Genomic DNA, 111,765 nt, shown 5'->3' on the forward strand with positions numbered 1-111,765 from the left:
GGCCGATGTTATCCAGCATGGCCTGCATGATGGACGGCACACCCGCCATCACGAACACGTTGCCGAGCCGGAAGCCCGGCGCCTTGGAGATCGGGTTCTCGATCAGGTCGGCCCCGTGCGGAATGCGCGCCATGCGCAGCCGCGCTTCGTTCAGGTCGGCCGGGTTCTCGTAGCGCGAGCGCAGCATCGCGACCGCGCGCTCGTCATGCGAGATGTCGACGCCGAACGCCTTGGCGACGCAGTCGGCCGTGATGTCGTCATGCGTTGGGCCGATGCCGCCGGTGGTGAACAGGTAGGTGTAGCGAGACCGCAGCGCGTTGATGGCCGCCACGATCTCGACCTCCTCGTCCGGCACGACGCGGACTTCCTTGAGGTCGATCCCCATCGCGGTGAGATAGTCCGCGATATAGCCGATGTTCTTGTCCTTGGTGCGCCCGGACAGGATTTCGTCGCCGATCACCAGAACGGCGGCGGTGATGGCGGTCTCGTGGTCGGACATTGGGGGCGCTCCGGATCGCGATAGCGGGTCGGGCGGCGCAGAGGCGCCGCGAACTGAAAGTACGCGCCGCCACGCCCTCGAGATCAACCCCGATCGAAGATCAGGTTCACGCGCGTGCGCTGCACCAGCCGGTAGCCCTTCTCCGCCAATAGCGCCGGCAAATCGATCTGCCAGCGGCCGACCCCGTTCTCGATGATGAAGGTCTGTGGCCAAAGGCTGTGCGGCGCAGTGCGCAGGAAAGGCTCGAGAATAAGGTCTTCGGCGCCTTCCACGTCGAGCTTGATGGCGTCGACATGGTCGAGCCGCTCGTCCAGCAGCAGCTGTTGCAGCGTCGTAGCCGGAACCCGAACGGCCGCGCCGTCGCCAAGCCCCACCATCTTGACGCTCGACTCGCCGTGGTTGCGCGGATCAACGAACAGCGTCACCTCGCCGGCCTTGTCCGCCACCGCGCAATCAACTGCCTTGACGCCCCCGAAAGCGTTCTGCCGGATGTTGAACACCAGCCGCTCGAACACGCCGGGCTGCGGCTCCACGGCCAGCACGCGGCCGGTCGGCCCCGCCAGCGCGGCGACGAACAGCGCATAGCCGCCCACGTTGGAGCCCACGTCCACGAACGTGAAGCCCTCCCGGATCCGCGCGGCGAGGTATTCGCGCTCATCCGGGTCGAAATATTGCGGCGTGAACAGAAGGCGCTTCTCGCAAACATTGTTGTACGGATAGAGCCGCATGCGCGCGCCGAGCGACTGCACGTCAACAGGGCGTCCGCGCAACAACCAGATGGCGATCTGCCGCAGCGCATAGGCGATGCGGCGACCGGCCCAGGACCGCGGCATGCGCCGCGTGATGTCGATCAGCCGCTTGGGCAGGCCTTCCGGACCAAAGGCCCCAAAGGCGCCGGCCTCGGCCGGAGGCAGGGTTCGTGCGTCTTTCATTGAGGCCGACGAGTAGCCGCTTACGCCGCGGAAAGGAAGTCCGGCCTCGCCCTGAGGCGGTTGGCGATCTTGCGCGAGCGCCCGCCATGGCCCATGTGATGGTGAAACCAATCTCGACCTGCCGGCCCCTGCGCCCGCCCACCCTGAGTCCGACATGACATTCGTCGACGCAACCGTCGCGGCCGGCCGCAAGACTGGCGAAATCAAGCTCCACGGCCCCGAAGCCTTCGAGGGCATGCGCCGCGCCGGCCGGCTCACCGCCCAGGCGCTGGACCTGCTCGTTCCGGCCGTGCAGCCGGGCGTCACCACGGATGCGCTCGACAAGCTCATTTTCGAGTTCGCGATGGACAACAACGCCTACCCGGCGCCGCTGCATTATCGCGGTTTCCGCAAAGGCATCTGCACCTCCATCAATCACGTGGTCTGCCACGGCATCCCCAACGACAAGCCGCTGCGCGAAGGCGACATCGTCAACATCGACGTCACGCTCGTGCTCGACGGCTGGCATGGCGATTCGAGCCGCATGTATCTCGTCGGCGAGACGCCCCGCCGGGCGTCGCGGCTCGTCGAGGTGACCTACGAGGCGCTCATGATCGGCATCGCGCAGGTGAAGCCCGGGAACACGACCGGCGACATCGGCGCCGCCATCCAGGCCTTCGCCGAAAGCGAGCGCTGCTCGGTTGTTCGCGATTTCTGTGGGCACGGGCTCGGGCGGCTCTTCCACGACGAGCCGAACATCCTCCACTATGGCCGCCGCGGCGAAGGCGTGCCGCTGAAGGCAGGCATGTTCTTCACCATCGAACCCATGATCAACCTGGGACGTCCCGCCGTGAAGGTGCTGGGCGATGGCTGGACCGCTGTGACGCGCGACCGCTCGCTGTCGGCGCAGTTCGAGCACAGCGTTGGCGTCACCGAGACCGGTGTCGAGATCTTCACGCTCTCCCCCAAGGGCTGGAACCAGCCCCCTTACATCACCGCCTGAGAGGCCTCATGCGCGACGTCGATCCCCCCGGCAAGGATGCTTCCGGGGAGGATCATCGGCGCGGACACCGCTCTAGGTTGAAAGATCGCTTCGCGCGCGTAGGACGCGACGGCCTCGCGGACTACGAATTTCTCGAACTCATCCTGTTCCGCTCCATTCCGCAGCGCGACGTGAAGCCGCTCGCGAAGGAGTTGATCGGCCGCTTCGGGTCGGTTGCCGAAGTGCTGGGAGCGCCGATCGCGCGCCTCTGCGAGATCGACGGGGTCGGCGAGCAGACCGCGATCGACTTCAAGATTGTGGAGGCCGCCGGGCGCGAGCTCGCCAAGGGGGCGGTCGGCAAGCGCCAGGTCCTGTCATCGTGGGCCAGCGTGATCGATTACTGCCGCGCCGCCATGGCGTTCGCCGAAAAGGAGCAGTTCCGCATCCTGTTCCTCGACAAGCGCAACGGCCTGCTCGCCGACGAGGTGCAGCAGACCGGCACAGTCGACCACACGCCGGTCTACCCGCGCGAGGTGCTCAAGCGAGCGCTGGAGCTCTCGGCCTCCGCCATCATCCTCGTCCACAACCACCCCAGCGGCGATCCGACGCCCTCCGACGCCGACGTCCGCATGACGCGCGAGATCGCCGACATCGCCAAGCCCCTCGGCGTCGTCGTGCACGACCACATCATCGTCGGTCGCAACGGACATGCGAGCCTCAAGGGCCTGCGGCTGATGTGAGGCGTTCCTGCCAAAGGTGGGCGGGTCATTCTTTCCCGCGCAGCGGAAGCGACAGAGGTGGCGTCGGGGATGAGCCGGACAAACTATCCTGACGCTCCACCGCCGCCTGCTCCCTCTGCACGCAAGAGAGGCCCGAGTGCGGGGTGCGCCCGCAAACTGGTCGCACCTTCCTGTTTTTGCCCAACAATCAGGCAAGTCACGCTGCCTCGCTCTCGGCTTCATACGAAAGCCCCGCTGGCATGACCTTTGCGGTTCTGCCCGCGTTATGGCAGCGTCACAAGACGTGCCGCGAGAGGGGATCACATGGCGTCGGCGTTCGATGAGATGAACGGCGCGGATGGGGAGATTCGGGAGGCCTACGCGGCGCTGAAGCGCTGGCTGGATACGGCCCCCCCAGACCACCTGGCTCTGCGGCGCAGCCAGGCGGAGCTCTTCTTCCGCCGCATTGGAATTACCTTCGCGGTCTACGGCGACTCGGAATCGACCGAGCGCCTCATCCCGTTCGACATCATCCCCCGCGTGCTGACGAAGCCCGAATGGACCCGCCTGGAAGAAGGGCTGGTGCAGCGCGTCACCGCGCTAAACGCGTTCCTGGCCGACATCTATGGCCCCCGCGAGTGCCTCAAGGCCGGGATCGTCCCGGAGGATCTGATCTACCGCAACGCCGGCTTCCGCCCCGAGATGGTAGGCCGCCCGGTGCCGCACGGCATCTACTGCCACATCGCCGGCATCGACATCGTGCGTGTCGGGCCGGACGATTTCTACGTTCTGGAAGACAACGCCCGCACGCCCTCCGGCGTCTCCTACATGCTGGAGAACCGCGAGGTGATGATGCGGCTCTTCCCGGAGCTGTTCACCGAGAACCGCGTCGCGCCGGTCGAGAACTATCCCGACTCGCTGCTCGCGACGCTACGCTCGGTCGCGCCGAAAACCGCGGGCCGTGACCCAGTATGCGTGCTGCTGACGCCCGGCCAGTACAACTCCGCCTTTTACGAGCACTCGTTCCTGGCCGATAAGCTCGGTATCGAGCTGGTCGAGGGCTCCGACCTCTTCGTGCGCGAAGACGTCTGCTACATGCGCACCACCGAGGGGCCGAAGCGCGTCGACGTCATCTACCGGCGCATCGACGACGATTTTCTCGATCCCCTCGCGTTCCGGCCCGATTCGGTGCTGGGCGTGCCCGGCATCGTCAGCGCCTATCAGGCCGGCAACGTGACCCTGTGCAACGCCATCGGCACCGGCGTGGCTGACGACAAGGCCGTCTACAGCTACATGCCCGATATCGTGAAGTTCTTCACCGGCAAGGATCCGATCCTCAACAACGTGCCGACCTATCGCTGCCGCGAAAAGGAATCGTTGTCCTACGTGCTCGACAATCTCCACGAGCTCGTCGTCAAGGAGGTGAACGGCTCCGGCGGCTACGGCATGCTGGTAGGCCCGCACGCCACCAAGCACCAGATCGAGGATTTCCGTCGCAAACTGAAAACCGCGCCGGACGGCTTCATCGCTCAGCCGACGCTGGCGCTCTCGACCTGCCCAACCTTTGTGGCCTCGGGCGTGGCGCCGCGGCATGTCGACCTGCGCCCCTTCGTGCTGAGCGGCGCGGACAAGGTCCGCATCGTGCCCGGCGGGCTCACCCGCGTGGCGCTGAAGGATGGGTCCCTGGTGGTGAACTCCAGCCAGGGCGGCGGAACCAAGGACACCTGGGTGCTCGATGCTTAGCCGGACCGCCGACAATCTCTACTGGGTGTCGCGCTACATGGAGCGGGCCGAGTTCCTCGCCCGCATCCTGGACGCCACCGCCCGCCTCGCCACCCTGCCGGCCGCCTATGGGGGCGCGGGCAACGAATGGCAGAGCGTCCTGCTCACCGCCGGCGCGGCGGAGGCCTTCGAGGCGCTCTACGACGAGCCGACGGAGCGCAACGTCACCGAGTTCCTGGCCTTCAGCCCGGAGAACCCGTCCTCCATTCGCAGCTGCTTCGAGCGCGCCCGCTCCAACGCCCGTGCGGTCCGCACCGCGCTCACCGGCGAAATGTGGGAAGCCATCAACGGCGCCTATCTGGAGCTGCGCCGATATGATCCCAAGTCCATGTCGCGCGAGGAATTCGCTCGCTTTCTGGAATGGGTGAAATCTGCCTCGCTGGCCTTCGACGGCTCGGCCTACCGGACGATGCTGCGCAACGACAACTACTGGTTCTCGCGGCTCGGCGTCTATCTCGAGCGGGCCGACAACACGGCCCGCATTTTGGACGTGAAGTACCATGTGCTTTTGCCCGAGAACGAGACGGTGGGCGGTAGCCTCGACTACTTCCAATGGTCCACCATCCTGCGCGAGGTCTCGGCGCTGACGGCATATCACTGGGTCTACCGGGAGAGCCTGAAGCCCTGGCTCGTCGCCGACCTGCTGATCCTCAACCGGCAGATGCCGCGCTCGCTGGCATCGTCCTACGAGAACATCGTGCGTTTCCTCGACGAGATCGGCCGCGCCTACGGCCGCCAGGGCGTCTCGCAGCGGCTGAGCCGCACCATCCTGGCGCGCCTGGAGAACACCCGCATCGAGGACGTGTTCCGCGGCGGCCTGCACGAGTTCATCTCGGGATTCGTCGCTGACAACGCCAAGCTCGGCAGCGCCATCAACGACCAGTACCTCGTCTGAGACAGCGCCCGGCGAGCCCGGGCGTTCGATCCCTGTTTGGACCCGCCGCATGCGCATTCGCGTCTCGCAACAAACGACCTATCGCTACGCGCCGCCCGCGAAGTCGATGATCCAGACGCTGCGGCTCACGCCGCGCAACCACGACGGCCAGTTCGTCGTGAGCTGGCGGATCGACGTGGATGTGGACAGCCGCCTGCGGCAAGGCGAGGACGCGTTCGGCAACACGACGCATGTGCTGTCGGTCGGCGGCCCCATCGACCAGCTCGTGGTCTCCGTGGAGGGCGTCGTCCAGACGCAGGACCATGCCGGCGTGGTGCGCGGCGCGGTGGAGCGCTTCCCCGAGTCGCTCTATTTGCGCGAAACGGACCTCACCGTCGCGACCGAGGCCGTGCAGGCCTTCGCGCAGGACGCCGTCGCCGCAGAGGGCGATCCCCTCGGCCGCATGCACGCCTTGATGAGCGCCGTCCACGCGCGGCTGGAGCATCGACCCGAGGCGCCCGGCCCCGGCCAGGCCGCCTCCGCCGCGGAGGCGATCGAGGCGGCGGGCGCGGACGGCGCCGGTCTCGCGCATGTGTTCATCGCCTCGGCGCGCTCGCTTGGCGCGCCCGCGCGTTTCATCAGCGGCTATCTCTGGACGCCGGACGCCGGCGCGGACGCCCAAGCGGCTCATTCCTGGGCGGAGGCGCACGTTCCCGGCTTCGGCTGGATCGGCTTCGACCCGCAGAACAATCTCTGCCCCACGGCCTCCTATGTGCGAATCGCGGTCGGCCTCGACGAGCTCGGCGCAGCGCCGGTGCGTGGCGCCCACCGCGGCGGCGGCGAGCACGCGCCGGAGGTTCGCCTTCGCATCGAAGCGCAGGATCAGTCGCAGTCCTGATGACAGTGCGGTCGAGCTTTTGCTTATAAGGGGAGAAACGTCCTCCCAGCCGATGGGCGGCGAGGTCCCGTCCTGATAGGATTAACCCGCCATGGCTCCGTCCGCCGGGCGACGGCGATGAACCTGGACACTGCTGATGACCTACTGCGCCGGCATTCTCGTTCGCGAAGGCCTCGTGATGATCGCCGACACCCGCACCAATGCGGGTCTCGACAACGTCTCGACGTTCCGCAAGCTGCACCTGTTCGAGCGCAATGGCGAACGCGCCATCGCGCTAGCCACGGCCGGCAACCTGTCGATCTCGCAATCAGTCGTCAGCTTCTTGCACGAGGGGATCGAAAATCCCGAGACCGGCGAGATCGAGACGCTGCTGCAGGCGCCTACCATGTTCCGCGCCGCCCAACTGGTCGGGCGAGCCGTCCACAAGGTGCGGGCCGTGGACGGCGTGAGTCTCGACGAAGCCGGGGTGAAGTTCGACGTTTCGATCATGATCGGCGGGCAGATCAAGGGCGGAGCGCCGCGCCTGTTCATGCTCTACGCCGCCGGCAACTTCATCGAGTGCGGCATCGAGACGCCCTACCTGCAAATCGGCGAGCACAAATATGGCAAGCCGATCCTGGACCGCGCCGTTACGTTCAACACCAGCCTGAACGACGCACTGAAGCTCGGCCTCATCTCGATGGATTCGACCATGCGGTCAAATCTTGGCGTCGGCCTGCCCATCGACATCGTCACCATGAAGCGCGATGCGCTGGAGCCCGACCTCGTGCACCGGATCGAGGCCGGCGAGCCCTATTTTCACGATCTGCGCGAGCGTTGGTCGGCCGCTTTGCGGGCCGCTCATATCGCGATCCCACAACCGCCCTACCACGCAGGCCCGCGGCCCTGACAATTTCGTAAGGTCTTGATGCGATAACGGCTGCTGTATTGGCCGGATCTGCATGATGGCGTTGCGTATTTTTCGGCGAGGACCGGCGTCGGTGACGGCCCGCATCGTCTGGCCGGTCGCCGCCGTGCTGGTGTCCCTGCTCGTGCTCGCGGTGGGCGGCATCATACTGGCCAGCCAGCGCGCCAACGAAATCGCCAATGATCGCCAGCGCTCCATGCTGGCCGCCGTTCTCGACGACGAAAAGGCCAAGGCGCTCCGCGATCTCGCGGTCACGATCTCGAGCTCGGACGCCATCGCGGCGCTTCAGCATCCCATGTCGGCCGAACGCGCTCAGCGCTTCATCGGCGCCGCGCTGGAAACAGCCTATGGCTTCGACCAGTCTTTCGTGCTCACGCCCGAGAACGTCGTCGTCACCGGCCGGGTCGCGGGCGAGACCGGCGACCAGCGCCGATTTGCCGCCGTGCGCCCGGCCCTGAACGGCGTCATCCAGGTCGTGCGCGATCGGCTCGCCCGGATGGCGCTGCGCCGGGACCCGACCGCCCTCACGCAGGACGAGACCGACGCCGCCGTGCTGCGCACCGGCGAAGCCCGCCTGATCTTCGACGGCGCCATCCTGCGCGTGGCCGCGGCCGTGGCGGCCCCGGCCCGCGAGGGCGACAGCGCCTTTGGCGGGCTTATCGCAGCCGCCTCGGTCCCACTCGGGCCCGCCGCCCTGGAGCGAATCGGCCGCGCGAGCGGACACGCCAACCTGCGCCTCGAAACCGTAGCCGCACAGGAGCAGGGTTTCCCGGTCGTCGACGAACAGGGCGCCGTGCGGGCCTATCTGGTCTGGCGCAAGGATCGGCCCGGCGACATCGTGCTCGAGCGCGTCCTGCCGGCGATCGTTGCGGCGCTGCTGGCGATCGGCCTGTTCTCGGTCTTCATGTTCAACCATGTCCGCAAGGTGACGACCGAACTCGTCGCCCGCGAGGCGGAGGCCACACACCTCGCCAACCACGACCGCCTCTCGGGCCTGCCGAACCGCGCCTTCTTCACCGACCGGCTCGATTCCGAGCTCGCCCGCTTCGCCACAACCGGCGAAGGGCTGGCGGTGCTGTTCCTGGACCTCGACAAGTTCAAGGACATCAACGACATCCATGGCCACAGCGCCGGCGATACGCTGATCCGCATCGTCGCGCGCCGCCTTACGGGCGTGCTGCGCGGAGCCGACACGCTGGCGCGTTTCGGCGGGGACGAGTTCGCGATCATCCAGACCGGCGTGCGCAGCGCGCATGATTGCGCCTCGCTCGCGCACCGGGTTCTGGACGCCATTCGCGAGCCCATCGAGCTCAATGGCGTGCTTGCGCATGTCGGTATATCGATCGGCATCGCGCTCGCGCCCGACAACGCCAATGAGCGCGACGTGCTGATGCGCCTCGCAGACGTGGCGCTCTACCGCGCCAAGCGCGAGGGCCGGAACCGTTATTCGTTCTTCGAGGTCGGAATGGACGAGACCTTGCGCATGCGCAAGATCGTCGAGGAGGACCTGCGCCACGCGCTGCAACGTGACGAGGTCAAGGTCGTCTACCAGCCGCAGTTCTCCGCCGATGGTCGCAAGATCCTGGGCGTCGAGGCGCTGGTGCGCTGGACGCACCCGGTGCACGGCGCAATTTCACCGGCGGACTTCATCCCGGTGGCCGAGCAGCGCGGCCTCATCGGACCGCTTGGCGAATACGTGCTGCGCCGCGCCTGCCAGGACGGCCGGCGTTGGAAGAACATCACCGTAGCGGTCAACGTCTCGCCGGTGCAGTTCCGCCAGAAGGACTTCGTCTCCACTGTGGCGCGGATCGTCCAGGAGGAAGAGATGGATCCCGCCCGGGTCGAGCTCGAACTCACAGAGGGCGTGCTCGTCGACGACGCCGACGCGGCCGAGAACGCCATGATGGAATTGCGGGCGCTGGGCCTGCGCTTCGCGCTCGACGACTTCGGCACCGGCTACTCGTCGCTGATCTACCTGCGCCGATTCGCTTTCGACAAGATCAAGATCGACCGCTCGTTCCTGGAGTCCATGGAGACCACCGGCGAGAGCGCCATCCTGGTGCATTCCTGCGTCCACCTGGGGCGCGCGCTGGGGCTGACCGTGACGGCCGAGGGCGTCGAGACCGCCGAGCAGCAGCGCTTTCTGCAGGCGGTTGGTTGCCACCAGCTGCAGGGGTTCCTGTTCTGCAAGCCGGTCAGTCCCGAGAAGATCGACGAACTCCTCGGCCTTGTCGCCGACGAGGGGACGATCAGCCGCTCGGCCTGAGCGCTGTCAGAAAATCGCCGACGCGCTCGCGATGATGGCGAACAGGAAGCCAAGGCTCAGCACCGTCCCGACCAGGCCGAAGCAGAGGCCGGCGATCACCACGACGCCATCGCGCTCGACAAGGCCCAGGCCAACCAGCACCACCGCGATCCCGAGCGGAATCTGACCGATGATCGGGGCGGCGAACACAAGCGCCAGCGCGAAGGCAAGCAACGCCGCCCCGACAAGTCGGAAAGCGACCGCGCGCTCAAAGAACGACAGGCGTGGCCGGGCGAAGCGTTCCAGCTTCCGCAACCACGGTACGGCGCGATCCACCGCCTTGCGGAGGTCGTGCAGCGCAATGGTGCGCGCCAGCAACCGATTCGGCAGCCACGGCGACGGCTGGCCGAGAATGATCTGCACCGCGACTGAGAGCAGCAGCAATCCGCATAACAGCGGAATGGGCGGCGGCATCGGCAGGCAGTTGGGCAGGCCAAGCACAACGATCAGCAGCGCATAGGCGCGCTCACCCAACACGTCCACGATGGCGCGCACGGGCACGCGATCGGTCCTGGCGTCCTCGACCAGCCGCACCAGAATATCGGACGTGCGTGACGTGCCTTGCCGCATGACGCCTTCGAGGGAGGGGCGGCCAGGGTCCGGCCGGGCGTCTGCATAGCGCAGGCCCGGCTCCCGGCCAAGCGCGGATAAGTCGTGGTCCAGCGGCGGGGCTCGCTCCGCGCGTCGGCCGAACCGGAGCACCCGGTCTGCCCAAGTGCTCATTCCAAACCGCTCATCGCCGGTTAGCCGATACGCAACGCATGAACCAACTCTCTCGGGCCGCAGCCCCGTATGCCCGCACCAACGCCTCTAATGTGGCGAATGCAGGGAGTGCACTTCTACAGCGCAGCCGACGCGCGGGCGAGATCTTGTCGCACCGCATGCGCGGCTGCCTGCAGCGCCGGATCGTCACGCCTTCTCGGGCGCGCGGCTTGGATCGGCTGCGACACGCGCAACGTTCCGGGCGAACCACCCAGCGCGACGATCCGATCGGCGAGGTAAACCGCCTCCTCGATGTCATGAGTAACGAACAGCACTGTCTTTCCGGTGCGGTCGCGGATGCGCAGCAACTCGTCCTGCAAGCCCTCGCGCGTCATCGCGTCCAACGCGCTGAAAGGTTCGTCCATCAGCAGCACCTCGGGATCCACCGCCAGCGCGCGAGCGAGCGAAACGCGCTGGCGCTGGCCTCCCGAAAGCTCATGGGGAAAGCGGTCCGCGTAGGCGGCGAGGCCCACCAGCGAAAGCGCATCGGCGGCCTTCTTCAGCCGCTCGTTCTTGGGCAGGCTGGAGCGCTCCAGCCCGAACGCCACGTTGTCGAGCACGCGTCGCCAGGGCAGCAGGCGCCCATCCTGAAACACCAGCGCGACCGGGAGCACGGCGCCCGGCGCACCCGGCGCGACCCGCACGGTCCCGGCGCTCGGCCTGGCGAGCCCGGCGATGACGCGCAGCAGCGTCGACTTGCCGACGCCGGACGGCCCCACGATGGCGAGGAACTCGCCCCTGCCGACCGTAAGATCAAGGCCGCGCAGCACCTCGGTCCGGCGCCCGCCACGATCAAAGGCGAGACTGATGCCGGAAAGCTCGATCACGCTTTCCATGCGAGCACCCGGTTCTGCACGAGCACGAAAACGGTGTCGATCAGCCCATAGAGCCCCGCCATCGTGATCATGTAGACCACCACGATGTCGGTCGCGAGCAGGCTGGAAGCCTGCATCATGCGCTGGCCAAGGCCCGTGACGCCAAAGAGCTCCGCCGCCACCACGGCCATCCAGGCCTGCCCAAGCGCAGTGCGCAGCCCGGCCAGGATGCCGGGCGCCGCCGCCGGAAGGACGATCTTGACCAGCTTGGCCGGGGCTGAGCGGTAGCCATAGGCTTCCGCCAACTCCATGAGGTCGCGGTCCACCGCCCGCACGGCGGCCAAAGTGGCGAAGTAGCAGATCCAGAACACCCCGACGCCGACGATGAACACCGCCCCGCCGGTCGACACGCCGAACCACAGGATCGCGAACGGCACCCAGGCGAGGCCCGGAATGGGGCGCAGCAGACGGACGATCCAAGCCACCAGCGCCTCGGCCGAGCGGCTGAGCCCCGTGACGATACCGAGGCCCACGCCCAGCACCGCGCCGCTGAGCAGCCCAAGCAGGTAATGCCCCAAGCTGGATTGCACCGAGGCGAGCCAGAACCCCGAGCGAATTTCGCTGATCAGCGCCGCCGGCAGCTGGCTCGGCGCAGGCAGCAGCATGGGCGGCAGCACGCCGGTGCGCACCAACCCCTCCCAGAGCAGCAGAAAAGCCCCGAGGCCAAGAGCCCCGAGGCCGATGGAACGCTGCGCGGTCAACATCACCTTGCGCCAGGCTGGGCCGCCGAGCCGCGCCTCACCCCTGCATCGCCTTCTTGTAGAAGCTGCGGTCGAACAGGCCGTCCAGCGGATATTCCTTGTCGAGCGAGCCGAGTTTCACCTGGTACGCCTGCATCAGCCGGGTCGCGTCCACGATGGCGTCCGGATCGGCCACGAACTTGGAGGACGGCGAGGTCAGCGCCGCCTTGATTGTGGCGGCGTCCACGATCCCCTTGCCAAGCATCGCCTCGATGTGAGGAGCGGCTTTGTCCGGGTTGGTTTTGATCAGCTCGACTGCCTTCACGACGCCATTCACGATCGTTTGCGCAGCGGCAGGGTCGCGGGCCAGGAAGTTGCCTGAGAACGCCACCACGGTGCCGGGCTGGTGCGGGAACATCGCCCCGCCCAGCGCGATGATCTTCATGCGCGGATCGCGCTTGGTCACAATGGTGACGGCCGGCTCGCGGATCGTCGCGCCTTCCACTGCGCCGGTGAGCAACGCCTGCTGAGTGGCGTCGATGCCCATCGGGACGATCTCGGCGTCGGCCTTCTCAGCCTTTGCGACCTCCCAGAGCCAATGCTGCAATGTTGTGTTGGGCACCGACCCCGCCGGCTGGGTCGCAAGCCGCGCCGCCTTGCCGGTGGCCTTGCGGAAGTTGGCGAGGGCCTGGGCGGGCGAAACGCCGTCCTTGAATTCGGCCGCGAGCTTGCCGCCCGCCACCATGGACATTTCCTCGATGGCGGTCGCGGTCACGACCCGCACGTCGACGCCCTTGGCGCGCGCCACCGCGAGCGGGGCGACGCCGGCCACATAAACGTCCAGCGTACCGGACGCGAGGGCCTGGATCATGTTGGGCCCGGATTCAAAGGTGACGAAGCTGAGCTCGAGGCCGGCCGCCTTGCCCCACCCCTCTCCGTTCATCACGATCGCGGGCGCGGCGCCCAGCACCGGGATGATCCCGACCCGGATCGGCGCCGCCGCGAGAGCAGGCCCGGCGCCGAAGCGCGCCAGAGCCGGCATCGCCAGCGCGGCGCCGGCGGCGGTCACGAATGTGCGGCGGTTGATCATCGGGCGCTCCCTGGGTCTGGCGTCTCGTGCCCGCTGATGTAGCGGGTCGGTCGCGCCAAAACAAGGATGTGCACGTGAATTATATCAATTCACATCAAGCTACGTATTTATGTCGGATTGACATGGCCGTTCCTGCCAGCCGGGGAACCTCGTTCCCATCATGCCGCCGCTACTGCAGCAAGTACTCGCCGCTGGCAAGCCGCAGCTCCGCGGGCCTGATCAGCCGCGCATGCGCCACGCGCACCGAGTGGAGGGGGCCTTCCAGCGTGGTGCGCCAGAAAGTCAGGAACTTGTTCAGGGCCGGGAACTTGGGCGCGAGGTCATACTCCTGCCAGACGAAGGTCTGGAGCAACGAGGGATGATCCGGCAGGCAATACAGGATGTGAGCGGTCGTGAGGCCGTAGCCCTGCATCTGCTTGATGAAGTCCGCGTCGGACTGGCGTATCGTCGAACCCATGGCGCCTCCTTCTCTCCAAGGATCGCCGGGGCCCCTCCCCGGCAAACGGAGAACATGTGGACGAACCGAAGGTTCAAGATTCGGGCCGAAATGTAAATTTTACGTTTCTTGTCAGACACTTGGCAGCCATCGCGGGCGACTGCTGACAGAAACCTGCCTGAACGGGTGAGCCATCCGGCCGCCCCATCCGTAAAGGGGCTGACCGCGAGGAAGATGCCCGTGCCCCGCATGCGCCAGAAAGCCGATCTGCCGACGAAAACCTGCCTGGCCTGCGGCCGACCCTTCACCTGGCGCAAGAAGTGGGAGCGCGATTGGGAGGCGGTGAAGTTCTGCTCCGAGCGGTGCAAGCGCGAAAAGCCGGTCGTCCAGCGCTAGGCCGGCGGAGCGACGTCGCGCAGCTTCGCCAGCGCGTCAGGCGTGTCCACGTCCAGCGCCACGGCGATGTCCGAAATCGGCGCCTCGATCACCTGGTCGCGGCGACGCTCCAACAGCTTCTTGGCGCCGGCGTCGCCCGTCAGGGCCGCAATTTCGGGAAACAGCGCCCGCGCGATGACGACCGGGTTGTGCCATTCGCCCCCGTGTACCGGCACGGCCGCAACGCTTCCGGGCGCGGCCTCAAACGCCGCGACCATGCGGCGGATCAGCGGCGCATCAACCAGCGGCATGTCGCCGAGCGCGACCACCACTCCATCAGCCGCCTCGGGAAGCGCCGCGACGCCCGCCTGCAGCGACGTGGACAGCCCATCGGCGTAACGCGGATTACGGACGAATTGCACGCCGAGCCCTTCCAGCGCGGCTTCGACGGCTTCGGCCTGATGGCCCGTCACCACCACCACCGGCGTCGCGCCTGACGCGACAGCGGCCTCCGCGGCGAGACGGACCAGCGGCTTGCCGTCATGCTCCAGAAGCAGCTTGTTGGGCCCGCCCATCCGGGTCGAGCGGCCCGCTGCGAGCACGATGGCGGCGATGCGGTCGAGCGAAGCGGTCATCCGTCCTCCTTCGCCCCGCCGGAGCGCAACATGCCCCGCTGGACGATCTCCATCAACAGCCCGCCAACCCCGAGCGAGGTGATTTCCCGCCGCCCGACCGGCAAGCCGGCAAGCAGACGCTGCAACATCCAGTCGAAGCCATTCTCAGCCGGACTGCGGGCGCAACCCGGGGCCCCAAGCACGGGCCTGCCGGATAACCGCCCAAACAGCAGCAGGTTGCCGGGATCGACCGGCATGCCGAAATGCTCGACCACCCCGCCCGCGGCCTCGATCGCGGCCGGGATCACATCCCGCCGATCCGTGATCGCGGACGCCCCGAATACCAGGATCAGTTCGGCGTCGCTTTGAGCCAGCGTGGTCAACGCCGACGTTAGAGCCCGCGTGTCGTGGTCCACCTCCATGTCGGCCACGACAGGAGCGCCGGCCGGGGCCAGCCGCTCCTCCAAGATGCGCAGCGTTTTACGCACTGTGGAGGCTTTCAGCGTCGGCAGCAGCGTCGAAACAACCCCCACCCTGAGCGGCCGAAACGCCGCAACACGAACGAGCGGCGCCGAGTTGGCGGACGCCAAAGCGCTGTCGAGGTCGCGCTGCGGAACCGCGAAGGGAATGATCTTGACCGTTGCGATCATCTCGCCCGCCTGCACGGGCTTGAAGGCCGGCAGGGTCGCGAGCGTGATCGCCTCGTCGACGCTGTTGAGCCGATCCACGCCCTCGCGGTCGATCACCAGCACGCCGGGGGCTTCGGCGAAGAGGTTGCTCCGCCCGGTGAACGGCTTCTCTACACGAACGCCCACTCCTGAAACGGCTTCGGCAAGCTGCCGGGCCGCCTCATCCTCGCCGACATCGCCGGGCTCGAGCCGCGCGACCACGACCTGTTCCACGCCGGCGGCGCGCAATTGCGCGATCTGGCCTTCGCCCAGCAGCGTTCCCTTTTTGACGACGCCGTCGCTCGTGCGCACCGCATGGACGCAAACCGCGCCCAGCGCCTCGTCGAGCGGCACGGACCCGAACAGCATCCGCTCAGGCCGCCGCCGCGGCGGCCTCTGGCTTGCGGCGCAAGGTGGCTGTGATCTCGCCCATGATCGAGAGCGCGATCTCGGCCGGACTGATCGCGCCGATCGCCAGGCCAATGGGCGCATGGATGCGCGCGATGTCGGCTTCCGTAAAGCCCGCCGCCATGAGTCGTTCCACCCGCCGGGCGTGAGTCTTTCGCGAACCAAGCGCGCCGACATAGAAGCACCGCGACTTCAGGGCATGCACGAGGCCCGGGTCGTCGATCTTGGGATCGTGCGTCAGCGCCACGAAGGCCGTGTAGCGATCCACGCCGAGCTTCGGCAGCACGTCGTCGGGCCATTCGGCATAGACCGGCGCATCCGGGAAACGGTCCGCGGTCGCAAACGCAGTGCGCGGATCCACGATCGCGATATCGTGCCCGAGCAGCCGCGCGATGGGGACAAGCGCCTGGCTGATGTGCACCGCGCCCATGACGACGATGCGCACCGGCGGTGCCTGCACGGTGAGGAACACGTCGCCGGCCGGCGTCTCCGCCATGCCGCTCTTGCCCATGCGCAGCCGCTCGGCCAGTAGGCCTGCCAGCGGATCGGCGGCAAGGTCCGCTTCGCGGACCAGCCGCTGCTCGCCACTGGCGACATCGGTGACCAGCACTGCGGCGCGGCGGGCTTCGCGCTCGGCGTTCAGGGCGGCGAGGATTTCGAGCTTCATGGCCGTCTCCCGTTCAGTTGCGATCCAGCGCCAGGCGCGCGCCGAGCCCTATCAGCACCGCGCCGCCAACCGCCTTCATGACGGCCTGCACACGGCCGGCCTCCTTGATCCGCCGCGTGACCGCGGAAGCGAACAGCACCGTCATCACATCGGCCGACGAGAAGCTGAGATTGACGATAACGCCCAGGATCAGGAACTGCGCCCACACGGGCAGCGATCCCGCCGGGTCCACGAATTGCGGCAGGAAGGCGATAAAGAAGATCGCCACCTTGGGGTTGAGTAGCTCCACCATGACGCTTTCCAGCAGCGCCCGTCGCACGCTCCTGGGCTGCACCGCCGGCGCCTCCACTAAGCCATGGCTCCTGATCATCCCAATGCCGAGCCACACCAGATAGGCCGCGCCGATCAGCTTCACGGCCGCATAGGCCTCCGGGACGTGGGTGAACACGACCGAGAGGCCCAGCGCGGCCGCCAGCACGTGGGCGTAGCAGCCAAGGTGGATGCCGAGCACGGCCATGAACCCGCCGCGACGCCCGCGCGCCACCGTCTGGGCCGCTGTGTAGAGCAGCGCCGGGCCCGGCATGTAGGCGAAAACAGCCGTCGCGATCGCAAAGGCGACGAGCACGTCGAAGGACGCCATCAATCCACCTTCTCGACAAAAACGCGGATGCGCCCACCGCACGAGAGCCCGACCTTCCAGGCCGTCTCGTCCGCGACGCCGAATTCCAGCATGCGCGGCGCGCCGCTCTCGATCACGTCAACGGCCTCCGTCACCACCGCGCCCTCGACGCAGCCGCCCGAGACCGAGCCGAGAAAATTGCCGTCGTTATCGATCACCAGATGGCTCCCCACCGGTCGTGGCGCCGAGCCCCAGGTCTCCACCACGGTCGCGATGGCGACGCCCTTCCCTTCGCGGCGCCAAGCCTCGGCCTTGTTCATGATGTCGTTGTCGGTCGCCAGCATGGTCATTCTCCAACGCTCCTTTTCAAGCGGCCTTGCGCAGCCAACGCCGCGGATCGGCGTCCATGCTGCCTTCGGCGGCCAGCGCCTTCACCAGCGTCTCCATGGACTGGAGATTGTGGATCGGCCGGAACTCGTCCACATGCGGCAGCATGGCGCGAATGCCTTGGGCGCGCGCCTCGAAACCATCGTAGCGCAACAACGGATTGAGCCACACCAGGCGGCGGCACGACCGATGCAACCGGTCCATTTCCGTCGTCAGGTCGGTCACGCCGTCGCGCTCAAGCCCGTCCGTGAAGAACAGCACCACCGCGCCCTGGCCCAGCACACGCCGGGACCACTCACGGTTGAACTGATGCAGACATGTGGCGATGCGCGTGCCGCCTGACCAGTCCTGCACCTGTGCGGAGCACAACGCCAGCGCCTCGTCCGGATCGCGGCTCTTGAGCGCCCGCGTCACATTGGTTAGCCGCGTGCCGAACAGGAAGGTGTACACCCGCCGCCGCGCGTCCGTCATCGCGTGAACGAAGTGCAGAAAAAGGCGCGTGTAGTCCGCCATGGATCCCGAGATGTCGCACAACGCCACCACGGGCGGCGGCCGCGTCGCCTGCTCCATGCGGGCGAGCTCGATGCCCGCCCCGCCGCCGCGCAACGACTGACGCAGCGACCGGCGGAGGTCGATACGCGGCCCGCGGGCGGCGGGGATCATGCGCCGGATCAACGTCCGGTCGTCCGGCAGCCGCAGCGTCGCGATGGCGCGCTGCGCCCGGCCGATCTCCTCGGCGGTCATCTGGGCGAAGTCCTTGCCCTGCAGGATCTCACGTTCCGACACGGTCAGGCGTGCGGAGAACTCCTCCTGCCGCTCCTCCTGCGGCTCAGGCGGCTTGTCCTGCTTCAACAGAGCCTGCGCGGCCCGGAGCGCCGCGGCGTCCGGCTTGCGCTCCTTCTCGTCGCGCGACGGAGGCGTCGCGGGGGACATCGTCGAGATGATCTTCTCGATCAGCGCCCGACGCCGCCAGAAGATGCGGAACGCCTGCTCGAACACGTCCGAGTGCTCGTGCTTTTTCACGAACACGGCATGCAGCGTCCAGTAGAAGTCCGCCCGTGTGCCGATGCGCGCCGTCTCGACGGCGGCCAGCGCGTCCAGCACGGAGCCAGGGCCGACCGGCAACCCCGCCTCCCGCAAGGCGCGCGCGAAGTATGCGATGTTCTCGGCAAGTTTGCCGGTGTCGTCCGGGATCGGGTCGGCGGCGTCCATCGGAACCTTCCCGCGCTTCGTCAGGCCTTGGCGTTCGCCGCGGCCTTCGCCTCGTCCAGGATCGCCTTCACGCGCGAGCCCTGCATTTTTTGAATGTCGTCCTGGTACTTCAGCAGTACGCCCAGCGTATCCGACACAATGGCGGGATCGAGCGCCACGGCGTCGAGCTCCACCAGGGCGGACGCCCAGTCCAGCGTTTCGGCCACGCCCGGCGCCTTGAACAGGTCCTGCGCCCGGATCGCCTGCACGAAGTTGACGATCTCGCGCGACAGCCGCGCCGGCGCCTTGGGGGCCTTGGCCTTCAGGATCTGCAGCTCGCGCTCGGCGTTCGGGTATCCGACCCAATGGTAGAGGCAGCGCCGTTTCAGCGCGTCATGGATCTCGCGGGTGCGGTTCGACGTCACGATCACGATGGGCGGGTGGTCGGCCTTGATCACGCCCAGTTCCGGGATTGTGACCTGGTTGTCGCTCAGCACCTCCAGCAGAAAGGCCTCGAAAGCCTCGTCCGTGCGGTCGAGCTCGTCGATCAGCAGCACGGGCGCGCCGTTCACGTCCGGCGCCAGGGCCTGGAGCAGCGGGCGCTTCACGAGGTAGCGCTCGGAGAACACGTCCTCCTCCAGCCGCCCGCGATCCACGCCGCCCGCCGCCTCCGCCATGCGGATCGCCATCATCTGGCCGGCATAGTTCCACTCATAAACGGCCGAGGAGACGTCGAGCCCCTCGTAGCACTGAAGCCGGATGAGCTTGCGGCCCAGCACGCTGGACAACACCTTGGCGATCTCGGTTTTGCCGACGCCCGCCTCGCCTTCGAGCAGGATGGGACGCCCCATGCGCAGCGCCAGGAAGATCACGGTCGCGAGGGATCGGTCCGCCACATAGGACCCGGCGGAGAGCAGCTTCAGCGTCTCGTCGATAGAAGTGGGAAGCGGGTGGGCCATGCGGGTCGAAATCTCCGTGCGCCGGCGAGACGCACGCAGAACCTAGCGCGCTCACGGCCCGGCGCCACTAGGGCCAAAGAAGGATCGCGTCCGACCGGGGCGCATGGCGCAAGCGAAACAGCGCGGCAATTGCGATGGCCCCCTCTCCCCGGCGGCGGGGTGAGGGCCTTCGCATCTCGGGATCAGCGACCCCTCATCCGGCGCTTCGCGCCACCTTCTCCCCCTGCCGGGGCGAAGGGCGCAATGGCGCGACAGCCGCAGCACGCCCCCTCTCCCCGGCACGGGGAGAGGGCTGGGGTGAGGGCCTCCGAACCCTGCCTTACTTCCCGATCGCGGCCGTCACGGCGCGCTTCGCCATCACGGTGATCAGGTGCGCGCGGTATTCCGGTGAGGCGTGGATGTCGCCATTGATGCCGGTCGCCGGCATCGAGATGCCGTCCAGCGACTTCGGCGAGAAGCGCTTCTTCAGGGCCTCTTCCAGCGCGGTGGCGCGGAACACGCCGTTGGCGCCCGCGCCCGTCACCGCGACACGAATGTCGGAACCGCGCTTGGCCACGAACACGCCCACCATGGCGTAGCGCGAGGCCGGATTGCGGAACTTGGCGTAGGCCGCCTTGGAAACGATCGGGAACGCCACCTTGACGACGACTTCACCCGGCTCAAGCGCGGTCTCGAAGAGGCCGGTGAAGAACTGGTCGGCCGGGACCTTGCGCATGTTGGTGATGATGGTGGCGCCCAGCGCGAGGCAGGCGGCCGGATAATCGGCGGCCGGATCGTTGTTGGCGACCGAGCCTCCGATGGTGCCGCGATTGCGCACCGCCGGATCGCCGATCAGGCCCGCCATGTCGGCGAGGCCCGGGATCGCCTGCCGGACGATCTCGGACGTCGCCACATGGGCGTGCTTGGTCATGGCTCCGATCACGAGCGAGCGGCCCTTCAGCTCGATGCCAGACAGGCCCTCGACCTTGCTGAGGTCGATCAGCGCCGGCGGTGCGGCGAGGCGCTGCTTCATGGTCGGCAGCAGCGTCTGTCCGCCGGCCAGAATCTTGCCATCCTCGTTCTTGGCGAGCAGCGAGGCGGCCTGCCGCACGGTTTTCGGCTGATGGTAGGAAAAGGCGTACATGGGTCGGGTCCCCTTATCATTCGCGTTCTGGAGCCGTTCCCTCATCCTTCGCAAGGCCCAGCAGCGCAGGGCTCCTCAGGAGGGGAACGGGATGGCGGCGTCGCCTGTCCCTCATCCTGAGAAGCGGCCCACAGGGCCTCAAAGGACGAGGGCGGCGACGGCCGCCGTGTTCAATTCATCGCCCGTTCACTCCGCCGCGATGGCGGGCAGCCGGCGCTGCGCCGCCAGCCACACGGCCTGGGGCGTCGCCGGCATGGCGATGTGTTCGTGCCCGAGCGCGTCCGTGATGGCGTTGATCACGGCCGGCGGAGAAGCGATGGCCCCCGCTTCGCCGCAGCCCTTGATGCCAAGCGGGTTGGAGGGGCACGGCGTCGAGGTCGTGCCGACGTCGAAGCTGGGCAGGTCGTCGGCCCGGGGCATGCAGTAGTCCATGTAGGACGCCGTCACGAGCTGCCCGTCGGCGTCGTAATGGACCCCTTCGAACAGCGCCTGGCCGACGCCCTGCGCGATGCCGCCATGCACCTGGCCCTCCACGATCATCGGGTTGATCACGGTGCCGAAGTCGTCCACCGCGGTCCACCGCGCGATCGTGGTCACGCCTGTCTCGGGGTCGATCTCCAGCTCGCAGATGTGGACGCCCGACGGGAAGGTGAAGTTGGTGGGATCGTAGAACGCCCCTTCCTTCAGCCCCGGCTCCAACTCCTGCCCGGAGAACTTGTGCGCGATATAAGCCTGCAAGGCGACCTCGCCGAAAGCGAGCGACTTGTCAGTGCCCGACACGCTGAAGCGTCCGTCCTTGAACTCGATGTCGGCCTCCGAGGCCTCCATTGCGTAGGCGGCCACCTTCTTGCCCTTGGCGATCACCTTGTCGAGCGCCTTGGAGATCGCCGACATGCCGACCGCGCCCGAGCGCGAACCGTAGGTGCCCATGCCGAACTGCACCTTGTCGGTGTCGCCATGCACGATCGCGACCTGGTCGATCGGCACGCCGAGCCTGTCGGACACAAGCTGCGCAAACGTCGTCTCGTGGCCCTGGCCGTGCGAGTGCGAGCCCGTCAGCACCTCGACGGTGCCGACCGGGTTGACACGGACCTCGGCCGATTCCCACAGGCCGACGCCCGCGCCCAGCGACCCCACCGCGGCCGACGGCGCGATGCCGCACGCCTCGATGTAGGCCGAGTAGCCGAGGCCGCGCAGCTTGCCTTTGCGGGCGCTCTCGCGCTTGCGCCGGGCGAAGCCCTTCACGTCGGCCATCTCCATGGCCTTGTCGAGCGAGGCCGTGTAGTCGCCGACGTCATACGCCATGATCACGGGCGTCTGGTGCGGGAACTTGCGGATGAAGTTCTTCTTGCGGAACGCCACCGGGTCCTGCCCCAGCTCGCGCGCCGCGACCTCGACCAGCCGCTCCACCACAAAGGTGGCCTCCGGCCGGCCCGCGCCCCGGTAGGCGTCCACCGGCGCGGTGGTGGTGTAGACGCCCTCGACCTCGGCGTAGATCGCCGGGATGTCGTACTGCCCCGACAGGAGCGGCGCGTAGAGATAAGTCGGCACCGACGACGAGAAGGTGGAAAGGTAGGCCCCCAGGTTGGCCTTCGTTTTCACCCGCAGCCCGAGGATCTTGCCGCGCTCGTCGGTGGCAAGCTCCGCATGCGTGAGGTGGTCGCGCCCATGCGCGTCGGCCAGAAAGGCCTCGGTCCGGTCGCTCACCCACTTCACCGGCCTGCCGACCTTCTTGGCCGCCCAGACGCACACTGTCTCCTCGGCGTAGATGAAGATCTTGGAGCCGAAGCCGCCGCCCACGTCCGGCGCGATCACGCGCAGCTTGTGCTCGGGCGCGATGCCGATAAAGGCCGAGAGCACGAGTCGCGCCACATGCGGGTTCTGGCTCGTGGTGTAGAGCGTGAACTGCTCCTGGCCGCTGTCGTAGTCGCCGATCGCGGCGCGCGGCTCCATCGGATTGGGGGCGAGCCGGTTGTTGACGATGTCGAGCCGCGTCACGTGCTTGGCGCGCGCAAATGCGGCGTCCGTGGCGGCCTTGTCGCCAAGATGCCAGTCATACACGCGGTTGTTGGGCGCGACGTCGTGGATCACGGTCTTGCCCGTGAGCGCCTCGTTCATGTCCACCACGGCGGGCAGCTGGTCGTAGTCGACCATCACCTTCTCGGCCGCGTCGCGGGCCTGCGCGAAGGTCTCGGCGATCACCACCGCCACGTGGTCGCCCACGTAGCGCACCTTGCCGACCGCCAGCGCCGGATGCGCCCCGGCGCTCATCGGCGAGCCGTCCTTGTTGTGGATCATCCAGCCGCAAATCAGGCCGCCGATCTTGTCGGCCTCGAGATCCTGGCCTGTCAGCACCGACACCACGCCTGGCGACGCCAGTGCGGCGCTCGCGTCGACGGACTTGATCACCGCATGGGCGTGGGGTGAGCGCACGAAGGCCGCATAGGTCTGGCCGGGACGATTGATGTCGTCCGTGTACTGCCCCTTGCCGGTGATGAATCGAAAATCTTCCTTACGGCGCACGGGCGCGCCGATGCCGGTGGCTGACATGATGTTCCTCCTCGGGGGCGCCGGCCGATCTTGAATTGGATCAGGGTCCGGGACGGCTTCGGCGCAAATGGGATGGTTCGAAAGAGACGCCCTACTCGGCCGCGGCCTGCATGCCGCCCGCGCCCATCGCCTGGGCCCCGGCTTCCACCGCTTTCACGATGTTGTGGTAGCCCGTGCAGCGGCAGATGTTGCCTTCGAGCTCTTCGCGGATGGTGTGCTCGTCCAGCGTCGAGCCCTTGCGGTTCACGATGTCCACCGCAGTCATGATCATCCCGGGCGTGCAGAAGCCGCACTGAAGGCCGTGATGCTCGCGGAAGGCGGCCTGCATGGGATGCAGCTCGGTTCCGTTGGCGAGCCCCTCGATCGTGGTGACGTGCGAACCCTCGCAGCTCACCGCCAGCATGGTGCAGCTCTTCACGGCCGCGCCGTCGACATGCACCACGCAGGCGCCGCACTGGCTGGTGTCGCAGCCGACATGCGTTCCGGTGAGCCGGAGGTTCTCACGCAGGAACTGCACGAGAAGCGTGCGCGGCTCAACGTTCCCCGAAACGGCCTTGCCGTTCACCGTCATCGAAATCATCGTCATCCAAGTCCTCCACTGGTGCGCCGCCATGGAGCCCGAAGGCCGGGATCGGCGACTCGTTTTTGGCCGCTCGCGCGGCGAACTCATGGTGCGTTGTCGGCGAACACTGAACAGACGGCCGGCCGCGTCCTGCAGCAGGATCGGCCGCTCTGGTGGGCCGCCGTCCAGCTTGGAAGGATTCGAGTTTGGTACGCCCTGAAAACGGGGTCAAGCGGATTGACGGATGAGAAAGATGGGCCAAATCCGCGCGTTTTGACGCAAGTTTTCGAGGTGGGCAAAGGCTCGACCGACAAGGCTACGCTTGGCCGTGTGCTCCCATGCCGGCTTCGCCACAGTGGAGCGGAGGCTTAGGCCGCCTGCGGCTCCACCGCCTTGGCGAAATTCGCGAAGAACTCGTCCGCCATCTTCTTGGCGACGCCATTGATCAACCGGCCGCCAAGTTGGGCGAGCTTGCCGCCGATCTGCGCTTCAACATCATAGGTGAGCTTCGTACCGCCTTCGGCGTCCTCCAGCTTCACCACTGCGCCGCCTTTGGCGAAGCCCGCCACGCCGCCCTCGCCTTCGCCCGTGATGCGGTAGCCGTTCGGCGGGTCGATGTCGGACAGCGTGACCTTGCCCTTGAAGGTGGCGCTCACCGGGCCGACCTTGACCTTGGCAACCGCCGCGAAGCCGTTGTCGCCCGTCGTCTCCAGGCTTTGGCAGCCCGGGATGCAGGCGCGCAGGACGTCGGGATCGTTGAGCTTGGCCCACACGGTCGCCTTGTCGGCGGGCAGCACGAAATCGCCGGACATGGTCATGGCCATGGGTCGTTCTCCTCCAAAACACACTTGAAATGCGCGAGGCCGGCGCGGGAGGCTTGCGCCTCGTCCCTCCGGCCCTGCTACAGTCGACCGATCAGACCATGTCCCGCGCGCCGCCGCAACGCGCCGGGATCGCCCCGAACGCAGGTGAGGCATGCTCACGCTCACGCCAGAACAACAGGCCGCCGCCGCCGGCGAACACGGGCGTGGTTCCGCGATCGCGATGCGCATCGTCGCCGAGGCCGCCCGGCTGATGGGCGCGCCGCGCCTCATCCCGGTTGCGTCCGCCCATATCGACGGCGCGCTCTACCATGGCGACTCCGGCACCCTGTTCGCCGAGGCGCTGGTCGATGGCGGCGCCTCCGTGCAGGTGGAGGCGACCCTGAACGTCGGAGCGCTGGACCTCGTCGGCTGCTCCCGGGTTCGCCTGCAGCCGCACGAGCGCGAGATGGCCAAGCGCATGATGCGCGCCTACGAGGCGTTGGGCTGTTCGCCGACCTGGACCTGCGCGCCCTACCAGGCCGGTCATCGCCCTGCCGTCGGCTCCGATGTCGCCTGGGGCGAATCCAACGCCGTGGTATTCTGCAATTCGGTGCTGGGCGCCAGAACCAACCGGTATGGCGACTTCCTCGACATCGCCTGCGCGATCGCGGGCGTCGCGCCCGACTACGGGCTGCACCGGCCGGAAAATCGCCGCGCCGCCGTGGTGGTGGACGTGTCTGGCCTATCGCCGAAGTTGCGCGCATCCGAGGCGTTCTGGCCCGTGTTCGGCACCTGGTACGGCCTGACGCTCGGCTCCGAGATCGGCGTCGTGACCGGGCTGGAGGGCCTGGCGACCGAGGACCGCCTGAAAGCGATGGGCGCGGCATCGGCCTCCTCGGGCGGCGTCGGCCTGTTCCACGTCGCGGGCGTGACGCCAGAGGCGCCCGACCTCGCGACGGCCTGCGGCGGCGCGGATGGCCTCGCGCAGTGCAAGCGCATCGTCGTGACCGGCCCGATGATGCGCGCCGCCAGCGCCCGCCTGTCCACCGCCGAGGGCGACGCCGTCGACGCTATCGCGATCGGCAGTCCCCACCTGTCGGCTGACGAGGTCGCGGAACTCGACCGGCTGCTCGATGGCCGTCGCGTCGCGGTGCCGTTCTACGCCTGCACGGGCCGGCACGTGATCCGCGCCATCGAGGCGGACGGCAGCCGCGCCCGGCTGGAGCGGCAGGGGATCACCTTCGTGGCCGACACCTGCGTTGTGGTGACGCCGATCCTGGAGCGAACCGACGGCGTGTTGATGACCAATTCGGGCAAGTTCGCCCATTACGCGCCCGGCAATACGGGCCTCGCGGTGCAATATGGCGCGTTGGCCGACTGCGTCGAGAGCGCGGTCGCGGGCCGCCTCGTCCGGGAGGAGAGACTGTGGAGCTGACCGCCGACATCCTGCTGCCGGGCGACGGTGCCGACAACGCCGTGGTGGAAGGCGACGTGCTCGCCCTCACGGCCCCGATCAGCTTCTGGGGCGGAGTCGATCCGAAAACCGGCACGATCATTGACGCGCGCCACCCCGAGCGCGGCCAAAACATCGCCGGACGCGTGCTGGCCTTGCCGGGCACGATCGGCTCGTCCTCGGCGTCGGCCGTGCTGCTGGAACTCGTTCACGCCGGCCGGGCTCCGGCCGCGATCCTGATGCCGGAGCCGGACGCCATTCTGCTGCTCGGCCTCGTGGTGGCGCGCGAGATGGGCTGGGCGATCCCGCCGGCGCTGCGCGTCTCGGCGCAGGACCAACGCGGCCTCGCGGGTCAGCAGGTCGAGATCGAGGGCGGGATGATCCGGTCGCGAACGGCCGCCTGATCTTAGACGTCGTGATAGCGGCGGTGGACGTAGACGAGGCTCGGCTCCGCGCCGCCCAGGCGCACGGCCGTGACCTCGCCGATCAGCACGTGGTGGGTGGCGACGTCCTTCACCTCGACGAGGCGGCAATCGAACGACGTCAGCGCGTCCAGGAGCAGCGGCGCGCCGGTCTCGAACACGCCCCACTGTCCGCGCTCGAAGCGCGCCTCCCCGTGCAGGCCGGTGCGGCCGGCGAAATCCTCGGCCAGCGCCCGGTGCTCGGCCGCCAGCGTATTCACGCAGAACACCCCGTTGGCGATGAGCCGCGCCGCCGACCCGCTCGCGCGATTGAGGCAGACCAGCAACGTCGGCGGCCGATCAGAGATCGACGCTACCGCGGTGGCGGTGAAGCCGGCGCGGCCGGCCGGGCCATCCGTCGTAACGATGTTCACCGCGGCGGCGAGCCGGCTCATGCCCTCGCGGTAGACGAGCGATTGTTCTTCAGACACCGGGGAGCCCTCGCCCATGGCTGCGCCCGGGCCTGCCGCGGCAAGGCCGCCGAGTGTGGAGACGCGCAGGGGAAGGGTCATGGGGGAATTCGCTCCGCAAGAGGCCAAGATAGGGCCCGGAGCCCAGACAGGCAATGCAAGGGCCAGCGGGCCCGGTTCGGGGGGCGTCCGTTTCGCGCCAGAATGGGGCGGCCGACCTGACAAGCGTCAAAGTTCGGCGAGCGCGAGCTTCAATCCGTCCCGAACATGGGCGATCAGGGCGTCGGAAGCCGCGGCGGCTCCGGTCGCGTCCTGCGCCCCGATCGCCGCCGCCACCGCCTCGTGCAGGCGCGAAGACGCCGCGAGATCCTGCTCGCGCCGGAAGTAATACCAACCGCGCCGCGCCATGCTCTGCAGCGGCGCCAGGGCGCGCTGGGCGAACGGGTTGGCGCCCGCATCGCCGAGCAGCCCGTCGAAACGCTGGTCCGCCCGCATATAGGCGGCGGCGTCTCCCCCGCGGGCGGCCGCCGTCATCTCGGCCGCGATGGCGGCGAGTTGATCGCGCTGCGTCTTCGTGGCGCGCCGCGCCGCCGCAACGGCGACGACCCGCTCCAGCGCTGCGCGCGCGTCCAGCGCCAGCAGCACGTCGAGCGGGTTGATGGCCGCCACCGCCATGCCCTTGCGCGGAAACACCACCAGCAACCCATCGGCCACAAGCCGCTGCACCGCCTCGCGCACCGGCGTGCGACCCAGATTGAGCCTCGCCGCCAGGTCCTGCTCGGTGAGCCGCAGCCCGGGCGCGAGCGCCAGGCGCACAATCTCGTCCTCGATCAGCCGGTAGGCGCGATCCGCGAGGGTTTCGCCCGGATGCGGCGACAAGACGCCGCCACGCCCGGCTTCCAGGTTGGTCGGCTCGGTGCTGATCGTTTGGTCCACCCTCGACACCTCTCCAGAGCCGCAGCCCGCTTAGTCTGGGCAGGGCTCTTCCTCCCTTTTCCGCCGGCGCATGGCGCGCCCATCCGGAGCGACCGGAGATGACGGTGGGAAGATCCGCCCCTAGACTCGGCTCCCACAAAGACCGCGTTGACGCTCACGCGACAGTGATATATTACAGATATACCAACCACAGCACAACAGGAGATGGCGAGATGAGCAGCCAGAAGTGGGCCGGGGTCTTCCCCGCCGTGACCACCAAGTTCACCGCTGACGACCGTCTCGACATCGCCGAGATGGAGCGCTGCTTCAAGCTGCAGCTCGACGCGGGCGTGCATGGCCTGATCGTGTGCGGCTCGCTGGGCGAAGCCTCCACGCTTGAGCCGGCCGAGAAGGTCGAAGTCCTGAACACCGCCATCCGGGTCGCGGGCGGTTCCGTGCCGGTGCTGCTGACAGTCGTGGAAGGCTCCACCCGCCGCGCCCAGGCACTTGCGGAAGCCGGCGCCAAGGCCGGCGCGGACGGCTTCATGATCCTGCCGGGCGTGCCCTACAAGTCCGACGCCCGCGAGACGATGGCCCACTACCGCGCGGTCGCGAAGTCCGGCGGCAAGCCGGTGATGATCTACAACAACCCGGTCAGCTACGGCGTCGACATCACGCCCGCGATGCTGGGCGAACTCGCCGCCGACCCGCTCTTCGTCGCCGTCAAGGAGTCCTCCGACGACGTGCGCCGCGTCACCCAGATCTTCAACGCCGTGGGCGACCGCTTCCAGGTCTTCACGGGCGTCGACAACCTGGCGCTGGAAAGCCTCGCAGTGGGCGCCGTCGGCTGGGTCGCGGGCCTCGTCTGCGCTTTCCCTGCCGAGACGGTCGCGATCTACGACCTGATGCGCCAGGGCCGCCTCGCCGAGGCGGTGGCGATTTACCGCTGGTTCCAGCCGCTGCTCGACCTCGACGTGTCGTCCAAGCTCGTCCAGAACATCAAGCTCGTCGAGGCGCTGGCCACCAACTCCAACGACCGCTGCCGCGCCCCGCGCCTGCCCCTGGTCGGCGAGGAGCGCGCCCGCGTGGAAGCCATCGTCGCCAAGGCGCTGGCCAACCGCCCGCAGCTCCCGGCCGCCAAGATCGCGGCGGAATAACGCTGGGCCGGCCCCCTCATCCGACCTCGCTGCTTTCGGCCACCTTCTCCCCGTCGCCGGGGAGAAGGGAAGAGCCGCGCCGCACCCGCGAAGTGCCCCCTCTCCCCGGGACGGGGAGAGGGTTGGGGTGAGGGTCTTCGTACAAGATAACCGAGAGCGCGCATGAAGATCACCATCGTCGGAGCCGGGCTCGTCGGTCTCGCCAGCGCACATGCGTTGGCGGCCGAGGGGCATCGCGTCACGGTGATCGACCGGGAGGGTCCGGCGGCGGGCGCCTCGCAGGGCAACGCCGGTTGGCTGGCGCATACCGATATCGACCCCATTGCGTCTCCCAAGATGCTGCGGCGCGTGCCGAAGTTCCTGCTCGATCCGCTTGGGCCGCTGGCGATCCGGCCGAGCTACCTGATCCCGATTTTACCGTGGTTGGCGCGGCTGGTCTGGGCCTCCCGGCCGGAGAACCTCGCCCGCTCGGTCGAGGCGCTGGTTTCACTCCAGAAGCTTGCGATGCCGGCCTGGACCAGGCTTTCCGGCGGGCTCGGGCTCGGCAAGCTGATCCACCGTCGCGGCGGGCTCTTCGTGTTCGACGACGAAGCCGCCTTCAGGCGCGCCAAAGGGCATTTCGCCAAGCAACGCGCGCTTGGCATCGCGTGCGACCTGCTCGACGCCGCCGAGCTGCGCCAGTTGGAGCCTGCGCTGAGCGACCAGATCGTCGCGGCCGCGTTTTTCCCCGACGCCGCCCATGTGAGCGACCCGCGCCAAGTCACGCAGGCGCTGTTCGACGCCGCGATGGCGCGAGACATTCACTTCGAGAAGGCCGACATCCGCGCGGTCGAGCCCGGCCCGCCCGTCCGCCTCGTCATGCGGTCGGGCGACACATTGACGGCGGACAGGGTCGTGATCGCGGCCGGGGCCTGGTCCAGGCCCCTCGCCGCCTCGCTGGGCGACGTTGTGCCGCTCGACACCGAGCGCGGCTACAATGTGAGCTTCCCGGGCGTCACGGGCCTGCTGTCCCGCCCGGTGTCGTTCGACGGCCAGGGCTTCGTCGCCACGCCACTCGACAGCGGATTGCGCGTCGGCGGCGCGGTGGAGCTCGGCGGGCTGGCGCTGCCGCCCAACCATGCCCGCACCCGCGCGCTCTACGCCAAGGCGACCCGCTACATCCGCGACATGCCGCCCTTCGAGAGCGGGTCCACCTGGATGGGGTTTCGCCCGTCCATCCCGGATTCCCTCCCGGTGATCGGCCCGGCGCGCGCTGCCCCGGACGTGATCTACGCGTTCGGCCACGGGCATTACGGCCTGACGCAATCGGCCGTCACCGGCGCGCTGGTCGCCGACCTCATTGCCGGTCGCTCGCCCCCGATCGACCTTGCGCGCTTCAGCCCGCAGCGGTTTTGATGGAAACAGCCGCGGCGCGGGCGTCCTTCTCCTCCTGGGAGAAGGCCACCGCCACTTCAAGTTGACTCATAAGCACCACACCCGGAACCAACCCCATGGCGACCCACACGTTTTTCTGCGTCGACGGCCATACTTGCGGCAACCCGGTGCGGCTGGTGGCCGGCGGCGGGCCGCGGCTGGAGGGGCGCACCATGGTGGAGAAGCGCGCCCACTTCCTGGCGGAGTTCGACTGGATCCGTACTGGCCTGATGTTCGAGCCGCGCGGCCACGACATGATGTCGGGCGCGATTCTCTACCCGCCGACGCGTGAGGATTGCGACATCGCCTTCCTGTTCATCGAGACCTCCGGCTGCCTGCCGATGTGCGGGCACGGGACCATCGGGACCGTCACGATGGCGCTGGAGCGCGGGCTGGTTTCCCCGCGTGAGCCCGGCATTCTGCGCATCGACACCCCTGCCGGCCTCGTGGAGGCGCGATACGAGCAGAACGGGCAATATGTGGACAGTGTCCGCATCACCAACGTGCCGTCCTTCCTCCACTCCCGGCAGATCGCCGCCGAAGTCGAAGGGCTGGGCGAAATCGTCGCCGACGTGGCCTATGGCGGGAATTTCTACGCCATCGTTGAGCCGCAGAAGAACTTCCCGGGCCTCGAACATGTCGATCCCTCCGACATCCTGCGCTGGAGCCCGAGAGTGCGGACAGCCTTCAGGGCGAAATACGACTTCGTGCATCCCGAGAACCCCGCCATCAACGGCCTGTCGCACGTGCTTTGGACCGGGACGCCCACCGTGCCGGGAGCGCATGCCAAGAACGCCGTGTTCTATGGCGACAAGGCGATCGACCGGTCACCCTGCGGGACCGGCACCTCGGCCCGCATGGCCCAATGGGCCGCGCTCGGCCGCCTGAAAGTCGGCGACGAGTTCGTGCACGAATCGATCATCGGCACCCTGTTCAAGGGGCGCGTCGAGAAAGCGGTCCGGATGGGCGACTACGACGCCATCGTGCCGTCCATCGAGGGTTGGGCCCGCATGACCGGCTACAACACCATCTTCATTGACGATCGCGACCCGCTCGCGCACGGCTTTCAGGTGAAGGATCGCGGCTGACATATCAGCCCAGCGCGATCCGCATGGGGGCCTCCCGCCTTGCATCGACTTGCGAGATTCCCGCCATACGGGTGCTCGCGCGCATGAATTCGTCTTCAAAGCCGCTATTGGCCGCGTTTTCTGCTTTTTGTCGGGATTGTGACCGCTGATCATTGTCGCCAAGCAGGGGCCTTGGTAAGACTTTGGTGAGAGTTAGCCTGGTCCGGGCATGCGCCTTGCTTGCCGGACCGAGCCGCCCTCTACGGCGCCGTCAGAGCGCGGGAGGGCGAAAGAGGGGAGTGGCGTTTCATCATGGAAGTTTTCCTGCAGCAGCTCATCAATGGGCTGACGCTGGGGTCCATCTACGGCCTGATCGCAATCGGCTACACGATGGTTTTCGGCATCATCGGCATGGTGAATTTTGCCCATGGCGACGTGTTCATGGTCGGCGGCTTCATCGCCCTCATCCTCTTCATGGTCTTCACGGCCTGGCTCGGCGTGGCCGTGGTGCCCGCGCTGGTGCTGGTGCTGCTGCTCGGCATGGTGCTGACGGGCCTCTGGAACTGGACGATCGAGCGCGTCGCCTACCGGCCCCTGCGCGGCTCCTTCCGCCTCGCCCCGCTGATCTCGGCGATCGGCATGTCGATCTTCCTGTCCAACCTCGTGCAGGTCATCCAGGGCCCGCGCAACAAGCCGCTGCCCCCGATGATCCAGGGCAACTTCGTGCTCATGGGCGAAGGCTCCACCACGGTGGTTCTGGCCTACAAGCAGATCGTCATCATGGTCGTGACCGTGGTGCTGCTCGCCGTGTTCTGGTGGCTGGTGCAGAAGACGCCTCTTGGCCGCGCCCAGCGCGCCTGCGAGCAGGACCGCAAGATGGCGGCGCTGCTGGGCGTTGACGTCGACCGCACCATCTCGATCACCTTCGTGATCGGGGCGGCCTTGGCGGCCGTCGCGGGCGTCATGTACCTCATGTACTACGGCGTAGTGAACTTCTCGGACGGCTTCGTTCCGGGCGTGAAGGCCTTCACGGCAGCGGTGCTGGGCGGCATCGGCTCCTTGCCGGGCGCGGTGATAGGCGGCCTCCTCATCGGCCTCATCGAGACCATGTGGTCGGCCTATTTCACCATTGACTACAAGGACGTGGCGGCGTTCTCGATCCTCGCCATCACGCTGATCTTCCTGCCGACCGGCCTGCTGGGCCGGCCCGAAGTCGAGAAGGTCTGAGACCATGGCCGCCACACTCGACGCACAGGTTCCCGTCCGCCCCGCGGCCGGCGCCCTCCTGTCCCGCGCCGTCCGCGAAGGCGGCTTCGCGGCGCTGATTACGCTGGGGCTCTCCTTCCCGATCCTCGCGCTGCGCACCGAGCAGAACATGGCCAACGAGCTCGTGCTCGTGCCGCGTTGGAGCTGGGTGGCGCTGCTCTGCATCGCGGTGTTCATCGCCCGCTTCGTGCAGATCTACTTCGACAACAAGCTCACCCGCACGCTGCTGGTGCTGGGGTGCTTCACCCTGCTCGGCGGGCTCGGGCGCGCCGTGAACGCGGCCTTCGACGGCTTCGCCGCCACCGTGTTCACCATCGGCCTTCTTCTGCTGATCGCCGGCATGGTTTGGGAGCGCCGGGTGGAGACCGCCGGCGTCACGACGCCGCTTTCCCCGGCCGCCAAGGCGCGCTGGGCGGTGGTCACCCGCTACGCCGGCCCGGTGGCGCTGGGTTTCCTGGCCGTCTACCCGATGGCCATGCTGGCGCTTGCGGGCCCCGGCGGGTCCATCAAGTGGATCGACAATTTCGGCATCCAGATCCTCATCTACGTGATGCTGGGATGGGGCCTGAACATCGTGGTGGGCCTCGCCGGCCTGCTCGATCTCGGCTACGTCGCCTTCTACGCGGTCGGCGCCTACAGCTACGCGCTAATCGCCACCAAGGTGATCCCCGAGACCTTCCCGGCGCTCGGCGTCTGGGCCTTCTGGGTCTGCCTGCCGATCTCGGGCCTGCTGGCCGCCCTCTGGGGCATCATCCTCGGTTTCCCGGTGCTGCGCTTGCGGGGCGACTATCTCGCCATCGTGACGCTGGCCTTCGGCGAAATCATCCGCCTCGTGCTGATCAATTGGGTCGACTTCTCCAACGGCTATGCGGGCCTCTCCACCATCCCGCGGCCGAGCTTCTTCGGCATTCCGTTCAACGCGTCCGATACGGGCTTTGCGGCCGTGTTTGGGCTGGAGTTCAGCCCAATCTACCGAACGATCTTCCTCTACTACGTCATCTTCGCGCTCGCTCTGCTCACCGCTTACGTGACGCTGCGGCTGCGCAAGCTGCCGGTGGGCCGCGCCTGGGAGGCGCTGCGCGAGGATGAGATCGCGTGCCGGTCGCTCGGCATCAACACCACCAACACCAAGCTCACCGCCTTCGCGATCGGGGCGATGTTCGGCGGCTTCGCGGGCTGCTTCTTCGCCGCTCGCCAGGGCTTCATCAGCCCGGAGAGCTTCACCTTCATCGAATCCGCCCAGGTGCTCGCCATCGTGGTGCTGGGCGGCGCCGGCAGCCTCGTCGGCGTCGTGGTCTCGTCCATCGCGCTGGTCGGCGGCTTCGAGATCCTACGCGAGCTGGAATTCCTGAAGCAGATCTTCGGTGAGAGCTTCGACCCGGCCCAGTACCGGACGCTGCTGTTCGGCCTCGCGATGGTCGTCATCATGCTGTGGAAGCCGCGCGGCCTCGTCTCGACACGCGAGCCGACCGCCTTCCTGAAGGAGCGCAAGACGGTGTCGAGTTCGCTCGTGAAGGAGGGTCACGGCTGATGTCGTCCGCCATCGCTTCCCCCTCCCCGGCCGTGTCGGCGGCCCCGCTGCTCCAGGTCGACCACCTCACCATGCGCTTCGGCGGGCTCGTGGCGATCAACGACCTCTCCTTTGTGGCCCGCCGCGGCGAGATCACGGCCCTGATCGGTCCCAACGGCGCCGGCAAGACCACCGTGTTCAACTGCATCACGGGCTTCTACAAGCCGACCGAGGGCATGATCACCCTCACGCATCCGAGCGGGGCCGATTTCCTGCTCGAGCGCCTGCCGGACTTCCGCATCAACTGGAAGGCCAAGGTCGCCCGCACCTTCCAGAATATCCGCCTGTTCCAAGGCATGACGGTGCTCGAGAACCTCCTGGTTGCTCAGCACAACCCGCTGATGATCGCCTCCGGGATGACCATCCTGGGCGTGCTCGGGATCGGCGGCTACAAGGCGCGTGAAAAGGAAGCGATTGAGCGCGCCAAGTACTGGCTCGACAAGATCGACCTCACCGACCGCGCCGATGACGCCGCCGGCGAGCTGCCCTACGGCGCCCAGCGCCGGCTCGAGATCGCCCGCGCGATGTGCACCGACCCGGTGCTGCTGTGCCTGGACGAGCCGGCCGCCGGCCTCAACCCGCGCGAGAGCCTGGAGCTCAACACGCTCCTGCGCTCGATCCGCACTGACCATGACACCTCCGTGCTGCTGATCGAGCACGACATGTCGGTGGTGATGCAGATCTCCGACCACGTTGTGGTGCTGGATTACGGCACCAAGATCGCGGACGGGGCGCCCAAGGACATCCAGAACGATCCCAAAGTCATCGCCGCCTATCTGGGCGTCGAGGACGAGGAGGTCGAAGAGGTCGAGGCCGAGGTCGAGACCGTCGCCGAACAGGTGGTTGCGGAGCAGACCCGATGAGCGCCCTCGCGACCGACGCTCCCGCCGCCATCATTGCGCCCGGCCAGCCCTTGCTGACCGTGCGCGGGGTGAAGACCTACTACGGCAACATCATCGCGCTGAAAGGCGTGGACCTCGACGTCAACCAGGGCGAGATCGTCACGATCATCGGCGCCAACGGGGCCGGCAAGTCGACCCTGATGATGACGGTGTTCGGCTCGCCGCGAGCGCGCGAGGGCCGCATCACCTTCGCGGGGACGGACATCACCCAGATGCCGACGCACGAGATCGCGCGCCTGCGGATCTCGCAGTCACCCGAAGGCCGGCGCGTCTTCCCGCGCATGACCGTCTACGAAAACCTGCAGATGGGCGCGTCGATCAACAACTTCGCGCATTTCGACGAAGACCTCGCGCGCATGTTCACGCTGTTCCCGCGACTCAAGGAGCGCGTGGACCAGCGTGGCGGCACGCTGTCGGGCGGCGAACAGCAGATGCTCGCCATCGCGCGCGCCCTGATGGCCCGGCCGAAGCTGCTGCTGCTGGACGAGCCTTCGCTTGGCCTCGCACCCTTGATCGTGAAGCAGATCTTCGACGCCATCCGCGAGCTCAACCGCTCGGAAGGCCTTACCGTCTTCCTGGTGGAGCAGAACGCCTACCATGCGCTGAAGCTCGCGCATCGCGGCTACGTCATGGTCAACGGCGTCATCACGATGTCGGGCACCGGGCGGGCGCTGCTCGCCGACCCACAGGTGCGCGCCGCCTATCTCGAAGGCGGCCACCACTAGCCCCGCACGATGGTCGAGCGAGCCGCCGCGCTGCGCTCGACCCCGCCCTAGCTCCGAGGAAACCATGCAAGGCGTTCTTTACGAGGAAAGCTCCATCGGCCTGTTCCTCCTGGTGTCGGTGATCATGGGAGGCGCGGCCGCCTGGGCGTCGGGCAAGTCCATCGCGCAGACCTGGCGTCCGGCCTGGATGGTGGTCCCCTACATGCTGATCCTCGGCATGGCGGTCCGCTTCATCCACTTCGCGCTGTTCGAGGGCACGCTGCTGTCCGGGCACTATTACGTGGTCGACACCATCCTGCTGCTGATCGCCGGCGGCCTTGGCTTTCGCTACAAGCGCACCCAGCAGATGACGACCCAGTATCGCTGGCTCTACGAGAAGACCGGGCCTTTCAGCTGGCGCGAGCGCAGCGCCGCAAACGCCTGAAAATCGCTCGAAAATTGGCTGGCGAAGGCTTTGCTTTTCGGATGACACCCACTGGAAAAGGCGCAATGATCCGCCACCCACGTGCGGAGTTCTCCGGGAAACCGGGTCCCACGGGACCATCGACCAGAGGGGAAGATCAATGAAGAAACTGCTGTTGACCGGCATCGCGCTCGGCGCGGTGATGGCCATGTCGGGCGTCGCCAACGCACAGATCAAGATGGGCGTCGCCGGCCCGATCACCGGCCCGAACGCAGCCTTCGGCGCGCAGCTGAAGAACGGCGTCGAGCAGGCCATCGAGGACATCAACGCCAAGGGCGGCATCCTCGGCCAGAAGATCGTCCTCTCGACCGGCGACGACGTGTCGGATCCCAAGCAGGGCGTTTCGGTGGCGAACAAGTTCGTCGGCGACGGCGTCAAGTTCGTGGTCGGCCACTTCAACTCGGGCGTCACCAACCCGGCTTCGGACGTCTATCAGGAAAACGGCATGCTGATGGTGACCCCGTCGGCCACCAACCCGAAGATCACCGAGAAGGGCATGTGGAACGTGTTCCGCACCTGCGGTCGTGACGACCAGCAGGGCGCGGTTGCGGCCGAGTACATCTCCAAGCAGCTCAAGGGCAAGAAGGTCGCGGTCGTTCACGACAAGACCACCTACGGCCAGGGCCTCGCCGACGAGACCAAGAAGGCCATGAACAAGGCCGGCGTGAAGGAAGTCCTCTACGAGGGCGTCAACACGGGCGAGAAGGACTATTCGGCCCTCGTTTCGAAGATCAAGTCTTCGGGCGCCGAGATCGTCTATTGGGGCGGCCTGCACACCGAAGGCGGCCTGATCGTGCGCCAGATGCGCGACCAGGGCGTCAAGGCCGTGCTGATGTCCGGCGACGGCATCACATCGGACGAGTTCGCGACGATCGGCGGCCCCGGCGTCGAAGGCACCCTGATGACCTTCCCGCCGGACCCGCGCCAGCGTCCGGAAGCCAAGGAGATCGTCAAGAAGTTCGAGGCGAAGAAGTTCAACCCGGAGGCGTACACGCTCTACAGCTACGCCGCCGTGCAGATCATCGCCGCCGCCGCCGAGCAGGCCAAGTCTCTCGACCCCAAGAAGGTCGCCGAGGTCATGCACTCCGGCAAGCCGTTCAAGACCGTCATCGGCGACATCGCCTATGACAAGAAGGGCGACATCACCCGTCCGGACTACACGATGTATGTCTGGAAGAAGGGCGCCGACGGCAAGATCACCTACGTCGAGAACAAGTAAGCTCAGCCCCACGGCTGAGCGGAAGGGCGCCCCTCGGGGCGCCCTTTTTCGTTGGGAGCGGACGTCAGCGCCCACCAGCGTTCCTCAAAACACCCGCATCGTCCGTTTTGCAAAACCCTGCCGCGGTGCTAAGGGAAGCATGCGCCAAGCGTCGATCTTTCACGAAGGCCCGCCGATGTCCGACCCGCTGTCCCGCCTCCTCGCCGAACGCCGCTGTTTACTGGCCGATGGCGCCACCGGCACCAACTATTTCGACATGGGGCTGATGTCCGGCGAGGCGCCCGAAAGCTGGCTCACCGATAGCCCCGACAAGGTGGCTGACCTCCATCGCCGCTTCGTGGAAGCCGGCTCCGACATCATCCTCACCAACAGCTTCGGCGCGAACCGCTTCCGCCTGAAGCTGCATGGCCTGCAGGACAACGCCGTCGAGCTGAACCGCCTCGCGGCCTCCATCGCCCGCAAGGTCGCGGACGAGGCCGGTCGCACCGTCGTGGTGGCGGGCTCCATCGGCCCCACCGGCGAGCTCTTCGAGCCGCTCGGCGCGCTCACCATGGCGAGCGCGGTGGCGGCGTTCGCCGAGCAGGCGCGCGGCTTGAAGGCAGGCGGCGCCGACGTCGCCTGGATCGAGACCATGTCGGCCCCCGAGGAGCTTGAGGCCGCCGCCCGCGGCGCCATCGAGGCCGACCTGCCCTACGTGTTCACGGCGAGCTTCGACACCGCCGGCCGCACCATGATGGGTATGACGCCCGAGGGCCTCGCCGCGCTGGCGCAGACCCTGCCGCGCAAGCCCCTCGCCTACGGGGCGAATTGCGGCATCGGCCCGGGCGATCTCGTCGCCTCCGTGCTCGCGATGAGCGGCGCGGCGCCCAGCGACGTGCTGGTGGCCAAGGGCAATTGCGGCATCCCGGTGCTGCATGGCGACCATGTGCATTACGGCGGCACGCCGGAGTTGATGGCCGAGTACGCCCGCCTCGCGGTGGCGTCTGGCGCGCGCATCGTCGGCGGCTGTTGCGGCACGTCTCCGGCCCACATCGCGGCCATGCGGCAGGCGCTGGACACGCTGACGGCCGCCGAGCGGCCCAGCATCGAGGCCGTGGAAGCCAGCCTCGGGCCGATCACACGCCCCAAGGCTTCGGCCGGCCGCGCCCGCTCGGGCCGTCGCGGAGCCGCCGAGACGGCCGAGGCGTGAGCGGGAGCCAGGTCACGTTCCGTCGCGCCCTTGCGGCGGATGTACCCGCCATCGTGGACCTGTTGGCCGACGACGCCCTCGGAGCCGCGCGCGAGAAGCCCGGCCTGCCGCTGGATCGCCGCTACGCAGACGCCTTCGCGGCCATCGACCGCGATCCCAACCAGCTGCTCGCCGTTGTGAGCGACGGAAACGGCATCATCGGTTGCCTGCAGATCAGCTTCATCCCGGGCCTGTCGCGGCTGGGTCTCTGGCGCGGGCAGATCGAGAGCGTCCGCATAGCCGCGTCGCACCGAGGCGGCGGCCTGGGGCGGCGCATGTTCGAATGGGCCATCGAGCAATGCCGCGCGCGCGGCTGCGGCCTCGTCCAGCTCACGTCCGACAAGAGCCGCGCCGACGCGCTGCGCTTCTATGACGGGCTCGGCTTCAAGGCGAGCCACGAAGGGCTGAAGCTGGAGCTGTGATCAGCCCAGCCGGCCCAGCGCCGGGAAGGTCTCCAAAAGCCAGAACGAGATCTCGGTGAAGGAGCCGGTGAGGAACGCGAGACCGGTCACCACCAGCAGCGCCCCCATGGCTTTTTCCACCATGCCCATGCGTTTGCGGAATCGCCGCATGAAGCCGGTGAACTGCTCCAATCCGAAGGCTGCGAGCAGAAACGGAATGCCGAGCCCTGCCGAGTAAAAGGCCAGCAGCGTCGCCCCGCGCAGGGCCGTGTCCTCGGTCCCGGCCACGGCCAGAATGGACGCCAGGATCGGCCCGATGCACGGCGTCCAGCCGAACGCGAAGGCAAGACCCATCACATATGCGCCCCATAGCCCGATGGGCTTCTCCACGCTCAGCCGCGCCTCGCGGTACAGCATGGCGAAGCGGAACACGCCGAGGAAGTGCAACCCCATCAGCACGATCGCGACGCCTGCCACGATTGAGAGCGTCTGGATGTATTGCCGGATGAACTGCCCCAGCACGGACGCGGTCGCGCCCAGCATCACGAACACGGTCGCGAAGCCGAGCACGAACAACAACGACGCCAGCATCACGTCCCGCCGCGCCGCGCGCTCGCCTTCCTCGGCCAGGTCCTCGATGGTCGTGCCGGCGAGGAAGCAGAGATAGGGCGGCACCAGGGGCAGGACGCAGGGGCTGAGGAAACTGAGCAGGCCGGCGACAACGGCGGCCGGAAAGGAGACGTCGGTCATGCGCCCGTGTCTACGCCCTTCCCCGGCCGCGGCCAAGCCAAGGGTTGTTCCCGATGCCGTGAGCACGGCCGGCCGAACCAAAACGAGCCGACGAGAGTTGTTCCTGCACTCGGATCGGGAGCCTCAGATGCGCATCACTTTCGCTGTTGTCGCCGTCGCCTTCCTCGCAACGGCCGGCTCTGCTCAGGCGGCCGGCTGCCTTTCCGGCGCCGTGGTGGGCGGCGTCGCCGGTCATGTGGCCGGCCACGGCAAGCTCGGCGCCGTCGCCGGCTGCGCCATCGGCCACCACAAGGCCAAGAAGCAGAAGCGCGAGGAGCAGCAGCGCAACCAGCAGCAGCAGCCGCAGGGCTAAGCTTAACCGACGAGGAGCGTAGCGGCTCAGGCCGTCGCGCCCTTGCTTCCGGGCGGCGTTGTCCCAACACTGCGCCCATGCGCAATCTCATCACAGATGTCCCTGGCGTCCTCGTCGGCAACGCCCATGATGCGGCGGTCGCCAGCGGCGTCTCCGCGATCCTGTTAGAAGCGCCGGCGCCGGCGAGCTACGCCGCCCATGGCGGCGCGCCGGGCGTCCGCGACACGGCGCTGCTCGAGCCTGACAAGACAGTCGAAGCCATTGACGCCATCGTGCTGTCGGGCGGCTCCGCCTTTGGGCTGGATGCGGCCGGCGGCGTCCAGGCCGTACTGGCCGAGCGCGGACGCGGGTTCCGCATCCGCGACCTCACGGTGCCGATCGTCCCGCAAGCCATCCTGTTCGATCTCGCCAATGGCGGTGACAAGCATTGGGGCCGCAAGCCGCCCTATTTCGAGCTCGGCATCGCGGCCTGCGAGGCCGCTCGTGCCGATTTCGCGCTTGGAACGCACGGCGCTGGCTTCGGAGCGACAACCGCAACCCTCAAAGGCGGGCTGGGCTCGGCCAGCACGGTGACGCCGTCCGGCTACACGGTGGGGGCCATCGTGGCCGTGAACGCTGTCGGAAGCGTCACGATCGGCGACGGACCACAGTTCTGGGCCGCGCCTTACGAGGAGAACGGCGAGTTCGGCGGCCTCGGCCAGCCTGTCCGCGTCACGCGTGAAGCGCTTCGATTGCGCCTCAAGGGCGGGCCGGGCGAAAACACCACTATCGCGGTTGTCGCCTGCGACGCCATGCTCACCAAGGCGCAATGCAAGCGCATCGCCGTGGCGGCGCATGACGGGCTTGCCCACGCTATCCGGCCCGCGCACACGCCGCTCGACGGCGACATCGTCTTCGCGGCCGCCACCGGTCGCAGGCCCGCACCGGCCGATGCCTATGCGCTCAACGAAATTGCGGTTGCGGCTGCCGACTGCCTCGCCCGCGCAGTGTCGCGCGGCGTCTTCGAAGCGACGGCCCTGCCCTTCCCCGGCGCGCTGCCGGCCTGGAAGGACAGGTTCGGGCGCATCATGGTGACGCCCTAGAGCATCATCCCGCCAAGTGGACAACGGTTGGTGGACAAAGATGATGCAGAAACAAATAGCTAGAGCGGACGACCTGTTGCAAACAGGTCGAAATCCGCTCTAGCGGCTCACAGGAAGCGCTGCGCCCGGTAGGGTTCGGGATTGGTGAAGGGCGTCTCGCCCGTCATCATCTCGGCGATCAGCCGGCCTGTGACGGCCGACAGCGTGAGGCCGTGATGGGCGTGGCCGAACGCGAACCACAGGCCCTTGTGGCGCGGCGCCTCGCCGATGATCGGCAGCATGTCGGGCGTGCAGGGCCGGGAGCCCATCCACGGATGCGCGTCCACGGCGTCGCCGAGCGGGAACAGCTTGCGCGCCCGTGGCTCCGTCCGGGTGATCTGCACCGGGCTCGGCGGCGCGTCGCGATCGGCGAACTCGGCCCCGGTCGTGAGGCGGATCCCCCGGTCCATGGGGGCGAGCACATAGCCGTTGTCTGCGTCCAGCAGCGTGTGGTTGAGCACCGCGTTGCCGGCCGGCTTGTAATGCATGTGGTAGCCGCGCTTCACCGCCAATGGCAGGTCATAGCCAAGCGGCTTGAACACGACGTCGGACCAGGGGCCCAGCGCCGTCACGACCTCGCGGGCATGCACGACGCCCGCCTCGGTCTTCACCGTCCAGCCGGCGCCATCCTGCTGCAACGAGCGGGCGTCGCCGGCCAGCAGCGCGCCGCCGCGCTTCTCGAACAGGTGCAGGTAGGCGCGCGACAGGCCGCCCGGGTCTGAGATGCAGGCCGGGTCCTTGAAGTGGATCGCCCCGTAGGCGTCCTCGGTCAGGTGCGGTTCGCGCTCGCGCAGGCCCTTGCCGTCCAGGAACTCGAACTTGAGCCCGAAGGGCGTCAGCCGCTTGGCGTCCTCGGCGGCCGCCTTGTACTTGGACTCACCGCGGAACATCTTGATCCAGCCGGTGCGCCGCATGAGGTGCTCGGCGCCGGCGGCGGCGATCAACGGCTCGTGCTCGGCGAGGCACCGCTCGATCAGCGGCAACGACGCCCGCATGGCCGCCATGTGGCCGGCCGGCGACGAATTCCACCAGTAGCGCGCCAGCCACGGCGCGATCTTGGGCAGGTAGGACAGGTGGTAATAGGCTTCCGGCGTCTGGTTCAGCCCGTAACGAATGAGATCGCTGAGCTTGCGCGGGAACGCATAGGGAAAGATCGAGGCCCGCTCGATGATCCCCGCATTGCCGAAGCTCGTGCCTTCGCCCGCGCCGGCGCGGTCGACGATGGCCACCGAGCGGCCTTTTTCCTGGATTTTCAGGGCCGTCGCGAGACCAACGATCCCGGCGCCCAACACCACGACATCGCGCTGCATTGCTTCTTCCGCCGCCCCATGCTCGATTGCCGGGAGTTTAGGGCCTGCACCCGCCGTCTCCCACTCCGAACGTCACGCCAGCAAGGATCGCGCCGCTCGCCTCGCGACGCAATCTAACGACATTTCCAAGAAGGTGCTGCATCATTGGCGTGAACCTAAGGCAAGTTGCACAATTGCAGAGCGTCGTCCTCTCCTTTGGCGGTGAATTCTGCCGCTCCCGCCAATCCTGCCCCCTGACGTCCATGCGATCCGCCCGATGACCCCCGCTTTCGCCTCCCTTTCCCGCGCGCTCGCCACAATGGGCCGCTATGGCACCCTGGGCTTCGCGATTTCGATCTTCGTCGGCCTCGCGTTGCCGGGGCTCGCCTCCACGATGCGGCCTGTTCTGCCGTTCTCAATCTTCGTGTTCGTGGTCCTGACTTTCGCGCGCGCCGACCTCGCGGGCGTGCGGCGTGCGCTGAAGCAACCCGGGCGGGTCGCGCTGTCCTGGCTGTGGGTGACCGCCGCCATGCCCGTGATGGTGCTGATCGCGCTTGCGGTGGTCGGGCGGGCCGCGGTCGATCCCGGGTTGCTGCTTGGCCTGGCGCTGGTCGCCGCATCCCCGCCTCTGATGGGCTTTGCCGCCTATACATCGCTGCTGGGCATGGACAACAGCGTTCCGGTCGCTCTGCTGGTGCTCACCATGGCGGTGACGCCGCTGGTCTCGCCTCCGCTCGCCACCCTGGTTGCCGGCGCCGTGGTGCCGCTCGATCCCGCGGTGCTCAGCCTGCGGCTGCTGTGGATGCTGGGCGGCGCATTCCTGGGCGCCTTCGCGCTGCGACGCCTGGTCGGGCCAGCCCGCATCGCCGCCCTGAAGCACGAGTTCGACGGCGTCTTCGTCGTGCTTTATCTGGTCTTCGCCATTGCGGCGATGGACGGCGTAATCGCGGCGGCGCTCGCGTCGCCCGCCAAGGTGGCGCTCTATCTCGTGGTGGCGACACTCACCTGCGTCACCGGTCTGGCCGTCACGATGCTGGTCCTGTGGCGTCTCGGACGCCCCGACTCGTTCGTGCTCGGCCTCGGCTCCGGCATGCGCAACACCGGGCTCCTGATCGTCGCCATGGGAGCCGCCTGCCCGCCCGATACGTACCTGTTCTTCTCGCTGCTGCAGTTTCCGATCTACTGCGCGCCGCTGGCGGTCGCCCCGCTGGCCAAGTGGGTCCGAAACGCGTCAGCTCCGGCGCCCGCGTCGTAGCGCTCGCCCAGCTCCTGGGCGACCAGGTCGTGCGCGCCGTTCTCCATGGCGCGCTGGATGCGCCGCAGCCAGGCTTCGGCGTGCTGCTGACGCACTGCCGCGTCGCGGATGTTCTCATGAGCGGCCCGGATGCCGTCGATCGCCCCCTGGATCGCTTCCTCCACCATCGCGATGGCGGCGGTAGTGGCGTCGACCCGCGCCTCGGCGCGCATGGCGGCGTGCTCCACCGCGCTGATCTTCTGGAGCGAGTTTCGCCTCTCGTCGTCCAGCGCTGCGCGCAGGTCCCGCAGCCGCTCTTCGGCTTCGGACAGAAGTCGCCGACGCGCGCGCATCCGCTCCGTCGCGTGGTGCGTCAGGCTGAGCGTTGACGCCCAGGCTCCGGTCGGGTCGTCGCCGCCGTCGGCCGTCCGTTCGCTCGGAAACGGGACAACCACGCGGTGTTCGCTTGGCGGGAGCGGCGGGCTGTGCATTCGGTCCCCGAACGGCTTCTCTGACGGGCGCGGCTCCAAAGATTCGCGGCCTCCATCAGGTCGACATCCGGTAAGGCCGGTGTCAACACGATCAGGGCCAGCAATCGCGGCGCGCCGGCTCATCATCCACAATCAGAATTGCGGTTTCCAGCCACAAGAATTGATAAGTGTAAAAAACAACATCATGCTCTTCGGCAGGTGAGTCGCACCGCGGAGCGGCCTGATGGCGCAATGGACCTTGATCGACAGGCAACTTGGCAAGATCTGGAGCCGCAAGCGGCCAGCGCCGACCCCGGCGTTGGACGTCGTAGGCGAGCAGGCCGAAACGGTTCGCCTGAGCATCGCCTCGATGGAGGCGCGGCTTGACGAACTGAAGAGCCTGTCCACCGATTTCGCCCGGCTCGTGCGGCCGATGGACGACTTCCTCGATCGACACCCTCAGTTGCAGGCCCGCCTCGCCGAAGCGGAGGCTGGGCTCCAACGCGAGTTGCAGCTCGGCCGTGACCTGCGCCGCGAACGCGACGAGGCTGCCGCTGCGGCTCTTAAGGCCACGGACGAAGCCGCCCAGAGCGCCGCCGCCTTGGCGCGGCAACAAGCGCTGGCCCGCGAGACCGAGGAGACGATCACCGAACTGCGGCTGGCTTTGAGCAGCCAGAGCGAGGCCGCCGAGGCGCTCCGCCGCAAAAACGACGACGAAACCGAGCGCAGCCGCGCACTGGCCGACGAATGCGGCGCGCTGCGCACGCAGACGCTTACGCAGGGGCAGTGAGTCGCCCAGCTCGAACAGCGCCTCGCCGAAGCGCAAGCGCAGGCCGCCATGCTCGCGCGGGACAACGAGCGGCTGTCCCGCGCGGTTGACGATCAGGTGCGCCGCATCGGAGAGCTCACGGCCCGCCGCGACGAGCTCGAACGGCTTCTCGCGGATGAGACGGCGCGCGCCGGCCGGCTGGAGAGCGGCCTGTCCGAGGAGACCGCCCGCCGCCAGCGGCTGGAGATGCAGCGCGAAGGCGAGCAAACCGCCGCATCGGTCGAAATCGCCGCTCTCACCCTGAAGAGCGAAGGCCTCGGCTCGCGCCTCGCGTCGACGCTGCAAACGCTCTCCGAAACGCGCGAGCATCTGCGCGATAAGGTCGAGCGCGTGCAACTGGCTGAGCAGGCGGCCGCAGTGGCGGCTCTGGACAACACTGCCTACGCCCGCAAGGTAGCGGCCGCGCAGGACGAGGCTCAACGCGCCCTGGACGCGCTTGCCGACCTGCGCGCCACCAACGCGGAGCTCGTCGCCAAGATCGAGACGCTGGAAGGCGCGGTCGGCCTCAAGGCCGCCGAACTCGAGGCTGCCGGCGCGCAGGCGCAGGTGCTGGCGGATCGGGTCGAGCAGCTGAAGGCGCGCAACGCCGAGGAGCGCGCCGCCCTGGAGGCCGCCAACCGTCGTCTTGAAAACGCCCTGCAGGGCGAGCGGGCCGAGCGCTCCCTGGCGCAAGGCGCCCTCACCATCGCGCGCGAAAGCCGGGCGCGGCTCCAGTCGGAATTCGCCAGCCTGCGACGCCGCTCCGAGCAGGAGCCGCGCCATGCCGGCGATCAGGCCTCCGCGACAGTGGCCGGCCTGGCGACGGCCAGCGCCGCGGTGGCGACCGCCGCCGCCGCACTCGCAGCCGCGGACGACCCGAAGTCAGCCGCCGTCGAGGCCCAGATGCGTCGGATCGAACTGACCGAAACCGCCACCTGAAAGCCGCCGCCAGCGCCGGTGCGCTCACTCCTGCTTATCGGAGCCCAACATGACCAGCCCGTCCGTTCTCGAGCCTCTCGCCGCCGCCACCCCGATCGACAGCTCCGCGGCCGCCCTCGCGCGCGCTGTCCCGCCGGCCCCGCCCACGCCGGACTACGCCCAGATGGCGCGGATGCTGGGGGTCCGTCACACCCAGGAAGCGCCGGCCGATTCGCGCCGCGACTGGGGCGCGGCGCTGGATCTGATGCAGGAGGCTTTCGAGGCCGTGCGCGTCGCCGAGCAGCAGAACCAGCGCCTGGAAGGCGCAGCCGCCGAAGCGCGCCGCCACTACGAGGCGCAGCTGCGCCGCTGCGAGGAACAGATCGCCGCCATCACGGCCCGGGCCGAGACCGCCGAGCGGCGCGCCGCCGAAGCGGAGGGTTGGCTCGAGCGCTTTCACGCCGCGATCGTGGAAGGCTTCACGCCCCGCCAGGGTTCGTCGCAGCGTTGATCCGGGCCGCTGGGAGGGCGCCCATGCAGGAGAAGTCGGACGCGCATGACAGGCTGGAGGTCGAGCTGCGCAAGCTCATCCCGATGATCATGGCGGGCCAGGACCCTGGCGAGGCGGGAGCGCGGCGAACCGATCCGCAGGCAAACGCCTCCTTGAGCAAGCCCGAACAGCGCGACTGGTCCAATACGCTCGATATCATCGAGCGTGCGGCCGATTGGAGCCAGGCGCTCGACCGCCGCCGTATCGAGTGCGAGGCGCAGGCGCGCGAGCTGATGCAGGCCATCAACGAGGAGCGGCTGCGCGGCGAGAACCGGGTGCGCGACGCCGAGGAGCGCATCCGCGTCGTCGAGGCCCATGCGGCCGAGCTCGAGAAGCGCTTGCAGGAGCGCGAGCGCCAGCGTGAGTCCCTGCTGTCGCGACTGGCGGTCACCAATCAGGAAGCCTTGCGGGCCGAGGCCAACGCCCAGCGCGTCGAGCGCTGGCTCGACCGGTTGCACCTCTCCATCAAGACGTGGCTCAGCGCCGCCCAGGACGAGGGCCGCGACGGCGTCGGGCAGCGGCGCTCGGCTTGAGCGACGAGCCCTCCGCAAGCTGGCGCCAGCCTTGCGACGTGTCTGGCGACGGACCGCGTCACGATGGCGCGTCGCGCATGAGGCAACACCATGGCGCTTCCCATTTTGGCCGCTGCAGGGGCCGCTTCCACGCTCTCCAGCCTGCTGGACGCGTTCAAACCCCACAAAAAGCATCATAACAAGCAAGAAACCGGCTCGACCGGCGAGACTGCCTCCACTGGGCAGAATATGCCGGGCGGCGCCGCTGGCCCGGCAGGTTTCGACCCGACCCAGCTCCTCGCCAAGATGGACTCGGACACCAGCGGCGGCGTTTCCAAGACCGAGTTCGGCGACTTCTTGAAGTCGCTCGACAAGTCCAAGGGCGGCCTCCTGGAGATCCAGGCTCAGGCGGCCGGAACGACCACCGACAACGTCGCCTCCACGCTGTTCGGCAAGCTCGACAAGAACGCCGATGGCTCGCTCTCGGCGGACGAACTCTCGGCCATCGGCCCAGGCGAGCGCCATCGCCGACCAAATCCCGCCAGCGGCGCGCAGGATGGATCGCAGCTGTCCCTCACCGACCAGCTCATGAAGAGCTTCGACGGCAACGGCGACGGCTCCATCAGCAAGGACGAGATCGCGGCCGCGCTGGACGCCTCGCGCAACGGCCAGGAGCGTGGCCGCTCCGCCGTGAAGAGCACGCAGCCCAATCTTGAAGCCCTCGCGATGCGGGCCGTGCAGGCCTACAACCGCACCCTCGGGGCGACCGGAACGGCGACCTCCGCCTGACAGGCGGAGCCATTGCCTGACGCCGCGCGCGATGCTACGCGCGGAGGATGGAAAAGCCGCTCCTGATCGCCCCGTCCATTCTGGCCTCCGACTTCTCGCGCCTCGGCGAGGAAGTCCGAGATGTCGCCGCCGCGGGCGCAGACTGGATTCACCTCGATGTGATGGACGGGCACTTCGTTCCGAACATCACCTTCGGCCCGGACGTGATCCGATCGCTGCGCCGCCACACCGACAAGGTGTTCGACGCGCACCTGATGATCGCGCCCGCGGACCCGTATATCGACGCGTTCTGCCGGGCGGGCTGCGACATCGTTACGGTCCATGCCGAGGCCGGTCCGCACCTTCACCGCTCGCTGCAAGCCATCCGCAATCACGGCAAGAAGGCCGGGGTGTCGATCAACCCGGCGACGCCCGAAAGCGTACTCGAATACGTGCTGCCGCATCTCGACCTGATCCTGCTGATGACCGTGAACCCGGGGTTCGGCGGACAGGCCTTCATTCCCGAGGTGGTCGAGAAGGTCCGCCGCGTGAAGGCCATGGTGGGAGATCGGCCGATCCACATCGAGATCGACGGCGGCGTTACGGCCGACACGGCCCCGCTGGTCACCGAAGCCGGCGCGGACGTGCTCGTCGCGGGCTCGGCCGTTTTCAAGGGCGGCACGCCCCAAGCCTATGCTGCCAATATCGCGGCTATTCGTGAGGCTGGGCAAAAGGCGCGGGCCTGAAAAGCCAACGCCTCACCGACCGCGGCGCGGCTTGCCGGTCGGGCTCTTCACCGGCTGTTTGGACGATGGGGTCGCCGGAACGGGGCAGCCCTGCAGAGGCGCGGGCGCGCTGAGCTTGCGCTTGGTCAGGTGGTAATCGGGCGTAGCGAAACCGGTCGGGTCCTTCCCCTGCACGTAGTTGCGCTGCCATCCTTCCTTCACGGCCTGGGGCTCGCGAGCCGCGAGACGTTGGTTGAAGTCGATGCGGCTTTCAGCCCAGCTTTTCGAGGCGGCCTTCAGGCCGGGCTCGCTGTCCAGATGCGCCAGCACGGGCTGGATCCGATCCAGCATGCGGTGCGGGGTCATCATCAGAAACGCGAAGGGCTCCCCGGCGTCGAAGCGGATCGAGCCCGGTCGGGTGAATTTCCAGTTCATCGTGAAGGTGAATGGAAGCCACGCCGTCTCGACCAGCCCGTCCAGCGGCGCGATGCCATCTTTCACGGTGTTGGGCGCGCCACGCGTCCAAAGCGCCCAGCCCGGCGAAGTACGAAACAGATAACCGGGATGGAAGGTCAGCACGCCATGCCCGAAGGCGCTCACCGCCAGCCGGCTCGCGCGCGTGTTGTCTGGGTCGTCCGGCGTGATCAGCAGGTCCTCCTTGAGGTCCCCGCCTGTCCAATGCGCCGAGAACCCGACCGGCGCGTGCAACTCCCACCCGCTCGCATTGGCGATCGCGAGCGGCGTGCACCTGTAGGCGAAGCGCTGGTGGGTCTTGTCCATCCAGGCCCGCTCGGAGCGGCCGGGAACCAGCGCGGGCCTTTCCTCGTGCTCGAAGAAGCACTCGAGGATCGGGGCGCTTTCGGCTTCAACTTCGATTGCGGACATCGCGATATCCCTCGGGCTGGCCAGTCAAGCTCGCCCAAAACCGTTCACATCGGGTTTCCAGAGATAACATTCATCAACTCACAAGGCCGTATGCGCAGTACGCTCGCCTCTCCCCGCATTGCCCCAGCCCCCCTCCCATGCTACCGGCGCGGTGATGCCCGAAAGGACCGCCCATGATCCCGCGCTATAGCCGCCCCGAGATGGTGGCCATCTGGTCGCCCGAGACCCGTTTCCGCATCTGGTTCGAAATCGAGGCGCATGCCTGCGACGCGCTGGCGGAACTGGGCGTGATCCCCAAGGAAGCCGCGAAGACGATCTGGGACAAGGGCGGCGCGGCCGTTTTCGACGTCGACAAGATCGACGCCATCGAGCGTGAGGTGAAGCACGACGTCATCGCCTTTCTGACGCACCTGGCCGAGTTCGTCGGACCGGACGCGCGCTTCATCCACCAGGGCATGACGTCCTCGGACGTGCTCGACACCTGCTTGGCCGTGCAGATGGCGCGCGCCTCCGACCTCCTGATCGCCGACATCGACGCGCTGCTGGCCGCCCTCAAGCGCCGCGCCTTCGAGCACAAGATGACGCCCACCATCGGCCGCTCGCACGGCATCCATGCCGAGCCGGTGACCTTCGGGCTCAAGCTGGCCGAGGCCTACGCCGAATTCAGCCGCGCCCGCGAGCGCCTCGTCTTCGCCCGCCGCGAGATCGCCACCTGCGCGATCTCGGGCGCGGTCGGCACCTTTGCGAACATCGACCCGCGCGTGGAGGAGCACGTCGCCAAGGCCATGGGGCTCGCCGTGGAGCCGGTCTCCACGCAGGTGATCCCGCGTGATCGCCACGCCATGTTCTTCGCCACGCTGGGCGTGGTGGCGTCCTCCATCGAGCGCCTCGCCATCGAGGTGCGCCACCTGCAGCGCTCCGAGGTGCTGGAGGCGGAGGAATATTTCTCCGAGGGCCAGAAGGGCTCCTCGGCCATGCCGCACAAGCGCAACCCGGTGCTCACCGAGAACCTCACCGGCCTCGCCCGCATGGTCCGCGCCTATGCGCTGCCCGCCATGGAGAACGTGGCGCTCTGGCACGAGCGCGACATCTCCCACTCCTCGGTGGAGCGGATGATCGGCCCGGACGCCACCGTGACGCTCGACTTCGCCCTCGCCCGCCTCACCGGCGTGGTCGACAAGCTGCTGGTCTACCCGGAGAACATGCAAAAGAACCTCGACCGCCTGGGCGGGCTGGTCCACTCCCAGCGCGTGCTGCTGGCGCTCACGCAAAAGGGCGTGTCACGCGAGGACGCCTACCGGCTGGTGCAGCGCAATGCGATGCCGGTCTGGCGCGGCCAGGGCGACTTCCTCACTTTGCTCAAGGCCGACCCGGACGTCTCCAAGGCGCTCAGCCCGCGGGAGCTCGAGGAAAAGTTCGACCTCGGCTATCACCTGAAGCACGTGAATACGATTTTCCGGCGCGTGTTCGGCGAGGCGTGATTGCTCGAGGAATTCGCGCCGACATCGGCGTGACCTCCAGCCGACGGGACGAGAACCAGTATTTCCGTGCGCCTCGCCGTCATTGCGAGCCGGAGGCGAAGCAATCCAGTCTAAATGCCCGACGTTAGGCTGGATTGCTTCGCTGTCGCTCGCAATGACGGGAGGATGGCCCCGATGTCCTCGCGCCTCGCCGTAATCCCCGGCGACCGGCGCAGCAGGTCGGGAAGGGGATCCAGGGGCAAAGGCGCTCACCCCTGGATCCCCTTCCCGGCGCTCCGCGCCGCCGGGGATGACGGAGTGAATTGAGTCCGGTTGCACATGAGCTGATGACCGGGAGCGGTTCGCGCCTGTCATCCACCTGTCATGTCCATGTCATAGCGAAAGGGCGTCGCGGCCCCCGGGGTCGCGATGGAGGCGCGGCGGCGCAGGACGCGCGGCCCCTCCCCACGTCCGACATGGAGAGTCGTCATGACCCTCGCGACCAAGACCAAGACCCTTTTCGCGGCCGCCGGCCTCGCCTTCGCGGCGGCTGCGGCTCCCGCGCTCGCGGCCGACATCACCGGCGCCGGCGCGACCTTCCCGTACCCGGTTTATGCAAAGTGGGCTGACGCCTACAAGAACGAGACCGGCGTCGGCCTGAACTACCAGTCGATCGGGTCCGGCGGCGGCGTGAAGCAGATCCAGGCCAAGACCGTGACCTTCGGCGCCACCGACGCGCCGCTCAAGGGCGCGGACCTCGAAAAGAGCGGCCTCGTGCAGTTCCCGATGGTGATGGGCGGCATCGTGCCGGTCGTGAACCTCGAGGGCGTCGCCCCCGGCGAGCTCGTGCTCGATGGCCCGACGCTCGCCAACATCTTCATGGGAACCGTGAAGACCTGGAACGACCCGGCCATCGCCAAGCTCAACGCCGGCCTGAAGCTGCCCGACAGCAACATCTTGGTGGTGCGCCGCGCCGACGGCTCGGGCACGACCTTCAACTTCACCGATTACCTCGCCAAGGTGAGCCCCGACTGGAAAACCAAGGTCGGCGTGTCCACCGCCGTGGAATGGCCCGTCGGCGTCGGCGCCAAGGGCAATGACGGCGTCGCCAACAACGTGATGCAGTCCAAGGGCGCCATCGGCTACGTCGAATACGCCTACGCCAAGCAGAACAAGCTCTCGCACGCCAAGATGGTCAACGCCGACGGCAAGACGGTCGGGCCCGAGCTGAAGTCGTTCATGGCCGCCGCCGCCAACGCGGACTGGTCGAGCGCCCCCGGCTACGGCGTTATCCTGTCGAACCAGAAGGGCGCCGACAGCTGGCCGATGACGGCCGCGACCTTTATCCTGATCCACAAGCAGCCGGCCGATCCGGCCGCCGCCACGGACGCGCTGAAGTTCTTCGACTGGGCCTTTAAGAAGGGCGACAAGGCCGCCGAGGAACTCGACTACATCCCGATGCCCGACGCGGTCGTCACGATGGTCGAGAAGACATGGGCGGACAACATCAAGGATACGGCCGGCAAGCCGCTCTTCACCGCCGGTCACTAACCGACTTCACCACCTCTCGTCCGTCATCCCCGGCGATCCGCGCAGCGGATCGGGAAGGGGATCCAGTAAGCTGGGCGAAGGTCCCGCTGGATCCCCTTCCCGGCGCTTCGCGCCGCCGGGGATGACGCCGAGAGGTTGAGCCGTCGGGCAACTGTCCGACAACGCTTCGAAGCAACCGCCCCGAAGAGGCGCACCGATGGTTGATCTCGCCATGCAGGCCACCCACGCGGAGACCCCGGCGGCTGACAGCCGGCTGAAGGCGCTCTCCCGCTTCAAGCTGTCGGACGCCGTGTTCGGGGCCCTCGCGCGCCTCAGCGCCATGACGGTGCTCCTGATCCTCTCGGGCGTGATCCTGTCGCTCATCATCGGCTCCTTGCCGACTTTGCGCGCCTACGGCTTCTCGTTCCTGACCTCGCAGTCCTGGAACCCGCCACTGGAGAAGTTCGGAGCGGCGCCCTCCATCTACGGCACGCTCGTCACCTCGGCGATCGCCATGCTGATCGCCGTGCCGGTCGGGATCGGCGTGGCCATCTTCCTCACCGAGCTGTGCCCGCCGGCCCTGCGCCGACCCGTCGGCATCGCAATCGAGCTGCTCGCCGGCATCCCGTCGATCATCTACGGCATGTGGGGCTTCTTCGTTCTCAACCCCTTCCTGCAGTCGGTGCTGGGCTCGGGCCTGTCGCTGTTCACCGCCGGCCTGGTGCTGGCCATCATGGTGCTGCCCTTCATCTCGTCGATCACCCGCGACGTGTTCGACACCGTCCCGCCGATGCTCAAGGAATCCGCCTATGGCCTGGGCTGCACGCGCTGGGAGGTAATCAAGAACGTCATCATCCCGTTCACCCGCGTGGGCATCATCGGCGGCGTCATGTTGGCGCTGGGCCGCGCGCTGGGCGAAACCATGGCGGTCACCTTCGTGGTCGGCAACGCCAACCGCATCTCGGCCAACCTGCTGGATCCCGGCACCACCATCTCGGCCACCATCGCCAACCAGTTCGGCGAGGCGGAGCCCGGTCTCTACACCTCGTCGCTGATGACGCTCGGCCTGCTGCTGTTTCTGGTCACCTTCGTGGTGCTGTCATGCGCCCGGCTGATGCTGATGCGCCTCGAACGCCGGGCGGGAGCCTGAGTCATGAAGGACACATCCAAATACCGCGGCCGAGCCGCCACCAACTCCGTCTGGATGGCGCTCTCGGTCGCCGCCACGGTGCTGGGCCTCGGCATGCTCTGTCTCATCCTGGGCTCGCTGCTCTGGAACGGCCTCACCAGCCTCAGCCCGCGCGTGTTCACCGAAATGACGCCGCCGCCCGGCAGCGCCGGCGGCCTGCTCAACGCCATCATGGGCTCGCTGATGATGACCGTGCTGGGCGTCCTGGTCGGCGCGCCGCTCGGCATCATGGCGGGCACCTGGCTGGCCGAGTACAGCGCTGGATCGCGCCTCGCCAGCGTGGTCCGCTTCATCAACGACATCCTGCTGAGCGCGCCCTCCATCGTGATCGGCCTCTTCATCTACACGGTCGCGGTGGAGCCGGTCGGGCGCTTCTCGGGCATCGCGGGCGGGCTGGCGCTGGGCGTGATCGTGATCCCGGTCGTGCTGCGCACCACGGAGGACATGCTGCGGCTGGTGCCCACGGCCCTGCGCGAGGCCTCCTATGCGCTCGGCATGACGCGCTCGCTGGTGATCCGCAAGGTGATCTATTCGGCCGCCCGCTCGGGCATCGTCACCGGCATCCTGCTCGCGGTGGCGCGCATCAGCGGCGAGACCGCGCCGCTGCTGTTCACGGCGCTGAACAACCAGTTCTTCTCGTGGGACATGACCCGGCCCATGTCCAACCTGCCCTACGTGATCTTCCAGTTCGCCTCGAGCCCGTACAAGGACTCGCAGAGCCTCGCCTGGGCGGGCGCGATCATCATCACCATGACGGTGCTCGTGCTCAGCATCACGGCCCGCAGCCTTTCCTCGTCGAGGACCTCCTGATGCCAGCCGCGAACGCCCTGCCCGAAAAGATCAGCGTCAAGGACCTGAAGTTCTTCTACGGCGCCAACCTCGCTCTCAAGGGCGTCAACCTGCCGCTTTATGACCGCAAGGTCACGGCCTTCATCGGCCCGTCCGGCTGCGGCAAGTCCACGCTGCTGCGCGTGCTGAACCGCATGTACGACCTCTACCCCAAGCAACGCGCCGAGGGCGAAGTGCTGATGGACGGCGAGAACATCCTCGACCCCAGGCAGGACCTCAACCTCCTGCGCGCCCGCATCGGCATGGTGTTCCAGAAGCCGACGCCCTTCCCGATGTCGATCTACGAGAACATCGCGTTCGGCATCCGCCTCTACGAGAACCTGCCCAAGAGCGAAATGGATGGCCGCGTCGAGCAGGCGCTGCGCGGCGCGGCCTTGTGGGACGAGGTCAAGGACAAGCTCGCCGCTTCCGGCCTCAGCCTCTCGGGCGGCCAGCAGCAGCGCCTGTGCATCGCCCGTTCGGTGGCGGTGAAGCCGGAGGTGATCCTGTTCGACGAGCCCTGCTCGGCGCTGGACCCGATCTCCACCGCCAAGGTCGAGGAGTTGATCGACGAGCTGAAGGCGCACTACACCATCGCGATCGTCACCCACAACATGCAGCAGGCGGCGCGCGTGTCCGACTATACGGCCTTCATGTATCTGGGCGACCTAGTCGAGTTCGACGAGACGGACAAGATCTTCACCGCGCCGAAGCAGAAGGCCACGCAGGACTACATCACGGGCCGTTTCGGCTGATCGACGACGAGGACATCACCATGGCCAATCACACCGTCGCCGCCTTCGATCTCGAGCTGAAGGAGCTGCAGCGCACCATCGCCGAGATGGGCGGCCTCGCCGAGAAGATGCAATCGGACGCCATCGATGCGCTGGCCAAGCAGGACATCCGCCTGGCCCAGAAGATCATCGCGGCCGACCCCACGCTCGATCGGCTTCAGCGCGAGGTGGAGGAGAAAGCGATACTCACCATCGCTCGCCGCCAGCCCATGGCGGTGGACCTGCGTGACGTCATCGCGACCATCCGCATCGCCAACGACCTCGAGCGCGTCGGCGACCTCGTCAAGAACATCGCCAAGCGCATTCTCGCGATGGAGGGCCAGTTCCCACCCCAGAAGCTGCTCGCGGGCATCGGCAACATGAGCCTGATGGCGCTGAACCAGTTCAAGAGCGTGATCGACGCCTACACGCAGCGCGACGCCCAGGCGGCGCTCGCCGTGTGGCAGCGCGACGGCGAGATCGACAACCTCTACACCTCGCTGTTCCGCGAGTTGCTCACCTACATGATGGAAGATCCGCGCAACATCAGCTTCTGCACGCATCTTCTGTTCGGCGCCAAGAACGTGGAGCGCATCGGCGACCACGCCACCAACATCGCCGAGACGGTCTACTACCTCGTCACCGGCGAAAGCCTCGCGGTGGACCGGCCCCGGGGCGACGAGAACGAGCTTTCGGTCCAGGCCGGCCAGTAAGGCCCGACGCTTCCCGCACGAAAAAGGGCCGGCAGCTTGCGCGCCGGCCCTTCTCGTTGGGTCAGTGGCCGTGATCAGGCCGCCTTGTCATCCACGAAGATGTCCCGGTCCTTGTTCTCGGGCACGAACAGCATGCCGATCACGAAGGTGCCGAGCGCGATCACGATCGGGTACCAGAGGCCGAAATAGATGTCGCCGGACTGGGCGATCATCGCGAAGGCGGTCGCCGGCATCAGCCCGCCAAACCAGCCGTTGCCGATATGGTAGGGCAGCGACATGCCGGTGTAGCGGATGCGGGTCGGGAAGAGCTCCACGAGCGCCGCCGCGATCGGGCCGTACACCATGGTCACCAGCACCACCAGGTAGGTGAGCGCAACCACGAGCAGGATCAACTGCCCGCGGAAAAGGTCGAAGAAGCCCGACATCTTCACGATGTCGGCGTTGGCGACGCCAGGGACCGGGTAGCCCGCCGCTCCAAGCGCCTCGTTCACGGACTTGGTGAACGCCGCCGGCACCGTCTTCACCTGGTCGCCGGTCAGCGCGGCCGCGTCATAGGACGCCACCTCCTTGTCGCCGATGCGAATCTTGGTCATCGATCCAGCCGGCGCCTCCTGCACCGAGTAGCTCACGGAGCTGCGGGCGAGCAGCGCCTTGGCGATGTCGCACGAGCTCGTGAACTTGGACGTGCCCGTCGGGTTGAACTGGAACGAGCACTGCTCCATGTCGGCCAGCACCACGACCTTGGTCGCCTTCTGGGCCTTGTCGAGCATTGGGTTCGCGGTCTGGGTGATGAACCCGAAGATCGGGAAATAGGTCAGCGCCGCGAGCAGGCAGCCCGTCAGGATGATCGGCTTGCGGCCGATCCGGTCCGAAAGGGAGCCAAAGATCACGAAGCCGGCGGTTCCGAGGATCAGCGACCACGCGATCAGAACGTTCGCGGTGAACATGTCCACCCGCAGAATGTTCTGCAGGAAGAACAGCGCGTAGAACTGGCCCGTGTACCAGACTACCGCCTGGCCGGCGACGAGCCCGAACAGCGCGATCAGCGCGAAGCGCGCGTTCTTCCACTGTCCGAATGCTTCAGACAGCGGAGCCTTGGAGAGGGCGCCCTCCTCCTTCATCTTCTTGAACGCCGGGCTCTCCTCCATCTGGAGCCGGATCCAGACCGAGATGCCGAGCAGGAAGATCGAGAGAAGGAAGGGGATCCGCCAGCCCCAGGCCGCGAAGGCCTGCTCGCCGGTCCAGCTGCGCACCGCCAGGATCACCATCAGCGACAGCAGCAGGCCGAGGGTCGCGGTGGTCTGGATCCACGACGTGAAGAAGCCGCGCCGGCCCTGCGGCGCGTGCTCGGCCACATACACCACCGCGCCGCCATACTCGCCGCCCAGCGCCAGGCCCTGCAGCATGCGCAGCGCGATCAGGATCACGGGCGCGAGCCAGCCAATCGTCTCGTAGCCAGGCAGCAGGCCGACCACGAAGGTCGAGACGCCCATGATCAGGATGGTCATCAGGAAGGTGTATTTGCGGCCGACGAGGTCTCCCAGCCGCCCGAACACCAGGGCGCCGAAGGGGCGCACCAGAAAGCCCGCCGCGAAGGCCAGCAACGCGAAGACGTTCCGGGTCGCCTCCGGAAAGGCGGAAAAGAACTGCGCCCCGATGATCGCGGCCAGCGATCCATAGAGGTAGAAATCATACCATTCGAAAATCGTGCCCGCCGATGAGGCCAGGATCACGCGTTTCTCCTCGCGCGTCATCGGCCTCTTGCGGTCCACCGCCACGGCGGCAGTCGCCTGCATGGTCATGGTCATTCCCTCCCACGCGCCGGCGAGAGAGCAGTGCGTTGCGCCGCATCCCCATGCGACGGCCCGCCTCCCCCGGCCATGATCATGACTCCTCGATCGAGGAGCCTCGCCCGGAGGTGGAGCTGACGCTGGACATCTTCAAGGCAGCGAGAAGCGGCGTTGCTTTAGACAATGGAATAACAAATGGAACGCGTGATAAATTTTTACACGAAACCGGCGTACAATGCAGTAGACTTAAACTACAGTCTCGGTTCGTCCAACCGCAATGATCCGACGTGACTTTCTTGCGTCCTAGAAGAGCATTTGGACCCGCAACCCGGGAAGATTGTCTTCGAGCTTGAGCTTGATGTCGTGCAGCTCGGCGACCGCCGCCACGAGGCTGAGGCCGAGCCCGTTGCCGGACGTGGTTCGATTGCGCTCGAGCCGGTAGAAGCGCCGGAACACCTTGTCGCGTTCGGCCTCGGGCACGCCGGGGCCATCGTCGCTCACCAAGCCGACGGGCCGCCCGCCCGGTCCCCGGCGCAACTCCACCGAAACGGTCGCGCCCGCCGGGGAGTGCCGCAATGCATTCTCGACCAGGTTGGCGAGCATCTGCGTCATCAACTCGCGATCGCCGACATGCGGCACGCCGGCTTCCACCTTGGATATGAAGCGCTGCTGCCGATCTTCCGCCACCGCCCCATAGGCGTCGCAAATGGTCTCGAACACGCCCGACAGGTCATAGGCGCGAAAGCCCGCGCGCCGTGAGCCCGTTTCGATCTGGGCGATCCGCAGCAGCGCCTGGAACGTGCCCAGGATGCTGTCGATCTCCTCCAGCGCCGCCTCGGCGTCGTCTTGCAGCGCGGAATCCTGCGTCTTCTGCAACATGCGCTCGAGCCGCCGGCGAAGATGCGCGAGCGGCGTCCTGAGATCGTGCGCCACGTCGTTGGAGACCTGCCTCATGCTTTCCATGAGGTCCTGGATCCGGTCCAGCATGGCGTTGAGGTTGCCCGACAGCTGGTCGAGCTCGTCGTCGGCGCCCTGCAGCGGGATGCGCTCGGACAGGTGCCCGCCGACGATGCGGTGAGCCGTGCGGTTGATCGCCTCGAGGCGCCGGACGAAACCGGCTCCGAGCAGCACCCCTCCCGCGAGGGCGAGAAGCGCCGTCACGGCCAGCGAGCCCACAAAGGCGCGCAGCACCAGCGTGTTCAGGTCGCCGAGGTCGTCCAGCACCCGGCCCACCGCCAGATAGTCGCCGGACGGCAGCACGGCGCCGCGAAACAAAGCCACGGCCGGGCCGCCGGACTGGCGACCGCCGTGAATCGAAGAGGTGCGACGCTCGTAAAGGCCCTCCAGCGCCTCCGCGGGCGGGATGTTGCCGGCCAGGCGTTCGCCCGCAGGGTTCTGCAGCAGGTAGAAGCTCGATCGCGACTCGGCCGCGTTGGCTCGCCCCTCCACCTCCTCGCGCAGCCTGTCCAGGCCGGCGCGCCGATGCTCTTCCAGCAAAGCCGCGACCTCGACGCCCAGCGAGGCCCGCATCTGGTCGGCCCCGTAGGCCTGAACCCGCCAATACGTGAAGGCGAACAGCGCAAAGGTCGAGAAGCTGAAGATCGCCGCATACAGGATCGCGAGCCGGAAGGCCGCTGTGCGAACGAACCTAGGCAGGGTCACGGAGCAGGTATCCGGCCCCACGTATCGTCTGGATCAGCATGCCGTGAAAATCCCGGTCCACCTTGCTGCGCAGGCGGCTGATATGAGTCTCGACGATGTTGGTCTGCGGGTCGAAGTGGAAGTCCCACACGTTCTCCAGCAGCATGGTGCGCGTCACCACCTGCCCGGCGTGCCGCATCAGGAACTCCAGCAGCTGGAATTCGCGCGGCTGCAGCTCGATCCGCTGCCCGGCCCGCACCACGGTGCGCTTCACCAAGTCGATCTCGAGATCGGCGACCCGCAGCACCGTATCGACGCCGGGGAGCTTGGCCCGCCGACCCAGGGCGTTGACCCGCGCGACGAGCTCGGCCGGCGCGAACGGCTTCACCAGATAGTCGTCGCCGCCGGCCTCCAGGCCCTCGACGCGGTCGTCGATGCCCGCCATCGTGGTGAGAAACAGCACCGGCGTGCGTACGTCGTCCTTGCGCAGCGTGCGAACCAGCGAGAGCCCGTCCATGGTCGGCAGCATGCGGTCCACCACCAGGACGTCGTAGGCGTCCGCGAAGGCGGCTGCGAGACCTTGTCGGCCGTCGCCCACGACTTCGACCTTGTGTCCGAGATCACGCAGCCGGCTGGCGACGTCTTCGGCCATTTCGATGTCGTCTTCGATCACAAGCAGCTTCATGGGGCGCCACTCCAAGGCAAGTTCTGCGTTGTCCTAACACATCCGGAGCGCAGGGCGACGAGCGTTGTGCGCGGTCGCACGGACGCCGCCCCGCCTTCGGGCGCTGGCTGTCGAAACCCATCTGTGGTTGCGCCGACACTGTTGCGCACGCTTGGGCGGGGACAACTCGGAGAGCTTTGCCTTGACGATGCAGCGCGGGAGAGAATCGGTCCACATATCAGGGGCTCACACACACGTTTCCGGAAGGATCACGATCATGAAGACCCTCGCCTCAACGGCGGCAGCCGTGTTGGCCATGGGCTCGGCAAGTCTGGCGGCCTGGCAGCCCGCCCGCGGCTCCGACGAGGTTAAACTCGACATTATCGCGGCGCTCCAGGGTCGTTGCACGGCGATGATCGTGGCCGGCAAGCCCGCCGCCTGCGCGCAACGCGGCGGCGTCCTCGTCACCCGGTTGAAGAACCAGCGCACGCTCGTGATGATCGGCATGGCGGACGGCAAGTCCGCGCTCACCTTCGTGGGCGAAGGCGCGCAGAGCGATGCGGCCCCGCTCGCCGACCTGCCGATTTCGCGCGTTTACGTGGGGTCCGACCCGAATGCGCCTCACGTCGACGCGAAGGGCTCCTGCAAGCTGGAGCCCGGCGCGGCCGGCAAGCTCGCCTGCCAGGCGGTAGACGCCGCTGGCGCGCGCTACAACCTCGAATTTCAGGGATCGGCAGCGCCCGAGATCCAGCGCTTCTGAGCGCGTCGGCGCGTGGCGGGCCGCCGTTACTTCACCACGGACGCGAGGCCCGAGAGCACGCGCCGCGTGCCGGTCAGGGTTTCGTCCTCGCCGCTCGTGGAGCGCGCGAACAGATCCGCGGTCTGCTCCAGGCTGGATGTCTCGAACTGGCGGCATTCCTTGGCGACCGCCACGCGGTAGAGCGCCAGGATCCGCTCCCGCTCAGCGCGCGCCGCCATCGAGAGGCTCGAGAACCGGCCCACCGCGCGCAGCACCGCCTCTTCGCCGCGCGGCAGGTAGGCGAGGCCGCGCCGTGCGTCCTGCAGGTCCACCATGATGCGCTGGTACTTCAGCGTCATGCCGCGCAGGTCCGAGGTCAGGTCCGGGCAGTCTTCATCCGCATGGGCGGACGAGCACACAAGCAATCCGATGGCGCACGCCATGGCCGAGATCTTGCAACCGCGAAGGCGCGCGACAAACATGGGGCAGCTCCAGTGCAATCGCCCGGTGGTGTAATGGAGCAGCTTTGAAACAGCGTGGATCCGTCGCGTAAAATTGTCGCCTTCAAGCAAAAAGGGCCGCCTTTCGGCGACCCTTCGTAAGTCTGGCGGTCTGGAAACCGATCAGCGCGAGTAGAACTCGACGACCAGGTTCGGCTCCATCTGCACCGCGTACGGCACCTCGGCGAGGCCGGGCACGCGCGACATCTTGGCGGTCATCTTGGAGTGGTCGACCTCGATGTAGTCCGGCACGTCACGCTCGGGAAGCTGCGAGGCTTCGAGCACGATGGCGAGCTGCTTGGAGGCGTCCTTCACCTCGACCACGTCGCCGACCTTGACCTGGTAGGACGCGATGTTGACGCGACGGCCGTTCACCCGGACATGGCCGTGGTTCACGAACTGGCGGGCCGCGAAGGGGGTCGCGACGAACTTGGAGCGGTACACCACCGCGTCGAGGCGACGCTCGAGCAGGCCGATCAGGTTCTCGCCGGAGTCGCCCTTCAGGCGGATCGCCTCCTCGTAGTACTTGCGGAACTGCTTCTCGGAGATGTTGCCGTAGTAGCCCTTGAGCTTCTGCTTGGCGCGCAGCTGCGTGCCGAAGTCGGACATCTTGCCCTTGCGGCGCTGGCCATGCTGGCCGGGGCCGTATTCGCGGCGATTCACGGGGCTCTTCGGACGGCCCCAGATGTTCTGGCCGAGACGACGATCGATCTTGTATTTGGCCTGAACGCGCTTTGTCATCGCGGTTCCTCTTTTGTTGGTGTTGCTTGAGGAACGCGCCCTCCTCTTTCCGGCTTGCGGCCGAACCGACAGGCCCCTTGCGAGCGTTCGCGCGGGGCCACGGGTGCGTCAAATGCAACGCGGGCCGAAACCCGGCCCGCGCTACGGGGGTGCTGATACAGAATGGGCGGGCCGGTGTCAAACCGGCGCGGCGCTCGCCCTAGGCGGAGACGGCCAGCGGCATGGCCTCGACGTCGACGCGGCCGAGCCCGAACGCCTCCAGCGCCCGCCCCAGCGCCGGCGTGAGCCCCGCTCCGCCGGTGAACAGCATGGTGGCGTCCTCGTCGCCCTCATGCGCCAACAGGGGCGCGCCGATGAGCTGCACCACCCGCCGCGCGATGGCGGGCGCGGGGTCGATCCAGGCGACGGGCCACGGCGCCAGCGCCTCGAAGTGCGGCAGGAGCAGCGGATAATGGGTGCAGCCCAGCACCACCACGTCGGTGCGCGGCTCGCCAGCCGGAAAGCACGGCGCGATCTCGGCCGCCAGCGCGGCGTCGTCCACGGCCTCGCCGCGCAAAAAAGCTTCCGCCATGCCGGCCAGGCGCGTGGAGCCCACCAGCGTCACCCGGCAATCGCCGGCAAACTCCGCGATCAGCGCCTGCGTGTAGTCCCGCTTCACGGTGCCGGGCGTCGCCAGCACGGCGACATGGCGCGTGCGCGACCGCTCGGCGGCGGGCTTGATGGCCGGCACCGTGCCGACGAACGGAATCGGAAAGCGCGCCCGCAGCGCCGGCAGCACCAGCGTGGAGGCCGTGTTGCACGCGATCACGACGATGTCGGGCGCATGCAGCGCCACCAGCCGCTCCATCACGGCGACCACGCGGCTCACCAGCGCGCGTTCGTCCAGCCGTCCATACGGGAAGGCTGCGTCGTCGGCAGCATACACGAAGCGGGCGTCAGGCCGCGCTTTCAGGATCTCGCGATATACCGTCAGGCCGCCCAGGCCGGAATCGAACACGAGAATGACGGGCGCGCGCGGCGGGGACATGGCCGCGCCGTCATACTGAATTCCCGCCCAAAGATCGACCCGCATGGCGCTCACGCTGAATGGTGACGCCAGTACAACCCCAGCGGGTTAACGGCCGGTAACGAAGAGCGCGAGGGCGCGCGCCTCCCCTACTCGCCCCGCGCCTCCGGCGTGCCCGGCTTCGTGCCCTTGGGCGTCTGCTTCGGGCCGCGGCGTTTCTTGGTCTGCGGTTCGCGCGGGCCTTCCACCAGCCGCACCACCATGCCGCGCAGCGTTCGCACGTCCTGCTCGGAGAGGCCGACGCGGTGAAAAATGTTGCGCAGGTTGCGGCTCATCACCGGCCGCTTGTGTGGCGGGCGAAAGAAACCCCGCGCCTCGAGCTGGTCTTCCAGGTAATCGAAGAAGCTCAGCACCATGTCGCGGCTGGCCGGGCCCCACTTCTCCTTGCGCTCGAACGGCAGCGGCGCCTCCGCGCCCGCCATCCAGGCGTAGCCGGCCAGCAGCACGGCCTGCGAGAGGTTGAGCGACGCATAGGCCGGGTTCACCGGATAGGTCAGGATCGCGTCCGCCAGCGCGATGTCGTCGTTCTCGAGCCCGGTCCGCTCGCGCCCGAAGATGACGCCCACCTTCTGCCCGTCGGCCACGCGCCCGCGCAGGATCGGCCCGGCCTGGGCCGGCCCCACCACGTCCTTGCCCTGCCCGCGCTCGCGCGCCGTGGTCGCATAGGTGAAGTGGAGGTCCGCCACCGCGTCGCGCAGCGTGTCGAAGATCTGCGCGCCGTCCAGCAGCGCCTCCGCGCCGGCCGCCGCCGCGCGGGTCTTCTGGTTCAGCCAGCGCTCGCGCGGCCGCACCAGCCGCATCTCGGTAAGCCCGAAATTCGCCATGGCGCGCGCCGCCATGCCAACGTTTTCGCCGAGTTGCGGCTCCACCAGGATGATCGCCGGCCCTCCCGAAAGGGCGGCGCGCGTGTGGTCGGTTCCGGCTCCGGGCATGATCAATCTCGCAAGGCGGCGTCAACGCGCAGCCTTACAGGATCACCGGGCCGTATGGGGAGCCCGTTTATGTGGCGTTGCGCTGTCAGGTGTTGCAGGCGGCCGGGATCGCGCCGTCGGCGTCGAGCTCCTGCACTGTCGCGTAGTCGCCCTTCTTCACGTTCTTGAACTTGATGCGGGTGATGTCCCGCTTCTTGCCGATCAGCAGGCGCTCCGTCATCTCGTTCTTGACATTGAAGCGGGTCACCACGAAGTCGCTGGCCTTGCTGCGCAGATCATACGCGTCGATCAATGTCACCCCAAGGTCGCCGACCACGGTGTTTGCGTCCTTGCAGTTCGCCGTCAGGGCTGCGTTGTTGGGTTTGCACGTGCTGGACGAACCCGCGGAGCGCGTCGCGGGACCGATCAACGCCATCAGCGTCATCTTCACGGTGGTCCGGCCCTCGACCTTGATGGCCTCGCCGTCCGTCGTGATCTGGATTTGGGTCCCATTCGCATCCAGCGCTTTGTTGGCCAGGGCTTGGCTGGCGAAGTTGCGCGCCTGGTCCACGCGGTCGCTCATGCGCGGGTACAACAACTGGTCGCCGCTGGCCGCGCGCTTGCAGGTCAGCTCCACGCTTTGGACAAGGGCCGCCTGCGCGTTCTGGAACCGCAGGGTGTCGACCCCAAGCCCGACGCCGCCGATCAGCGGTACGGCCAGCACCGCGAACAGAGGTGCGTAGGCGCCGCTTTCGTTTTGGGCGAAACGGCGAAACAAGGTCCGGGCGCGCGGACGAAGCGTCTGAGCATTGATCATGATGTCCACCTTGGCCCCGATCGGGCATCGATGTTGCGAGCGCTGGGGGAAAGCAAGAAGCGGGTTCGAAAGGCGATCCGGCCGCCGAAAAGGTTGATGGGCAGGCGCCGATCCACGACGACATCCGCGACCAGAACGGTTTCGCCATTGAGCAGCGGACGTCCGATCACAGGGGCGTCGCGCGCCGCCTCGGGGTCCGCTGGCGTGGTCGTCCAGGTCATGCGGGCGATGCCGTCCGTGCGGGTGACGCGTGACAGGATCAGCTTCGCGCCCGTAGCCCCCTCGCCCATGGCCAGTTTCATGCCGTGATCCAGAAGCGCGAGCGTGGCCGGCGGGACGCCGAGCGACGCATCGGACACGCCCATTTCAACCGCCACGTCCAACAGACTCGCTGCGGCCTTGACGGCCCGCCGATACTGGACGAGGGCGTCGCCGAGGACGACGGTCGCAAAGCACAGGGCGACGATCACGGGAAGAATCAGAGCGGCCTCGACGGCCGCGGAGCCCCGTTCATTATGGCGGAAGCGATGAAGAATCATGCAAGCCTCATCGCGCCCAAAAGGCCGCTGTGACGAACACGGGCGCGGCGGCCATTCCGAGCGTCTTCATGACTCCCGTGGGCGCGATCGACGCGTGTTCGTGGATGACCCGGATGACGTTGGCCCGGCCAGGTACAATCGCGACCCGGTCCTGCACCGGCGATTGCACGCCCGGCGTGGTCGCGGTCAATTGCACCACCTGAACCCGGAAGCCCGTATCGTTCTTACCGCAGGGCAGAACCCGCGCATTGGCGCAGATCTCCGCCTTGATCGCGTCGGTGTCGCTCAGCCGGCGCGCGGGATCGGCGAGCCGCGCCGCAAGGACGACGACGGCGGTCTCGGCCGTGCTTTGCACGTAGTAGCGCCAGCTGATTTCGAAGACGACGAAGATCAGGGCGAACATCAGCGGCGCCAGCAGGGCGAATTCCACCGCGATCGCTCCCGCGACGTCGTCGCGGAAGCGTCTCGCGAGGGCCGCGGCCCGGAGCCGAAACGACTCCGGGCGACGGCTTTGCTGGCTGGAGAGCCCGGCGCTCATCTTGCCGCGACGGGCCGCAGGTCGGCGAAGAACCAGACGTCCTCGACCAGGATCTCCTTGCCGTCGACAACAGCCTTGGAGACGAGCCGGTGCTTTCCGTCCTGGGTCCAATGAGCCCGGACGTCGATGGCGCTCACACGCCACTCTCGCACGGATTTCAGTTCGCCCGGCTGGACGACGCCATCGCCATTGTCCGTCCACAGCGCGAGTCCGTCGAGCTCGTCGCCGTCGAGCACGCCATCGCCGTTGCGATCGAGCTTCGCCAGCTTGGCGAACCCGTCGCGATGCATGGCGTCGTCGCCGAAAAGGCGACTGCCGGACATGTCCTGGGCGGCGCGACCGTCACGGTCGTCCACCAGGAAGGCCTGACCCTTGGGCAGAACCCACTCGGTGCGAACCGGAACGCCCACGCCATAGAGGTCGAACGTAACCTCCGTGGCCCCACGCTCCGAGGACGGAACCGACGCCGACGTGGCGATAGCGCCGAGATTCGGCAGGTCGAACACGATCGGACTCTTGAAGCTCTTCAGCCCGCAATCGCTCTGCTTCTGGTAAACGGCCTCCACCCAGTTGTAGACCCAGACGAGCTTGTAGCCATCTGCGACCTTGTCGGTTGTTTTGTCGAAGAAATCATGGTTCGACGAATCCTTACTGGCGTTCCAGAGCCAGGCATAGAGTTTCCAAATCTCGACGTTCTTCGTGACGGTTGACCCGTTGACTTTGATTTTTGCATTAATTTTTTTCGTGTTTCTGACGTAGTTCGGCGCCTTCGGCAAAACAGATTCCGACTCATCTCTCCAAGTGGGTTGTTCGATATCCGGCCAAGTGTCCTTATACCTCCATTCACTCTGGGCGACCGTGGTTTGCCAATCCGCAGACACGTCCGGGCAAACCGTCGGCGGAGGCGGCGGAGGAGGCGGCCCAGGCGGAGGAGGCGGCGGCGGCGGCGGAGGCGGCGGAGGCGGAGGCGGCGGTGGGGGCGGAGGCGGCGGAGGCGGCCCCTCCGGCGGCGGCCCCTCGGGCGGCGGCGGCGGCGGAGGCGGCGGCGGCGGCGGCGGGCAATACCCCGGCGGAGGCGGCGGTGAATCGGTGGTCGGCGGCGGAGGCGGCAGAGGCGGCGGCGGAGGCGGCGGCGGCGGCGGAGGAGGAGGCAGATCCGCGCGGGCCAGCGTCACGCCGTCCATCTTCATGGTGTCGACTTTGGCCAGCTTCATCACCGTGGTCGGCATGTCGTACTCATAGGTGACGTCGGCGCGGAACTGGCCGTCGACGATCGTGAGCTTCACGATCGGCCTGACGTTTGCGCCCGCGCTTCCGTTGACCTGAACCGTCGCGTCGAAGGCCGCGCGGCCTGCGGCCTCCGCGTCGGCGATCACGGAAGCTTGCGCGGCCGCCACCTCGTCCTCCTTCATGGTGACGCCGCGATACTTCGCGTCCAGCAGGTGACGCGCCATGTTGAGCGAGGCCAGCGAGGCGGCGTTCGCGGCCGTGTCCATTCGCGCACGCGCGGTCATCAGGCGCACATAGTCGATGCCGACCCCGCCGCCGATGATGAGCGGCACGGCGCCCAGCGCGAACATGACGGCCGTGGCGCCGCTTTGGTCGTGCAGGAACGACGCGTCCTTTTTAGATATGATGGTCACTGATGCTTCCCCGTTTGTATTCGTTGGGCAGCATCCTATCGAAAACAGTTTAAATGAGAATGAATCGCTGATTTTTTGGAGTATTAAGAAGTTTAATTGTTCATGAACCAAGTGAATGCAACCCAGAGTTGCACCACAAGTGGCAGATGATTTCTAATTTCTGACGCCGACGGCTCCATGTAAGCTTTTGGCTCAAAGTCAGTGCTCTGCATCGATAAGGCTCAATAAACGAATTCATGCGAGTGTTCTGGCTAACGTCCGCATTCCAAGGAGCTGAACGTGCGATCGACATGGCTTCGGTTCAAAGCCGACAAACGCGGGTCTACAGCGGTGGAGTTCGGCCTAATCGCGACGCCCCTCGTCGCATCGTTCCTGATGATCATCGAGATGGGCGCGGCATATTGGGCCGGAGCATCGCTCGATCTCGCGGCGTTTCGGGCCGGAGAGGCAATTCGCACCCGCGTCGCGGTCGGCATGGATCCGGAGACGTTCCGGAGTCGCTTCATATGCCCGAGTGCGGGCATCATGACGTGTCGAGATATCAATATCCAGGTCGACGCCATGGCGACGTTTGATGATGCGCCACCGCCCTCTCTGACATCTTCATCGTTCAATACTGGAGGGTTAGGCCAGTCGGTGGCTATTCAACTCAGCTATCCGTTTCCGGTTTTTGTAAATTACATCACTGCCCCGGTGATTTCTTTCAACGGCAGGCGCGCCCTGCACCTCAGCGCGGCGTCCGCCATCATAAACCCACCGCCCCCCGCCCCTTGAGCGATCATTGCGCCCCCACACCCGAAACACAGACAATGAGCCGGATCATCCCCATGAAGCATGCCGAAAGCAGGAGCGAAGACGGATCCGCAGCTGTTGAATTTGCGTTGATCCTGCCCGTTGTTCTGACCCTGCTGTTAGGCGCAGCAGACCTCATTCGCTACATGAACACCGACCGCCACGTGCAGAACGCCGCGCGGGCGGCCGCCCAGATCGTGGCTGGGGGCGTCAACAGTCAAGGAAACATTGGCCAATGGCTGCTGGTCCACGGAGCGGCGAACAGTGCGAGGCTCATGATTCCAGAGATCGTGAGCGACGCCCCTGGTCCGTGGTGGACGAGGCTGGCCTGGGATGGAGCTCTAGTCAGGTTCACGCCGACTGTGGCCAACTGTACCCAGAACTGCGCCTATACGGCCAGGACGCGCTTCGCGTGGGGACGGTATGGCTGCGGCGACCCCATCATCTCGCCAACCCAAGGCGCCGGCGCGACAGTGTCGATACCGCCTGGCCTTGTCGGACCGGCAGACCTTGTCGTTATTCGTTACGCCTATGCCTACAAGCCGCGCTTTGCCGCGGCGCTGCTTCCGGCAATCAACATCTCACATCAGGCCACCATGAGCGCGGAAGCATCGGCTTTGATCAACCCGGTGAATGTCGTGGCGAGCGATATCACGATCTGCTCCTGATATTCCTGTGGCTGCGCTGCCGGCGGTTTTCGCTGGCGCGCCCGAAGCGAGTGCTCCCGCCGACAGTTGCGAAGCGGACAGGGCCCGCGCGCAACCGCCATTCGCCGCACGCGCTTCCCCACCAAAGGCGCGCTTTGCCACCCTTGGTCGCGATGCTATGAGGTGCGCCGAACCGGCGGCCTCGCTCGGGGGCGCGTCGAAACTGGCGTAGCGGACAGGTTCAGGAAAGGCTTTCCCGATGGCGAAGATCAAGGTGGCGAACCCGGTCGTCGAGCTCGACGGCGACGAGATGACCCGGATCATCTGGCAGTCCATCAAGGACAAGCTGATCCACCCCTATCTTGACGTCGATCTCCAGTATTTCGATCTCTCGGTGGAGAACCGCGACGCCACCAACGATCAGGTCACGATCGATTCGGCGCACGCCATCAAGAAGGTCGGCGTGGGCGTGAAGTGCGCCACCATCACGCCCGACGAAGGGCGCGTGAAGGAATTCAACCTCAAGGACATGTGGAAGTCGCCCAACGGCACCATCCGCAACATCCTGGGCGGCGTGATCTTCCGCGAGCCGATCATCTGCAAGAACGTGCCGCGCCTCGTGCCGGGCTGGACCCAGCCCATCGTGGTCGGCCGCCACGCCTTCGGCGACCAGTACCGCGCCACGGACTTCAAGGTGCCCGGCAAGGGCCGCCTGACCATCAAGTTCGAGGGCGACGACGGGCAGGTCATCGAAAAGGAAGTGTTCAAGTTCCCGGGCGCCGGCGTCGCGATGTCGATGTACAACCTCGACGATTCGATCCGCGACTTCGCCCGCGCGTCGCTGAACTACGGCCTGATGCGCAAGTACCCGGTCTACCTCTCCACCAAGAACACGATCCTCAAGGTCTATGACGGTCGGTTCAAGGACATCTTCGAGGAGGTGTACCAGAACGAGTTCAAGTCGAAGTTCGACACGCTCGGCCTCACCTACGAGCATCGCCTGATCGACGACATGGTGGCCTCGGCCCTCAAGTGGTCCGGCGGCTACGTGTGGGCCTGCAAGAACTACGACGGCGACGTGCAGTCCGACATCGTCGCGCAGGGCTTCGGCTCGCTCGGCCTGATGACCTCCGTGCTGATGACGCCGGACGGCCAGACCGTTGAGGCCGAGGCCGCCCACGGCACCGTCACGCGCCACTACCGCGAGCACCAGAAGGGCAAGGAGACCTCCACCAACTCCATCGCCTCGATCTTCGCCTGGACGCGCGGCCTCGCGCATCGCGCCAAGCTCGACGGCAACGCCGAGCTGGCGAAGTTCTCGGCCACCCTCGAGAAGGTCTGCGTCGACACCGTCGAGGCCGGCTTCATGACCAAGGATCTCGCTTTGCTGGTCGGCGCCGACCAGAAGTGGCTCTCCACCACGGGCTTCCTCGACAAGATCGACGAGAACCTCAAGATCGCGATGGCCTGAGCGCCGCGCCTGAGATTGATGCAGGGGAGCGTGGCGACACGCTCCCCTTTTTCATGGCGACCTACAGGTCGCCGAACGGATGCTCGCCGGTGAAGTCGTCCGTCACCGTCTGGGCCGAGCGGGCCGCGCGGTCGCTGGCGATCTGGCTGATGCGGGCCCCGATGTCGGGCCGGCTCTCCATCAGGCGGCGCAGGTCGCCGGCGTCGAGCACCAGGAGCTGCGAGCGGATCACCGCCCGGATGGTGGCGGTGCGTCGGGCGTTGCGCAGCACCGCGATCTCGCCGAAGAATTGCCCCTCCCCCAGCAGATGCCGCTTGCCATGCTGGGTCTCGATCTCGACCTGTCCGGTCGCGATGAAATACATGCTGTGCCCGACCTCGCCGCGGCGCACGATCACCTCGCCAGCCTGCGCGGTCTTGGACCGCAGCAGGCGCATCACAGCCACCACCTCCTCGGCCGAGAGCTCCGAGAACAGCGGCACCCGGGCGATCATTCCCCACGTCACCACGAATTCGCGGCGGTGGATCACCTCCGCGAAAGCGGTGGCCACGATGCCGACCGGCAACGCCAGCATCACGAGCCCCATCAGGGCCGTCAGCGACGCGATCACCTTGCCGAGCGCCGTGATCGGCACGACGTCGCCATAGCCCACCGTGGCGAGCGTGATCACCGCCCACCACATCGCGTCCGGAATGGTGCCGAACTTGTCCGGCTGCGCGTCCGCCTCCACAAGGTGCATCACGGCCGCGGTGCTGATCACCAGGCTGCCGAGGATCACGAGGCACGCCGCCAGCGCCCGGCGCTCGGCGTAGACGGCCTCCATCAGCGACCGCATGCCAGGCGAATAGCGCATCAGCTTCAAAAAGCGCAGCAGCCGAAACACCACGAACACGCGGAAATCCGCCGCGATCACATAGGCCAGGTAGAACGGCACGATCGCCAGCAGGTCGATGATCGACGACGCCGTGAGCGCGTGCCGCAGCCGCGCACGCCAGGGCGGCAGGTGGCGCAGATTGGGGTATTCAACCGCCGCCCAGAGCCGCAGCGCGTATTCCACCGTGAAGACCGCCATGGAGGCGATCTCGACCCCCGTGAACACGCCCTCGTAGCGGTCGCGCAGCGACGGCACGGACTCGAGCACCACGGAGGCTACGCTGGCCACCACGAAGGCGACCAGGGACACATGCGCGAATGTCGCCACCCGGTCGCCCGGCACGGCCTGTTCGAGGATCTGGTAGGCGCGGCGACGCGCCCGCGTGAGGCGCTTCGCGGGGGATGGGCGCGCCCCGGCGCTCAAGCGCCGCCGATCGCCGCCTCGATGGCGGCGAGGGCCTCGCTGGCTTTCGACCCGTCCGGGCCGCCAGCCTGGGCCATGTCGGGCCGTCCGCCGCCGCCCTTGCCGCCGAGCGTCTCGGAGGCGACGCGCACGAGATCCACGGCGTTGAAGCGGCCCGTGAGGTCAGACGTCACCGCCACCACGACGCCGGCCTTGCCGTCCTCGCCGGTCGCAATCAGCGCCACCACGCCGGAGCCGACCTGCTTCTTGCCCTCGTCCGCAAGCCCCCTGAGGTCGCGCATTTCGACGCCGGTCAGCACGCGCGCCATCACGTTGACGCCGCCGATGGCCTTCACGCCCGAATCGCCCGCCTTGCCGACGCCCATCGCGATGGCCTTGCGGGCCTCGGCGAGCTCGCGTTCCAGCTTGCGCCGCTCTTCCATGAGGGCGGCCAGGCGGTCGCCCGCTTCCGCGGCCGGCGCCTTCAGCAGGCCGGTCAGGCCCTTCAGCCGCTTGCTGTCTTCCACGAGATGGCGCCGCGCGCCTTCTGCCGACATGGCCTCGAGCCGACGGACGCCAGCCGCCACCGCGCCCTCGCCCACGATGCTGACCACGCCGATGTCGCCGGTGCGCCGCACATGGGTGCCGCCGCACAGCTCAACCGAGAAGGCCGGGCCGTTATGGCCGGGCGTGCGCGGCGGGCCCATGGACACCACCCGCACCTCGTCGCCGTATTTCTCGCCGAACAGCGCCCGCGCGCCGGTCTCGATCGCCTCGTCGACGCCCATCAGCCGCGTCACCACGGGCTCGTTCTCGCGCACGACGCCATTCACGATGGCCTCGACCCGGTCGAGCTCCTCCTCGCTGATCGGCTTGGGGTGCGAGAAGTCGAATCGCAGCCGGTCCGGCGTCACCAGCGAGCCTTTCTGGGCGACGTGGTCGCCGAGCACCTGCCGCAGCGCCTCGTGCAGAAGGTGCGTCGCCGAGTGGTTGGCCCGGATTGCGCCGCGGCGCTCGTGATCCACCTCGAGCTCCAGCGCGTCGCCGACGCGCAGCGCCCCGCTCGCGACCGTCACAACATGCGCAAAAACGTCGCCGAGTTTCTTTTGCGTGTCCCGCACGGTCACGGACACGTCCGCGCCCAGCATGCGGCCGGTGTCGCCCACCTGGCCGCCGCTCTCGGCGTAGAATGGCGTCTGGTTCAGGAGCACGACGCCGTCCTGGCCGGCTTCCAGCCGGTCCACGGGCTGGCCGTCGCGCAGCAGCGCCGTCACGACGCCCTCGGCGCGCTCGGTGTCGTAGCCCAGGAATTCGGTCGCCCCGACCTTCTCCTTCACGCCGTACCACACCGTCTCGGTGGCGGCCTCGCCCGAGCCCGACCAGGCCGCGCGCGCCATCTCGCGCTGCTTCTGCATGGCGGCGTTGAAGCTCTCGAGATCCACCCCGATGTCGCGCGAGCGCAGCGCGTCCTGCGTCAGGTCGAGCGGGAAGCCATAGGTGTCGTAGAGCGTGAACGCGACCTCGCCCTTCAGGCTCTGACCGGCCGTCAGGCCGCGGGTTTCCTCGTCCAGGATCGCGAGCCCGCGCTCCAGCGTCTTGCGGAAGCGGGTCTCCTCCAGCTTCAGCGTCTCGGTGATCAACGGCTCGGCGCGCACCAGCTCCGGATAGGCGTGGCCCATCTCGCGCACCAGCGCGGGCACCAGCCGGTACATCAGCGGCTCGCGCGCGCCCAGCAATTCGGCGTGCCGCATGGCGCGGCGCATGATGCGCCGCAGCACGTAGCCGCGGCCCTCGTTGGAGGGCAGCACGCCATCCGCCACAAGAAAGGACGATGCGCGCAGATGGTCGGCGATCACCTTGTGGCTGGCGCGGCCCGGCTCCACGCCGGTGGCCTCCGCCACGGCGCGGATCAGCGCCCGCATCAGGTCGGTTTCGTAGTTGTCGTGCGTGCCCTGCAGCACGGCCGAAATGCGCTCCAGCCCCATGCCGGTGTCGATGGAGGGCTTGGGCAACAGCAGGCGCTCGCCGGGGGCGACCTGCTCATATTGCATGAACACGAGGTTCCAGATCTCGATGAAACGGTCGCCGTCCTCGTCGGGCGAGCCGGGCGGTCCGCCCGGGATGTGGTCGCCGTGGTCGTAGAAGATCTCCGAGCACGGGCCGCACGGGCCGGTGTCGCCCATCGCCCAGAAATTGTCCGAGGTCGCGATGCGGATGATCTTGCTGTCCGACAGGCCGGCGATGCGCTTCCACAGCGCATGCGCCTCGTCGTCCTCATGGTAGACCGTCACCATGAGCTTGTCGGCCGGCAGGCCGTATTCCTTGGTGACCAGGTTCCAGGCGAGCTCGATCGCCTGTTCCTTGAAATAGTCGCCGAACGAGAAGTTGCCGAGCATCTCGAAGAAGGTGTGATGCCGGGCCGTATAGCCGACATTGTCGAGGTCGTTGTGCTTGCCGCCGGCGCGCACGCATTTCTGCGAGGTCACGGCGCGCGAATAGGGCCGCTTCTCGACGCCCGTGAAGACGTTCTTGAACTGCACCATGCCGGCGTTGGTGAACATCAGCGTCGGATCGTTGCGCGGCACCAGCGGGCTCGACGGCACGACCTCGTGGCCATGCTTGGCGAAGTAATCCAGGAAGGTGGATCGGATTTCGTTGACGCCGCTCATGTGTCGCTCGATTTGGGCGGCCGTCGGCCGCCGAAGCTGATCTCGCGGCGTTTGTAGAGCATGCCGCCGCAAAGTGGAAACCGGTTTCGCAGGCTGGCGCAAGAGCTGCGGGGATGGGGCGTTTTGGTGTGACGGCCAGGCCCTGCATGCCGCGAGCCGCAATGCTGGTGGCATCCTCCCGTCATCGCGAGCGCAGCGAAGCAATCCAGGCGGTGGGGCGGCCCCGGCGCCGGGCCAAGCGCCCGGCATCAGCTGGATTGCTTCGCTGGCGCTCGCAAGGACGGCGAGGGTGTCGCGGGCGTTGCGGACGAAGTTGTGGGGTCCCTTCTCCGGGGGGAGGGGCGCGCGCAACCCAGGGGTCTATCCTCCAGTCATTGCGAGCGAAGCGAAGCAATCCAGGCGGTGGGGGCGGCCCCGGCGCCGGGCCAAGCGCCCGGCATCAGCTGGATTGCTTCGCTGGCGCTCGCAATGACGGCGAGGGTGCGACCCCCTTCTGCGAACGGCTAATCGTCGCGCGCTCTCTCCGCCGTCATCCCCGGCCGGAGCGGCGCAGCCGCGGAGGGGAAGGGGATCCAGGGGCAAGTCACAGATGGCGCCCAGTCGCCTGGATCCCCTTCCCGCGCCTGCGGCGCGCCGGGGATGACGGAGAGAGTTGAGCCTTTGCCCAACTGAGTTGATGACGAAGAGGGTTTGATGCGCATGGTGGCGACGGCCGCACATGGTGCAACGAACAACGGCGGCGCTGTTGGCGCCGCCGTTGTCTCGAACTCAATTCCGATCAGGCCGGAAACAATCAGGCCTGGCCTTCGTCCAGGTCCTCGGCGGTGGGCTCCACCACGTCGAGGATGCGGTCGGCCAGCAGGCCGGCGTTCTGGCGGATCTGCGTCTCGATCTTGTTGGCGAGGTCCGGGTTCTGCTTCAGGAACGTCTTGGCGTTCTCGCGGCCCTGGCCGAGGCGCTGGCTGTCATACGAGAACCACGCGCCGGACTTCTCGACGATGCCGGCCTTGACGCCGAGGTCGACGAGTTCGCCCACCTTGGAGACGCCTTCGCCATACATGATGTCGAACTCGACCTGCTTGAAGGGCGGGGCCACCTTGTTCTTCACCACCTTCACGCGGGTGGTGTTGCCGGTGACCTCCTCGCGCTCCTTGATGGAGCCGATGCGGCGGATGTCGAGGCGCACCGAAGCGTAGAACTTCAGCGCGTTGCCGCCCGTGGTGGTCTCGGGCGAGCCGTACATCACTCCGATCTTCATGCGGATCTGGTTGATGAAGATGACCATGCAATTGGAGCGCGAGATCGAGGCCGTGAGCTTGCGCAGGGCCTGGCTCATCAGCCTGGCCTGGAGGCCGGGCTGCACGTCGCCCATCTCGCCCTCGATCTCGGCGCGCGGCACGAGCGCGGCGACCGAATCGATCACCAGCACGTCGATCGCGCCCGAGCGCACCAGCGTGTCGGTGATCTCCAGCGCCTGCTCGCCCGTGTCGGGCTGCGAGATCAGGAGGTCTTCGAGGTTCACGCCGAGCTTGCGGGCGTAGACCGGGTCAAGCGCATGCTCGGCGTCGATGAAGCCGCAGACGCCGCCCTTCTTCTGGGCCTCGGCGACGGTGTGCAGGGCGAGCGTGGTCTTGCCGGAGGATTCCGGACCGTAGATCTCCACCACGCGGCCGCGCGGCAGGCCGCCGACGCCTAGCGCGATGTCGAGCCCCAGCGAGCCCGTGGAGATGGTCTCGATCTCGACAGCTTTTTCGTTCTTGCCCAGCCGCATGATCGAGCCCTTGCCGAAAGAGCGTTCGATCTGCGAGAGCGCGGCGTCCAGCGCCTTGGCCTTGTCCATGGATTGCCCTTCAACGAGCCGGAGAGAAGGTTGCGACATTGCAGGCGATCCTTATGGCACGAGCGAGAAACGAGTCTCAACCGAGACAGGCTGAGATGATCACGGTTTGTTCTCACTCGCAAGTTCTTTTTTTGTTCTACCGAATACAACCTGCCGACAATCGTCTCGATGAGCGGGCGAACAGCCGGTCCGTCGCCCGTTGAGAGCATGCGAAAGGGCCAGGAGACCCCTCATCCGGCGCTTCGCGCCACCTTCCCCCCGTTCCGGGGCGAAGAGTTCAGCTGACGCAGTGGCGCGGACCGCCCCGTCTCCCCGCGCGGGGAGAGCTGGTGTGATGGCGGCGCCGCCCCTTGCTCGCCAGAGCGATCCGGGGCGAGCCCCCTCACCCCAGCGCGGTCTTCACCGCCTCGATCAGCTGCTTCAGCGTGAACGGCTTTGGCAGGAAGGAAAATTCCTCGCCGTCCGGCAGGTTCTTGCTGAAGGCTTCCTCGGCGTAGCCGGACACGAAGATCACCTTGGCCTTGCCGTCACGCTTGCGCAGTTCGCGCAGGAGGCTGGGGCCGTCCATCTCGGGCATCACGACGTCCGAGACCACGAGGTCGATCTTGCCGCCCTGCTCGTCGAAGACCTGCAGGGCTTCCACGCCGGAGGCGGCCTCCAGCACCGTGTAGCCGCGCTGGGCGAGAGCGCGGGCCCCGAAGGCGCGGACGGCTTCCTCGTCCTCCACCAGGAGCACCACGCCGTGGCCGGTGAGGTCGGCCGTGGGCTTGGGCTTGGCGCCCGGAACGGGGGCTTTCTCGGGCTTGGCGGCCGGAAGGTCGTCGGCGTGCTCCTCGCCGCTGTGGCGGGGCAGGTAGATGCGGAAGGTGGTGCCGCGGTCCACCACGCTGTCGCAGAAGATGTAGCCGCCCGACTGCTTCACGAAGCCGTAGACCATCGAGAGGCCGAGCCCGGTGCCCTTGCCGACTTCCTTGGTGGTGAAGAAGGGCTGGAAGATCTTGTCGATGATCTCCTGCGGGATGCCGGTGCCGGAATCCTGGATCTCGATCAGCACGTAGTCTGCCGCCGGCATCACCTGCTCGCCGGCCGTCACCGGCTCGGTGGCGTGCACGTTGGAGGTGCGGATGGAGAGGCGCCCGCCGTCCGGCATGGCGTCGCGGGCGTTCACGGCGAGGTTGACGACCACCTGCTCGAACTGGGTGAGGTCGGCGCGCACCGGCCAGAGGTCGCGGCCGTGGCGCACGTCGAGCTCGACGCGCTCGCCCAGGAGCCGCTTCAGCAGCATGCCGAGGTCCGACAAAACCTCGCCGAAATGCATCACCTGCGGGCGCAACGTCTGCCGGCGCGAGAACGCCAGCAGCTGGCGCACGAGGCCGGCCGCCCGGTTGGCGTTCTGCTTGATCTGCATGATGTCCTGGAAGGACGGGTCGGTCGGCCGGTGGTTCACGAGCAGCAGGTCGGCATAGCCCATGATGCCCTGCAGCACGTTGTTGAAATCGTGCGCGACGCCGCCCGCGAGCTCGCCCACGGCCTGCATCTTCTGCGCCTGCGCGAACTGCGCCTCCAGCGCCCGCTGCTCGGTGGTGTCGAGCGCGTACACGATGGCGGCTTCGCCATCCTCGGCCTCGTTCTCCACCGTGGTGACGAAGAAGCGGGCCGAGCGGGTGCCCTCCCCGGCCAGCGCCAGGTCGATCGGGGCGATGTCGCCGCGCCCGGCGGCCGCCGACGCGATGGCGGCGGTGAGCTGCTCGCGGTCGCGCTCGCCCACCACGGCCAGCATGGAGCGCGCCGTCGAGCCGTCATGGCCCTTGAAGGCCGAGCCGAACAGCTTGGCGAAGGGCCCGTTGGTGCGCGCGATGCGGCCGTGCCGGTCGATGGTCGCGATGGCGAGCGGGGTGTTGTTGAAGAAGCGCGCGAAGCGCACCTCGGCGGCGCGCTGGCCCTCGGCCACGTCCTCGCCGGCCGAGCGGTTCAACGCCAGCGTGCGCGAGGGGCCAGGCGTGCCGTCATACGCGTAGGCGACGCTGTGGAACAACCGCACGGGCAGCGATTGCCCGCCGCGCCGGCGCAGGTCGAGGTCGTGGATCTCGGTGCGGACCTCGCCGGCGCCGCCCATCACGCCCGACAATAGCGCGGCGCCGTCGCCCGGCACGAGGTCGGAGAGCTTCAGACCGCCGGAACCGAACTGCGCGAGGTCGTAGTCGAGCCAGCCCGCCAGCGTGGCGTTCATGTAGATCACGTCGCCGGCGGCGTCGATGGACAGGAACCCGGCGGGCGCGTGGTCGAGATAGTCGATGGCGTGCTGGAGTTCCTGGAAGACGTTTTCCTGGCGCTCGCGCTCGCGCGTCACGTCCGCGATGGTCCACAGCGTGGCGCGCCGGCCGCTTGGCCGGTCCACCGGGCGCACGCGCACGCGGTACCACGCCACCCCGTCCAGCGCGCCGAGCGGCGGCGACAGGCGGATCTCCTCCGACGCGCTCTTGCCGTCGCGCGCCGCCTGGGCAAGGCGGTAGATCGCTTCCGACACGTCCGCCGAGCCCGTGAAGAGGCGCTCGGCCGTGAGCGCCGCATCCGCGGTGCGCGCGCCCGCGAAGCGCAGATAGGCGTCGTTGGCGTAGGCGATCCGTCCGTCGCCCTCCACCACGATCATGCCCTCGGCGGCCGAATCGACCACCGACTTGGTGAGGTCGTTGCGGCTGGTCTTGCCCGCGAACTCGATGATCCCGACCGCGCCCGCGAACAACGCGAACACGCCCACCACGGCCAGCAGCGCCAGCAGGCCCATGATCAGCGGCTGGGCCTTCTCGCTCGCCACCAGCGACAGCGCGATGGCGGCGCCGACCAGCACGCCCGCCAGCGCCAGCAGGAGCGCGGCGCTGCCCGAACGTTGCGGCTTGCCCGGCGCGGGCGCGCCCGCTCCCGCGATCATCGCGTCCTGTCCCGACCGGTCACGTGAGGCCATGTTCCATCCGTCCGCCGCCGTCAATACCGCCTCCGGCGCAGGCGCATCACGTAGCCGATCACTTCGGCCACCGCTTTGTAGTGTTCGACCGGAATGTCCTGATCGAGTTCAACCGCCTTGTAAAGCGCACGCGCGAGCGGTGGATTCTCGACCACCGGCACGTCGTTTTCCTCCGCCATCGCGCGGATGCGCAGCGCCACCGCGTCGAGGCCCTTGGCGACGCATTGCGGCGCGGCCATGCCGGGTTCGTATTGCAGCGCCACCGCGAAGTGGGTCGGGTTCATCACCACCACGGTGGCGGTCGGCACCTTGGACATCATCCGCTGGCGCGCCTGCTTGGCGCGCAGCTGCCGGATCTTGGCCTTGATCTCGGGGTTTCCGTCCGTTTCCTTGTGCTCGTCCTTCACTTCCTGCTTGGTCATCCGCTGCCGGTTGTACCAGGTGAAGCGCTGGTACACGTAGTCGCCGCCCGCGATCGCCGCGTAGATGATCAGCACGGCCTTCATCAGCGTAACGGCCTCGGCCTTGGTCGCCTGCAGCAGCATGGCGACGTCCATGGTGGCGAAGCTTTCCAGCCGCGCCATCTCGGGCCACACCGCCATGTAGATGGCGACGCCCACCACGCCGAGCTTCAGGAGCCCTTTCAGGAACTGGACCAGCGCTTCCTTGCCGAACACGCGCTTGAAGCCCGAGAGCGGCGAGATGCGCGACAGTTGCGGCGCCAGCGGCTGCGTCGACAGCGAGGGCTTGTGCTGCACCATCCCGCCCGCCAGCCCGGCCAGCATCAGGATGCCGAGCGGAAAAGCGAGCGCGCTCAGGCCCGCCCACAGCCCGTATTCGCCATAGACTTTCACGGCCCCGGGCTCGGCCGACACGCGCCCGGCCTGGGCCAGCAGCCCCCCCAGCATCACCTTCAGCGAGCTCGCGGAGCTGTCCGCCACCGCGACGAGCGCCAGCGTGCCGCCGGCCAGCACGAACCAGGTGTTGACCTCCTGGCTCTTGGCGATGTCGCCCTTTTCGATCGCCTGTTCGAGGCGTCGTAGGGAAGGTTCTTCTGTGCGGTCTTCCTGGTCGTCCTCGCCCGCCATGGCTCACCGCGCCATGAAGGGCAGCAGGAAGTCCGAGACCTCCCGGAGGAACACCGCCATCATGGTCCCGATGGCGGCCAGCAGGATGATGAAGCCGATCATGATCGTGGCCGGCATCCCGAGGAAAAACACCTGCAGAGCCGGCATCAGCCGCGACAGCACGCCCAGCCCCAGGTTGATGATCACCCCGAACACGATAAATGGCGCGGCGATCTGCACCGCGATCGAGAAGCCCTTGCCCATGGTGCCCAGCGCCAGCATGGCGGCGTCCCCGGTGGGCGGCGCGGCGCCAGGCGGCAGCGCCGTGTAGCTGCCCCCGATGGCGGCGATCACCATGTGGTGCCCGTCGGTGGCGAACAGCAGCGTCACGCCCAGCATGGTGAGCAGGTTGCCGAGCGCCGCCGCCTGCCCGCCCTGCGACGGGTCCACGGTTTCGGCGAAGCCCAGCCCCAGCGCCTGCGAGACGAAATTGCCCGCCGTCTGCAGGCTCGCGATCACGATGCGGGCGCAAAGGCCGATCATCAGCCCGATCGCGAGTTCCAGAAACAGGGTTGTAAACACCGCATTGCCCTGCAGCGCCTGCGCGGGCAGCAGCGGCCGCACGATCGGCATCATCGCGATCGTCAGAAACACCGCCAAAGCGAGCCGCACCCGGGCGGGCACGAAGCGCTCGCCCAGCGCCGGCATCAGCATCATCAGGACGCCGACCCGCGCGAACACCACCATGAACAGGGCCGCGATCGCCGGCCCGAAGGTGAACCCCATCCCCGCCCCGTTCCGCGCGCCGGCCCCGAACCGAAGCCGGGAACCGAATCCGCCCGCCAGCGCGCCGGGGCTCATTCTAGCCGCCCGTTGCGATTCGCGACGCCACCCTGGTCATGTATCCGGCCAGCGCATCCCCCATGAAAGGCAGCAGCAGGATCATCGCCAGCCCGAGCACGATGATCTTGGGCACCGCCACCAGCGTCTGCTCCTGGATTTGCGTCAGCGCCTGGATCAGCGAGATCACCACGCCCACCGCCAGCGCGATCAGCATCAGCGGGCTCGCCACCTTCAGGAAGGTAAAGATGCCGTCGCGGGCGACGTCGAGAACTTCCGGGCCTGTCACGCTGGGGTGTCCATTGCGGTGTCGGTGCGAGATCAGGATCCCCTCATCCTGAGGAGCCCTGCGCAGCAGGGCGTCTCGAAGGACGAGGGCTCCAGAGTGATCGATCCCTGGAGCCATCTGGATCCCCTCGCCCTTCGAGACGCGCCGCTGAGGCGGCGCTCCTCAGGATGAGGGGTGTTGCAAAGAAGCGCCGGAGCCGCCGCCCCGGCCCAAAACTAGATCTGCATCCGCATGATTTCCTCATAGGCGGCGATCACGCGGTCGCGCACCGCCACGAGGGTTTCGAGGGCGGTTTCGGTTTCGGCCACCGCCGTCACCACGTCCACCATGTCGGCCTTGCCCATCGCGGCCTTGCTGGCCTGCTGGTCGGCCTGCTTGCCGGCGTCCGCCACCGTCTGCAGCACGTTGCCGAGCGCCTCCGCGAAGCTGGGGCCGCCGCCGCCGGCTCCGCCCACGCCCGGCATCGCGCGGCCGGCGGTCGGGTTGGCGAGGCGCTGGGTCGCCGCATAGGCGCCGGCCGCGATGGTGGGGCTGGCCATGGTGGGCGTCTCCGTGGAAGGTCGGGCGGGAAAAGATCAGGCGCGGCTAGATGCGAAGGATGTCGAGCGTCTTGGCGAGCATGCGGCGCGTGCTGCTGATGACGTTGAGGTTCGCCTCGTAGCTTCGCTGCGCCTCCCGCATGTCCATCTGCTCCACCAGCGGATTGACGTTCGGGTACTTCACGTCGCCATTGCGGTCGGCGGCAGGATGCCCCGGCTCGTGGCGCGTCTCGAAGGGCTTCTGGTCCTTGCGCACCCGCCCCATCGTCACCGTCTGGGCTTCGAGCTCGCGCTCGAACTTGTGGTCCATGGTCGGGATCTTGCGCCGATAAGGGTCGCCGCCGGGCTTCAGCGCGGTGGAGTCCGCGTTGGCGATGTTCTCCGAAATGATCCGGATGCGGCCCGCCTGGGCCTTGAGGCCGGACGCCGCGATGGAGAGGGAGCGAAGAAAATCCATGATCCGTCAGCCTCTCTTGCCGATGGCGATCTTGAGAAGCGACAGGCTCTTGGAATAGAGGCTCGCGACGGCCTGGTAGTCCATCTGCGTGTCGGCGAGCTTGGTCATCTCGTCTTCCAGCGTCACCGAGTTGCCGGAAGGACGGGTCTCGAACCGCTGGCCGGCCTTGCCGCCGGGCGCGCCCGGGCCGCCGCCGGTCGTGATGTGCCCCGCCGAGGTCGCCTCGAGCTGGATCCCGCCGCCCTGCCCGGGAGCCGAGAGCGCCTGGAGGTCCCGGGGCCGGAAATTCGGCGTGTCCGCGTTGGCGACGTTCTCGGCCAGCAGCTTCTGGCGCGTTTGCAGCCACTGCATGCGCGTCTTCAGCTGGTCGACAAGGGGAAGTCCCATTCCGCTCATGGCGGGTCTCCGCGGCAGGTGGGCAAAAAATGCCGCCCCCATGGTTAACGTCGAGTAAACGAACTGTAGTGGAGCAGGCGTGTTGGGGGCTTGACGCATGCTGTTGAACGACGGCGTGCTATGTTCAACTCGCGGGTGGGGACCTTGCGGGCCAGTCGGGGAGTGTTTCAGCGTTGCAATCGATCTTTGGAGTGACCTTGCCGACGCCGGCCGTTTGGGCGGTCGCCTTCGTCGTCATCTTCATCCTCTTGGCCTTGTTCGCATTGCTGCTGCGCCGTCTGGCCGGCGCCAGGCTCAACATGGCCGGGGGCATGTCCCGCAACCGCCAGCCGCGCCTGGGCGTGGTGGACGCCTATGACCTCGACCGGCAGAGGCAGCTCGTTATCGTCCGCCGCGACAATGTCGAGCACCTGCTGATGATCGGCGGTCCGAACGACCTCGTGGTCGAGCACACCATCGTGCGCGCCGGGCTGAGCGCCCGCGAATATGCCGAGCAGCTGCAGCAGCGGCCCGAGGTCGCGCGCCCGGATGCGCCCCGCACCGAGCCCCTCGCCGAAGCGCCCGCGCGCGCCGAGCCGGCGCGCCCCGAGAGCCCGCGCCCCGAAGCGCCCGTCGCAGTCGACGTGCGGGCGGAGACGCGGCCTGAAGCCCCGCGCCAGGATCAACCGCGTCAGGAACCCGTGCGGCAGGAGACCGTGCGGCAGGACCCGACCCGCTTCGAGCCCCCGCGCGCCGAGCCGCCGCGTCCGAACGGCTACCGCCCCGAAGCGCCGGTTCCGCCGGCCGTTGCGCCCGTGCCGCCGGTGGCCGCCATGCCGCCGCGCCTCCCCGCCGATACGCCGCGCAACGTTCCGCCGCCTCCCCCGCCGCGCCGTCCCGACGTGATCCGGCCCGAACCCGATCTCGGCGCCGAGCCGCTGCTGCGCGCCGAAGCGCGCCCGGAGCCGCCCCGCGCGGGCCGACCGGAGCCGATGCCGCCCATGCGGCCACAGCAGGCGCCGCCGCCGCCCCAGTTCCGTCCCGATCCGGCGATGCGGCCGGATCAGCCCATGCGGCAGGACCCGCCGATGCGGCAAGACTCGCCCATGCGCCAAGACTCGCCCATGCGGCAGGAGCCGACGCTTCGCCCGGAGCCCCGGAACGCCCCCGACAGCCGTCCCGTGGAGGCGCGCCCCATGGCCGAGCCGCGCCCGACCGCCGGGCCCAGCCACGACACGGCGGGCGGCGCGACCGCCCCGGCCAGCCAGGCCGCCAGCGCGGCGGCCGCCCAGGCCGAATTGTCCGACATGGCCCGCAAGCTCGAGGCGGCGCTGAAGCGCCCCTTCGCGGCGCCGGCCGACGCCCCGCGCCCGCCGCAGCCCGCTGCCCCGCCTCCGCCCGCCGCGCCCGTACCGCCTGAGCGGCCGTCGTCGCCGGAGCCGAGCCGCGCGGCGCCGCCGCCCGCCCCTGAACTGCCGGTCCAGGCCGCTCCGCCTCCTCCTCCTCAGCGCCCCGCCGAGCCGGTGGCCCCGCCCGCCGCGGCGTTCACGCCAGCGCCCCCTCCCCGGCCGGATCGCCCCGCCGAGCCTGCCCCCCGAATCGAGCCGCAAGCGCCGGCTTTCACTCCCCCGACGCCGCCCGCGCCGGCCGCCCCGCAAGCCGCAGCTCCGGCCCCGGCGCCGACTCCGGGCCCAGCGGCTCCGGCTGCGCCCGCCCCGAACCCGGCCCCGGCGCCTCGCCCCGCCTCGCGCCCGACGGACCTCGTCGACTTCGACTCTCTCGAAGCCGAAATGTCCCGCCTCCTCGGCCGCGACGTCGGCCCCAAGAGCTGACGCCAAGTCTCCCGCCGTAATCCGGGCCATCCTCCCGTCATTGCGAGCGACAGCGAAGCAATCCAGCCTGACAGCCGGGCCCTTAGGCTGGATTGCTTCGCCTCCGGCTCGCAATGACGGCGAGGCGCGCGCCACGTAGAAGCCATCCACTTCCCCGCTCCGACGTCGCGGCGCCGGTTCTCCACAGCCCACGCTCGCCTGCGACAGCTCCGCGGATGACCCCTGCACCGTGGATCTCCTAGGGTCGGCGGATGGCACGAGGGATTCGTTTCCGCATGATGCGCGGCCCGCTAGCCGCGATGCTGGTCGCGGCGGGCGTGCTGTGGGCCGGCGCGGCCGCCGCCCAGACGCTGTCGCTGGATCTCGGCGGCGGGCAGAGCGTGAACGAGCGGGCGCTGCAGCTCGTGTTCCTGGTCACGCTGATGTCGCTGGCGCCCGCCGCCGTCGTGATGGTGACGTCCTTCACCCGCATCGTCGTGGTGCTGTCGCTGCTGCGCTCGGCCATCGGCGCGCCGACCGCCCCGCCCAACGCCGTGATTGTCAGCCTGGCGCTGTTTCTGACCGCCTTCGTGATGGCCCCGACCCTGCGCACCGTCTACGATACGGCGGTCACGCCCCTGCTCGCGAACCAGATTCAGGCCCAGCAGGCCTTTGAGCGCGGCGCGCAGCCGATCCGCACCTTCATGCTCAAGCACGTCCGCGAAAAGGACCTCGAGCTCTTCATCAACCTGTCGCGCGAGGCGCGCCCGGCCACGCCCGAGGCGACGCCACTCACCACGCTGATCCCGGCCTTCATGATATCGGAGCTGCGACGGGCGTTCGAGATCGGCTTCCTGCTGTTCATTCCGTTTCTGATCATCGACCTTGTGGTCGCCTCGATCCTGATGTCGATGGGCATGATGATGCTGCCGCCCGTCACGGTGGCGCTGCCGTTCAAGCTGATCTTCTTCGTGCTGGTGGACGGTTGGAGCCTGGTGGCCGGCAGCCTGGTGCAGAGCTACGGGAACTGAGGACGGGCGTGCGGCTTGCGACCTCCAAACGTCAGGCCTTGCCGTCGCTGGTCTTGTTCTCGGCCTTCTTGCCTTCGCCCGGCTCGGTCTTGCCGGGCTCGGTCGCGCCGGCTTGCGGCGGGACGGCCGGGGGCGGCGGCGCGGGATCGCCGGGCTTCGGTTTGCGGACCGCGCGCGGCGGCAGCGCGGGGGTCTCGGGATAACGCTTGCGGTATTCGCTCAGGAACTCCGAGAGCGTGTCGGCGCTCGCGACCGAGCGGGCCACGTCGCGGTATTCGCCGGAGCGCATGCCGCTCGGCGACGTCACGATGCTGAAGCTCTTGGCGTCGGCGCTGTCGGCCATCTTGGTGGAGAACTTGGCGCGAAGCCGCTCCAGCGCCAGCCCTTCGTCGCCGAGACCATACGCGATCGCGGCGCGCATGACGTCCGCCCGCATCCCGTCTGTCAGAGGGGTCGCGCCCTGCCACCGGTCGCCGACCATGCGCTCGAACACCTCGCCGGCCTCGCGCCAGCGCCGGCCCTGCCACAGGATGTCGGCGCGCAGGCGCTCCACGTCCGGCCCGGCTTCCGGGTCGATGATCTCCAGCGCCAGGTCGGTGCGCGACAGGTCGGACAGCGCCCGCGCTTCCAGCAGCGTGCGGCCGCGTTTCATTTCCTGCGGCAGTTCGGCCAGCCGGCTCTCGGTGAGCGCCCGGTAGGCTTTCGCGGGCTGCCGGTTCATCAGGTAAAGCACGGCCAGCCGCGACGCGATCGAGGCCTTGGCGGCGCCGTTCAGGCGGTTGTCGACCTGGTACTGCATCAGGTCTGTGGCCTCGCCCAGCAGGTCGAGCGCTACGAGCCGCTCGGCCAGCCGGCGGATCATCTCGTCGCCGCGCCGGCCCGGCGGGGTGAATTCCTTGAAGTCGAAATACAGCGCCAACGCATCGAGGCGCGGGATCGTGTCGGCCTTGCCTTCCAGGAACAGCGCCTCGAACCGGGTCGCCGCCTCGTCGTAAAGCGAGCGCGTGACCTCGTGTTCGGGGTAGAGGATGCTCGCCTGGCGGGCCACCTGGAACGCGTTGCGCCAGCGCTCCTCCTCGGCATAGAGCCGTCCGAGGGTCGCGAGGGTCTTGATCTCGATGTCGTCGCCGCGCCACGCCACCGAGAGCACCTCGAGCGCCGGCACGGCCGCCTTGCGGTCGAGCGTGTGGTCTTTCAGGCCGAGCACGATGCCATAAAGTCGCGCCGCCGCCTCCACGGGCCGCACGGCGGTCTTGGCGAGCCTTTCGTAGGCGTTCTGCGCCTCCTCGACGCGTCCCACGCCCTCGGCTACCCGGGCCGCCACCAGCAGGGCGTAGTCCCGGTCCGCCTTGGTTCCGGCGTGGCCCTGCACCTGGTCCAGCAGCCGCTGCGCCAGGCTGAAGTCCCGCCCCTCCAGCGCCGCCTCCGCAAACGCCGGGAGCATCATGGCCTGGAGGTCGTCCGGGTAGGCGGCGAGCACGGGCGCGGCGCGGCGGTAGCCCGCGAGCGCCTGCGGCCAGCGGCGCTGCTGCGCGTCCGCGTAGGCGCGCCACAGGAGCGCCTCGGGTTCGTTCGCGAGCGCGTCCGTGGAGAGCAGGCGCACGGCGTCCGCGGCGCGACCGGCCATCACCTGCGCGGCGGCGAGGAGCACCTGCGTGGACTTGTCCACGCCCACGTCCGGGCTGTCCGCGACCGCGACCTCGATCGTGCCCACGGCCTCCTGCGCGAGCCCGGCCGCGAGCTCGAAGCGCGCGAGGCTCATGCGCGCGTCCGCGCGCGAGGAGCGCGGCGCGTCCGCGGCCGCCCGCTCCAGCGCCCGGCGGTGATCGCGCACCGCGCCGGCGCGGCCCTGCGCCCACGCCTCCTTGTCCACGGCCAGGCGCGGGCCGTCGGCGCCCTCGCGCGCCGGCAGGGGCAGCTCCGGGAGCGCGGACACCACGAGCCCGCCGTCGCGCGTGATGCTCACGTCGTCCACGCCCGCGCGCACGGCCACGTCGTCCGAGCTCGGGATCACGACCACGCCCTGCGCGCTCGGCAGCACGCGGAAGTCCACGAACCCCTGCGCCTTCACGACCCCGCGCGCGCCGCGGCGCCCGGCCACGATCGCGAGCTTGTCGCCCGCCTCCGGGTCCTCGACCCAGTGCACGGACGCGACGTCCGGGTAAGCCGCGCGCACCACCGTGCGGCCGTCCGGCGCAGCCCCGCGCGTGAACGCCACCTGCCCGCTCTGGGCCACGAGCTCGTCCCCGATCGTGACCACCCACTCGCGCTCGGTGGCGGCCGCCCGCACCAGCGCGGGCTTGCTCAGCGACAGGCGCAGGATCGAGAGCCGGCCCACGCGCCGCACGTCCGCCTTGGTGATGAGCCCGGGCGCGACCATCCCGATCTGAGACGGCTCGAACGGCGCTTCGGTTTCGGCTGCGATCCAGACCACGCCGGCGCGGTCGAACACCGCGAGGCCGACGGAGGGCGAGATCGGCAGGTTGAGCCGCACCGAGCCGCGCTCGGCCGCCACCCCGACCTTGATCTCGGCATATTGCGCCGGAGTGGCGCTCAGGCCCCGTTCCTCGGCGTCGGCGGCGCGCGGAAAGGCGGGGATCGGCGCCGTGATGGCGGTAAACGGCGTGGGCGCCGGAACGGCCGCGGCCTCGGCCGGCTTGGCGCCGACCGCCGCCTCGCCCTTGGGGCCGGCTTCCGGGCTCGGCTGGTTCTTGCCGCCGGCCGTCTTGGCGGGGGCCTTGGGGGGCGCGAGGTCGAGAACGTAATTGTCGTCCTCGCGAAAGCCGCGCACATCCACGCCGGGCGCGGTGACGAGCCCGATCTTGAGCTGGCCGTCGGCAGTCTCGACCTGCACGTCCTTGATCAGGCTCGGCAGCGCCGCCTTCAGGCGCGCGGCGTCGAGGCGCAGATTGGCGAGAAACGCCAGGTCCACCCTGTCCTGGTCCTTGGACAGGTCCACGGGCGCGAACACCGGCAGCTCGAACACGAGGCGCGAGAATGTGGGCGTGGTTCCGACCCGGAAGGTGAGGTCCCTGACCTCCTCGCTGGCCTTCTTGCGCACCAGCTTGCGGGCCAGCTCCTCGGCCTCCTTGGCGCGGCGGCTGAGGTCCTCGATCACCTCGCGCGGCAGGCTCGGCGGCAGGCCCTTCCAGTTGTCCGGCAGGAAATCCAGAAACAGCTTGTCGCCGGCTTCCATCAGGTTCGCGCGCAGCGGCTTTTGCAGCGCCATGCGGACGGTCTTGTTGTCCGGATCGAGGCGCACGGCGGAAATGTAGCTCGGCAGCTCGGACGTCAGCTTCTCGACCGAGAAATCCACCGGCCGATCAAACGTCACCAGCATGACGCCGTTCACGGATTTCACGGTGGCTTTGGGCAGGTCCTCGAAGCTGAACACGGCCCGCCCGTAGCCGTTCATCTCGACGGCGCGGAGGGTGGACTTCGCCGCAAACGCCGAGCCGCCGTCGAGCAGCAGCGCGGCTGCGACGCACAGCCCCACGATCGCGCGGCTCGCCGGCCGCACGCCCGCATCGGATCCTCTCCAACGGCGCAAGGACATCCCGTCTCGACTTGGATCGACGCCGCCCAAAAACGCCAGGCGACCGGCAAAACCTATGGTGAAAGGGCTAACGGGCGATTACCGCGACGTGTAAAACGCGCCCGCCCTTAACGGTTGAGCCTGAAGCCGGGTTTGCCGAAAACTCAGTTCCGGCGCGGTTCGATCGCCGGCAGTTCGCCCGCCGGCAGCGCCGCATCGCGCCCGGGTTGCATGGGCGCGGCGGTCCGCAGGCTCGGGCGGGCGAGCTCCACGGTCAGCTTCTCGGCGGCCTCGGGCGACATGGCGGCCAGCACCTCGGACATCTTGCGCGGGTTCATGGCGTTCACCACCGGCACCAGCACCTTCAGGTCCAGCCGGTCGAACACCTTGGCGGCGTCCTTGGGCTTCATGGCCTCGTACATGGTCACGAGGTTTTTCAGGCCGGCCGCAGCCGACGGCGGCTTCGCGGGCGCGGCCGGATCGGCGGGAGCGGCGCCAGGCTGAGCCCCGTCTTCGGACGCCGCGCTTTTGCCTTCCAGCTCCTTGAGTTCGTTGATGCGCGCCTCGATCTTCTTGTCGGCCGCCTTCAGCAGGTTTTCGCGCGTGTCGAGCTCGCGCTGGCGGTCGTCCAGCTGCTCGCGACGTTCCCCGAGGCGCTGCAGCAGCGACTTCTCGGCCGGGGACATCGGAACGGGCTGGTCCAGCTCCACGGCGCCGGCCTTCGGGGCGGCGGCAGGATCGGCCTTGTCGGTCTTCTCGGCTTTTTCGTCCTTTTTCTTGGCCGGAGCCGTGGACCCGGTCGTCTCGGGGTCCTTGAGCGCGTTGCGAGCGCCCGCCACCGCGGCGCTGCTTGCCTGGGCGAGCGGCGACGGCCCCGGAACCTGGGTCGAAGCGTCGATCATCTTGATCAACAGCAACGCCGCAGCGGCTCCGGCGACAGCCGGCAACAGCCTCAGCTTGAGATCGGAACCGTTCCGCCGGCGCGCCGCCAGGGAGACGAACGGGCCCATCAGGCGGCCTGCCCGTTGACGCGGCGGTGCGCGCGCTCGGCGAACGCTTCCGCGGCCGCGAGCGTCGCGGCGAGCCGGTTTTGGGCGGCCCCGACGGGGTTGTTCGCCGCCGCCGTCGCGGCAGGCGCGGCTGCAACCGCGATCGATCCTTGCCTCACGGCGGCGTCGCGCTCGGCGAGGCCCGCGCCGAGACCGTTGCGGGCGCTTTCGACGATGCGGGATATCCTGGCGATCACGTCGTCCCCGGAGCGGATCTGACCCGCGAGGTCGGCCGATTGCTGCTCGGCCACGCGCAGGTGGTCCGCGATGGTCTTGTCGCATTCGTCCACCACCGAGCGCAGCCCCGCCACGGCGCGCTCGGCGTTTTCGGTCGCGAGCATCAGGTCCATGATGGTGCGCCGCATGGCGCCCTCGTCGGCCTTGAAGCTGCGCAGGCGCCGGTCGAGCATGATGCAATAGGAGATCGTCGCGGCCAAAAGCACGCACACGAGAAGCTCGATGAGGACGCCGATCATCACTTGTCCTTGGGGCCGGATGCGCTCGCCTCGTAGGCGGTGAACGTCGTCTTGGATTTCTTCAGGGGCTTCATCACCCGGATGGCGATTTTCTCGCCCACCCGCCCCATGCGGCCTTCGGTCAGGAACACGTCGCCGCATTTCAGCTTCACGGGCGCTTCCGGGCCCATGTCGAACATCAGCGTGTCGCCGACGCGCAACTCCAGCATGCGCCGCAGCGGCAACTGGGTTTCGTACAGGATCGCCTCCACGTCGCTTCGCGCCTGCCAGATCTCGGTCGCGAGGTGATCCTCCCAGATCGGGTCGCGGCCGAACTTCTCGCCCATGAAGCTCTGCAGCAGGAGCTCGCGGATGGGCTCGATGGTGGCGTAGGGCAGCAGGATCTCGACCGCCCCGCCCCGGCCTTCCATGTCGATGCGCAGCTCGATCAGGATGGCGGCGTTGGCCGGGCGCGAGATGGAGGCGAAGCGCGGGTTCGTCTCGATGCGGTCAATGTTGAAATGCACCGGCGACAGCGGCCGGAAGGCGTGCTCGGTGTCGCTGAGCACGATGTCCAGCATGCGCCGGACGAGGCTGGTCTCGATGGTGGAGTATGGCCGGCCGTCCAGCCGCGCCGCCGTGGTGGCGCGCCGGCCGCCCAGCAGCACGTCGATCACCGAATAGGCGAGCGTGGAATCGACCGTGATCAGGCCGAAATTGTCCCACTCCTCGGCCCGGAACACGGCCAGGATGGTCGGCAGCGGGATGGAGTTGATATAGTCGCCGAAGCGCACCGAGGTGATGTCGGAGAGCGAGACCTCGACGTTGTCGGAGAAGAAGTTGCGCAGGCTCGTCGTCAGCAACCGCACGAGGCGGTCGAAGACGATTTCGAGCATCGGCAGGCGCTCGTAGGACACCATCGCCGAATCGACGATGGCCCGGATGCCGGACCGCGCGCTCGCGCTGGCGTCCTCGCTGCTGAAGCCGAGGAGGTTGTCGATTTCGTCCTGGTTGAGGAGGCGATCGATGCCGGTGTCCGGCACGTTGGCGGTTGCGGCCGCCTCGATCATGGCGGTCCATTCGGCCGCAATCGCGTCCGCGTCGCCTCCGCCTGTGAGCTCCTCGTCAGCCATGCGCGCGGCCGTTCACTGGATCAGCATTTCTTTGAACAGGATCGCTTCCACCTTGGACGGGTAGATCGCGATGTTGATGCGGCGCAGCAGTTCTTCCTTCAGGCGGTACACGCCGGCCGAGCCCTCGAGGTCGGACGGGCGCAGCTCGCGCGTATAGACCTGGAAGGTATCTTCGATACGCGGCAGCAGCGGCGTCACCTCGGTGACGAGCTTGGGGTCGGACACTTCCAGCGCGATCTTCATCTTCAGAAAGCGCGGGCGCTCGCCGGTCTGCTGGGTGTTCTGCCCGCCGAGATTGACGATGAGCTCCTTCATGTCGACGAAGGCGGCCTTCTTGACCACCGCGGCGGCCTGGGTTTCGCCATGCTCGCCGGCCTCCGCCTGCGCGGCGGCCTGCTTCTTCTTCCACCACCAGAAACCGCCGCCACCGCCGGCGCCCACCAGCAGCAGCGCCGCCGCCACGATGATGATCAGCTTCTTGCGGCCGCCACCGACCGCGATCTCGCTGGCTTCGGCCGGAGCCTGGGCCGCGGCGGGTTCTTCCGCAGCCCCCTTTTTCGGCTTCTTGGCCATGGTCGAACGATCCCCCACACGCGCGGCGATGCCTGCAACCCGGACCTTCGCCTCGGCACGGTTAATGAAGGTTTAAATCTCCGGCCAAACCGGCAGTTTCTGCCGGGTCGATCGCGCCGAGGCGCCCGGCCTTGCCGGTCCGCCCGACAGGACGACCACGTCTAACCCATTGCATTATATAAGTTTTCTTCGCAACGCGCCTGTTGGCACGCCGGTTGCGAACCTTCTCCTTGCGGCAGTCGGCGCTGGGGAGCGTCGCGGCGGTCGCGGGACAAGGGCGCGGAGGTCGCAAGGCCGCCGCAGCGGGGACCGGAAGGTCGCCGCCCAACGGGAGATCATCCGGTGGAGAACGCGCTTCTCATCGGCTTGTCGCGTCAGGTGGCACTGGCGCGCGAACTGGACGTCATCGCCAACAACGTGGCGAACATCGGCACGACGGGCTTCAAGGCGCGTTCGCTTCGGTTCGAGGAATACCTCATGCCGAAGGCGAGCGGCGACAGCTTCCCGCGTCCCGACAAGCGCATGTCCTATGTGCAGGACCGCGAAACCGTTCTCGACCTTTCCGGCGGCCCCGTGGAGCGCACCGGCAACCCGCTCGACGTCGTCGTGAACGGCGACGGCATGCTGGCCGTGCAAACGCCCAAGGGCGAGCGCTACACCCGCAACGGCGCGCTGCAGATCAACGCCCAGGGCAATCTGGTGACCAGCGACGGCTACCCGGTGCTGGGCGAGAGCGGCCCCATCGCGTTCACGGGCACCGAGAAATTCATCGCCATCGGAGCCGACGGCACGGTTTCGGCCGAGGACGGCGCGCGCGGCAAGATCAAGATGGTTGGCGTCAAGGATCCGCGTTCGCTCACCAACGAGGGCGGCAACGTGTTTTCGGCCACTACGGCGCTGCAGCCGGCCGACAAGACGGTGCGGCTGGAATCGGGCGCGCTGGAGCGCTCCAACGTCAAGCCCGTGATCGAGATGAGCCGCCTCATCGAGGTCAACCGCTCCTACGCCACCGTCTCGGCGATGCTTCAGCGCAACGACGACATGCGCCGCTCGGCGATTGAAAAACTCGCCGCAATCCCGTCCTGAGGAGCCTGAACCATGCGCGCCCTTTACACCGCCGCGACCGGAATGGCCGCCCAGGAGCTGAACGTCCAGGTCATCTCCAACAACATCGCCAACCTGCGAACCACCGGCTTCAAGCGCCAGCGGATCCAGTTCCAGGATCTCCTTTACGAGAACCTGCGCCGCGCCGGCGCGTCCACCTCCGATCAGAACACCATGGTGCCCTCGGGCGTCGCCATCGGCTCGGGCGTGAAGACGGTGTCCACCGCCCGCGTAATGGGCCAGGGCACAATCACGACCACCGAGAACGAGAACGACGTCGCGATCCGCGGCGAAGGGTTCCTGCAGGTGACCATGCCGGACGGCCGCACGGGCTACACCCGCGACGGATCGCTGGAGCGCGACCCGACCGGCCAGCTCGTGACCCATGACGGCTACGTGGTGTCGCCCGCCATCACGGTGCCGAGCACCGCCACTTCGGTGACGATCAGCGCCGACGGCCGCGTGCAGGCCAGCCTGCCGGGCCAGACGGCGCCCCAGCTGCTGGGGCAGCTGCAGCTGGCGCGCTTCGTCAACAAGGCGGGCCTGGAATCCATCGGCGACAACCTGTTCGTCGAGACCGCCGCCTCCGGGCCGGCCACCTCCGGCAACCCGGGCAGCGAGGGCTTCGGCAACCTGCAGCAGGGCTACCTGGAAGAAGCCAACGTCAACGCCGTGACGGAAATCTCCTCGCTCATCGCGGCGCAGCGCGCCTACGAGATGAACGCCAAGGTGATCACCGCCACGGACCAGATGCTGCAGTCCACCACCCAGATGTTCAGGGGCTGAGCCATGGCGATCATGACCCTTCTGCGCGCCGCCGGCCTCGCCGGCCTCGCCTTCGCGGCGACCCTCGACGCCGCCGCGCCCGTCTTTGCGCAATCCGCAACGGCGCAGGTAGCGCAAGCCGCCACGGCGCAAGCCGCCACCATGCGCCCGGCGCTGCGCCGCGACGTGACCGTGAGCGGCGAGGTGATCACGCTCGGCGACCTGATCGAGAATGTGGGCCCCGTTGGCGTCACGGCCGCGTTCCGGGCGCCCGCGCTCGGCCGCGCCGGCACCATCCAGGCGAGCCGCATCGTCGAGGCGGCCCGTGCTGCCGGCGTCGTGGTGGACGCCGGCTCCCTCGCCCAGGTGGTGGTGAGCCGCGCCTCGCGCCGGGTCGGCAAGAGCGAGATCGAGAGCGCGATCGCGCTGGCGCTGACCGAGCGCTACGGCCTCGATCGGCCCGACGTCACGATCGGACTGGAAGGCGGCGAGCAGGCGCTGCACATCGAGCCCGAGGCGACCGGCGCGCTGCGCATCGCCGAGCTCGCCTATGATCCGCGCTCGCGTCGCGTTGACGCGCTGATCACGGCGATGGGCAGCCGCTCGCTGACGCTGAAGCCCCTGCGGGTGATCGGCCAGACGGTCGAGATGGTGTCGGTGCCGATCCTGCAGCGTCCCGTGGCGCGCGGCGAGGCCGTGACGGCCGCCGACGTCGTGGTGGAGCGCCGCCCGCGCGCGGACTACCCGACGGGCGGCTTCGTCGACCCCGCCGCGCTGGTCGGCCGCATCGCCAAGGCGCCCATCGGCGCGGGCGCGGCGCTGCGCGACGCCGACGTGATCAAGCAGGAGATCGTCGACAAGAACGGCTTCGTGACCGTGCTCTACGAGACGCCCGGCGTGCAGCTCGCCATGCGCGGCAAGGCCATGGAGGCCGGCGGCATGGGCGATTCCATCCTGGTCCAGAACCCGCAATCCAAGCGCACCCTGCAGGCCGTTGTGACCGGCGCGGGCGTCGTGAAGGTCATCATGGCCATGCCCGGCCGCATGGCCGACGCCGGCTCCGCCCCGGCCATCCGTTGAACATGAACCCGCAAGGCTCCGCCATGACCGTTGTTTCGCGTTCGTCCCGCCTCCTGGCGGCCCTGCTCGCCGCCAGCGCCCTCGCGGGCTGCGGCTCGGTCGACCGGCTCTCCAATGTCGGCAAGGCCCCCACCCTCTCGGCCATCGAGGACCCCACCGCGCAGGCCGGCTACAAGCCCGTCCAGATGCCGATGCCCAAGCCCGAGCCGGTGAGCTACGCGCCGAACTCGCTGTGGCGCCAGGGCGCGCGCGGCTTCTTCAAGGACCAGCGCGCCCGCCAGATCGGCGACATCCTCACCGTGAAGGTGAAGGTGACCGACAAGGCCAACATCGACAACGCCACCAAGCGCTCGCGCTCCAACGCCGACAACCTGGCCCTGCCCAACCTGTTCGGCGCCGAGAACAACCTCGGCAAGGTTTTCGACGAGAAGACCGACCCGAAGTCGCTGGTGGACGCGAGCTCCACCTCCTCCAGCGCCGGCCAGGGCTCGGTGAAGCGCTCCGAGGAGCTCGTCACCAACGTGGCCGCGGTGGTCACGCAGCTGCTGCCGAACGGCAACCTCGTGATCGAGGGCAAACAGGAGATCCGCGTCAATTTCGAGGTGCGCGAGCTGATCGTCGCCGGCGTGATCCGGCCGGAGGACATCGACAGCGACAACACCATCGACTCCAACAAGATCGCGCAGGCCCGCATCGCGTATGGCGGCCGCGGCCAGATCACGGATGTCCAGCAGCCGCGCTACGGCCAGCAGGTGATGGACATCCTGCTGCCGTTCTGAGGCTCGCCCACACCCTCCCGGAGCGGCGGCACGCTCCCCAAGTCACGCCGCCGTTCCACCCGCTCCCCGCCTCCCGCGGGGCGCACAACGCGAAACGGCGCCCCTCGGTCGGGGGCGCCGTTTCGAAATCCCAACCCGCGGAACGGAGGATCAGTCGTCGCGGTAGACCCGCTCGTTGCGCTCGTGGCGCTCCTGCGCCTCGATCGACAGCGTCGCGATCGGCCGCGCCTCCAGGCGCTTAAGCGAGATCGGCTCGCCGGTCTCCTCGCAATAGCCGTAGGAGCCGTCCTCGATGCGCGACAGCGCGGCGTCGATCTTGGCGATCAGCTTGCGCTGCCGGTCGCGCGCACGGAGCTCGATGGCGCGATCCGTCTCGGACGAGGCGCGGTCGGCGAGGTCCGGGTGATTCTCGCTCTCGTTCTGCAGCGCCGCCAGTGTCTCCCGGCTTTCGCGCAGAATCTCGTCCTTCCAGGCGTTCAGCTTGCGGCGAAAGTACTCCTTCTGCCGGTCGTTCATGAAGGGCTCGTCATCGGTCGGCCGATAAGCGGCCTCCAAAGTCATGGTAGCCATCGTACCCTTTCAGCTTCCGCAGCCTGTCCGACTTTCGTCGCGGCCTCCCCCGCGGGTGCGCCGCCTATATATCCGCCATGCAAATCCCGGGCAATCTCGAAGAAAGCCTGAAAACGTCTCGAAAAGCTGACTATTCGCAGTAATTTGATCGGCGGAAATCCAACAAATCGTCGGTTTGGCCGGAATTTGGCCCCAGGTTGACAGCCGTCAAGCCGGAGGAGTCTCTCGGCCGTCCCGCCGCGGGTCAAAACTGGAAATAGATGAACTCGTAATTGGCGTCGTCGCCGATCTTCAGCAGCACGGCGACGAACAGCAGCGCCAGCCCGATCGCGACCCAGCGGCGCGGCTGCATGCGCTGCGCCAACGTCCAGGCGGTCGGCCCCACCATCGCGAAAGCGGCCGCGAGCGCGATTGCGCGCCACTTGAAGCCGGAGCCCACGGGCGCAAGGCCGAACAGCGCCGCGAAGATCCGCCGGGCGGCCTCGAAACTCTCGGCCCGGAACAGCACCCAGGTCAGCGCCACGAACGCGAAGGTCAGCGCCCAGCCCAGCACGGCAGGCATGCGCAACCCGGCGCGCCGCCACAGCAGCGCGGCCGCCTGTCCCAGGCCGTGCGCCAACCCCCACGCCACAAAGGTGAAGCCGGCGCCGTGCCACAGGCCGCCGAGCCCCATGGTGGCGACGAGCGCCAGCACCTGCCGGGAAAGCCCATGCCGGTTGCCGCCGAACGGGATGTAGAGATAGTCGCGCAGAAAGCGCGACAACGTCATGTGCCAGCGCCGCCAGAAATCCTGCAGCGACGTCGCCCGGTAGGGAACGTCGAAGTTCTGCGGCAGCGTGATCCCGATCATCAGCGCCAGCCCGAGCGCCATGTCGGTGTAGCCCGAGAAGTCGAAATAGATCTGGAACGTGAAGGCCAGCACGCCCTGCCAGGCTTCCAGCACCGTGAGCGGGCTCCCGGCCGCCGCGGCCCGGAACACCGGCTCGGCGTATTCGGCCAGCGGATCGCCCAGAAACACCTTCTTGGCGAGGCCCAGCACCAGCAGCGCCAGCCCGCGCGCGAAGCTTTCCTCCCAGCCGGGTCCGAACGGCTTGCGGTCGAACTGGTGCATCACCTCGCTCCACCGCACCAGCGGCCCGGCGAGCACCTGCGGGAAGAACGCGATGTAGAGGCCGTAGCGGACCAGATCGAAGCGCGGCGCGCGCCCGGCCTTCAGGTCCGTCAGGTACATGATGTGGTGAAAGCTGAAGAAGCTGATGCCGAGCGGCAGGGCGAGGTCGAGCTTTGGGACGCGCAGCCCCGGCAGGTGGTTGGCGATGGCGGCGAAGAAGCCGGCATATTTGAAGACGCCGAGCACGAGCAGGTTCAGCGCGATGGCGCCGACGATCAGCCAGGCCTCCCGCCGGCGTTCGTAGAATTGCGCCACCAGCCAGTTGACCAGCACCGACAGCACCAGCAGCGGCACGAAGCGCCAGTCCCAATAGCCGTAGAATACGACCGAAAGCGCCAGCAGCACGGGCAGCCGCGCGCCCGGCGCGAACCGTACCGCCAGCGCGTAGATCGCCAGCGCGAGCGGCAGGAAGCCGAGAAGGAAGGGAAAGGAGTTGAACAGCATGCCCGGCCCGCGCCACGCCTACGCCCGCTCAGGCGCCCCCGGCGGGCTGCCGCAGATGGGCTGAATCAGGAGGTTGCGTCAACCTAGGGCGGTGTTTTCATCGCGAGGGCCGCGTTCGGGGCCGGGCGTTTCCACCGAGCGTCCATGCCGCCCTCCCGTCATTGCGAGCGACAGCGAAGCAATCCAGCTGGCGGCGGGCGTTACGCGGGGCGCCGAGGCCACTCCCACCCCCTGGATTGCTTCGCTGCGCTCGCAATGGCGGCGAAGGGCTCGATCCCTCTCCCGCTTGCGGGAGAGGGGCAGGGGTGAGGGTCTCGGGGACGTGAGCGGAATAACGGTGGGCGCAGTCTGGTGGCAGGCGCCCTCACCCCTGCCCCTCTCCCAAGGGGAGAGGGAACGCGCGCGCCTTGCGACCGCCCCTCAGCTCCGCCGCGCCAGCTTGGCCAGCTCCACCTCGGCCCGCAGCTCGATCTGCGCCAGCACGTCGTCCAGGCCAGGATCGTCCGTCGCGTCGCGGCGTTCGGCGAGTTGCTGTTTCAGGCCGAGGAGCTCGCCCGTGCCGATGCGGCCGTTGAGCAGCCCGGCCTTGAGGCGGTCCAGCGAGGCCAGCATGTCGCGGCCGCGCTTGGCGACCTTGCGCTTGCGGGCGAGCGGGTCGTGCTCGGCCTGCAGCACCAGCAGGGCTTCGATGCCGCCGAGATTGGACGCCTGCGAGGGCCCCTGCGCGGAGCGCGCCGCCGGCGCCTCGCCAAGCGAGAAGGCGCCGCCCGCGGTCCGGCGCGGGGCGGCGGGGACCTGGGCGCCGATCGGCGACTTCCCATCGATGCGCATGCGCGAACTCCATTCGACGACGTCATGGTCGAGCGTCATGGTTAAGGCCGTGTTAAAAGCCCGGCAAGAGCTGCCGCATGCGCCCGGCGCCACCAGACCGTAACGGCCGGGCGCTGCCGGGCGGTTTCGGCGTTCACTCGCATTTTCAACGCTTTGCGCCCCGCCTGCCGCTGGCACGCTTCTGGCGAAGCATGCGCCATGGTCCGCATCGCCACTCGCCTCCTCTGCCTCGCCGCCGCGCTCGCGGCCAACCTCTCGGTCGTTCCGGCCGCGCAGGCGGCCTCGTCCCGCATCAAGGACATCGCCTCCATCGAGGGCGTGCGCCAGAACCAGCTGGTCGGCTACGGCATCGTGGTGGGCCTGAACGGCACCGGCGACACGCTCAACAACTCGCCCTTCACCAAGCAGTCCGGCACCGCCATGCTGGAGCGGCTCGGCGTGAACATCCGCGGCGCCAACATGCGAACCGCCAACATGGCGGCCGTGATCGTGACCGCGAACCTGCCGCCCTTCAGCGCACAGGGCACCCGCATCGACATCACGGTGTCGTCGCTGGGCGACGCCAAGAGCCTGCAGGGCGGCACCCTGCTGGCGACGCCGCTGCTGGGCGCGGACGGCGAGGTCTACGCGGTGGCGCAGGGCTCGGTGGCGATCTCGGGCTTCTCGGCCGAAGGCGACGCCGCCAAGATCACCCGCGGCGTGCCCACGGTGGGCCGCGTGGCCGGCGGCGCGCTGATCGAGCGCGAGATCGAATACGCGCTGAAGGCTCAGAAGACCATCCGCCTCGCCCTGCGCAACCCGGACTTCACCACCGCGCGCCGCATGGCGGCGGCCATCAACGACTTCATGGGCGCGGACACGGCCGAGCCCGTCGATCCCTCCACGGTCACCATCCAGCCGCCGCCGAACTACCGCGGCAACATGGTGCAGCTGATTACCGAGATCGAGCAGTTGCGCGTCGACCCCGACCAGGGCGCCCGCGTGGTGATCGACGAGCGCTCCGGCATCATCGTGATGGGCAAGGACGTGCGCGTCTCCACGGTGGCGGTGGCGCAGGGCAACCTCACCGTGACGGTGACCGAGCAGCCGGCCGTGAGCCAGCCCGCGCCGCTCTCGCAGGGCCAGACCGTCGTGGTTCCCCGCACGGGCGTGTCGGTCACCACCGGCGAGGGCAACAAGCTCGCGCTCGTGAAGGAAGGCGTCACGCTGCGCGAGCTCGTGGACGGGTTGAACGCGCTCGGCATCGGCCCGCGCGATCTGATCGCGATCCTGCAGGCCATCAAGGCGTCCGGGGCCCTCCAGGCCGACATCGAGGTGATGTGATGGGAATGACCGCGCTCGCGCCCGCCGCCATCGGAGCCTCCGCGTATGCGGCGGTCGCCGGAAAGGTCGCCGACAAGGATCGCGACCCCAAGATGAACAAGACCGCCCAGGACTTCGAGGCGATGTTCCTGGAAAACGCCTTCGGGCAGATGTTCTCCGGCCTGCAGGGCGAAGGCCCGCTCGGCGGCCAGGGCGCGGGCGCGGAGATCTATCGCGGCATGCTCACGCAGGAATACGCCAAGACGGTTTCCAAGCGCGGCGGCGTCGGCATCGCCGACAGCGTGTATCGCGAGCTCATCCGCATGCAGGAGCGCGGCGGCGCGGCCGGCGGCGCGGCCCGCCACGCGCTTGCGGCCAACAAGGCGGCCGCGGCCGCCGCAACGGCTTCCGCGGCGGCCGCCGCCAACCAGGATGGCGCCCGCCATGGCTTTTGAATCCAACGCGACGCGCATCGCTTCGGCGGCCGACGCCGAGCGCTTCGCCGGCCAGATGATCGACGTGATGCAGACGCTGGAGCGCATCATCGGCGAGGAAACCGCGCTGCTGAAGCACTCGCGCCTGCGCGAGGCGACGACGCTGACGCAGGCCAAGACCGACGCGTCCCGGCATTATGTCCACGCCCTGGAGGCGCTGCGCGCCAACGCGGTGGCGCTCGCCCGCTGGGCCCCGGCGGCCGTGCCGAAATTGAAGGCCGTCCAGCGCAGCCTCTCGGACGCCGTGCAGATCAACATGGCGGTGATCGCAACCACGCGCTCTGTGTCGGAATCCATCGTCCGAACCCTCGCCCAGCAGGTCGCGGCCCCGCGCACGCTCACCACCTACGGCGCCGCAGGTGCGGCTGCCAAACCCAACCGCCCGGTCGCGACGCCGCTCCTGGTGTCCCGCTCGCTCTGAAGCCGAGCAGGTTCGCGGACGGCCCGCGCCCGGCCTGGCCGGGCCTCTCCGCCATCCCCCAACCGTCATCCCCGGCTTGCCCGCACGTTTCACGCGTGCTGGAACTCCGGCGTGGCAGGGACGAGCCCGGCAGTAATGGCGAGCCCCGACGGGCAAGCTCACGAAGTGACGCCGTTAAGCATCTTGCCATCGATCGCCGCTAAACCGGCGTGCATATGCGTCCGCGCAACTCGTCATGCGCGATTTTTACCATCTTACGATACTTTGGATTCAGCTTTGCACGCTATGGTGGCTGCGTGCGGCCTAGAACCGGGCCGATCACGTCGAGAGGATTTCGACATGGACATCGGCCAGACCCCCCGGCCGGTCGCCAGCGTCGGAACGCCCGTCCGTGCGGAGCCGTTACCGACGCCTGACGCCGTGCGTACAGAATTGCCCCCCGCCTCCACGGTGGTGGCGGCCACCGAAGCGCCCCCCGCCCGCCTCGACGTGTCCCGCACGGCCGCCCGCCTGCAGGAGGCCGAAGCCGCCGCGCAGGACGCCATCAAGCGCAACCTCACGGTGGACCAGGAAACACGCCAGGTCGTCTACAAGGCTGTGGACACCCGCTCGGGCATGACCGTGGAGCAGATCCCCGACGAGTCTCTTCTGAAACTGCGCGCCTATGTGCGGGCAAGCTCCCAGGCCGGCGAAAGCAAACCCTCGGCCGGGACAACGGCCTGACGACCCGCCCCAGAGCCAGACACGCCCCAAAGGCCGCCCTCCCAGGCGGCCTTTTTCGTTCATGAGTCATCAACATTACCCACCAATGAATAAACAAAGCATATACCTTTAGTATTTCTGAATTAATGGCTCAGTATCCAATTACAGTTTCATTATCGGTAACACGTATCAACGATGTTTGTTTGATTGTTGTTATCAAGCGCCATGACATTACTTGTATCAACAACCAGGACGGTTGGCAGGTTCATCCAGAAGGAAATACAGTCATGGCCATCTCGCTCTCCGACAGCATGCGCGCCTCTCTCGTCGCCCTCACGAGCATCAACGACGACATGAGCACCTCGCAGACTCGCCTCGCGACCGGCAAGAAGATCAACACCGCCGCCGACAACGCCGCCGTGTACTTCCAGGCGAAGAACATGACGGACCGCGCCGCAAACCTGGACACGAACACGGCCACCATGGCTCTGGGCCTCAAGACGATCGCGGCCGGCGTGGAAGGCCTGGCCAACATCAAGAAGATCATGAGCGCCCAGCTCAGCTCGATGCAGAACGCCAAGACGGGCAGCAATGACGAGCGCAAGGCGGTGGCGGATGCGTTCCGCACCATGCTGGGCCAGATCAACGGTTACGTGAACGACGCCGACGTGCTTGGCCAGGGCAACCTTCTGAAGGGCAACAAGCTCACGCTGAAGATGAACGACGACGGCTCGAGCACGCAGGACGTCAAACTGAGCGGAGCCGTGGACGCCACCACGCTGGGCTTCAACTACACGGCCGCCACGGGCGTCTCGACGGACGCCGATACCGATTTCACGGATGACGTCGCCGGCAACGCCGAACTCGACGCCACCATCACGCTGATGACCACGGCGCTGTCCAAGGTGAACACCTCGGCCCTGTCACTCGGCTACCAGAACTCGGTTATCAGCTCCCGCATGGACTTCAACAAAACGCTGCTGAGCGCATTGAAGGATGGCGCGGACAGCCTGACGGCCGCCGACATCAGCGAGGAAGCCGCCAAGGTCGGCGCCGCGCAGACCCGCCAGAGCTTCGTGATGAACGGGTTGAGCATCACCAAGCAGTCAGAGCAGAGCCTGCTGCAGCTGATGCGCTGAGATTTTTTGAAGCCGAAGAACAGGGCGGGAGCGATCCCGCCCTTTTCGCTGTTGAGGCCAGTTGCCAGACGCAAACATCCTGAGTTGAAAAGTATAATTATTGCAACTTAAGCGAGTTTACATATTTTTTTAGGTTACTTCGGCATTATCCTTAGCAAGTTCCGATCCGGCTCTCGTCGAGACGCCGCGCTTGATAAAGGAATATCCCGATGGCGACCCCGATTTCCGGCCAGATGCGTGCAAACCTGCTCGCCGTGACCTCCCTGAACGATGACATGACCATGACCCAGAACCGGTTGAACACCGGCCGCAAGGTCAACACCGCGCTCGACGATCCGGCGACCTACTTCAAGGCGCAGAATTTCACGAACCGGGCGTCGTCGATCGACGGCGTGAACAAGAACATCGCGCTGGCGATGAGCAACGTGAAGCAGGCCGACGGCGCCATGACCACGATGCTGAAGAACATGAACGCCCAGCTGACCGCCATGAAGGACGCCAAATCGGTGGCGTCGGGCACCGCGGCCGCGGCTGTAGCGATCACCGGCAAGGTGGCGTTCGCGGCCACAGACAGCATGTTGGACGTCGCCGCCAACAACATGAACGCCAACAAATTCCAGAACGGCGACGTGGTCTCGATGACGATCACGAACAGCGCCGGCGTTAGCCAGACACGATTCTTCCAGGCCGCCACCACGCCCGCGACGACTGGAAACGGCCTCACGGCCACTACAGGCATCCAATTCAACGACGCCAAGTCGTTGATGGACGCCGTAAAGGCGGCTTTCGGCGACACGCAAATCACCGTCCCGACGCTTGGCGCCACGGCTGCGAACCTGAGCCTGACGCTGAAGGATCCGGCCAGCAGCCTGAACATCACCCAGGTCACCAACAAGTTGAACACCGGCGATGTCGCCGCGTCGAACAACGTCGCCGATATCGGCGCGATTTTCGGCATGCCGACGGCCGCTGCCGCTTTGGCTGCGCCGCCCGTGGTGTCTGACCTGGCGCAAGGCCGGAGCATCACCTATTCGCCGACCGCCGCAACAGTGAACCAGGCCTCGCTCGACACCCGCAAGGCGGTCGCCGACGGTTATCGGACCATGCTGAACCAGATGTCGGCGCTCGTTTCCGACGCCTATGTGCCTGGACAGGTCAACCTTCTGAACACCGCGGCCGGCAACGTGGTCAACCTGAACGCGGACGGCTCCAACAAGCAGACGCTTAAGCTGGGCTCCATGCTGGACGTCGCCACGCTGGGGTTCAACTTCAACGTCGCGACGCAGGCCTCCACGGACGCCACGGGCAATTTCGCCACTGACGTGGAACTCCAGAACGCCATGAACAAGCTCGACAAGGCGATCCAGACGGTCACCCGAGAGCAGAAATCCTTGGCCAACCAGAGCGCCATGCTGAACAACCGTTCGAGCTTCAACAAGGACATGATGAACGATCTGAACGGCAACTCGGACCTGCTGATAGCGGCCGACGCGACGGTGGAAGCCGCAAACCTGGCCTCCATGCAAACCAAGCAGGCGTTCGCCACCAACAACATGTCGCTGACCAAGCAGAACGAATCCGGACTTATCCAGCTTCTGCGCTGATACCGGCCACAATCACGAAGACAAACGGCAGGCCTCGCGCCTGCCGTTTCTGTTTTCTGCGTCACAAAAAGATCATCAAATCTACGCGCTTACGTAATTTTAACCACGATCAGCTTTGATGAACGACGAACCCCGAAGGGTTCAGAACATCCAGAAGGAGCTACCGACGCCGATGAGCTACGCCAAGCACGCGCATGCCTATGGCCAGGCGAGCAAGGCCGGCCTGTCCGGCCGGGAGCTGGAAGCCGCCGTTCTGATCGAATGCGCCGCCGACCTGCAGCGCGGCGTCATGGCGCTCGAGACCCAGCCCCGGCTGCTGGACGAGGCGCTGGCCAAGAACCGGAAGCTGTGGAGCATCCTGGCGGCGGGCGCGACCGAGGCCGACAATCCGCTCCCGCGCGACCTCAAGGCCAATATGGGGCGCCTCGCGATCTTCGTGTTCAACCGGACGCTGGACCTCGTGATGAAGCCCACCCCCGAAGCCGTGCAGCCGCTGATCGACATCAACCGCAACATCGCGGCAGGCCTGCGCGGCTCGCCGGCCTGAACTCTCTCGCGCCTCGCAACGGCAGGCGCCGCCCAGGTTGTTGCGCGAGAAGCCCGACCCGAAAGCCGCCGCGCGCCTCTGCCGGCGGCTTACCACGTCTTCACGCTTTCTTCACCACGCCGGCCAATCAGCCCCCCTACCCGCCTCCACAACCCGCACAACCACAAACACAACCATTCCGAGTAAGCAGTCCTTCAGACCTGCACGCCTAGGTTGTCCCCTGTCGCGAGTATCGCGGCCCGGCAGAACGCCGGTTCATACCAGAAAGGTGACCTCCCATGGCCGTAGCCATTTCCGCTGGCGTGCGTAACGCCCTCGCTTCCCTCCAGTCCGTTCAGTCGCAGGCTCAGGCGACGCAGAACCGTCTGGCGACCGGCCGCAAGGTCAACTCCGCCGTCGACAACGCCGTCAACTACTTCACGGCCGCCGGCCTGAACGACCGCTCCAGCCAGCTCTCGGGCCTGCTGGACGGCATGAGCAACGCGGTTCAGACCATCCAGGCCGCCTCCAAGGGCCTCGACAGCATCACCAAGCTGGTCCAGTCCGCGCAGTCCACGATCAAGCAGGCCCAGGCGGACGCTCTCGCGAACCGTCCCACCAAGGCCGGTTCGGTCGGCCTCTCGAGCACGGCTGAAGCCGCTCTCACGGGCAAGAGCGTCAAGGACACCACCCTCGACAAGGTGCTCGAAGGCACCACCGCGACCGCGACTGCGTCCACGGCCGGCGTCGTCGGCGTGGCGGCTGGCAGCGACGTCGTGATCACGGCGGGCAACTCCACCTACAAGTTCACCACGAACAGCACCATGACGGTGCGCGACTTCGTGAACAACATCAACAACTCCGGCATCGCGACCGCTTCGATCGACGATAACGGCAAGTTCACGATCACGGGCTCGGGCTCCAGCGCCCTGAAGTTCAGCGTCGGCACGGCGGCGTCCACGGACGGCGCGTCCAACACCAAGCTGAACGGACCGTCCGGCACGGGCTTCGCGGCGACTGACTACACCACCACGGCGTTTACCTCGACCGCGACTTCCACCACGCGTTCGAACCTGATCCAGCAGTTCAACGACCTGCGGACGCAGATCGACAACCTGTCCAAGGACTCGGGCTTCAACGGCTCGAACCTGCTCGACGGCAACAAGCTGTCGATCGTGTTCAACGAGAAGACCGGCTCCAACCAGAACAAGCTCGACGTGCAGGGTCAGACCATCACGGCGGCCAACCTGGGCATTGGCACGGCGGCGAACGGCGGATCCGGCACGGCCGGCTCGACCAACTTCCAGGACGACGCCGAGCTCGCCAACGCCGGCCAGGCGCTGACGAACGCTCTCAGCTCGATCCGGTCGTTCGCCTCGACCCTGGGCTCCAGCCTCTCGATCGTTCAGACCCGTCAGGACTTCACCAAGTCCATGATCGACACCCTGAGCGTCGGCGCCGACAGCCTGGTCAACGCTGACCAGAACCAGGAAGCCGCCACCCTCCTCGCGTTGCAGACCCGCCAGCAGCTCTCGCAGACCTCGCTGTCGCTCTCCAACCAGGCGGACCAGGGCATCCTGCGCCTGTTCTGATCCAGAACGGATCTTCGACAAAGAGGCGGGGCCAAAAGCCCCGCCTTTTTTGCGTTTGGGCAAAACCCTTCGCGCGGCGGTGTAAGGCGCTGAATCGAAACGCGAAGCACAGTCCGCTAAGACGTGGAATCGCTTAAGGTTTCGTTCAGCATAAAGGGCGGCCCCTGCAACTTCGGGTGGCCAAAAAAATGATTTCAATCAAGATTTTAAGCAGCGCTTCATAATCGCAGCTCTAGCGTGTCACTGCCTGGCGAAACAACCGGGTCGGCAGAATGCCGTTTCTGACCAGAAAGGTGACACCATGCCCACAGCCATCACGTCCGGCGTTCGCAACGCCCTCAATGCTCTCCAGTCCATTTCGGGCGACGCGCAGGTCTCCCAGCAGCGCCTGGCTACCGGCCGCAAGGTGAACTCGGCCGTCGACAACGCCGTCAACTACTTCACCAGCATCTCGCTGAACTCGCGCGCCGACCAGTTCACAAGTTTGCTGGACGGCATGTCCAACGCCGTGCAGACCATCAACGCGGCCTCCAAGGGCATCGACAACATCACGACGTTGATCAAGTCCGCCCAGTCCACCGTCAAGCAGATGCAGGCCGAAGCCACCGCCAACCGGCCCACCAAGACCGGCACGGCGCTGACGACCGCGGCGGAATCTGCGCTGACCGGCAAGAGCCTCAAGGACACCACGCTCGACAAGCTCATCGGCGGCGCCGCCGCCGTCACCGCGACGGCCTCCGTGGTCGGTAACCTCGGCGCCGGCGCGGGCGTCGCCACCGCGCTCACCATCGTGTCGGGCACAACCACCTTCACGTCCAACGCGCTCAGCAGCACGACCTCGACGGTTCGCGACTTCGTCAACGAGATCAACAAATCAGGCATCGCGACAGCGTCCATCAACGACAGCGGCCAGCTTGTCGTGAACGGCACCGGCTCAAACACGGTGCAGATCGGCTACGGCCAGGGCGCCACCAACGCGGCGGCTCTCACGGCAGCGCAGTCCGGCACGGGCAACACCGCCTTCGGCCTCGCGACAACCGACTACACCACCGGCATCGCGGCGTCGGGCGGCAATTCCGCCGTACGCGCCAACCTCATCCAGCAGTTCAACGACCTGCGCTCACAGATTGACAATCTCGCCGAGGACGCCGGCTTCAACGGCACCAACCTGCTCAACGGCAACAAGCTGTCCGTGGTCTTCAACGAGAAAACCGGATCGGACCAGAACAAGCTCGACGTGCAGGGCCAGACCATCACGTCGTCGAACCTCGGCGTCCTGACGGCCGGCACCACCACGAGCGCCACGACCTTCAACGTCCAGAACGACACCGACCTGAGCACGGTGGCGGATTCGCTGACCTCGGCGCTGTCCTCGCTGAAGTCCACCTCGTCGAGCCTGGGGTCGAGCCTCTCTATCGTGCAGGCCCGGCAGGATTTCAGCAGGTCGCTGATCACCAACCTGCAGACCGGCGCGGACAACCTCGTCAACGCCGACCAGAACCAGGAAGCCGCCACGCTCCTCGCGCTGCAGACGCGCCAGCAGCTCGGACAGACGGCGCTGTCGCTGTCCAACCAGGCTGCCCAGGGAGTGCTGCGCCTGTTCTGATCGCGGCGCCGCACAACAGGTAGCCGGAAGGCGGGGGCGCTCCCCCGCCTTCCCTTTTTTGGCGAGCGGGGTCATCCATTTGCGCCTCTTGGTTGTTTTTTTCGAGTTCGGTTAACCTTTGGTTAGGGTTAACAACCAATGATTGCGTCGATCGGCGGGGTGCAACCCGCTCCGTCAGAATGAAACGGATCGACGCCCATGGCCACCAATACCGTCCTGTCTCAAGGAGTTCGCAACAACCTTCTCGCCTTGCAAGACGTCGCGGGGCAGTCGACCGTCGTCCAGCAAAGGCTGGCCACGGGCCGGAAGGTCAATTCTGCGGTCGACAACGCAGTGAACTACTTCACGAACCTTGGGCTCAACGATCGAGCCAACCAGCTCTCGAGCCTGCTCGACGGCATGTCCAACTCGGTGCAGACCATCCAGGCCGCATCCAAGGGCATCGACTCGATCACCAAGCTGATCCAGACCGCGCAATCCACCATCAAGCAGGCGCAGGCCGACGCGCTGGCGAACAGGCCCACCAAGTCCGGCACGGCTCTCTCGACGGCGGCGGAAGTCACCGCAACGGGATCGAGCCTCAAGGACGTGACGCTGAACAAGGTGCTGGGCGGCGCCGCGGCCGTGGCGGCGACCTCCTCGACGGCGGGCGCGGTCGGCATCGGCGCGGGCGCCTCCGTGGCGCTGACGCTCACCTCCGGCAGCACGACCTACACGTCCTACGCGCTGACGCAGACGTCGACGGTGCGTGACCTCGTAGCCGAGATCAACAAGTCCGGCATCGCCACCGCGAGCGTGGACGACAACGGCAAGCTCGTGGTCACGGGCTCGGGCTCCAACACGCTGCAGATCGGCGTCGGCCAGGGCGCGAGCAACGCCGCGGCGCTGACCTCCGCGCAGGCCGGCGGCTCCAACGTGGCGCTCGGCTTCCTGGCGGCGGACGCCACCACGGGCGTGGCCTCGGCGGGCGGCTCCTCGGCCATCCGCTCCAACCTGATTCAGCAGTTCAACGACCTGCGCACGCAGATCGACCAGCTCGCCAAGGACGCCGGATACAACGGCACCAACCTGCTCGACGGCGACAAGCTCTCGATCATCTTCAACGAGAAGACCGGCGCCAACCAGAACAAGCTGGACGTCCAGGGCACGACCATGACGGCCGCCAACCTGGGCATCCTGCAGGCCAGCACCACCACGTCGGCGACCAGCTTCAACATCCAGAACGACGTGGACCTCACCCAGGCTTCGGACGCGTTGACCACCGCGCTGGCCTCGCTGCGCTCCACGGCCTCCAACCTCGGCTCCAACCTGGCGGTCGCGCAGACCCGGCAGGAATTCACCCGCAACATGATGACGACGCTGCAGACCGGCGCCGACTACCTCGTCAACGCGGACCAGAACGCCGAAGCCGCGAACCTGCTGGCCTTGCAGACCCGCCAGCAGCTCAGCCAGACGGCGCTGTCGCTCTCCAACCAGGCCGACCAGGGCGTGCTAAGGCTGTTCGGCTGATCGCCGGGCGGCCGGGGCCAGCCCCGATCAATCAGGTTTCCGGTCCAGGAGGGACGACATGGCGCTCAAGGTCGAACTCAAGCCAAACGAGCGGATCATTATCGGCAACGTCGTGCTGCGCAACGCCGACGCGCGCATCCGCTTCTTTATCGAGGGGCATGCGCCGATCTTGCGCGAGAAGGACATCCTCACGGCCGAAACCGCCGACACGCCAGCCAAGAAGATCTACCTGGCCGTGCAGCTCATGTACCTGGACCAGGACACGGCGCGCTATCACGATGCTTATTTCCAGCTCGTGCGCGACTTCCTGAGCGCCGCGCCCAGCGCTTTACCATTAGTTGCAGAAATCAATAACCTAATCTTAAGTGGTGATATCTACAAAGCCTTGAAGGCTTCGAAGAAGCTGATCGACTACGAGGCGGAGTTGCTATCCCATGCAGTACGCGGCTAACGCATACGCGAAAACGCAAACAGCCGCCCTGCCCCCGCGCGATCTCGAAGCCACGCTCCTTCTGAAGGCGGCCAGCCGCCTCCAGGCCCTGCTCGACGACTGGGAAGGTCGCAAGCAGGATGTCGATTCCGCCGTCACGTATAACCGCAAGCTCTGGACCATCCTGGCCTCGTCGGCCACCGAGGAAACCAGCCCGCTGCCGATGGCGCTGAAGCAGAACGTCGCCAGCCTGGCGTTCTTTGTGTTCAACCGCAGCCTGGACGTGATGATCGCGCCCGCTCCGGAGAAAATCTCGCCGCTGGTGAACATCAACCGCGAAATCGCCGCCGGCCTGCGCGCCCGCCCCCAGGCCGCCTGAGCGGCCCGTTCGCGTTCCGGCTGCCCGCCCGGCGGCCTCTCCCGGTCATCACACGCCGAAGCCAGACGACGCCGGCTTCCTGCCCTACAGGTAGTTGACCAGCGACAGCTTCGACAGCATCGAGGTGGTCTGGTAGCTCGCCTGCAGCTGGTTCTGCACGGCCAGGAGCTGCGCGGCCACCGACTCGGTCGTGACATCCTCGACGCTCGATAGCGCGTTTTCCAGCTGCGCCTGCGTGTCAGTGTTGCGCTGCTTCGCCTCCTTCACGGCGACCTGCCCGAGCGCCAGGTCGGTGTGCGCGCTCTGAATCGTGTAGGCCTTGCCGGCGATCGGGCTGGCCGGCACAACCGGGTTGCGGATCTGGTCCGAGACCCGGGTCTTCAGGGCTGCGTAGCGGTCGCCGTCGGTCGCCACGGTGGTGGAAAAGCTCTCGGCCGCGAAGACGCCGAGCTGCGCCAGCAGGTTCTGGAACGCCGGCTCCGACGCCTCCATGCCGAGCCCGACGGTCTGGTCCTCGTCCACCCGCGCGGTTGCGCTGGCGCGGGGAGTCGCGCTGGTGTCGCCGCCGTACCAGTTCGCCGTGTCGGCAAAATAGTCCTTGGCGCCCGCGACCGAGGAGGCCGCCGAGAAGTCGGCCGACGTCGTGAGGGCGGTGACCGCCGACGTCATGGCCGTGTTGAAGGCGCCCGCCGTCACGGCGCCGCTGCCGCCGATGAGGAACGAGATTTCGCCGGCCCCCGCATCGG

General features: G+C 67.6%; 111 protein-coding genes and 1 pseudogene (2 of these 112 running past the window's edge). 58 read left to right on the forward strand and 54 right to left on the reverse strand.

Annotated elements, in window-relative coordinates:
- Positions 1-499, reverse strand: partial view of a competence/damage-inducible protein A gene (locus tag IEV99_RS16540; RefSeq protein ID WP_188518840.1) — the 5' portion only. 266 nt of this gene lie to the left of the window's left edge; the window shows 499 of its 765 coding nt (coding positions 1-499); the start codon lies at positions 497-499; its stop codon lies beyond the left edge, outside the window.
- Positions 500-582: 83 nt separating this feature from the next.
- On the reverse strand, positions 583-1,431 hold the full coding sequence (locus IEV99_RS16545; protein ID WP_188518841.1) for an FkbM family methyltransferase: 849 nt from the start codon (positions 1,429-1,431) through the stop codon (positions 583-585).
- A gap of 154 nt (positions 1,432-1,585) precedes the next feature.
- Here IEV99_RS16545 and map point away from each other — a divergent pair, with 154 nt between their 5' ends.
- From map to IEV99_RS16580, 7 genes are all read left to right on the forward strand, one after another.
- A complete protein-coding gene (map, locus tag IEV99_RS16550; protein WP_188518842.1) occupies positions 1,586-2,413 on the forward strand; it encodes a type I methionyl aminopeptidase in 828 nt (275 codons plus the stop codon).
- Positions 2,414-2,421: 8 nt separating this feature from the next.
- Entirely contained in the window at positions 2,422-3,132 is a 711-nt protein-coding gene (gene radC, locus IEV99_RS16555; RefSeq protein ID WP_188518843.1) for a RadC family protein, read from the forward strand.
- Positions 3,133-3,435: 303 nt separating this feature from the next.
- Positions 3,436-4,854: a circularly permuted type 2 ATP-grasp protein gene (locus tag IEV99_RS16560; protein ID WP_188518844.1), complete on the forward strand. Its 1,419-nt coding sequence runs from the start codon at positions 3,436-3,438 to the stop codon at positions 4,852-4,854.
- A complete protein-coding gene (locus IEV99_RS16565) occupies positions 4,847-5,788 on the forward strand; it encodes an alpha-E domain-containing protein (protein ID WP_188518845.1) in 942 nt (313 codons plus the stop codon). Before IEV99_RS16560 ends, IEV99_RS16565 begins: the two co-directional genes overlap by 8 nt.
- A gap of 49 nt (positions 5,789-5,837) precedes the next feature.
- Positions 5,838-6,665 carry a transglutaminase family protein gene (locus IEV99_RS16570; protein ID WP_188518846.1) on the forward strand — a complete coding sequence of 276 codons (828 nt, stop codon included), beginning with the start codon at positions 5,838-5,840 and terminating at the stop codon, positions 6,663-6,665.
- Between the two features lie 136 nt (positions 6,666-6,801).
- Positions 6,802-7,554, forward strand: a complete 753-nt coding sequence (locus IEV99_RS16575; protein WP_188518847.1) for a proteasome-type protease — start codon at positions 6,802-6,804, stop codon at positions 7,552-7,554.
- Positions 7,555-7,645: 91 nt separating this feature from the next.
- Positions 7,646-9,838 (forward strand): putative bifunctional diguanylate cyclase/phosphodiesterase, encoded by a 2,193-nt coding sequence (locus IEV99_RS16580; RefSeq protein WP_188518848.1) that lies wholly within the window; start codon positions 7,646-7,648, stop codon positions 9,836-9,838.
- A 6-nt stretch (positions 9,839-9,844) separates the two neighbouring features.
- Here IEV99_RS16580 and IEV99_RS16585 read toward each other — a convergent pair whose 3' ends face one another.
- The 5 genes from IEV99_RS16585 to IEV99_RS16605 all read right to left on the reverse strand — a co-directional run bounded on the left by IEV99_RS16585 (position 9,845) and on the right by IEV99_RS16605 (position 13,741).
- Positions 9,845-10,447 (reverse strand): exopolysaccharide biosynthesis protein, encoded by a 603-nt coding sequence (locus tag IEV99_RS16585; RefSeq protein ID WP_188519705.1) that lies wholly within the window; start codon positions 10,445-10,447, stop codon positions 9,845-9,847.
- Positions 10,448-10,716: 269 nt separating this feature from the next.
- A complete protein-coding gene (locus IEV99_RS16590) occupies positions 10,717-11,475 on the reverse strand; it encodes an ABC transporter ATP-binding protein (protein WP_188518849.1) in 759 nt (252 codons plus the stop codon).
- A complete protein-coding gene (locus IEV99_RS16595) occupies positions 11,463-12,215 on the reverse strand; it encodes an ABC transporter permease (protein WP_188519706.1) in 753 nt (250 codons plus the stop codon). Before IEV99_RS16595 ends, IEV99_RS16590 begins: the two co-directional genes overlap by 13 nt.
- 37 nt (positions 12,216-12,252) lie before the next feature.
- On the reverse strand, positions 12,253-13,284 hold the full coding sequence (locus IEV99_RS16600) for an ABC transporter substrate-binding protein (RefSeq protein WP_188518850.1): 1,032 nt from the start codon (positions 13,282-13,284) through the stop codon (positions 12,253-12,255).
- Positions 13,285-13,453: 169 nt separating this feature from the next.
- Complete coding sequence (locus tag IEV99_RS16605) at positions 13,454-13,741, reverse strand: usg protein (RefSeq protein WP_188518851.1); 288 nt, start codon at positions 13,739-13,741, stop codon at positions 13,454-13,456.
- Between the two features lie 219 nt (positions 13,742-13,960).
- Between IEV99_RS16605 and IEV99_RS16610 the strand changes: the two genes are divergently transcribed.
- Positions 13,961-14,116, forward strand: coding sequence for a DUF2256 domain-containing protein (locus IEV99_RS16610; RefSeq protein ID WP_188518852.1), 156 nt, complete (start codon positions 13,961-13,963; stop codon positions 14,114-14,116).
- Here IEV99_RS16610 and IEV99_RS23995 read toward each other — a convergent pair.
- The 11 genes from IEV99_RS23995 to IEV99_RS16660 form a co-directional block, all read right to left on the reverse strand.
- On the reverse strand, positions 14,113-14,730 hold the full coding sequence (locus IEV99_RS23995; RefSeq protein WP_371875796.1) for a nucleotidyltransferase family protein: 618 nt from the start codon (positions 14,728-14,730) through the stop codon (positions 14,113-14,115). The two genes, IEV99_RS16610 and IEV99_RS23995, sit on opposite strands and share 4 nt — an antisense overlap.
- The gene (locus tag IEV99_RS24000; RefSeq protein ID WP_371875797.1) at positions 14,727-15,746 is read right to left on the reverse strand and encodes a molybdopterin-binding protein; all 1,020 of its coding nucleotides are present in this window, start codon (positions 15,744-15,746) and stop codon (positions 14,727-14,729) included. Before IEV99_RS24000 ends, IEV99_RS23995 begins: the two co-directional genes overlap by 4 nt.
- Before the next feature lie 4 nt (positions 15,747-15,750).
- Positions 15,751-16,452, reverse strand: a complete 702-nt coding sequence (locus IEV99_RS16620; protein WP_188518853.1) for an XdhC family protein — start codon at positions 16,450-16,452, stop codon at positions 15,751-15,753.
- 13 nt (positions 16,453-16,465) lie between these two features.
- A complete protein-coding gene (locus IEV99_RS16625) occupies positions 16,466-17,092 on the reverse strand; it encodes a LysE family translocator (RefSeq protein WP_188518854.1) in 627 nt (208 codons plus the stop codon).
- Positions 17,092-17,415, reverse strand: a complete 324-nt coding sequence (locus tag IEV99_RS16630) for an XdhC family protein (RefSeq protein WP_188519707.1) — start codon at positions 17,413-17,415, stop codon at positions 17,092-17,094. Before IEV99_RS16630 ends, IEV99_RS16625 begins: the two co-directional genes overlap by 1 nt.
- A gap of 22 nt (positions 17,416-17,437) precedes the next feature.
- On the reverse strand, positions 17,438-18,670 hold the full coding sequence (locus IEV99_RS16635; protein ID WP_188518855.1) for a vWA domain-containing protein: 1,233 nt from the start codon (positions 18,668-18,670) through the stop codon (positions 17,438-17,440).
- A gap of 20 nt (positions 18,671-18,690) precedes the next feature.
- Entirely contained in the window at positions 18,691-19,608 is a 918-nt protein-coding gene (locus IEV99_RS16640) for an AAA family ATPase (protein ID WP_188518856.1), read from the reverse strand.
- A gap of 319 nt (positions 19,609-19,927) precedes the next feature.
- Positions 19,928-20,731 carry an FAD binding domain-containing protein gene (locus IEV99_RS16645; protein WP_188518857.1) on the reverse strand — a complete coding sequence of 268 codons (804 nt, stop codon included), beginning with the start codon at positions 20,729-20,731 and terminating at the stop codon, positions 19,928-19,930.
- A gap of 186 nt (positions 20,732-20,917) precedes the next feature.
- Positions 20,918-23,281, reverse strand: coding sequence for a xanthine dehydrogenase family protein molybdopterin-binding subunit (locus IEV99_RS16650; protein ID WP_188518858.1), 2,364 nt, complete (start codon positions 23,279-23,281; stop codon positions 20,918-20,920).
- Between the two features lie 91 nt (positions 23,282-23,372).
- Positions 23,373-23,867, reverse strand: a complete 495-nt coding sequence (locus tag IEV99_RS16655) for a (2Fe-2S)-binding protein (protein ID WP_188518859.1) — start codon at positions 23,865-23,867, stop codon at positions 23,373-23,375.
- Positions 23,868-24,211: 344 nt separating this feature from the next.
- Positions 24,212-24,667 (reverse strand): SRPBCC family protein, encoded by a 456-nt coding sequence (locus IEV99_RS16660; protein WP_188518860.1) that lies wholly within the window; start codon positions 24,665-24,667, stop codon positions 24,212-24,214.
- 151 nt (positions 24,668-24,818) lie between these two features.
- Here IEV99_RS16660 and IEV99_RS16665 point away from each other — a divergent pair, with 151 nt between their 5' ends.
- Both IEV99_RS16665 and IEV99_RS16670 read left to right on the forward strand, forming a co-directional pair.
- Positions 24,819-26,081, forward strand: a complete 1,263-nt coding sequence (locus IEV99_RS16665; protein ID WP_188518861.1) for an aconitase X — start codon at positions 24,819-24,821, stop codon at positions 26,079-26,081.
- A complete protein-coding gene (locus IEV99_RS16670; RefSeq protein WP_371875798.1) occupies positions 26,072-26,503 on the forward strand; it encodes an aconitase X swivel domain-containing protein in 432 nt (143 codons plus the stop codon). Before IEV99_RS16665 ends, IEV99_RS16670 begins: the two co-directional genes overlap by 10 nt.
- A 2-nt stretch (positions 26,504-26,505) precedes the next feature.
- Here the strand turns inward: IEV99_RS16670 and IEV99_RS16675 are convergent, their stop codons facing one another.
- Complete coding sequence (locus IEV99_RS16675) at positions 26,506-27,009, reverse strand: flavin reductase (RefSeq protein ID WP_188519709.1); 504 nt, start codon at positions 27,007-27,009, stop codon at positions 26,506-26,508.
- 189 nt (positions 27,010-27,198) lie between these two features.
- Complete coding sequence (locus IEV99_RS16680) at positions 27,199-27,906, reverse strand: GntR family transcriptional regulator (protein WP_188518862.1); 708 nt, start codon at positions 27,904-27,906, stop codon at positions 27,199-27,201.
- A 212-nt stretch (positions 27,907-28,118) separates the two neighbouring features.
- Between IEV99_RS16680 and IEV99_RS16685 the strand changes: the two genes are divergently transcribed.
- The 11 genes from IEV99_RS16685 (at position 28,119) to IEV99_RS16735 (ending at position 39,317) form a co-directional block, all read left to right on the forward strand.
- Positions 28,119-29,042 carry a dihydrodipicolinate synthase family protein gene (locus IEV99_RS16685; RefSeq protein ID WP_188518863.1) on the forward strand — a complete coding sequence of 308 codons (924 nt, stop codon included), beginning with the start codon at positions 28,119-28,121 and terminating at the stop codon, positions 29,040-29,042.
- Positions 29,043-29,204: 162 nt separating this feature from the next.
- On the forward strand, positions 29,205-30,437 hold the full coding sequence (locus IEV99_RS16690; protein WP_188518864.1) for an FAD-binding oxidoreductase: 1,233 nt from the start codon (positions 29,205-29,207) through the stop codon (positions 30,435-30,437).
- 95 nt (positions 30,438-30,532) lie between these two features.
- Positions 30,533-31,543, forward strand: coding sequence for a 4-hydroxyproline epimerase (locus IEV99_RS16695; protein ID WP_188518865.1), 1,011 nt, complete (start codon positions 30,533-30,535; stop codon positions 31,541-31,543).
- A 291-nt stretch (positions 31,544-31,834) separates the two neighbouring features.
- Positions 31,835-32,749, forward strand: coding sequence for a branched-chain amino acid ABC transporter permease (locus tag IEV99_RS16700; protein ID WP_188518866.1), 915 nt, complete (start codon positions 31,835-31,837; stop codon positions 32,747-32,749).
- Positions 32,750-32,753: 4 nt separating this feature from the next.
- Entirely contained in the window at positions 32,754-34,319 is a 1,566-nt protein-coding gene (gene livM / locus IEV99_RS16705; RefSeq protein ID WP_188518867.1) for a high-affinity branched-chain amino acid ABC transporter permease LivM, read from the forward strand.
- Positions 34,319-35,221, forward strand: coding sequence for an ABC transporter ATP-binding protein (locus IEV99_RS16710; RefSeq protein WP_188518868.1), 903 nt, complete (start codon positions 34,319-34,321; stop codon positions 35,219-35,221). The genes livM and IEV99_RS16710 overlap by 1 nt, the downstream gene beginning before the upstream one ends.
- The gene (locus IEV99_RS16715) at positions 35,218-35,985 is read left to right on the forward strand and encodes an ABC transporter ATP-binding protein (RefSeq protein ID WP_188518869.1); all 768 of its coding nucleotides are present in this window, start codon (positions 35,218-35,220) and stop codon (positions 35,983-35,985) included. The genes IEV99_RS16710 and IEV99_RS16715 overlap by 4 nt, the downstream gene beginning before the upstream one ends.
- Positions 35,986-36,049: 64 nt before the next feature.
- Positions 36,050-36,409, forward strand: a complete 360-nt coding sequence (locus tag IEV99_RS16720; protein ID WP_188518870.1) for a DUF6867 family protein — start codon at positions 36,050-36,052, stop codon at positions 36,407-36,409.
- A 139-nt stretch (positions 36,410-36,548) separates the two neighbouring features.
- Positions 36,549-37,667, forward strand: a complete 1,119-nt coding sequence (locus IEV99_RS16725) for a branched-chain amino acid ABC transporter substrate-binding protein (protein ID WP_188518871.1) — start codon at positions 36,549-36,551, stop codon at positions 37,665-37,667.
- A 175-nt stretch (positions 37,668-37,842) separates the two neighbouring features.
- Complete coding sequence (gene bmt / locus IEV99_RS16730; RefSeq protein ID WP_188518872.1) at positions 37,843-38,856, forward strand: betaine--homocysteine S-methyltransferase; 1,014 nt, start codon at positions 37,843-37,845, stop codon at positions 38,854-38,856.
- Complete coding sequence (locus IEV99_RS16735) at positions 38,853-39,317, forward strand: GNAT family N-acetyltransferase (RefSeq protein WP_188518873.1); 465 nt, start codon at positions 38,853-38,855, stop codon at positions 39,315-39,317. Before bmt ends, IEV99_RS16735 begins: the two co-directional genes overlap by 4 nt.
- On the opposite strand, the gene IEV99_RS16740 is transcribed toward IEV99_RS16735, so the two are convergent.
- Positions 39,318-40,046, reverse strand: a complete 729-nt coding sequence (locus tag IEV99_RS16740) for a cytochrome c biogenesis CcdA family protein (RefSeq protein ID WP_188518874.1) — start codon at positions 40,044-40,046, stop codon at positions 39,318-39,320. It lies immediately after the preceding gene.
- A 127-nt stretch (positions 40,047-40,173) separates the two neighbouring features.
- Between IEV99_RS16740 and IEV99_RS16745 the strand changes: the two genes are divergently transcribed.
- Positions 40,174-40,398, forward strand: a complete 225-nt coding sequence (locus IEV99_RS16745) for a hypothetical protein (RefSeq protein WP_188518875.1) — start codon at positions 40,174-40,176, stop codon at positions 40,396-40,398.
- 77 nt (positions 40,399-40,475) lie between these two features.
- Positions 40,476-41,480 (forward strand): P1 family peptidase, encoded by a 1,005-nt coding sequence (locus tag IEV99_RS16750; protein ID WP_188518876.1) that lies wholly within the window; start codon positions 40,476-40,478, stop codon positions 41,478-41,480.
- 107 nt (positions 41,481-41,587) lie between these two features.
- Here IEV99_RS16750 and IEV99_RS16755 read toward each other — a convergent pair whose 3' ends face one another.
- Positions 41,588-42,829, reverse strand: coding sequence for an NAD(P)/FAD-dependent oxidoreductase (locus IEV99_RS16755; protein ID WP_188518877.1), 1,242 nt, complete (start codon positions 42,827-42,829; stop codon positions 41,588-41,590).
- Between the two features lie 256 nt (positions 42,830-43,085).
- On the opposite strand from IEV99_RS16755, the gene IEV99_RS16760 reads away from it, so the two are divergent.
- The gene (locus tag IEV99_RS16760; protein ID WP_188518878.1) at positions 43,086-44,063 is read left to right on the forward strand and encodes a hypothetical protein; all 978 of its coding nucleotides are present in this window, start codon (positions 43,086-43,088) and stop codon (positions 44,061-44,063) included.
- Here the strand turns inward: IEV99_RS16760 and IEV99_RS16765 are convergent.
- A complete protein-coding gene (locus IEV99_RS16765) occupies positions 43,988-44,497 on the reverse strand; it encodes a hypothetical protein (RefSeq protein WP_188518879.1) in 510 nt (169 codons plus the stop codon). The genes IEV99_RS16760 and IEV99_RS16765 overlap by 76 nt on opposite strands.
- 259 nt (positions 44,498-44,756) lie before the next feature.
- On the opposite strand from IEV99_RS16765, the gene IEV99_RS16770 reads away from it, so the two are divergent.
- The 6 genes and pseudogenes from IEV99_RS16770 to rpe all read left to right on the forward strand — a co-directional run bounded on the left by IEV99_RS16770 (position 44,757) and on the right by rpe (position 48,814).
- Complete coding sequence (locus tag IEV99_RS16770) at positions 44,757-45,302, forward strand: hypothetical protein (RefSeq protein ID WP_188518880.1); 546 nt, start codon at positions 44,757-44,759, stop codon at positions 45,300-45,302.
- 15 nt (positions 45,303-45,317) lie between these two features.
- Positions 45,318-46,259 (forward strand): annotated as a pseudogene (locus tag IEV99_RS16775) (hypothetical protein); the annotation flags it as partial.
- A 49-nt stretch (positions 46,260-46,308) separates the two neighbouring features.
- The gene (locus IEV99_RS16780; RefSeq protein WP_188518882.1) at positions 46,309-46,749 is read left to right on the forward strand and encodes a hypothetical protein; all 441 of its coding nucleotides are present in this window, start codon (positions 46,309-46,311) and stop codon (positions 46,747-46,749) included.
- Between the two features lie 23 nt (positions 46,750-46,772).
- Positions 46,773-47,321, forward strand: a complete 549-nt coding sequence (locus tag IEV99_RS16785; protein ID WP_188518883.1) for a hypothetical protein — start codon at positions 46,773-46,775, stop codon at positions 47,319-47,321.
- A 90-nt stretch (positions 47,322-47,411) separates the two neighbouring features.
- Positions 47,412-48,089 (forward strand): EF-hand domain-containing protein, encoded by a 678-nt coding sequence (locus tag IEV99_RS16790; RefSeq protein WP_188518884.1) that lies wholly within the window; start codon positions 47,412-47,414, stop codon positions 48,087-48,089.
- A 47-nt stretch (positions 48,090-48,136) separates the two neighbouring features.
- Positions 48,137-48,814: a ribulose-phosphate 3-epimerase gene (gene rpe / locus IEV99_RS16795; RefSeq protein WP_188518885.1), complete on the forward strand. Its 678-nt coding sequence runs from the start codon at positions 48,137-48,139 to the stop codon at positions 48,812-48,814.
- 12 nt (positions 48,815-48,826) lie between these two features.
- Here the strand turns inward: rpe and IEV99_RS16800 are convergent, their stop codons facing one another.
- A complete protein-coding gene (locus tag IEV99_RS16800) occupies positions 48,827-49,678 on the reverse strand; it encodes a DUF6065 family protein (protein WP_188518886.1) in 852 nt (283 codons plus the stop codon).
- 173 nt (positions 49,679-49,851) lie between these two features.
- Here IEV99_RS16800 and purB point away from each other — a divergent pair, with 173 nt between their 5' ends.
- The 6 genes from purB to phoU all read left to right on the forward strand — a co-directional run bounded on the left by purB (position 49,852) and on the right by phoU (position 56,171).
- Positions 49,852-51,159 carry an adenylosuccinate lyase gene (purB, locus tag IEV99_RS16805; protein WP_188518887.1) on the forward strand — a complete coding sequence of 436 codons (1,308 nt, stop codon included), beginning with the start codon at positions 49,852-49,854 and terminating at the stop codon, positions 51,157-51,159.
- A gap of 468 nt (positions 51,160-51,627) precedes the next feature.
- Positions 51,628-52,689: a phosphate ABC transporter substrate-binding protein PstS gene (gene pstS / locus IEV99_RS16810; protein WP_188518888.1), complete on the forward strand. Its 1,062-nt coding sequence runs from the start codon at positions 51,628-51,630 to the stop codon at positions 52,687-52,689.
- 196 nt (positions 52,690-52,885) lie between these two features.
- Positions 52,886-53,818 (forward strand): phosphate ABC transporter permease subunit PstC, encoded by a 933-nt coding sequence (gene pstC, locus IEV99_RS16815; RefSeq protein ID WP_188518889.1) that lies wholly within the window; start codon positions 52,886-52,888, stop codon positions 53,816-53,818.
- Positions 53,819-53,821: 3 nt separating this feature from the next.
- Positions 53,822-54,667 (forward strand): phosphate ABC transporter permease PstA, encoded by an 846-nt coding sequence (pstA, locus tag IEV99_RS16820; protein ID WP_188518890.1) that lies wholly within the window; start codon positions 53,822-53,824, stop codon positions 54,665-54,667.
- Positions 54,667-55,440: a phosphate ABC transporter ATP-binding protein PstB gene (gene pstB, locus IEV99_RS16825; protein ID WP_188518891.1), complete on the forward strand. Its 774-nt coding sequence runs from the start codon at positions 54,667-54,669 to the stop codon at positions 55,438-55,440. Before pstA ends, pstB begins: the two co-directional genes overlap by 1 nt.
- A 20-nt stretch (positions 55,441-55,460) precedes the next feature.
- The gene (gene phoU / locus IEV99_RS16830; protein WP_188518892.1) at positions 55,461-56,171 is read left to right on the forward strand and encodes a phosphate signaling complex protein PhoU; all 711 of its coding nucleotides are present in this window, start codon (positions 55,461-55,463) and stop codon (positions 56,169-56,171) included.
- A gap of 74 nt (positions 56,172-56,245) precedes the next feature.
- Here phoU and IEV99_RS16835 read toward each other — a convergent pair whose 3' ends face one another.
- From IEV99_RS16835 to IEV99_RS16845, 3 genes are all read right to left on the reverse strand, one after another.
- On the reverse strand, positions 56,246-57,925 hold the full coding sequence (locus IEV99_RS16835; protein WP_188519710.1) for an MFS transporter: 1,680 nt from the start codon (positions 57,923-57,925) through the stop codon (positions 56,246-56,248).
- 339 nt (positions 57,926-58,264) lie between these two features.
- On the reverse strand, positions 58,265-59,623 hold the full coding sequence (locus IEV99_RS16840; RefSeq protein WP_188518893.1) for a sensor histidine kinase: 1,359 nt from the start codon (positions 59,621-59,623) through the stop codon (positions 58,265-58,267).
- Complete coding sequence (locus IEV99_RS16845; RefSeq protein WP_188518894.1) at positions 59,610-60,287, reverse strand: response regulator transcription factor; 678 nt, start codon at positions 60,285-60,287, stop codon at positions 59,610-59,612. The genes IEV99_RS16840 and IEV99_RS16845 overlap by 14 nt, the downstream gene beginning before the upstream one ends.
- Positions 60,288-60,543: 256 nt before the next feature.
- On the opposite strand from IEV99_RS16845, the gene IEV99_RS16850 reads away from it, so the two are divergent.
- Complete coding sequence (locus IEV99_RS16850; RefSeq protein WP_188518895.1) at positions 60,544-61,026, forward strand: hypothetical protein; 483 nt, start codon at positions 60,544-60,546, stop codon at positions 61,024-61,026.
- A 26-nt stretch (positions 61,027-61,052) separates the two neighbouring features.
- On the opposite strand, the gene IEV99_RS16855 is transcribed toward IEV99_RS16850, so the two are convergent.
- The 8 genes from IEV99_RS16855 to IEV99_RS16890 form a co-directional block, all read right to left on the reverse strand.
- A complete protein-coding gene (locus IEV99_RS16855; protein ID WP_188518896.1) occupies positions 61,053-61,487 on the reverse strand; it encodes a hypothetical protein in 435 nt (144 codons plus the stop codon).
- Positions 61,488-61,628: 141 nt separating this feature from the next.
- Positions 61,629-62,246, reverse strand: coding sequence for a 30S ribosomal protein S4 (rpsD, locus tag IEV99_RS16860; protein ID WP_188518897.1), 618 nt, complete (start codon positions 62,244-62,246; stop codon positions 61,629-61,631).
- Between the two features lie 199 nt (positions 62,247-62,445).
- Positions 62,446-63,318 (reverse strand): glutamate racemase, encoded by an 873-nt coding sequence (gene murI, locus IEV99_RS16865; protein WP_188518898.1) that lies wholly within the window; start codon positions 63,316-63,318, stop codon positions 62,446-62,448.
- Between the two features lie 83 nt (positions 63,319-63,401).
- Positions 63,402-64,244 (reverse strand): RNA methyltransferase, encoded by an 843-nt coding sequence (locus IEV99_RS16870; RefSeq protein ID WP_188518899.1) that lies wholly within the window; start codon positions 64,242-64,244, stop codon positions 63,402-63,404.
- A gap of 85 nt (positions 64,245-64,329) precedes the next feature.
- Complete coding sequence (locus IEV99_RS16875) at positions 64,330-65,040, reverse strand: TadE/TadG family type IV pilus assembly protein (protein ID WP_188518900.1); 711 nt, start codon at positions 65,038-65,040, stop codon at positions 64,330-64,332.
- Positions 65,037-65,579: a TadE/TadG family type IV pilus assembly protein gene (locus IEV99_RS16880; protein ID WP_280514677.1), complete on the reverse strand. Its 543-nt coding sequence runs from the start codon at positions 65,577-65,579 to the stop codon at positions 65,037-65,039. The genes IEV99_RS16875 and IEV99_RS16880 overlap by 4 nt, the downstream gene beginning before the upstream one ends.
- 7 nt (positions 65,580-65,586) lie before the next feature.
- The gene (locus IEV99_RS16885; protein ID WP_188518902.1) at positions 65,587-66,009 is read right to left on the reverse strand and encodes a TadE family protein; all 423 of its coding nucleotides are present in this window, start codon (positions 66,007-66,009) and stop codon (positions 65,587-65,589) included.
- 104 nt (positions 66,010-66,113) lie between these two features.
- On the reverse strand, positions 66,114-67,760 hold the full coding sequence (locus IEV99_RS16890; protein ID WP_188518903.1) for a TadE/TadG family type IV pilus assembly protein: 1,647 nt from the start codon (positions 67,758-67,760) through the stop codon (positions 66,114-66,116).
- A gap of 279 nt (positions 67,761-68,039) precedes the next feature.
- On the opposite strand from IEV99_RS16890, the gene IEV99_RS16895 reads away from it, so the two are divergent.
- The 3 genes from IEV99_RS16895 to IEV99_RS16905 all read left to right on the forward strand — a co-directional run bounded on the left by IEV99_RS16895 (position 68,040) and on the right by IEV99_RS16905 (position 70,670).
- Positions 68,040-68,534: a TadE/TadG family type IV pilus assembly protein gene (locus IEV99_RS16895; RefSeq protein WP_188518904.1), complete on the forward strand. Its 495-nt coding sequence runs from the start codon at positions 68,040-68,042 to the stop codon at positions 68,532-68,534.
- Positions 68,535-68,569: 35 nt separating this feature from the next.
- The gene (locus IEV99_RS16900; protein ID WP_194483076.1) at positions 68,570-69,220 is read left to right on the forward strand and encodes a TadE family protein; all 651 of its coding nucleotides are present in this window, start codon (positions 68,570-68,572) and stop codon (positions 69,218-69,220) included.
- A 238-nt stretch (positions 69,221-69,458) separates the two neighbouring features.
- The gene (locus tag IEV99_RS16905; RefSeq protein WP_188518906.1) at positions 69,459-70,670 is read left to right on the forward strand and encodes an NADP-dependent isocitrate dehydrogenase; all 1,212 of its coding nucleotides are present in this window, start codon (positions 69,459-69,461) and stop codon (positions 70,668-70,670) included.
- Positions 70,671-70,731: 61 nt separating this feature from the next.
- On the opposite strand, the gene IEV99_RS16910 is transcribed toward IEV99_RS16905, so the two are convergent.
- The 10 genes from IEV99_RS16910 to flgB form a co-directional block, all read right to left on the reverse strand.
- Positions 70,732-71,967, reverse strand: coding sequence for a cyclic nucleotide-gated ion channel (locus IEV99_RS16910; RefSeq protein ID WP_188518907.1), 1,236 nt, complete (start codon positions 71,965-71,967; stop codon positions 70,732-70,734).
- Positions 71,964-74,615, reverse strand: a complete 2,652-nt coding sequence (gene alaS, locus IEV99_RS16915; RefSeq protein ID WP_188518908.1) for an alanine--tRNA ligase — start codon at positions 74,613-74,615, stop codon at positions 71,964-71,966. The genes IEV99_RS16910 and alaS overlap by 4 nt, the downstream gene beginning before the upstream one ends.
- Before the next feature lie 793 nt (positions 74,616-75,408).
- Complete coding sequence (gene recA, locus IEV99_RS16920; protein WP_188518909.1) at positions 75,409-76,494, reverse strand: recombinase RecA; 1,086 nt, start codon at positions 76,492-76,494, stop codon at positions 75,409-75,411.
- A gap of 343 nt (positions 76,495-76,837) precedes the next feature.
- Positions 76,838-79,417: a cell cycle histidine kinase CckA gene (gene cckA / locus IEV99_RS16925; RefSeq protein WP_371875799.1), complete on the reverse strand. Its 2,580-nt coding sequence runs from the start codon at positions 79,415-79,417 to the stop codon at positions 76,838-76,840.
- A gap of 20 nt (positions 79,418-79,437) precedes the next feature.
- A complete protein-coding gene (flhB, locus tag IEV99_RS16930) occupies positions 79,438-80,505 on the reverse strand; it encodes a flagellar biosynthesis protein FlhB (RefSeq protein ID WP_188518910.1) in 1,068 nt (355 codons plus the stop codon).
- A 3-nt stretch (positions 80,506-80,508) separates the two neighbouring features.
- Positions 80,509-81,270 carry a flagellar biosynthetic protein FliR gene (fliR, locus tag IEV99_RS16935; protein WP_188518911.1) on the reverse strand — a complete coding sequence of 254 codons (762 nt, stop codon included), beginning with the start codon at positions 81,268-81,270 and terminating at the stop codon, positions 80,509-80,511.
- Between the two features lie 76 nt (positions 81,271-81,346).
- Positions 81,347-81,613 carry a flagellar biosynthesis protein FliQ gene (gene fliQ / locus IEV99_RS16940; RefSeq protein ID WP_188518912.1) on the reverse strand — a complete coding sequence of 89 codons (267 nt, stop codon included), beginning with the start codon at positions 81,611-81,613 and terminating at the stop codon, positions 81,347-81,349.
- Between the two features lie 215 nt (positions 81,614-81,828).
- Entirely contained in the window at positions 81,829-82,152 is a 324-nt protein-coding gene (gene fliE / locus IEV99_RS16945; RefSeq protein ID WP_188518913.1) for a flagellar hook-basal body complex protein FliE, read from the reverse strand.
- A gap of 46 nt (positions 82,153-82,198) precedes the next feature.
- Positions 82,199-82,609, reverse strand: coding sequence for a flagellar basal body rod protein FlgC (flgC, locus tag IEV99_RS16950; RefSeq protein WP_188518914.1), 411 nt, complete (start codon positions 82,607-82,609; stop codon positions 82,199-82,201).
- Positions 82,610-82,615: 6 nt separating this feature from the next.
- A complete protein-coding gene (gene flgB, locus IEV99_RS16955; RefSeq protein WP_188518915.1) occupies positions 82,616-83,005 on the reverse strand; it encodes a flagellar basal body rod protein FlgB in 390 nt (129 codons plus the stop codon).
- Between the two features lie 191 nt (positions 83,006-83,196).
- Between flgB and IEV99_RS16960 the strand changes: the two genes are divergently transcribed.
- Positions 83,197-84,816 carry a flagellar biosynthetic protein FliO gene (locus IEV99_RS16960; RefSeq protein WP_188518916.1) on the forward strand — a complete coding sequence of 540 codons (1,620 nt, stop codon included), beginning with the start codon at positions 83,197-83,199 and terminating at the stop codon, positions 84,814-84,816.
- A 275-nt stretch (positions 84,817-85,091) separates the two neighbouring features.
- Positions 85,092-85,826, forward strand: a complete 735-nt coding sequence (gene fliP / locus IEV99_RS16965; protein WP_244643901.1) for a flagellar type III secretion system pore protein FliP — start codon at positions 85,092-85,094, stop codon at positions 85,824-85,826.
- Between the two features lie 31 nt (positions 85,827-85,857).
- Here the strand turns inward: fliP and IEV99_RS16970 are convergent, their stop codons facing one another.
- The 5 genes from IEV99_RS16970 to IEV99_RS16985 all read right to left on the reverse strand — a co-directional run bounded on the left by IEV99_RS16970 (position 85,858) and on the right by IEV99_RS16985 (position 92,571).
- Positions 85,858-89,382, reverse strand: coding sequence for a hypothetical protein (locus IEV99_RS16970; RefSeq protein WP_188518917.1), 3,525 nt, complete (start codon positions 89,380-89,382; stop codon positions 85,858-85,860).
- A gap of 143 nt (positions 89,383-89,525) precedes the next feature.
- Positions 89,526-90,371, reverse strand: a complete 846-nt coding sequence (locus tag IEV99_RS16975; protein ID WP_244643902.1) for a MotE family protein — start codon at positions 90,369-90,371, stop codon at positions 89,526-89,528.
- Positions 90,371-90,886, reverse strand: a complete 516-nt coding sequence (locus IEV99_RS23780; protein WP_244643903.1) for a DUF6468 domain-containing protein — start codon at positions 90,884-90,886, stop codon at positions 90,371-90,373. Before IEV99_RS23780 ends, IEV99_RS16975 begins: the two co-directional genes overlap by 1 nt.
- Positions 90,886-91,998, reverse strand: a complete 1,113-nt coding sequence (fliM, locus tag IEV99_RS16980) for a flagellar motor switch protein FliM (RefSeq protein WP_188518918.1) — start codon at positions 91,996-91,998, stop codon at positions 90,886-90,888. Before fliM ends, IEV99_RS23780 begins: the two co-directional genes overlap by 1 nt.
- A gap of 12 nt (positions 91,999-92,010) precedes the next feature.
- The gene (locus IEV99_RS16985) at positions 92,011-92,571 is read right to left on the reverse strand and encodes a flagellar basal body-associated FliL family protein (RefSeq protein ID WP_188518919.1); all 561 of its coding nucleotides are present in this window, start codon (positions 92,569-92,571) and stop codon (positions 92,011-92,013) included.
- Positions 92,572-92,913: 342 nt separating this feature from the next.
- Here IEV99_RS16985 and flgF point away from each other — a divergent pair, with 342 nt between their 5' ends.
- The 4 genes from flgF to flgH are packed head-to-tail and all read left to right on the forward strand — an operon-like array spanning position 92,914 to position 96,299.
- Positions 92,914-93,657, forward strand: coding sequence for a flagellar basal-body rod protein FlgF (gene flgF, locus IEV99_RS16990; RefSeq protein WP_188518920.1), 744 nt, complete (start codon positions 92,914-92,916; stop codon positions 93,655-93,657).
- A 12-nt stretch (positions 93,658-93,669) separates the two neighbouring features.
- On the forward strand, positions 93,670-94,461 hold the full coding sequence (gene flgG / locus IEV99_RS16995) for a flagellar basal-body rod protein FlgG (RefSeq protein ID WP_188518921.1): 792 nt from the start codon (positions 93,670-93,672) through the stop codon (positions 94,459-94,461).
- 3 nt (positions 94,462-94,464) lie between these two features.
- Positions 94,465-95,520 carry a flagellar basal body P-ring formation chaperone FlgA gene (flgA, locus tag IEV99_RS17000; protein WP_188518922.1) on the forward strand — a complete coding sequence of 352 codons (1,056 nt, stop codon included), beginning with the start codon at positions 94,465-94,467 and terminating at the stop codon, positions 95,518-95,520.
- Positions 95,521-95,543: 23 nt separating this feature from the next.
- On the forward strand, positions 95,544-96,299 hold the full coding sequence (gene flgH, locus IEV99_RS17005) for a flagellar basal body L-ring protein FlgH (RefSeq protein WP_188518923.1): 756 nt from the start codon (positions 95,544-95,546) through the stop codon (positions 96,297-96,299).
- A gap of 150 nt (positions 96,300-96,449) precedes the next feature.
- Here flgH and dksA read toward each other — a convergent pair whose 3' ends face one another.
- The 3 genes from dksA to IEV99_RS17020 form a co-directional block, all read right to left on the reverse strand.
- Entirely contained in the window at positions 96,450-96,860 is a 411-nt protein-coding gene (gene dksA, locus IEV99_RS17010; protein ID WP_371875812.1) for an RNA polymerase-binding protein DksA, read from the reverse strand.
- Positions 96,861-97,113: 253 nt separating this feature from the next.
- Complete coding sequence (locus IEV99_RS17015; RefSeq protein WP_188518925.1) at positions 97,114-98,484, reverse strand: MBOAT family O-acyltransferase; 1,371 nt, start codon at positions 98,482-98,484, stop codon at positions 97,114-97,116.
- Positions 98,485-98,904: 420 nt separating this feature from the next.
- Complete coding sequence (locus tag IEV99_RS17020; RefSeq protein ID WP_188518926.1) at positions 98,905-99,315, reverse strand: flagellar assembly protein FliX; 411 nt, start codon at positions 99,313-99,315, stop codon at positions 98,905-98,907.
- 198 nt (positions 99,316-99,513) lie between these two features.
- On the opposite strand from IEV99_RS17020, the gene IEV99_RS17025 reads away from it, so the two are divergent.
- From IEV99_RS17025 to flaF (IEV99_RS17080), 12 genes are all read left to right on the forward strand, one after another.
- Positions 99,514-100,638, forward strand: a complete 1,125-nt coding sequence (locus tag IEV99_RS17025) for a flagellar basal body P-ring protein FlgI (protein WP_188518927.1) — start codon at positions 99,514-99,516, stop codon at positions 100,636-100,638.
- Positions 100,638-101,072 (forward strand): rod-binding protein, encoded by a 435-nt coding sequence (locus IEV99_RS17030; RefSeq protein WP_188518928.1) that lies wholly within the window; start codon positions 100,638-100,640, stop codon positions 101,070-101,072. The genes IEV99_RS17025 and IEV99_RS17030 overlap by 1 nt, the downstream gene beginning before the upstream one ends.
- Positions 101,062-101,532 (forward strand): hypothetical protein, encoded by a 471-nt coding sequence (locus IEV99_RS17035; RefSeq protein ID WP_188518929.1) that lies wholly within the window; start codon positions 101,062-101,064, stop codon positions 101,530-101,532. The genes IEV99_RS17030 and IEV99_RS17035 overlap by 11 nt, the downstream gene beginning before the upstream one ends.
- Before the next feature lie 339 nt (positions 101,533-101,871).
- A complete protein-coding gene (locus tag IEV99_RS17040; RefSeq protein ID WP_188518930.1) occupies positions 101,872-102,255 on the forward strand; it encodes a hypothetical protein in 384 nt (127 codons plus the stop codon).
- A 266-nt stretch (positions 102,256-102,521) separates the two neighbouring features.
- A complete protein-coding gene (locus IEV99_RS17045; protein ID WP_188518931.1) occupies positions 102,522-103,373 on the forward strand; it encodes a flagellin N-terminal helical domain-containing protein in 852 nt (283 codons plus the stop codon).
- 209 nt (positions 103,374-103,582) lie between these two features.
- Positions 103,583-104,977 carry a flagellin N-terminal helical domain-containing protein gene (locus tag IEV99_RS17050; RefSeq protein WP_188518932.1) on the forward strand — a complete coding sequence of 465 codons (1,395 nt, stop codon included), beginning with the start codon at positions 103,583-103,585 and terminating at the stop codon, positions 104,975-104,977.
- 118 nt (positions 104,978-105,095) lie between these two features.
- The gene (flaF, locus tag IEV99_RS17055; RefSeq protein WP_244643904.1) at positions 105,096-105,524 is read left to right on the forward strand and encodes a flagellar biosynthesis regulator FlaF; all 429 of its coding nucleotides are present in this window, start codon (positions 105,096-105,098) and stop codon (positions 105,522-105,524) included.
- 278 nt (positions 105,525-105,802) lie between these two features.
- Complete coding sequence (locus IEV99_RS17060; RefSeq protein ID WP_188518933.1) at positions 105,803-107,095, forward strand: flagellin N-terminal helical domain-containing protein; 1,293 nt, start codon at positions 105,803-105,805, stop codon at positions 107,093-107,095.
- A gap of 301 nt (positions 107,096-107,396) precedes the next feature.
- On the forward strand, positions 107,397-108,701 hold the full coding sequence (locus IEV99_RS17065; RefSeq protein ID WP_188518934.1) for a flagellin N-terminal helical domain-containing protein: 1,305 nt from the start codon (positions 107,397-107,399) through the stop codon (positions 108,699-108,701).
- 198 nt (positions 108,702-108,899) lie between these two features.
- Positions 108,900-110,210: a flagellin N-terminal helical domain-containing protein gene (locus IEV99_RS17070; protein WP_188518935.1), complete on the forward strand. Its 1,311-nt coding sequence runs from the start codon at positions 108,900-108,902 to the stop codon at positions 110,208-110,210.
- Positions 110,211-110,268: 58 nt separating this feature from the next.
- Positions 110,269-110,661 carry a flagellar biosynthesis repressor FlbT gene (gene flbT / locus IEV99_RS17075; RefSeq protein WP_188518936.1) on the forward strand — a complete coding sequence of 131 codons (393 nt, stop codon included), beginning with the start codon at positions 110,269-110,271 and terminating at the stop codon, positions 110,659-110,661.
- Complete coding sequence (gene flaF / locus IEV99_RS17080; protein WP_188518937.1) at positions 110,645-111,019, forward strand: flagellar biosynthesis regulator FlaF; 375 nt, start codon at positions 110,645-110,647, stop codon at positions 111,017-111,019. Before flbT ends, flaF (IEV99_RS17080) begins: the two co-directional genes overlap by 17 nt.
- An 84-nt stretch (positions 111,020-111,103) precedes the next feature.
- On the opposite strand, the gene IEV99_RS17085 is transcribed toward flaF (IEV99_RS17080), so the two are convergent.
- Positions 111,104-111,765, reverse strand: partial view of a flagellin N-terminal helical domain-containing protein gene (locus IEV99_RS17085; RefSeq protein ID WP_188518938.1) — the end only. It continues 769 nt past the right edge of the window; the window shows 662 of its 1,431 coding nt (coding positions 770-1,431); its start codon lies off the right edge, out of view — the gene reads right to left on this strand; the stop codon is at positions 111,104-111,106.

This window comes from Alsobacter metallidurans (assembly GCF_014636935.1).
Taxonomy (GTDB): domain Bacteria; phylum Pseudomonadota; class Alphaproteobacteria; order Rhizobiales; family Beijerinckiaceae; genus Alsobacter; species Alsobacter metallidurans.

Excerpts from the sequence above, each read along its gene's own strand:
- IEV99_RS16545 (WP_188518841.1), bottom strand. The coding sequence starts at position 1,431 with ATGAAAGACGCACGAACCCTGCCTCCGGCCGAGGCCGGCGCCTTTGGG.
- map (WP_188518842.1), top strand. The coding sequence starts at position 1,586 with ATGACATTCGTCGACGCAACCGTCGCGGCCGGCCGCAAGACTGGCGAA.
- radC (WP_188518843.1), top strand. The coding sequence starts at position 2,422 with ATGCGCGACGTCGATCCCCCCGGCAAGGATGCTTCCGGGGAGGATCAT.
- IEV99_RS16560 (WP_188518844.1), top strand. The coding sequence starts at position 3,436 with ATGGCGTCGGCGTTCGATGAGATGAACGGCGCGGATGGGGAGATTCGG.
- IEV99_RS16565 (WP_188518845.1), top strand. The coding sequence starts at position 4,847 with ATGCTTAGCCGGACCGCCGACAATCTCTACTGGGTGTCGCGCTACATG.
- IEV99_RS16570 (WP_188518846.1), top strand. The coding sequence starts at position 5,838 with ATGCGCATTCGCGTCTCGCAACAAACGACCTATCGCTACGCGCCGCCC.
- IEV99_RS16575 (WP_188518847.1), top strand. The coding sequence starts at position 6,802 with ATGACCTACTGCGCCGGCATTCTCGTTCGCGAAGGCCTCGTGATGATC.
- IEV99_RS16585 (WP_188519705.1), bottom strand. The coding sequence starts at position 10,447 with ATGCGGCAAGGCACGTCACGCACGTCCGATATTCTGGTGCGGCTGGTC.
- IEV99_RS16590 (WP_188518849.1), bottom strand. The coding sequence starts at position 11,475 with ATGGAAAGCGTGATCGAGCTTTCCGGCATCAGTCTCGCCTTTGATCGT.
- IEV99_RS16600 (WP_188518850.1), bottom strand. The coding sequence starts at position 13,284 with ATGATCAACCGCCGCACATTCGTGACCGCCGCCGGCGCCGCGCTGGCG.
- IEV99_RS16605 (WP_188518851.1), bottom strand. The coding sequence starts at position 13,741 with ATGGGTTCGACGATACGCCAGTCCGACGCGGACTTCATCAAGCAGATG.
- IEV99_RS23995 (WP_371875796.1), bottom strand. The coding sequence starts at position 14,730 with ATGACCGCTTCGCTCGACCGCATCGCCGCCATCGTGCTCGCAGCGGGC.
- IEV99_RS24000 (WP_371875797.1), bottom strand. The coding sequence starts at position 15,746 with ATGCTGTTCGGGTCCGTGCCGCTCGACGAGGCGCTGGGCGCGGTTTGC.
- IEV99_RS16620 (WP_188518853.1), bottom strand. The coding sequence starts at position 16,452 with ATGAAGCTCGAAATCCTCGCCGCCCTGAACGCCGAGCGCGAAGCCCGC.
- IEV99_RS16625 (WP_188518854.1), bottom strand. The coding sequence starts at position 17,092 with ATGGCGTCCTTCGACGTGCTCGTCGCCTTTGCGATCGCGACGGCTGTT.
- IEV99_RS16630 (WP_188519707.1), bottom strand. The coding sequence starts at position 17,415 with ATGCTGGCGACCGACAACGACATCATGAACAAGGCCGAGGCTTGGCGC.
- IEV99_RS16635 (WP_188518855.1), bottom strand. The coding sequence starts at position 18,670 with ATGGACGCCGCCGACCCGATCCCGGACGACACCGGCAAACTTGCCGAG.
- IEV99_RS16640 (WP_188518856.1), bottom strand. The coding sequence starts at position 19,608 with ATGGCCCACCCGCTTCCCACTTCTATCGACGAGACGCTGAAGCTGCTC.
- IEV99_RS16645 (WP_188518857.1), bottom strand. The coding sequence starts at position 20,731 with ATGTACGCCTTTTCCTACCATCAGCCGAAAACCGTGCGGCAGGCCGCC.
- IEV99_RS16650 (WP_188518858.1), bottom strand. The coding sequence starts at position 23,281 with ATGTCAGCCACCGGCATCGGCGCGCCCGTGCGCCGTAAGGAAGATTTT.
- IEV99_RS16655 (WP_188518859.1), bottom strand. The coding sequence starts at position 23,867 with ATGACGATGATTTCGATGACGGTGAACGGCAAGGCCGTTTCGGGGAAC.
- IEV99_RS16660 (WP_188518860.1), bottom strand. The coding sequence starts at position 24,667 with ATGGCCATGACCATGTCCGGCGATTTCGTGCTGCCCGCCGACAAGGCG.
- IEV99_RS16665 (WP_188518861.1), top strand. The coding sequence starts at position 24,819 with ATGCTCACGCTCACGCCAGAACAACAGGCCGCCGCCGCCGGCGAACAC.
- IEV99_RS16675 (WP_188519709.1), bottom strand. The coding sequence starts at position 27,009 with ATGGGCGAGGGCTCCCCGGTGTCTGAAGAACAATCGCTCGTCTACCGC.
- IEV99_RS16685 (WP_188518863.1), top strand. The coding sequence starts at position 28,119 with ATGAGCAGCCAGAAGTGGGCCGGGGTCTTCCCCGCCGTGACCACCAAG.
- IEV99_RS16690 (WP_188518864.1), top strand. The coding sequence starts at position 29,205 with ATGAAGATCACCATCGTCGGAGCCGGGCTCGTCGGTCTCGCCAGCGCA.
- IEV99_RS16695 (WP_188518865.1), top strand. The coding sequence starts at position 30,533 with ATGGCGACCCACACGTTTTTCTGCGTCGACGGCCATACTTGCGGCAAC.
- IEV99_RS16700 (WP_188518866.1), top strand. The coding sequence starts at position 31,835 with ATGGAAGTTTTCCTGCAGCAGCTCATCAATGGGCTGACGCTGGGGTCC.
- livM (WP_188518867.1), top strand. The coding sequence starts at position 32,754 with ATGGCCGCCACACTCGACGCACAGGTTCCCGTCCGCCCCGCGGCCGGC.
- IEV99_RS16710 (WP_188518868.1), top strand. The coding sequence starts at position 34,319 with ATGTCGTCCGCCATCGCTTCCCCCTCCCCGGCCGTGTCGGCGGCCCCG.
- IEV99_RS16715 (WP_188518869.1), top strand. The coding sequence starts at position 35,218 with ATGAGCGCCCTCGCGACCGACGCTCCCGCCGCCATCATTGCGCCCGGC.
- IEV99_RS16720 (WP_188518870.1), top strand. The coding sequence starts at position 36,050 with ATGCAAGGCGTTCTTTACGAGGAAAGCTCCATCGGCCTGTTCCTCCTG.
- IEV99_RS16725 (WP_188518871.1), top strand. The coding sequence starts at position 36,549 with ATGAAGAAACTGCTGTTGACCGGCATCGCGCTCGGCGCGGTGATGGCC.
- bmt (WP_188518872.1), top strand. The coding sequence starts at position 37,843 with ATGTCCGACCCGCTGTCCCGCCTCCTCGCCGAACGCCGCTGTTTACTG.
- IEV99_RS16740 (WP_188518874.1), bottom strand. The coding sequence starts at position 40,046 with ATGACCGACGTCTCCTTTCCGGCCGCCGTTGTCGCCGGCCTGCTCAGT.
- IEV99_RS16745 (WP_188518875.1), top strand. The coding sequence starts at position 40,174 with ATGCGCATCACTTTCGCTGTTGTCGCCGTCGCCTTCCTCGCAACGGCC.
- IEV99_RS16750 (WP_188518876.1), top strand. The coding sequence starts at position 40,476 with ATGCGCAATCTCATCACAGATGTCCCTGGCGTCCTCGTCGGCAACGCC.
- IEV99_RS16755 (WP_188518877.1), bottom strand. The coding sequence starts at position 42,829 with ATGCAGCGCGATGTCGTGGTGTTGGGCGCCGGGATCGTTGGTCTCGCG.
- IEV99_RS16760 (WP_188518878.1), top strand. The coding sequence starts at position 43,086 with ATGACCCCCGCTTTCGCCTCCCTTTCCCGCGCGCTCGCCACAATGGGC.
- IEV99_RS16770 (WP_188518880.1), top strand. The coding sequence starts at position 44,757 with ATGGCGCAATGGACCTTGATCGACAGGCAACTTGGCAAGATCTGGAGC.
- IEV99_RS16780 (WP_188518882.1), top strand. The coding sequence starts at position 46,309 with ATGACCAGCCCGTCCGTTCTCGAGCCTCTCGCCGCCGCCACCCCGATC.
- IEV99_RS16785 (WP_188518883.1), top strand. The coding sequence starts at position 46,773 with ATGCAGGAGAAGTCGGACGCGCATGACAGGCTGGAGGTCGAGCTGCGC.
- IEV99_RS16790 (WP_188518884.1), top strand. The coding sequence starts at position 47,412 with ATGGCGCTTCCCATTTTGGCCGCTGCAGGGGCCGCTTCCACGCTCTCC.
- rpe (WP_188518885.1), top strand. The coding sequence starts at position 48,137 with ATGGAAAAGCCGCTCCTGATCGCCCCGTCCATTCTGGCCTCCGACTTC.
- IEV99_RS16800 (WP_188518886.1), bottom strand. The coding sequence starts at position 49,678 with ATGTCCGCAATCGAAGTTGAAGCCGAAAGCGCCCCGATCCTCGAGTGC.
- purB (WP_188518887.1), top strand. The coding sequence starts at position 49,852 with ATGATCCCGCGCTATAGCCGCCCCGAGATGGTGGCCATCTGGTCGCCC.
- pstS (WP_188518888.1), top strand. The coding sequence starts at position 51,628 with ATGACCCTCGCGACCAAGACCAAGACCCTTTTCGCGGCCGCCGGCCTC.
- pstC (WP_188518889.1), top strand. The coding sequence starts at position 52,886 with ATGGTTGATCTCGCCATGCAGGCCACCCACGCGGAGACCCCGGCGGCT.
- pstA (WP_188518890.1), top strand. The coding sequence starts at position 53,822 with ATGAAGGACACATCCAAATACCGCGGCCGAGCCGCCACCAACTCCGTC.
- pstB (WP_188518891.1), top strand. The coding sequence starts at position 54,667 with ATGCCAGCCGCGAACGCCCTGCCCGAAAAGATCAGCGTCAAGGACCTG.
- phoU (WP_188518892.1), top strand. The coding sequence starts at position 55,461 with ATGGCCAATCACACCGTCGCCGCCTTCGATCTCGAGCTGAAGGAGCTG.
- IEV99_RS16835 (WP_188519710.1), bottom strand. The coding sequence starts at position 57,925 with ATGACGCGCGAGGAGAAACGCGTGATCCTGGCCTCATCGGCGGGCACG.
- IEV99_RS16845 (WP_188518894.1), bottom strand. The coding sequence starts at position 60,287 with ATGAAGCTGCTTGTGATCGAAGACGACATCGAAATGGCCGAAGACGTC.
- IEV99_RS16850 (WP_188518895.1), top strand. The coding sequence starts at position 60,544 with ATGAAGACCCTCGCCTCAACGGCGGCAGCCGTGTTGGCCATGGGCTCG.
- IEV99_RS16855 (WP_188518896.1), bottom strand. The coding sequence starts at position 61,487 with ATGTTTGTCGCGCGCCTTCGCGGTTGCAAGATCTCGGCCATGGCGTGC.
- rpsD (WP_188518897.1), bottom strand. The coding sequence starts at position 62,246 with ATGACAAAGCGCGTTCAGGCCAAATACAAGATCGATCGTCGTCTCGGC.
- murI (WP_188518898.1), bottom strand. The coding sequence starts at position 63,318 with ATGCGGGTCGATCTTTGGGCGGGAATTCAGTATGACGGCGCGGCCATG.
- IEV99_RS16870 (WP_188518899.1), bottom strand. The coding sequence starts at position 64,244 with ATGCCCGGAGCCGGAACCGACCACACGCGCGCCGCCCTTTCGGGAGGG.
- IEV99_RS16875 (WP_188518900.1), bottom strand. The coding sequence starts at position 65,040 with ATGATCAATGCTCAGACGCTTCGTCCGCGCGCCCGGACCTTGTTTCGC.
- IEV99_RS16880 (WP_280514677.1), bottom strand. The coding sequence starts at position 65,579 with ATGATTCTTCATCGCTTCCGCCATAATGAACGGGGCTCCGCGGCCGTC.
- IEV99_RS16900 (WP_194483076.1), top strand. The coding sequence starts at position 68,570 with ATGAGCCGGATCATCCCCATGAAGCATGCCGAAAGCAGGAGCGAAGAC.
- IEV99_RS16905 (WP_188518906.1), top strand. The coding sequence starts at position 69,459 with ATGGCGAAGATCAAGGTGGCGAACCCGGTCGTCGAGCTCGACGGCGAC.
- alaS (WP_188518908.1), bottom strand. The coding sequence starts at position 74,615 with ATGAGCGGCGTCAACGAAATCCGATCCACCTTCCTGGATTACTTCGCC.
- recA (WP_188518909.1), bottom strand. The coding sequence starts at position 76,494 with ATGTCGCAACCTTCTCTCCGGCTCGTTGAAGGGCAATCCATGGACAAG.
- cckA (WP_371875799.1), bottom strand. The coding sequence starts at position 79,417 with ATGGCCTCACGTGACCGGTCGGGACAGGACGCGATGATCGCGGGAGCG.
- flhB (WP_188518910.1), bottom strand. The coding sequence starts at position 80,505 with ATGGCGGGCGAGGACGACCAGGAAGACCGCACAGAAGAACCTTCCCTA.
- fliR (WP_188518911.1), bottom strand. The coding sequence starts at position 81,270 with ATGGGGTTCACCTTCGGGCCGGCGATCGCGGCCCTGTTCATGGTGGTG.
- fliE (WP_188518913.1), bottom strand. The coding sequence starts at position 82,152 with ATGGCCAGCCCCACCATCGCGGCCGGCGCCTATGCGGCGACCCAGCGC.
- flgC (WP_188518914.1), bottom strand. The coding sequence starts at position 82,609 with ATGGATTTTCTTCGCTCCCTCTCCATCGCGGCGTCCGGCCTCAAGGCC.
- flgB (WP_188518915.1), bottom strand. The coding sequence starts at position 83,005 with ATGAGCGGAATGGGACTTCCCCTTGTCGACCAGCTGAAGACGCGCATG.
- fliP (WP_244643901.1), top strand. The coding sequence starts at position 85,092 with ATGATGCGCGGCCCGCTAGCCGCGATGCTGGTCGCGGCGGGCGTGCTG.
- IEV99_RS16970 (WP_188518917.1), bottom strand. The coding sequence starts at position 89,382 with ATGTCCTTGCGCCGTTGGAGAGGATCCGATGCGGGCGTGCGGCCGGCG.
- IEV99_RS16975 (WP_244643902.1), bottom strand. The coding sequence starts at position 90,371 with ATGGGCCCGTTCGTCTCCCTGGCGGCGCGCCGGCGGAACGGTTCCGAT.
- IEV99_RS23780 (WP_244643903.1), bottom strand. The coding sequence starts at position 90,886 with ATGATCGGCGTCCTCATCGAGCTTCTCGTGTGCGTGCTTTTGGCCGCG.
- fliM (WP_188518918.1), bottom strand. The coding sequence starts at position 91,998 with ATGGCTGACGAGGAGCTCACAGGCGGAGGCGACGCGGACGCGATTGCG.
- IEV99_RS16985 (WP_188518919.1), bottom strand. The coding sequence starts at position 92,571 with ATGGCCAAGAAGCCGAAAAAGGGGGCTGCGGAAGAACCCGCCGCGGCC.
- flgG (WP_188518921.1), top strand. The coding sequence starts at position 93,670 with ATGCGCGCCCTTTACACCGCCGCGACCGGAATGGCCGCCCAGGAGCTG.
- flgA (WP_188518922.1), top strand. The coding sequence starts at position 94,465 with ATGGCGATCATGACCCTTCTGCGCGCCGCCGGCCTCGCCGGCCTCGCC.
- flgH (WP_188518923.1), top strand. The coding sequence starts at position 95,544 with ATGACCGTTGTTTCGCGTTCGTCCCGCCTCCTGGCGGCCCTGCTCGCC.
- dksA (WP_371875812.1), bottom strand. The coding sequence starts at position 96,860 with ATGACTTTGGAGGCCGCTTATCGGCCGACCGATGACGAGCCCTTCATG.
- IEV99_RS17015 (WP_188518925.1), bottom strand. The coding sequence starts at position 98,484 with ATGCTGTTCAACTCCTTTCCCTTCCTTCTCGGCTTCCTGCCGCTCGCG.
- IEV99_RS17020 (WP_188518926.1), bottom strand. The coding sequence starts at position 99,315 with ATGCGCATCGATGGGAAGTCGCCGATCGGCGCCCAGGTCCCCGCCGCC.
- IEV99_RS17025 (WP_188518927.1), top strand. The coding sequence starts at position 99,514 with ATGGTCCGCATCGCCACTCGCCTCCTCTGCCTCGCCGCCGCGCTCGCG.
- IEV99_RS17030 (WP_188518928.1), top strand. The coding sequence starts at position 100,638 with ATGGGAATGACCGCGCTCGCGCCCGCCGCCATCGGAGCCTCCGCGTAT.
- IEV99_RS17035 (WP_188518929.1), top strand. The coding sequence starts at position 101,062 with ATGGCTTTTGAATCCAACGCGACGCGCATCGCTTCGGCGGCCGACGCC.
- IEV99_RS17040 (WP_188518930.1), top strand. The coding sequence starts at position 101,872 with ATGGACATCGGCCAGACCCCCCGGCCGGTCGCCAGCGTCGGAACGCCC.
- IEV99_RS17045 (WP_188518931.1), top strand. The coding sequence starts at position 102,522 with ATGGCCATCTCGCTCTCCGACAGCATGCGCGCCTCTCTCGTCGCCCTC.
- IEV99_RS17050 (WP_188518932.1), top strand. The coding sequence starts at position 103,583 with ATGGCGACCCCGATTTCCGGCCAGATGCGTGCAAACCTGCTCGCCGTG.
- flaF (WP_244643904.1), top strand. The coding sequence starts at position 105,096 with ATGAACGACGAACCCCGAAGGGTTCAGAACATCCAGAAGGAGCTACCG.
- IEV99_RS17060 (WP_188518933.1), top strand. The coding sequence starts at position 105,803 with ATGGCCGTAGCCATTTCCGCTGGCGTGCGTAACGCCCTCGCTTCCCTC.
- IEV99_RS17065 (WP_188518934.1), top strand. The coding sequence starts at position 107,397 with ATGCCCACAGCCATCACGTCCGGCGTTCGCAACGCCCTCAATGCTCTC.
- IEV99_RS17070 (WP_188518935.1), top strand. The coding sequence starts at position 108,900 with ATGGCCACCAATACCGTCCTGTCTCAAGGAGTTCGCAACAACCTTCTC.
- flbT (WP_188518936.1), top strand. The coding sequence starts at position 110,269 with ATGGCGCTCAAGGTCGAACTCAAGCCAAACGAGCGGATCATTATCGGC.
- flaF (WP_188518937.1), top strand. The coding sequence starts at position 110,645 with ATGCAGTACGCGGCTAACGCATACGCGAAAACGCAAACAGCCGCCCTG.